This is a genomic window from Micromonospora sp. H61 (assembly GCF_018070325.1).
Classification (GTDB): Bacteria; Actinomycetota; Actinomycetes; order Mycobacteriales; family Micromonosporaceae; genus Micromonospora; species Micromonospora salmantinae.
Window position 1 is genome coordinate 1 of record NZ_JAGPXY010000022.1, and the last position, 94,006, is coordinate 94,006.

Below are 94,006 nucleotides of genomic sequence, written 5' to 3' on the forward strand. Positions count from 1 at the left end.
TCGGGCGTTGCGGGGGATGTAACCGGGGCGGCCTGCCGGGTGTTCCCGGGCGGCTGCCGCGCCCCACGACCGGGACAGTCGCGGTGGTCTGCCAGGTATAACGACCCGGCCCGGCCCACGATTCCGCCACGGGGGTGCCCCCGACTACCCGACACCAGCGGTCAAACCGGACAACCCGAACGCCGGGGTCAGGGCTTGGCGGTGTCGGTTTGGGGTGTGGTGCGTTGTGTCGGGATGGTCGGTGCGGTGGGCCAGGGGATCTCGGGCGCGCGGTGGAAGGTGATCCCGGCCGTCGTCCAGCGCGGGCCCTGGCTGGCCAGGCGGTCGCGGAAGCCGGCCCAGTCGTGGCTTGCCCGGGGTGACCAGCCCAACTCGGCGATGGCCGGGAGGCGGGGCAGGAGCAGAAGTTCGATGTCGGCCAGCGAGGTGACCGATTCGGTCCAGAGTGGGGCCTCCACACCGAGAACCGCCTCGGCGGGTACGCCGGCGACGTGCATGCCCGGATCCCAGTCGTACGCCTTTCGCACGTCGATGAGGCCGGCCCAGTCGTGCCCGATCGGGGTGTCCGGGGCGTACTTCATGTCCAGGTAGGCGTGGTTGCCGGGGGAGACGATCAGCCGGGCACCCCTGCGTACGGCGTCGACGGTGGTGGGGTCTTCGCCGTTCGTGCCCCACCACTGCAGGACCCGCCCGTCGAGGTGGGCGGCCGGCGCGAGCTGGTGCCAGCCGACGACTGTCTTGCCGAGGTCGGCCACGATGCGCTGGACCCGCTCGACGAAACCGGTGTAGACCTCGCCCTTCACCTTGAACGCCTCGTCGCCGCCGATGTGCAGCCAGGGGCCGGGGGTGAGCGCGGCCACCTCGCCCAGCACGTCGGCGACGAAGTCGTACGTCCGCTCGTCGGCCGGGTCGACGTAGCTGAAGCCGACCTCGGTGCCGGTGTACGGCGGCGGCGCGGTCTTGTCCGGTGCCAGCTCCGGGTACGCGACCAGCGCCGAGTTGGTGTGCCCCGGGAGGTCGATCTCCGGGACGACGGTGATGTGGCGGGCGGCCGCGTAGGAGACGATCCGCTGGTAGTCGGCCTTCGTGTAGTGCCCGCCGGGGCCGCCGCCGACCTCGGTCGTCCCGCCGACGGTGGTCAGCTTCGGCCAGGAGTCCACGGCGATCCGCCAGCCCTGGTCGTCGGTGAGGTGCAGGTGCAGGTGGTTGAGCTTGTAGCGGGCCAGGTGGTCGACCACCCGCAGCACGTCCTCCACGGCGAAGAAGTGCCGCGCGACGTCGAGCATCGCGCCCCGGTAGGGGAACCGGGGTGCGTCGGTGATGGTCCCGCCGGGCAACGCCCAGCGTTCGGTGACCGGGCTGGGGCTCTCGATGGCCGCCGGCAACAGTTGGCGCAGCGTCTGTACGCCGTAGAAGAGGCCGGCGCCGGTGGCGGCGGTGACGCGTACCCCGTCGGTGGCGATGTCGAGGCGGTAGCCCTCCGCGCCGAGGTCGGCGGTGTCGTCGAGCACCAGCGCGATGCCACCGGCGGGCTCCGGCGTGGTGGCGTCGGTGACCGGCAGCGGGTAGCCGGTGGCCGGACGCAGGAGCTGGGCGAGCTGCTCGGCGACCGCGAACGCGGCGGGGTCGGCGCTGGACACGATGACCGCTTCGGCCGGGAGCGCCCAGTCGGCGGTCGGGTCGGGCCGGGCCTGCTGTGGGGCGGGCACGACGTCGGTCAGCCGGTGCGGGGCCGCCGGGGCGAGCAACATGCCCGCGGTCTGCTCGGCCGTGCGGGCCAGCGTGGCCGCGTCCGGTTCCTCCGCCGACAGCGGCGCGGGGACGGCGGTGGGGCCGGGGGAGGGGGTGGTCGACACGGCGGCGACTCCGGGGGTGTATTCGCGTCGGTTATGGCAAAAGTGAGGTTCACCGGCTGGCGTGGCGTCAAGCGTACGACGCTCGGCCGGGATGCGTGATGGTGCGCATGGAAGCGTTCCCAAAAACCGGTACGAACACGGATAGTCGTGATGGCTGTGCCAATTGTCACCGAACGGTCCCAGGTCACTCGATGTTCGCTTAACCTTCGCCCACCGATCGACGTTGACCCCGGGATTACCGGTGGTCCGTCCCGGGGAAGAAGAAAACTGAACCTTCGTTAAGTGTCAATCCGGCGCGTGTGTTGTGGAGGCTCTGGTGGCAGCGCAAGAGACCGTCGATCACAAGTACGTCTACGACTTCTCCGAAGGCAACAAGGAACTCAAGGAGCTGCTCGGCGGCAAGGGGGCAAACCTCGCCGAGATGACCAACCTGGGCCTGCCCGTTCCGCCCGGCTTCACCATCACCACCGAGGCGTGCCAGGCGTACCTCGCGACGGGACGGGAGCCGGACGGGCTCGCCGGTCAGATCGAGGCACACCTGGAATCGCTGGAGCGCGCGATGGGCAAGCGCCTCGGTGACCCACAGGACCCACTGTTGGTCTCCGTCCGCTCCGGTGCCAAGTTCTCCATGCCCGGCATGATGGAGACGGTCCTCAACGTCGGTCTCAACGACCAGAGCGTGGTGGGGCTCTCCGCCCAGGCGGGACAGAACGACAGGTTCGCCTGGGACTCCTACCGGCGACTCATCCAGATGTTCGGCAAGACCGTCTGCGAGGTGCCGGGCGAGGAGTTCGAGCACGCGCTCGACGAGGCCAAGCACGCCAGGGGCACCCACAACGACCTGGATCTGGACGCCGACGACCTGCGTGGGCTGGTCGACGCGTACAAGAAGATCTTCTTGAAGCACACCGGTCGGGAGTTCCCGCAGCAGCCACGCGAACAGCTCGACCTGGCCATCCGGGCGGTCTTCGAGTCGTGGAACGCCGAGCGCGCGGTGCTCTACCGCCGCCAGGAGCGCATCCCGGCCGACCTCGGCACCGCGGTCAACGTGGTGACGATGGTCTTCGGCAACCTCGGCCCGGATTCCGGCACCGGGGTCGCGTTCACCCGTGACCCGGCCAGCGGCGCGCAGGGCATCTACGGCGACTACCTGGCCAACGCCCAGGGCGAGGACGTGGTCGCCGGCATCCGCAACACAGTGCCGTTGCAGGAGTTGGAGCAGCTCGACAAGGCATCCTACGACGAGCTGCTCGGCATCATGGCCCGGCTTGAGGAGCACTACAAGGACCTCTGCGACATCGAGTTCACCATCGAACGCGGCAAGCTGTGGATGTTGCAGACCCGGGTCGGCAAGCGCACCGCCGCCGCCGCGTTCGTCATCGCCGGGCAACTCGTCGACGAGGGTCTGATCGACCTGGACGAGGCGCTGCACCGGGTCAACGGCGCGCAACTGGCCCAGCTGATGTTCCCGCGCTTCCAGCTCGACCACGAGTTCCAGCCGGTCGCCAAGGGCATCGGCGCATCGCCCGGCGCGGCGTCCGGCACCGTGGTCTTCACCTCCGCCCGGGCCGTCGAGCTGGCCGCCGAGGGTAAGTCGGTGATCCTGGTGCGCCGGGAGACCAACCCGGACGACCTGAACGGCATGATCGCCGCGAAGGGCATCCTCACCTCGCGCGGCGGTAAGACCAGCCACGCCGCGGTGGTGGCCCGGGGCATGGGCAAGACCTGCGTCTCCGGTGCCGACGAGATCGAGGTGAACGTGCCGGCGAAGCGGTTCACAGTGGCCGGGCAGACCGTCACCGAGGGCGACGTCGTGTCCATCGACGGCACCACCGGCAAGGTCTACCTCGGCGAGGTGCCGGTCATGCCCTCCGAGGTGGTGCAGTACTTCGAGGGCAGCCTCGACCCCGAGCACATCGACAACGCGCTGGTCCGGGCCGTACACCGGATCATGACGCACGCCGACGGGAAGCGGCGGCTGGCGGTCCGCACGAACGCCGACACCGGCGCGGACGCCGCTCGGGCCCGGCGCTTCGGCGCCGAGGGCATCGGGCTGTGCCGCACCGAGCACATGTTCCTCGGTGAGCGGCGGGAGCTGGTCGAGCGGCTGATCCTGGCCCGGGCCCCGGGCGAGCGGGAGTCGGCGCTGGCGGCGCTGCTGCCGTTGCAGCGGGCCGACTTCGAGGAGATCTTCCGCGAGATGGACGGCCTGCCGGTCACCGTCCGGCTCATCGACCCGCCGTTGCACGAGTTCCTTCCGCCGTTGGAGCAGCTCGCCGTCAACGTGGCGGTCGCCCAGGAACGCGGCGAGGACGTGGCCAAGGAGGAGGCGCTGCTCGCCGCCGTCCGGCGGATGCACGAGGAGAACCCGATGCTCGGGCTGCGGGGCGTACGCCTCGGCCTGGTCATCCCCGGCCTGTTCGCGATGCAGGTCCGGGCCATCGCCGAGGCGGCGGTCAGTTGCGCCCGCGACGGGGGCGTGGCCAAGCCGGAGATCATGGTGCCGCTGGTCGGTGCCGTGCAGGAGTTGGAGACGGTCCGCGCCGAGGCCGAGAAGATCATCGCCGAGGTGGTCGGGGACAGCGGCGTCGAGGTGCTGATCGGCACCATGATCGAGGTGCCCCGGGCGGCGCTGACCGCCGGGCAGATCGCCGAGGCCGCCGAGTTCTTCTCCTTCGGCACCAACGACCTGACCCAGATGGGCTGGGGCTTCTCCCGCGACGACGTCGAGGGCGCGTTCTTCTGGCGCTACCTGGAGTTGGGCATCTTCGGCATCTCGCCGTTCGAGTCGATCGACCGCGACGGCGTCGGTCGGCTGGTGCGGATCGCCGCCGAGGAGGGTCGGGCCGCCCGCCCCGGGCTGAAGCTCGGTGTCTGCGGTGAGCACGGCGGCGACCCGGACTCGGTGCACTTCTTCCACGAGGTCGGCCTGGACTACGTGTCCTGTTCGCCGTTCCGGGTGCCGGTGGCCCGGCTGGAGGCAGGTCGGGCGGTAGTGGAGACCGGCGGGTCGGACAGCCGCTGACGCACGTCGGCGGCGGCCTGGTCACCCGGCCGCCGCCGGCGCTCAGATCGGCGGACGACGCCAGGTGGGTCGGGACGAGCGGCGCAACTGCGCCGGCAGGGTCGCCATCGGGGTACGCGTGGCCAGCGGGGCGTGCGCGTCCGGTACGGAGGTCGCGCCGATGCCTCCGCCACGAACGTCCAGGAACGACCCGGCGCGGCGGGCCACCGCTCGCGCCTCCTCGTGCAGCGCCTCCAGGTCCCCGGCCGCCGAGATGGTGACGAGGGTCAGCAGGGCGCTGCGCCCGGCCGGATAGGTGACCACGCAGCCTGCTGTGGTGCAGACGAACGACTCCCGGAACTCACCCTGCCGGACGGTGTCGGCCACCCGGTGCCCGAGCCCGAAACTCGCGGCGGCGAGCGCGGCGAGATGGGTGGCGTCGGTGCTGGGTAGGTCGCTGGAGATGAGCAGGCCGTCCGTGCCCGCGAGCACCGTGCCGGCGATGTCGGGTCGGCGCTGGCGCAGCAGGCGTAGCTCCGTTCCCATCACCGTGTCTGCGTCCACGAGCGTTACCCCTCACCGGTCGGCTCTGCGTGTCAGTCGGCTGGTTACGTTCCGTGCTGGGAAGGCTACCGGTGGCGACTTCCGGCCGCGAGCCCGTAACCCTCGGCGATCGGTCGGCAACTGGGGGCCAATCGGTGGTTGTGCGCCCTTCATCGATGCGTCGTGAGCCTGTCGAGCAGTGCTGGCGGGCGTAATCTTGGCTCGCTCGCACACGGCCGATTGGGCGCCGCGTCGAACGGGAAGAGGTGACTGCATGACCAGTGTCTGGGAGAGCCTGACTGTCGACGCCCGCGATCCGGCCCGACTGGCTCGTTGGTGGGCCGAGGCGCTCGGCTATCAGGTCGTCACCGAGACTCCGAGCGGAGTGGAGATCCGCCAGTCCCCGGACCAGTTGCCCGCCCTGTTCTTCGGCCCCGTGGCCGAGGGCAAGGAGCGCAAGAACCGGCTGCACCTCGACCTGCGCCCCGCCAATCAGGAGGCTGAGGTCGAGCGCCTGGTCGACATGGGCGCCCGGCACGTCGACATCGGTCAGGGCGACGTCGAGTGGACGGTGCTGTCCGACCCGGAAGGCAACGAGTTCTGCGTTCTCCGTGAACGCGAGGAGTGAGCCGGTCTTGCGAGCCCCGCAGTCGCGAACTGTGGCGGCTCCGTGAACGCGAGGAGTGAGCCGGACGCGCGGTTGGTCGAGGAGCCGCCCAAGGACACCGGACATCGCCGGTCGCCGTACGAGCGCGACCGGGCCCGGGTGCTGCACTCGGCGGCGTTTCGCCGACTGGCCACCAAGACCCAGGTGCACACCGCCGGCACTGACGACTTCCTGCGTACGCGGCTGACCCACTCGTTGGAGGTGGCCCAGATCGCCCGGGAGATGGGTGCCCGGCTGGGCTGCGACCCGGACGTGGTGGACGTCGCGGGGCTCGCGCACGACCTCGGGCACCCGCCGTTCGGGCACAACGGTGAGGCTGCGCTGGATCTGCTCGCCACGCCGTGCGGTGGCTTCGAGGGCAACGCGCAGACCCTGCGGGTGTTGACCCGTCTGGAGGCGAAGGTGCTCGCCCCGGACGGCTCGTCCGCCGGGCTGAACCTGACCCGGGCGTCGCTGGACGCGATCGGCAAGTACCCCTGGCCGCGCCGGCCGGGGGAGCGCAAGTTCGGGGTGTACGCCGACGACGCGGCCGTCTTCGACTGGATCCGCGCCGGTGCGCCCGGCGACCGGCGCTGCCTGGAGGCCCAGGTGATGGACTGGGCCGACGACGTCGCGTACTCGGTGCACGACGTGGAGGACGGCATCCACGGTGGCTACGTCACGTTGCACCCGCTGCTCACCGACGCCGACGAGCGGGCCGCGCTCTGCGCCGACGTGGCCGCCGCCTACTCCGGGGAGTCCGCCGCGGACCTGGCCGAGGTGCTCGTCGATCTGCTGGCCGGTCCGCTGCTCGCCCCGTTCGCCGGGTACGACGGCAGCCATCGCGCGCAGGTCGCGTTGAAGGCCACCACCAGCGGGGTGACCGGGCTGTTCGTGTCCGCGGCGGTGGCGGCCACGGAGGAGCGCTTCGGTCCGGGCCCGCACCGCCGCTACGCCGCCGACCTGGTGGTGCCCCGCCTGGTACGGGCGCAGTGCGCGCTGCTCAAGGGCATCGCGCTGCGCTACGTGATGCGTCGCAGTGGCTTCCGGGGCCGCTACGAGCGGCAGCGGACGATGCTGGCGGAGTTGGTCGCCGCGCTGGTCCGGCGCGCCCCGGACGGGCTCGACCCGATCTTCGCCCCGCTGTGGCGGGCCGCCGCGGACGACCGGGCCAGGCTGCGGGTGGTGATCGACCAGGTCGCCTCGCTCACCGACCCGGCGGCGGTGACCTGGCACACCCGGCTGGTCGGCAAAGGGACACCCCCGGGCGACCACGAGCCAGCTTAGGCTAACCTAACTGACATGACGGAACGCTCCAGGAACGTCACCTCGGCCCGGGTGCTGCGCACCGAGCGGCCCACCCCCCACCTGATCCGGCTCGTCCTCGGTGGGGACGAACTGATCGGCCTGCCGGTGGGCGAGTTCACCGACCACTACATCAAGGTGGTGTTCCCGCAGTCGGGGGTCGCGTACCCGCAGCCGTTGGACCTCGCCGCGATCCGCCGGGACCTGCCCCGGGAGCAGTGGCCCCGGCTGCGCGCGTACACGGTGCGGCGCTGGGATCCGCTGTCCGGCGAGCTGACCGTCGACGTGGTGCACCACGGCGACGAGGGGTTGGCCGGCCCGTGGGCCGCCGCGCTGTGCCCCGGCGATCCGGTGCACTTCGTCGGCCCCGGCGGCGCGTACGCCCCGAGCCCGGACGCGGACTGGCATCTGCTGGTCGGTGACGAGAGCGCCCTGCCGGCGATCGCCGCCGCGTGCGAGCGCCTACCGCTGGGCGCCCCGGCCCACGTCTTCGTGGAGATCGCCGACCCGGCGGAGGAGCAGAAGCTGCTCAGCCCGGGGGCAGTGGAGCTGACCTGGTTGCATCGCGGCGACCGCCCGGTGGGCCAGGCGCTGATCGAGGCGGTGCGGGCGTTGGAGTTCCCGGCCGGCCAGGTGCACGCGTTCGTGCACGGCGAGGCCGCCTTCGTCCGGGAGCTGCGCCGGCTGCTGCGCGGCGAGCGGGGCGTGCCCCTCGACCGGCTCTCCATCTCCGGCTACTGGCGGCGCGGCATGGACGACGAGGGCTGGCGCTCCACCAAGGCCGACTGGAACCAGCAGGTGGCGGCCGAGGAGACGGTCATCCCTCAGCCCGCCGCGGCGGCCTGAGCGCCGCTCACCCCTCGGGGGTGTTCATCTCCCTGCCGGCCCGGGCAAGGCGCCGGCTGAGCAGGACGGCGTACCCGACGACGGCCAGGGAGAGCAGCGACAGCATCACCTTCGGCTGGTGCACCGTCGCGGTGATCAGGCTGACCGAGAGCACCCCGTAGGCGGCGATCGCCAACCGGGCGGCGCTCGGTCGGGTCCACAGCCAGTACAGGGCGAGCCCGCAGGCCGTCCACACCACCATCGAGGCGCCCAGCAGCAGCCGCAGCTCCAGCGGCAGCCGGCTCGCGTTGTCGTCGACCAGCCGCACCACCTGCCCGAGCGACCAGCCGAGCAGCAGCAGCGCGCCGCCCAGCGGAATGTGCAGGTAGCTGTACGCCTGCCCGCCGCGCAGCCGGCTCTGGAGCAGCCGGGTGGTCACGAAGGTGGTGTAGACCCACCAGACCGCCGCCGGGATGAGGAAGGCCATCGCGGCGGTGAGGATCATGTGTGGCGGGGGGTGGTCCGGCACGGCGAAGAGCAGGCTGGCCAGCGCGCTACCCAGGACGATGATGGTGAACTGGCCGATCCGTTCCGGCAGGTGCCTGTTGTCCACCGGCCAGCGGTTGAGCCAGCGCACCCCCGCCCAGGGTGTGGCCAGTTCGATGACCATCGCGACGATCCACAGGACCGGGCGCAGCTCGGTGGGCACTGTTAGCGACACCAGCCAGATCAACCAGCCCGACCCGAAGCCGATCAGGTAGACAGTCGTCACCATTCGGGCCTTCGCGCTGGTCGGCCAGGCGCGCAGGTACAGCAGGAGCAGCACGCCCCGCACGATCAGGTACCCGACCGGCAGCAGGACGCTCTCCGGGACCTCGTCGACGCCGAGGGTCATCGCGCCCGCGCCGACCAACGCGACAAGCACCAGCAGTCGGTGCAACGCGTCGTCCGGATCGAACCGGGTGTCGTAGTACACCTGCCCCATCCAGGCCCACTGGATCACCACGAAGAGCCCGATCACGGCCAGCACGGCCCTCGGCGACGGGGACGGTTCGTTGCCCAGCCGGGCCACCACCGCCGCCAGCGCGTACACGAAGATGAGGTCGAGGAAGAGCTCCAGCCAGGTGGCGTGCCGGTGGCCGGCCTCGTCCGTCTGCGGGGTCTGCCCGGGTAGCCCCATCCGAGCGGCCAGCCATCTCGGCAGGCGGGGGGCTTCGGTCCGTACCCGGCGCATCTGGTCATGGTCCCCGTGCGGACCCGGCCTGCGGGCCGGAACCGCCCAGCCGGCAGCGGCCGCCGCCACACCGGCGTCCCCCGGCCGGCGTGTCGTCGGTCCGGCAGGGCAGGATGTACGGCGAGGGGGTGGCACATGGCTGGGCGGATCCGGGACGAGGACATCGCACTGGTCCGGGAACGCACCTCGATCGGGGATGTGATCTCCGAGACGGTCACCCTGAAGTCCGCCGGCGGCGGCAACCTCAAGGGCCTGTGCCCGTTCCACGACGAGAAGAGTCCGTCGTTCAACGTGTCCCCGGCCCGCAACGTCTGGTACTGCTTCGGCTGCGGGGCCGGCGGGGACGCGATCAAGTTCCTGATGGACGCCGACCACCTCAGCTTCGTGGAGTCCGTCGAGCGGCTGGCCGGCCGCGCCGGCATCCAACTGCGCTACATCGAGGACGACAAGGGCACCCCGCGCCCCCGCCCGCAGCAGGGTCAGCGGCAGCGCCTGGTCGCCGCGCACGCCGCCGCCGTCGAGTTCTACAGCGCGCAACTGAGCACCGCCGGCGCCCGGCCGGCACGGGAGTTCCTGGCGCGACGGGGCTTCGACAGGGCCGCCGCCGAGCGCTACGGCTGTGGCTTCGCGCCGGAGGGTTGGGACCCGCTCACCAAGCACCTGCGCCAGCAGGGCTTCACCCACCAGGAGTTGGTCACCGCCGGGCTGTCCCGGGAGTCCCGTTCCGGCACCCTGATCGACAGGTTCCGTCGCCGGTTGCTCTGGCCGATCCGCGATCTCGCCGGCGACGTGATCGGCTTCGGCGCGCGCAAGCTCTTCGACGACGACGACGGCCCGAAGTACCTGAACACCCCCGAGACGCCGATCTACAAGAAGTCGCACGTGCTCTACGGCATCGACCAGGCCAAGCGGGAGATCGCCAAGCAGGGTCGGGCGGTCATCGTCGAGGGTTACACCGACGTGATGGCCTGCCACCTGGCCGGGGTGACCACTGCGGTGGCGACCTGCGGCACCGCCTTCGCCGCTGACCACATCTCCGTCCTGCGTCGGCTCCTGTTCGACAGCGACGAGGTGGCCGGCGAGATCATCTTCACCTTCGACGGCGACGCCGCCGGGCAGAAGGCCGCGCTGCGCGCCTTCGAGGACGACCAGCGCTTCGTCGGGCGCACGTTCATCGCGGTCAGCCCGGACAACATGGACCCGTGCGACCTGCGGTTGGCCAAGGGCGACCTGGCGGTGCGTGACCTGGTCGCCCGCCGCGAGCCGCTGGTCGACTTCGCGCTGCGGCACGTGATCAGCCGCTTCGACCTGGACACCGTCGACGGCCGGGTCGAGGCGATGCGTCACGCCGCGCCGCTGGTCGCGCGCCTGAAGGACCGGGAGAAGCGCCCGGAGTACGTCCGTAAGCTCGCCATGGACCTCGGCATGGAGATCGAGCCGGTGCAGCGGGCGGTGCTCGCCGCCGGCAACACTCCGCCGTCCAGCGCCCGCGACGCGGCCCCCGCCGCCCGGCCCACCTCGGCCCGCCCCGAGCCGGCGGTGGACAGCCCGCAGTCGATGGTCGAGCGGGAGGCGCTCAAACTCGCCCTCCAGCAACCGGTCCTCGCCGGGCCGATGTTCGACGCGGTCGAGGCCACCGAATACCGCCACCCGGTGCACGTCGCGGTCCGTACGGCCATCGCCGCGGCCGGTGGTGCCGCGTCGGCGACCGGCGGCGCGGTCTGGATCGAGTCGGTCCGCGACGCCTGCGAGGACCTGGCGGCCGCGGCGCTGGTCGGTGAGTTGGCAGTCGAACCACTGCGGATCGACGGCGAACCGGACCCGCGCTACGTGTCGATCACGATGGCCCGGGTGCAGTTCGGGTCGGTGACCGCCCGGGTCCGGGACCTCAAGTCACGCATCCAGCGGATCAACCCGGTCAACAACAAGGACGAGTACTTCGCCGCCTTCGGTGAGCTGCTGTCCCTGGAGCAGCACGCCCGGGCGTTGCGCGAGCAGGCCGCGGGAGGCCTCTAGATGGGACTGTTCAGCCGCAAGCCGAAGCTGCCGCCGGCCGACCGGCCGCCGCTGACCGCCGACGAGCGGGTGTTGGCCTGGGCCGCCGCCGGCAACGGCGAGGGCGACGGGGTGGTGGTCGCCACCAACCTCGGGCTGTGGTTGCCCGGTCGAGGGCACCGGTTCGGTTGGCACACCATCCTCAAGGCGGTCTGGTCCGGCCGGGAGCTGACAGTCACCCCCGCCGAGCCGCTCGTCGAGCGGGACGGCTACACGGTGGTCGCTGACGGCCCGGCCGAGACGTACCTGCTGCTCGACCCGGGGGAGTTGCCGCACCAGGTGCGGGCCCGGGTGACCCGTTCGGTCGCGTACACCGAGCACCAGCCGGTGCCCGGCGGCGCGGCGCGGGTCGCGGCCCGGCGCGTGGCCGGAGTCGACGGTCTGACCTGGACGGTCCGACTCGACCCCGGCACTCCGACGGGCGACGAGGCAGTGCTCGCCGAGGCCGACCGGCTGGTCGGCGTGGCCCGCGCCGCCACCGCGCCGGCCGACGTCTGACCGGCCGGGTCAGTTCGCGCCCAGGTCCTTCAGCGCCTTCTCGGCGCCGCGGTGCAGCGGCACCGGCTCGGTCCTGCGGGCGGTCTCCAGCGAGATGCCCCGGGCCGCCGGGTTCGCCTGGGCCAGCGTGTCCCGCTTGTCGAAGACCGTCCGGGTGATCGCGCAGGCGACGTTGGCGTCCAGGTCCTTACGGACCAACAACACGTTGGGTACGACGATGGTCGGGGTGTCGGTCGCCGTCTGGTACGCGTCCCGGCCGATCGTCCCGGCCTGGTAGGCGGGGCTCAACGCGGTCATCTTCGGCAGCAACGGCGAGATGTCGACGAACTTCACCGAGTCGCCGGCAGTGGTGAACAGGTCGGTGAGGCCCCCGGTGGGCAGACCACCGGACCAGAAGAAGCCGTCGACGCTGCCGTCCTTGATCCCCTCGACGGTCTTGGTCAGGTCCAGTCGCTGCGCCCGGACGTCAGTTGCCGGGTCGAGGCCGGCGGCCTCCAACAGCCGGTTGGCGATAACCTCCGTGCCGGACTTCGGTGAGCCGGTGGAGATCCGCTTGCCCCGCATGTCGGCCACCGAGGTGATCCCGGAGTCGTTGCGGACCACCACCTGGGTGTAGTTGTCGTAGATGCGGGTCAGCGCCTGCACCGGCTGCGGCGCGGTGAAGCTGCCCTTGCCCTCCACCGCGTTGACCGCCGTGTCGAACAGCGAGAACGCCACGTCGTACTGGCCGCCGACCAGTTGCTCGACGTTCTGCACCGAGGCGCCGGTCTCGGCGGCGGTGCCGGTGAGCTTGCCACCGGTCGCCCCGGACAACTGCCCGGCCAGGGCGTTGCCGACCACGTAGTAGACGCCCGTCGCGTTGCCGGTGGCGATGCCGACGCGGGTCTCCTTCGTCACCTCGCAGGTGACCTCGCTGGCAGTGTCGTCAGTGGCCGCGCCGCCCTGCTGACCTCCGCAACCCGCGGCACCGACCGTGACGAGGGCGAGCACGCTCAGGCCCGCCGCGAGCCGTACGTCGATTCGTCTCACAGTTGTTCCTCCACAGGATTGGCTGGTGATCCGGACGATGACCGGTTGGCGGCGCCGCGTCGGACGAACACGCCCGCCGCCGCGACGACGGCCAGCGCCGCGCCGACAGTGACCGGGACGGGTTCGAGCCAGAGCAGTGTGACGCCGGCGAGGGCGCCCAAGACCCGTTCCGGGGCGCCGGCCGGGCCAACGCCGGGCAGCCAGCCACCGGCGGCGACGGCGAGCACCGCCACGCTGAGCGCTGTGACTGCGGCGGCGAAGGCGATCCGCTGGACGCCACCGATGCCGAGCAGACCGAGCCCGGCCGGCGTGATGACGAACGCGATCGGGGTCAGGTACGCCGGCAATGCGTACCGCAGGGTCTGCCACATGGTCGGCACCAGCCGGCCGCCGGTGACCGCGGCGGCGGCCACCGCGGCGAGCGCTGTCGGTGGGGACACCTCGGACAGCACCGCGAAGTAGAAGACGAACATCGCCGCCGCCGGCGCGGCGACGCCCAGGTCGAGCAGGGCCGGACCGACGATCACCCAACCGAACACGAACGACGCGGTGACCGGCACGGCCAGGCCCAGCAGGCTGAGCGCGACGGCGGCGAGCAGCGCGGTGAGCACCAGCACCAGCGTCGGGTCCGAGGTGGCCGCCTGCGCCCCGCCGATCAGCAGCGCCGCCGCCTGCGGCCCGAGGCCGGTCTTCGTGGTGGTCGCCGTGATGATGCCGGCGGCGGCGCAGACAGCGGTGACGGCGAGGACGCCGCGTACGCCGGTGACGAGCGCGGTCACCAGCCGGCCCGGGGCGAGCCGGTGCGCGCGCTCCTCGTTCCTGGGGGCCAGGAACGACAACGCGACGGTGAGCACGACGGCGAAGACGACGGCCCTCGTCGCGGACACACCGATCGCGAGGAACACGATGATGGCGATCAGCGAGGCGAAGTGGTAGCCGAACCGGGCCAGCAGCCGCCAGGGCGAGTCGACGTCGATCACCACGGGGCGCACGCCGGAACGGCGAGCGTCGATCTCCACGGCGAGCAGGATGCCGAGGTAGTAGAGCACCGTCGGTACCGTCGCCCAGCCCAGCACCTGGAGGTACGAGACGCCCAGGTACTCGGCGATGATGAACGCCGCCGCACCCAGAGTGGGCGGGGAGAGAATCGCGCCCACCCCGGCCGCGGCCAACATGCCGCCGGCCCGCTCCGGCGGGTAGCCGGCGCGGCGCAGCAGCGGCCAGGTGACCGCGCCGATGCTCACGGTCGTCGCCGCGCCGGAGCCGGAGACGGTGCCGAGCAGGAAACCCGAGGCCACCGCCGTCCGGCCGGCGGCGGTACGGGAACGTCGGAACGCCGCGGCCGACAACTCGACGAAGAACCGCCCGGCCCCGGACAACTCCAGCACCGCGCCGTAGATGGTGAACAGCACGATGTACGAGGCGGCCACGTCGAGTGGCGTGCCGTAGAAGCCGCTGTCGGAGTTGTAGAACGCGTCGACCAGCTGACTGAAGTCGAGGCCGGCGTGCGCGACGGGCCAGGACTGCGGCAGCAGACCACCGTAGTAGCCGTAGCCGAGGAACAGCAGGCAGACCGCCGGCAGGATCCAACCGGTGGTACGTCGACACGCCTCGAGCAGCAGGAGCAGCAGGACGGTGCCCAGCACCAGATCCGTCGGCGCCAGCAGGCCCTGCCGGTCGAGGAACGCGTTGTAGCCGCCGCCACCGCTGCCGATCCGGATCGGCAGGACGGGGTAGAGACAGGCCGCGACGGCCAGGGCGCCCAGAGCCCAGTCGGTCACTGTGGGCCCCGACGACGCGAGTGCCGGGACGCGCCTGTCGCTCTCGGTGGTCTCGGCGTGGTTGGCGCGTCGTCGCCGGGCGCGGAGGCGGGCCGGTAGCCGCAGGTCGGCCGGGTAGGCGAGGAAGACCAGCGGGAGTACGCCGGCCAGGAAGATGATCAAGTAGTACTTGCTGCCCTGCGACAGCGGGCGGAACACCTGCCACAGGGCGAGACCGCCGACCGCCAGCGCCGTCATGGTGAGGAGCAGACCCGCCGGCCCGGAGAGCACCCGTCCCGGTTTCTCGTCCTCGAACTGGGCGGCCAGGTCCCGAGTCGTCCGCTCGGCGACGCCCGGCCCGCTCGGGTCGGGCTCGTTCGGGTCGGGCTTGCTCGCGTCTGGCCTGCTCGGGTCGGGCTTGCTCGCGTCTGGCCTGCTCGCGCCGGGCTCTGTCGGCTCGGCTTCCGGTCGTGGTCGGGCTGGCCCGCCGCCGGGGCTCGCTGCGGGCCCATCAACGGGAGAGTTGGCTGGTCGGGCAGGTGACGGCGAACCATCGGGCGAGCTGATGGGCGACACAAAAGGACGATACACGTCGATTGGCTGACGGGTGGGGCATCGATCGGCGTTTCGCCGCCCGTGGTCGGGGTGACCGGCGGGTCGCGGGCGTCGTCCTGCACGTTTCGGGTCGCACCTCCCGGCACGCCCCCGCGTATTTGCGTGGAGGGCTGTCGGACCCGGCGGTTAGGGTCGGGCGGTGACTTCGGGGCGACCACTGATTCAGGCTCGCGGGCTGGTGAAGCGGTTCGGCGATTTCACCGCCGTGGCCGGCATCGACGTCGAGGTGCGCCCGGGTGAGGCGTTCGGCTTCCTCGGGCCCAACGGCGCGGGCAAGTCGTCCACCATGCGGATGATTGGCTGCATCTCCCCACCCAGCGGGGGTGAGCTGCACATCCTCGACATGGATCCGGTGGCTGACGGGCCGGCGATCCGGGCGCGTCTCGGGGTGTGCCCCCAGCTGGACAATCTCGATCCGGAGTTGACCGTCCGGGAAAACCTGACCGTCTACGCCCGCTACTTCGGCATCTCCCGCCGGGCGGCCCGGGAGCGCGCCGCCGAGCTGCTCGACTTCGTCCAGCTCACCGAGCGGGCCGACAGCAAGGTCGAGCCGCTCTCCGGTGGCATGAAGCGTCGGCTGACCATCGCCCGCGCGCTGGTGAACGATCCGGAGATCGTGCTGCTCGACGAGCCGACCACCGGGCTCGACCCGCAGGCCCGGCACCTGGTGTGGGAGCGGCTGTTCCGGCTCAAGCAGCAGGGCGTCACGTTGGTGCTCACCACGCACTACATGGACGAGGCCGAGCAGCTCTGTGACCGCCTGGTGGTGATGGACGGCGGCCGGATCGTCGCGGAGGGCTCGCCCCGCGCACTGATCGAGCAGCACTCGACCCGTGAGGTGGTCGAGCTGCGCTTCGCCGCCGAGTCGCAGGAACCGTTCGCCGGCAAGCTCGACGGGTTGGGGGAGCGGGTCGAGGTGTTGCCCGACCGGATCCTGCTCTACGTGCCCGACGGCGACGCGGCGGTCGCCGAGGTCACCGCGTTGGGGCTCCAGCCGGCGAACGTGCTGGTCCGGCGCAGCGGCCTGGAGGACGTCTTCCTGCACCTGACCGGCCGCACCCTGGTCGACTGACCGGCGCCCGGCCGTTCCTTGGCTGCGGCGTAGGCGGTTTTCCGGGTCGGCCCCAACGTGCCCGTGCCTGAGCCCACCGCTCGATTCTGCCCATGCGGCCACGGCACCCCTAAGACGCCGGAATTGGGCGACTTTGGGCGCGGTCGCACCGCTGATCTGCCGGCGGTCGCCGCTCAACGGGCTCTGGCCCAGGTGATGAATCGGTCGGTCAGTCGGTCCTGACCGGCCTGGCCGGCGAGGTCTCCGGCCGCCTCGTACAGCAACGCGGCGAGGTAGATGAGCAGGCCGATCCGGTCCTCGCGGTACTCGCCGAGCAGCGCCAGGCGGGCCGGCGAGCAGGGCCACGCCGCGCCGCAGACCCGGCAGCGCCAGGACGGGCGTGCCGCTACGTGTGGGCGGTACCGCGGCATCAGCGCCCGCCGCCGTCATGAGCCGACCAGGTGAGTCGCACGAGGGAACCTCCGTCGGGTGGGAGGGAGCGCCCCGGATCGGGGGTCACGGGGCGCTCCCGGCCTGGTTCCGCCCGCCGTCTGGATCCCGTGAGCGGTTCCGCTGCGTGACAGTCTGGTGAAGACCCGACTACGGTGGGAGGTTCCGCACGCCGACGACCAGCGCGTACGGCAATCGGCCCGGCACGGTACGGGAATGTACGGAGGGTGTCCGTGGAGAGTTCGTCCATGCTGGAGCACTTCGCCGAGGAGTTGCGACTGGCCCGGGCCGCCAACGGGATGTCGCAGACGGCGCTGGCCGAGGCGTTGAGCTATTCCGGGGCGCTTGTCGCCAAGGTGGAGACATCCGAGCGCCGGCCAAGTCTGGACTTCGCCCGCCGGTGCGACGCCGTGTTCTCAGCCGACGGTCGGTTCGAACGCATCCAGCGGCGGATCAGCCGGGAGGCAGTGGTGCCGTGGTTCCGCGACTGGGCCGGCATCGAGCAGGAAACCACAGCGCTGCGCTGGTTCGAGCCGCTGTGTGTGCCAGGCCTCTTGCAGACCGAGGGGTACGCCCGCGCGCTACTGACCGGCGGCGGCTTGTTCGCGGCCGACGAGGTCGAGCAGCAGGTGGCAACCCGGCTGGACCGTCAGAGACTGCTCACCCGAGACCGGCCGCCGCTGCTCACTGCCGTGATCGACGAGCACGTGCTGCGCCGATCTGTCGGTGGGCCGGAGGTAATGCGCGAGCAAGTTCAGCACCTCGTGAAGCTCGGCACGGCGTTCCCGAGGGTCCGAATCCAGGTCGTGCCAACTCCCGCCGGTGCTTACGCTGGGCTCGGAGGGCCGTTCGTGATCGCAAGCTCGTCGCAGGGGGAGGACCTTGTCTACCTCGCTGGACAGCGTCACGGGCAGGTCATCGACCGCGCCGATTACGTCCGTCAGATGGTCGAGGTGTGGGAGTCGATCCGGGGTGAGGCACTATCGCACGGGCAGTCCCTCGATCTGATGGCGGAGGTGGCGGAGACATGGATCTAACCGGTGCCCGGTGGCGCAAGAGCATCCGTAGCGGCCCGGATGGCGGCAACTGCGTGGAGGTTGCCAGCAACCTGCCTGGGCTGGTGGCCGTCCGCGACTCCAAGGACCCGACCGGTCCCGCGCTGCTCTTCCCGCCTGACGCGTGGCGGGCGTTCGTCGGTGCCGACTCCTTCCGCCGGTAGTTAGCGCTCAGTCTCCGGCTGCTTGATCGGCCGCCCTTACCCATCGGCTCATATGCTGATCGATGACCTCCCGTACCTGGCGACGGAGGCCCGTGCCGCTCGTATCGCCCATCCCCTCGGCCGCGAAGACCGCATCGGTAAAGCTGTCCGCGTCGTTGGGAGAGGACTCGCGGAGCCGAAGGTTCTCTGCAGGGGGCAGGCAGAAGCCCAGCTTGACGCACAGCTCTTCGAGGAGTCGTTGGACTTCAGAATTCCTGTCATGAGGGTGGCCCATGGTGGACAGCGTGGTGACTCCTGCCGCGAGTCGCCAACCCTGACGCGCACAAATCCGGGCGACACGTCGGCGGGGTCGTCGTAGGGTGACCGCGGTCTGTCGTACCCCGGGGGTAGACAGGTCGTGGTGGTCGGCGCGGTGGGCGGGGTGGTCGGGTGAGTGCGGCGGGATCGGCGCGGTTCCCATGGGTGCCGGCGTACGCGGTGTTCGAGCACCACCTGGTGGGGCTTCGGCGCACCTGGCGGGCCGGGGTGTTCTCCTCGTTCCTGCTGCCGGTGCTGACGGTCCTCGGGTTCGGGGTGGGCGTCGGCGCCTACATCGACCAGGGCGTCGGCGGGGTGCGTTACCTCGACTGGCTGGTCCCCGGGCTGATCGCCTCGACAGCGCTCCAGGTGACCGTCGGTGACTCGACCTGGCCGGTGTTCAGCAACTTCCAATGGGTCAAGACCTACTTCGCGCAGGGCGCGTCGCCGCTGCGGGTGGGTGACATCGTGGCCGGGCACCTGGCCTTCGTGCTGTTCCGCGTGCTCACCACGATTGTGGCGTTCCTACTGGTCACCGGGCTGTTCGGGGCGTTGCGGTCGCCGTGGGCGGTGGCCACCCTGCCGGTGGTGGCGTTGCTCGGGCTGGCCGTCGCCGCACCGACCTTCGCGTACGCCGCATCGGTGTCGAGCGACAGTTGGCTGGCGATGCTGTTCCGGTTCGCGGTCATCCCGATGACGCTCTTCGCCGGGGTGTTCTTTCCGGTCGAGTCGTTGCCCGAGGCGCTGCGCTGGCTGGCGTACGCGACACCGTTGTGGCACGCCGTGGACCTGTGCCGCGCGGCCACGCTCGGCGTCGCCCCACAGTGGTCGATCGTCGGGCACCTGCTCTACCTGGCCGCCTGGGCGGTCGCCGGCTGGTTGCTGGCGGTGCGCGCGTTCCGTCGCAAGCTCGTCGTCTGAACAGCAACCCGAAGAGCAAGCAGAGAGGATGCCGTGGTCACGCTGATCCTGCCCCGGCTGGTCGACGTCTCCGCCGCGTCCCGGCGGTCGGCGTCGGTGGTCGGGCGCAACGTCGCGGCGCTGAAGTCGGTCTACTGGCTGCTGCTGCTCTCCGGCTTCGTGGAGCCGCTGCTCTACCTGCTGTCCATCGGGGTGGGCGTCGGCGCGCTGGTCGGCGACCTGCCGCTGCCCGACGGGCGGCTGGTCTCGTACGCCGAGTTCGTGGCCCCGGCGATGCTCGCCTCCTCGGCGATGACCGGTGCGCTCGCGGAGACCACCTTCAACTTCTTCGGCAAGATGAAGTACATGAAGCTGTACGACGGGATGATCGCCACCCCGGTACGGCCGTTCGAGATCGCCGTGGGCGAATTGGGTTGGGCGATGCTGCGGGGCAGCGCCTACTCGGCGGCGTTCCTCGGCGTGATGGTCGCGCTGGAGTTGACGAGCGTCACCCGCGCGTTGACCGCTCTCCCGGCCGCGGTGCTTGTCGGGTTCGCGTTCGGGGCGCTCGGCATGGCGATCTCCACCTTCATGCGCAGTTGGCAGGATTTCGACCTGATGGCCTCCGCGCAGTTCACCCTCTTCCTCTTCTCCGGCACCTTCGTGCCGGCGCAGGCCTACCCGACAGTGCTGCACTGGCTCGTCGAGATCACCCCGCTGTACCGGTCGGTGCACCTGCTCCGCGGGGTCGCGCTGGGCAGTGGTGGTTGGCTCTGGCTGCTCGACGTGCTCTACTTGCTGGCGATGATGGCGATCGGTCTGCTGGTGGCTTCCCGCCGAATGGCGAGGTTGCTCTACAAGTAGGGGTTATCCGCGCCCGTCCACGGGGCATGTCCGGAGGTGACACCGCCGACCAGGAGGAGGGGCGATGACCTCGGACGAGTCTTCCGCCCAGCGTGAGCGCGAGGGTGATCCGGCCACCACGCCGGTCGGGCCCGACGCGGGCCCGGACAGCCCCACCGACCTGCCCGGCAGCGGCTGGAAGGCGGCGATGCGCCGGACGATCACCGAATTCCAGGACGACAGCCTCACCGACTGGGCCGCCGCGCTTACCTACTACGGGGTGCTGTCAATCTTCCCCGGCCTGCTGGTGCTGATCTCCCTACTCGGGCTGCTCGGCGAGAGTGCCACCCAGGGCGTCAAGGACACCGTCAACCAGGCGGTGCCGAACGACAGCGTGCAGGAGATCATCGAGGGCGCGATCAACACCGCCCAGCAGAACGGCGGCCTGGCCAGCGTCGCGGCGATCATCGGTCTGGTGGCCGCGTTCTGGTCCGCGTCCGGCTACATCGGTGCCTTCATGCGTGCGTCCAACACGATCTACGACGTGCCGGAGGGTCGGCCGATCTGGAAGACGCTGCCGATCCGGGCCGGTGTGACAGCGGTGATCGGCGTGCTGCTGCTGGTGTGCGCGGTGATCGTGGTCTTCACCGGCCGCCTCGCCGAGTCGGTCGGTGACGTGATCGGGCTCGGTTCGACGGCGGTCGCGGTGTGGGACATCGCGAAGTGGCCGGTGCTGCTGATCCTGGTCAGCCTGATGTTCGCGATCCTCTACTGGGCCTCACCGAACGCGCGGCACGGCGGGTTCCGCTGGATCAGCCCCGGCGGGGTGCTGGCCGTGGTGATCTGGCTGGTGATCTCCGGCCTGTTCGCCTTCTACGTGAGCAACTTCGGCTCGTACGACAAGACGTACGGGACGCTGGCCGGGGTCATCATCTTCCTGGTGTGGCTCTGGCTGAGCAACATCGCGATCCTGCTGGGGGCGGAGTTCGACGCCGAGTTGGAGCGGGGTCGCGCCATCTCGGCCGGGCACTCGGTCGACGACGAGCCGTACGTCGAGCTGCGCGACGACCGCAAGCTCCGCAAGAAGCGAAATTCTGCCGGCCGCCGCTGACGGCTCAGCCCTGATCGCCCTGCGGCCACCGCCCCGCGCCAAATTGCCCCGCCACCGAGGATCGGCTGGCGGGGCGTTTGCGTGTCCGTCGATGGAACTGTGGGCGAGGGGACGCGGGCCGTCCGTGATCCTTTCCATGATCGACTAGTAGCTTTTGTTCTTTCGGACAAAAGTTGGTCTCGGAACGGTTGAAGCTCTGGACAGGCGGCGTGGAACGCTCTTACTGTGTCGGACACAACACATCGGCATTGCGTCGATGTGAACGCTGCCAAAGAAGAGGGGGCCCCGGGTGCGCACCGTCGACCCCCTACACGTGCGCCTGTTGCGGCTGCTCCGCGACGAGGGTGCCGTGTCCCGGGCCGAGCTGGGCGACCGGCTCCAGATGCCGCGTCCGCGCATGCTGGCCGAGCTTGATCGCCTGGTGACGCTGGGCTATGTGGCCGAGGCCGGGCTCGCCGCATCCCGAGGCGGGCGTCGCTCGACTCTCGTCGAGCTGAACCCGAAGCTGCGCTTCGCCGCCGTCGACCTCGGCGCCAGCTCGATGGACGTCGAGGTGGTCAACGGCCGCCTCGAACCGGTGGCCCACTACGCCGAGGCGGCCGACATCCGCAACGGCCCGAAGGTGACCCTGCAACGGGTCAACGAACTGCTGCACAAGGCCCGGGTCGACGGCGCGTACGAGCGACTGGACGCGGTCGGCATCGGCGTACCCGGCCCGGTCAGCTTCCGCGACGGCGTTCCGGTCTCACCACCGATCATGCCGGGCTGGGACCGGTTCCCGGTGCGTGAGCTGCTCAGCCGGGAGCACGGCTGCCCGGCGGTGGTCGACAACGACGTCAACATCATGGCGATCGGCGAGCGGCACGGTGGTGTCGCCCACTCGGTGGACGACTTCCTCTTCGTGAAGATCGGCACCGGCATCGGGTGCGGCATCTACCTCACCGGCGAGGTCTACCGGGGCACCGACGGCTGTGCCGGCGACATAGGCCACATCCAGGTCGACTCGCACGGTCCGATGTGCTCCTGCGGCAACATCGGCTGCCTGGAGGCGCTGTTCAGCGGCGCCGCGCTCGCCAAGGACGCCGCAGCCGCCGCCCGCAGTGGCACGTCGCCGGCGCTGGCCGAGCGACTGGCGCTGCGGGGTGTCGTCACCGCGCTGGACGTCGCCGAGGGCGCCGTCGAGGGCGACGTGACCTGCATCCAGTTGATCCGGGACGGCGGACGGCGGGTCGGCGGAGTGCTCGCCGGTCTGGTCAGCTTCACCAACCCGTCCATGATCGTGATCGGTGGAGGGCTGGCCCAGCTGGGCCACATCCTGCTCGCCGAGATCCGCAGTGTGGTCTACCGCCGGTCACTGCCACTGGCCACCGGCAACCTTCCCGTCGTCCTGTCCGAGCTGGGCGGCCGTGCCGGTGTCACCGGCGCGGCGGTGCTCGCGAGCGACGTCGCCTTCGGGGAAGCCGCATGAAGCTGTTCGAGATTCCGTCGTGAGCGAGGAGGAGACTGTGGCTCTGCCCGAGGATGACCCCGCCACCGCGTCGGCCGAGGCCGTCGCCGAGGCGCCGCTGGTCGAGGCTCCCGCCGACACCGTCGCGGGCGAGGTGGTCCTGCGCCTCACCGATCTGGTGAAGACCTTCCCCGGCGTACGCGCGCTCGACGGCGTGCAGCTGGAGGTGCGTGCCGGCGAGGTGCACTGCCTGCTCGGGCAGAACGGCGCCGGCAAGTCCACCCTCATCAAGGTGCTCGCCGGGGTGCACCAACCGGATTCCGGGCAGGTGGAGTGGCGCGGTGAGCCGGCCACGTTCGCCAACCCGCAGGCCGCCATGAAGGCGGGCATCGCCACCATCTACCAGGAGCTCGACCTCGTCGAGGATCTGTCGGTGGCGGAGAACGCGTTCCTCGGACACGAGTACCGCAACTTCGGTTTCGTCCGGCGCGGTCGGATGGCCCGGCACACCCGGCAGATCCTCAGCCGGCTCGGCCACGGTGAGATCCCGCCGGGGCGGATGGTCCGGTCACTGCCGGCGGCCGGCAAACAGATCGTCAGCATGGCGCGGGCGCTGTCGCACGAGGCCCGACTGATCATCATGGACGAGCCGAGCGCGGTGCTGGCCCACGACGAGGTCGGCAACCTGTTCCGAATCATCCGAGAGCTGACCGCGCAGGGCATCGCCGTCATCTACATCTCCCACCGGTTGGAGGAGATCCGCGAGATCGGCGACCGGGTCACCGTCCTCAAGGACGGCCGGACCACGGCGGCGAACCTGCCGGCGCGCGACACCCCGACCCGCGACCTGGTGAGCCGGATGACCGGCCGCACCATCGAGTACGTCTTCCCGGACCGGCCGACCGACGACTCCGCTGGCGCCGACCTGCTCCAGGTGCAGGGGTTGACCCGCACCGGCGAGTTCGCCGACGTGTCGCTGAACGTGCGTGCCGGGGAGATCGTGGGCATCGCGGGGCTGGTCGGCTCCGGTCGTTCCGAACTGCTGGAGACGATCTACGGCGCCCGCCTCCCGGAGGCCGGCACGGTGCAGATGGACGGCAAGGTCCTGCGGCCCGGCGTCGGCGCGGCGGTTCGCGCCGGCATGGGAATGGCCCCGGAGGAACGCAAGAGCCAGGCGCTGCTGCTCGGCGAGCCGATCTACCGCAACGTCACGCTGGCCACCTTCGGCCGGTACGCGCGGCTCGGCTTCACCAACGCCGCCAAGGAACGCGCCGAGGCGGACCGGATCGCGGAGACCCTGGAGCTGCGGCCCCGGGACGTCGACCGGCCGGTACGCACGCTGTCCGGCGGCAACCAGCAGAAGGTGGTGGTCGGGCGTTGGCTGCTCGGCGGCACCAAGTTGCTGCTTCTCGACGAGCCGACCCGGGGCGTGGACGTGGGCGCCCGGGCCGAGCTCTACCAGGTCATCCGGGGATTGGCCGCACAGGGCGTTGGGGTGCTGCTGGTCTCCAGCGAGGTGCCCGAGGTGCTGGGTCTGGCCGACCGGGTGCTGGTGATGCGGGAAGGGCGGGTCGTCCGCGAAGCCGCGGCCGGCGAACTCGACGAGAACACTGTGCTTGACCTCGTGATGGCGGGGTCCTTGATGGAAGGCGCACCGGCATGAGCGACGCGACTCCCACTCCCACCGCGACACCGGAGCGCCCGCAGCTTCCGGCGCAGTCGCCGCCGGTGGACCCGGCGGAGACGGCGGTGGCAAATAACAAGGCAGGATCCGGGGGCAAGCTCTCCTGGTGGCGGGGTGACGGTGGCGACGGCGCCAAGCGCAACCTCGGCCTGATCGGGGTGCTGGCCGCGCTCATCGTGGTCGGCGCGGTCACCAAGCCCGACCTGTACGGCGACCCGAACTGGGTCTGGAACAACGTCCTGGCCATTCTCCAGTTGGCCTCGGTCGTCGGCGTGGTCACTGTCGGGATGACCTTCGTGATCATCGGTGGTGGCATCGACCTGTCGGTCGGCGCGATCGTCGCGCTGGCCGGGGTCTGGTGCACCACTGTGGCCACCCAGAGCTACGGCGCCGGCGGCATGATCTTCACCGCCCTCGCGGTCGGCATCTGCGTCGGTCTCGTCAACGGTGTGCTCATCTCGTACGGGCGGCTGGTCCCCTTCATCGCGACGCTCGCGATGCTGGTGGCCGCGCGAGGGCTCGCGGCGTCGATCTCCAACAAGCAGACCCAGGTGTCGAGCAGCACCTTCATCAACGACATCGCCGCGCGCAAGGTGATCGGGATCCCGATCCTGGTCTACATCCTCGGCGCGGTCGTGCTGGCCGGTTGGGTAGTGCTCAACCGCACGACCTTCGGCCGGCGGACCATCGCCGTCGGTGGTAACCCGGAGGCGGCGCGGCTGGCCGGCATCAACGTCCGGCGGCACACCATGCTGCTCTACGCGCTCTCCGGTCTCTGCTGCGGTATCGCCGCCATCATGCTCACCTCGCAGGCGACCTCGGCGCAGGCGGCGATGGCCAACCTGTACGAGTTGGACGCGATCGCCGCGGCGATCATCGGCGGGACTCTGCTCAGCGGCGGCCGGGGCACGATCGTCGGCTCGCTGCTCGGCGTCATCATCTTCGCCACCATCACGAACCTCTTCGCCATCAACGGCCTCTCCATCGAGGCGCAGAACATGGTCAAGGGCGGCATCATCGTCGCCGCCGTCCTGGTCCAGCAGTTCCAGTTCAAGTCAGTCACTCGGCTCCTCGCGCGGAACAGGGTCACCACCGCAACCTGACGCACCGCACCGTTGTCCTGGCGACGTCGAGAAATCGACGCTGGCCGGGCCCCGCACACCCTCAATAAGTCAAATCCCGCTCCCAGGAGGTCATTAATGACCCAGCACAGTCGCGACCTGTCGCGCCGCCGGTTGCTCTTCGGTGGAGCCGCAGTGGGCGCTGCCACCCTCCTCACCGCCTGCACCAGCAACGAGACCCCGGCCGCCAGCACCCAGACCAAGGCCGCCGGAAACAGTGAAGGCAACAACGCCCCGGGCAAGAAGGTCGTCATCGGCTTCTCCGCCCCGGCCGCCGACCACGGCTGGATGGGCGCGATCCACGCCAACGCCAAGGCGCAGGCCGCCGCCTACTCGGACGTGGAGTTCAAGGAGGTCGACGGTGGGTCGAACTCCGAGGCCCAGCGCTCCACGCTCGGCACGCTGATCGCCCAGAAGCCGGACATCATCGTCGTGCTGCCGCACGACGGCAAGGAGGTCAACGCCGTTGCCCTCCAGGCGATGCAGGCGGGCATCCCGATCGTGAACCTCGACCGGGCGTTCCCCGACGCGCTGGCCTCGCGGCTGGTCATCAAGGGCGACAACTACGGCATGGGCGTCTCGGCCGGGCACTTCATCGGCAAGATGCTCAAGGACAAGGGCGTCGCCAACCCGGTCATCGGTGAGATCGCCGGTCTGGAGATCCCGCTGACCGTCGAGCGCAGCGAGGGCTTCAAGGCTGCCCTAGCGACCTACGGGTTCAAGGTGGGCAACCGTCGTTCGGCCGAGTTCACCTCGGACAGCGGTCAGCGCGAGGCGTCCCAGCTGCTCCAGGCGCTGCCGAAGATCGACGCCATCTGGAACCACGACGACGACCAGGGCATCGGTGTGCTCGCGGCCATCAAGCAGGCCAACCGGTCGGAGTTCTTCATGGTCGGCGGCGCGGGCTCCAAGCTCGCGATCGACGCGATCAAGGCCGACAACACCGTGCTCAAGGCCACTGTCACCTACAACCCGTCGATGGCCTCCTCGGCGGTCTCGCTCGCGCGGCTCATCGCGCAGGGTCGGGGCCTGGGCGACCTGACGGAGCTGCAGGTGCCCAAGGAAGTGACCCTGGCCTCGGAGACGATCACCAAGGAGAACGCGAGCAGCTACGACAAGCTCGGGTTCTGACATACCGGGGGGAGACCCACCTTGTCCACGACAGACAAAGAACTGCGGGTCGGCATGGTCGGCTACGCGTTCATGGGCGCCGCGCACTCACAGGCGTGGCGCACCGTGAACCGCGTCTTCGACCTGCCGGCGCGGGCCCGGATGGCGTTGATCTGCGGCCGAGACACAGCGAAGGTGGCTGACGCCGCCGACACACTCGGCTGGGACGCGTACACCACCGACTGGCGTGACCTGATCAACCGGGACGACATCGACGTCGTCGACATCTGCACCCCGGGCGACAGTCACGCCGAGATCGCTCTCGCCGCGTTGGCCGCAGGCAAGCACGTTCTGTGCGAGAAGCCGTTGGCCAACTCGGTGGAGGAGGCACGGGCGATGACCGCTGCGGCGGACGTCGCCCGGGCCTCCGGAGTGCGGTCGATGTGCGGGTTCAACTACCGCCGGGTCCCCGCGGTCACGATGATGCGCCAGTTGGTCGCCGACGGACGGCTCGGGGTGATTCGACACGTCCGTGCGACGTACCTGCAGGACTGGATCGTGGACCCGCAGTTCCCGCTGGTCTGGCGGTTGCAGAAGGACAGGGCGGGCTCCGGCGCGCTCGGTGACATCGGTGCGCACATCATCGACCTGACCCAGTTCGTCACGGGTCAGCGGATCAGCGGCGTCAGCGCGGTCACCGAGACCTTCGTCAAGGAGCGGCCGTTGCCGGCCGAGTCGAGCGGTCTGGCGGCCTCGGTGGACGGCCACACGGCGCCCACCGGGACTGTCACCGTCGACGACGCCGCGGTCTTCGTGGCGCGACTCGACGGTGGCGCCCTGGCCACGTACGAGGCGAGCCGGTTCGCGACCGGCCGTAAGAACGCGCTGCGCGTCGAGATCAACGGCTCGCTGGGCAGTGTGGTCTTCGACCTGGAGCGCCTCAACGAGCTGGAGTTCTACGACGCAACCCGCCCGGCCGTGGAGCAGGGCTTCAGCCGCATCCTGGTGACCGAGGGCGAGCACCCGTACATGTCGGCGTGGTGGCCGCCGGGCCACATCATCGGCTACGAGCACTCGTTCACGCACGAGATGCGCGATTTCATCGAGGCGGTCGCCACCGGTGTCGACCCGACTCCCTCCTTCGCCGACGCGTTGCAGGTCCAGCTGGTGCTGGACGCGGTGGCCCGCTCGGCGGAGCTCGGCTCCTCCTGGGCCGAGGTGGAACCGACGCTGACCGCGGCGACCGTCTGACCATTGACCATCCGCGACGGCGGTGTTCGCACCGCCATCGCCCGACCGGCTTTCCGAAGCCGACCGGCGAGGGACCAACCACGGATTGCGCCCCGTGGCCGGGACAGAGGTCGGCTTCGGAGAGCGTGCGGCCGGGCCTTACGGCCCGGTGGCGCACGAGCAGGACGGTCGTCCGGTGCGACCGGACCGGGATTCCCCGGCCGCACCGGAGGACCGCCACCACCGGTGACCTCCGGAGGACCTGATGACACCGCCCGCCGCCGCCCCCACCCGTACCGCATCCGCTCGCCGGTTCCCGGCGGGTAGTGGTTCGGTCGGTGTTCCGGTGGGCGCGGCGGCCTGAGACGCCCGGCCGAGGCATGCCAATGCCCCGACCGGCCGGATGCGGGGGAGGCAGGGTCGAGACGCCGACCCGACCCTGCCTACCAGCCCCGTCTGCTCGCACCTGCCGGGATCCGGTCCGGCGTCGTCGCCGCCGACGCCGACGTCGGAAGCCGGTGCTGTTCCGGTGCGGGGCGAGCGGACGGGGCCCATCCACCCCGGCCCGAAACTTTCCGAAACTGGCCCGTATCTTTCCGAAACATATTCTGATATTCCTATATTTAGCGGTACCGACGGTTCCTCGTGAAGGGGAAGGAGCACCATGCGAACAGGTGTCTGGCTGGTAGGAGCGCGCGGTTCGGTCGCGACCACCAGCATCGTCGGGGGGCTCGCGCTGCGGGCCGGCCTGGCCGGGCCGACCGGCTGCGTCACCGAGCTTCCCGAGCTGCGCGGCCCGGCCCTGCCGGCCTTCACCGATCTGGTCTTCGGCGGACACGATCTGGCCACCACTCCGCTGTGCAAGCGCGCCGAGGCCCTCGCCGACGCCGGTGTCATCCCCTGGCGACTGGTCGCCGCGCTCCGCGACGAGCTGGGCGTGGTCGAGCAGGAACTGCGCCCAGCACCGGTCGGCGACACCCAGGCCGACCGGGCCGAGGCAGTGGTCCGCGACCTGACCAGCTTCCGCGAGCGGCACGAACTGGACCGGGTGGTGGTGGTCAACGTCTCCGCCACCGAGCCGGCCCCCGAACCGCACCCCGCGCACGCCGACCCGGCCGCGCTACGCGCCGCCCTCGACGGCCCGGACGAGGTGCTGCCGGTCAGCTCCCTCTACGCGTACGCCGCAGTGCTCGCCGGCTGCCCGTACGTCGACTTCACCCCGTCCACCGGGCTGCGGTTGCCGGCGCTGGCCGCGCTGGCCGAGGAGGCCCGACTGCCGTACGCCGGGCACGACGGCAAGACCGGGGAAACCCTTGTCAAGTCGGTGCTCGCGCCGATGTTCGCGATGCGCAACCTGGCCGTGGGCTCCTGGTCCGGGGTCAACCTGCTCGGCGGTGGCGACGGCGCCACCCTCGCCGACCCGGCCGCGAACGCGGCGAAGGTGCAGAGCAAGCAGCGGGTGCTCGGCGAGACGCTGGGCTACGTCCCGCAGGGCGGCACCCGCATCGAGTACGTCGAGGAGCTGGGCGACTTCAAGACCGCCTGGGATCTGATCACCTTCAGCGGCTTCCTCGGCACCGGCATGCGGATGGAGTTCACCTGGCACGGCTGCGACTCCGCGTTGGCCGCGCCGCTGGTACTCGACCTGGCCCGGCTCACCGCCGCCGCGCACGCCGCCGGGCAGGTGGGGCCGCTGGCCGACCTGGGCTTCTTCTTCAAGGACCCGCTGGGCGCGCCCACCCACTCGCTGGGTGAGCAGTGGGCCCGGCTGACCGCCTTCACCCGGCAACTGCACGACGGCGGAGACGGTGACCATGACAACGTTGGCTGATCTCGCCGAGCTGGTCCGGGCGCCGGCCGCGCTCTCGGTGCCCGGTGACGTGATCGCCGGGGCCGCGGCGGCCGGCGCGTTGAGCCCGCGTACCCCGGCCCTGGCCGGCGCATCGGTGCTGCTCTACTGGGCCGGCATGGCCGCCAACGACTGGGCCGACCGACGCCTGGACGCCGAGGAACGGCCCGAGCGGCCGATCCCGAGCGGGCGGATCACCCCGGCCGCCGCTGTCGGCCTCGCGGCGGGCCTCACGGCCGCCGGCGTGGGCCTGGCCGCCGCCGCGGGCGGTCGCCGCGCCGCCGCGCTCGCCGTGCCGCTGGCCGCCACCATCTGGGGGTACGACCTGCTGGCCAAGAACACCGCGGCCGGCCCGGCCGTGATGGCCGCCTGCCGAGGGCTGGACGTGCTGCTCGGCGCGTCCGGCGGCCGGATCACCCGGGCGTTGCCGGCGGCGGCCACCGTCGCCGCGCACACCTGGACGGTCACCGCGCTGTCCCGCCGGGAGGTCACCGGCGCCGACGCCACCCTGCCGATGCGCACCCTCGCCGGCACCGCGTTGGTCGCCGCCAGTGCCGCCGTCGCCGTGCCGGGCGCCCGACGCGCAGCCCACCGATCGACGAACCAGCCCGGGGCCACCGACCGGGCCGACACCGTCGACGAGACCGGCGTGCGCGCGGGTCGCAGCCGGTCGGCCACTATCGCGGCGCTGCTGCCCGCGGTGCTGGCCGGCTGGTACGCCGCCCGGTACGGCGCGGCCCAGGCCGAGGTGGTCCGGGACCCGTCGGCCGGGCGGGTCCGCGCGGCCGTCGGCGCCGGGATCACCGGGTTGCCGGCCCTCCAGGGAGCCCTCACCGCACGGGGTGGGGCGGGTCTGCTCGGGGTGGCCGTCGCGGCGGCCGCGCCGCTGGGTCGACGGCTGGCCCGGAAGGTCTCCCCGACATGAGCGTCCCCGAGCCCCGGCCCGGTGCGTCGGCCGCCGACGCCACCACGCTGCGCCTCGGGTACGGCACGAACGGCTTCGCCAACCACCGCCTCGACGACGCGCTCGCCGTCATCGCCGACCTCGGTTACGACGGGGTGGCGCTCACCCTGGACCACGACCACCTGGACCCGTTCGCGCCCGGGCTCACCCGCCGGGTCGCCGCTGTCGGTCGACGGTTGGAGTCGCTGGGCCTGGCGGTGGTCATCGAGACCGGTGCCCGCTACCTGCTCGACCCGTGGCAGAAGCACGCCCCGACGTTGCTGCACGACGACCCGACGCGGCGGATCGAGTTCCTGCGCCGGGCCGTGCGGATCGGCGCCGACCTGGGCGCGGAGGCGGTCTCGTTCTGGGCCGGTGTCCGACCCGAGGCGGTGTCACAGCAGTGCGCCTGGGACCGGCTGGTGTCCGGCTGCGCCACAGTGGTCGACGCGGCCGACACCGCTGGCGTCACACTCGGCTTCGAACCGGAGCCGGGCATGCTGGTGCAGGACATCGCCGACTGGCGTCGGCTGCACGCGGCACTCGACAACCCGGCTCGTTTCGGCATCACCCTCGACATCGGCCACTGCCGGTGCCTGGAGCCCTGGCCGGTGCCGCAGTGCGTCGCCGAGGTGGCCGATCACCTGGTCAACGTGCAGATCGACGACATGCGCCGAGGCGTGCACGAGCACCTGGAGTTCGGCGTCGGCGAGATCGACTTCCCGCCGGTGCTGGCCGCGCTGCGCGACGCCGGCTACCGCGGTCTGGTCGCCGTCGAGTTGCCCCGCGACTCGCACGCCGCGCCCGCCGTGGCCGCCCGGTCGATCGAGTTCCTGCGGGCCGCCGCGGCTACCGAATACGACCCTGCCCACACCCTTTGCTCTGCACCCGCCGAGGCGACACCCGCCGAGGCGACACCCGCCGGGGCGACACCTGCCGAGGCGCGACCTGCCGAAGAGGCCCCGGTGCATATATAGGTGCAGAGCAAAGGGTGGTGGCGGGGCACCGGGGAGCAGCACAAGGGAGGAGACGGGATGACACCGGATTCACTGCGGGCCGCGCTGGGAGGCGTACCCGATCCCGATTGGCTGGACACGGCGCTGCGCCGGGTCAGCACCGAGCCCACCGCGATCACCCGGCTCTTTCCCGCCGTCGGCCGACGCTGCGGGCGGGCCGCACTGCCCGACGCACCCGGCTGGACCGCCGACGACGCGGCCCGGGTGCTGCTGCTCACCAGCCTGCAAGGCGAGCACGCGGCGTACGCCGAGCGCCTCTACCAGCACGGTGACGCGGCCGAACGACGGGCCGTGCTGCGTGCCCTGCCGCTGCTGCCGATCGGCGCCGACGCGGTTCCGTTGCTGCACGACGCGATCCGGACCAACGACACCCGGCTGGTCGCCGCCGCGCTCGGCCCGTACGCCCGGCACCTCGACCAGGCCGCCTGGCGGCAGGCGGTGCTCAAGTGCGTGTTCAGCGGCGTTCCCCTGGCCAACGTGGCGGACCTGGACAGCCGGGCCGACGGCGAGCTGACCGCGATGCTGGCCGCGCTGGCCGCCGAACGGCACGCCGCCGGCCGGGAGTTGCCCGCCGACGCCAACGACCTGCTCCACCGGCTCACCGCCGCACTGCCCCGGGAGGCGTGAATGCGCATCTTCGACCCCCACATCCACATGACCTCGCGCACCACCGACGACTACGAACGGATGGCCGCCGCCGGAGTGCGCGCGGTGGTGGAGCCGGCGTTCTGGCTGGGTCAGCCGCGCACCAGCGCCGCCTCGTTCACCGACTACTTCGACTCGTTGATCGGCTGGGAGCCGTTCCGGGCCGGGCAGTTCGGGGTGCGCCACTTCGCCACCATCGCGCTGAACCCCAAGGAGGCCAACGACCCGCGCTGCCGGCCGGTCCTCGACCTGCTGCCCCGCTACCTGGACAAGGACGCGGTGGTGGCGGTCGGCGAGATCGGGTACGACTCGATGACGCCCGAGGAGGACGAGGCGTTCGCGGCGCAGCTCGCCCTCGCGGTGGCGTACGACCTGCCGGCGCTGGTGCACACCCCGCACCGGGACAAGGCGCGCGGCTGCGAGCGGACCCTCGCCGTGGTCGCCGAGTCCGGCATCGACGCGGGTCGGGTGGTCGTCGACCACCTCAACGAGGTGACGGTGAAGCTGGTCCGCGACAGCGGCTGCTGGCTGGGTTTCTCCATCTACCCGGACACCAAGATGACCCCGCAGCGGATGGTGGAGTTGCTGCGGGAGTACGGCACGGAACGGATGCTGGTCAACTCGGCAGCCGACTGGGGGCGCTCCGACCCGCTGCTGACCAGGGCCACCGGCGAGGCGATGCTCGCGGCCGGCTTCAGCGACGACGACGTCGACAAGGTGCTGTGGCGAAACCCGGTGGAGTTCTACGGTCAGTCGGGGCGGCTCGACCTCAGCGACCTGGACACCGCCGCCGCGGTGGACCCGCAGACCGGCAACTCGATCCTGCGCGGCGGCAGCTGATGCGGCTGCGACATGCCGGCGGCGAGACCGTCCACCTGGGCTACTGCACCAACGTGCACCCGGCCGAGGACCTCGCCGGCATCCTCGGTCAACTGGACACCTACGCGGTGCCGGTCCGCGAGACGCTCGGCAGCGACCTGCTCGGGCTCGGCCTGTGGCTGGCCGCCCCGGTCGCCGCCGAGCTGGCCGCCGACCCGACGCTCCGCCGCCGGTTGCGCACCGAGCTGGACGCGCGCGGCCTGGAGGTGGTCACCCTCAACGGCTTCCCGTACGCGGCCTTCCAGGCCCCGGTGGTCAAGCAGGACGTGTACCACCCGGACTGGACCACCGAGCAGCGCCTGACGTACACACTGAATTTGGCCAGGGTGCTCGCCGACCTGCTGCCCGACGACGCCGCCCGGGGTTCGATCTCCACGCTGCCGCTGGCCTGGCGTCGACCGTGGGACACCGACCGGGCCGACGCGGCCCGACGCCGCCTGGACCAACTGGCCGCCGGCCTGGCCGACGTGCAGCGGGACACCGGCCGTGAGGTGCGCGTCGCCTTCGAGCCGGAGCCCGGCTGTGTGGTGGAGAGCACCGGTCAGGCGGCCGAGCTGCTGTCCGGAATGGACACCGACCGGTTGGGTGTCTGCCTCGACCTGGCCCACCTGGCCTGTGCCTGGGAGGAGCCGGCCGAAGCACTGCGACGACTGCGGGCGGCCGGACTGCCGGTGGTGAAGGTGCAGGTCTCGGCCGCTGTCGAGGCCGCCGACCCGGAGGGCGGGGCCGAGGCGTTGCGCCGCTGGGTGGAGCCGCGCTTCCTGCACCAGACCCGGGGCGCCGGTTGCGCCGGTCTGGCCGATCCGGCCGACCCGACGTACGCGGCCGACGATCTGGACGAGGCGCTGGACCGGGCGCTGCCCGGCCCGTGGCGGGTGCACTACCACGTGCCGCTGCACGCCCCACCCGAGGAGCCGCTCGGCTCGACCCTGCCGGTGCTCCGCGCGGCCCTGAGAGCGCTCTTCGACGGCCCGACCGCCGGCTGCGACCACCTCGACGTCGAGACGTACACCTGGGGGGTGCTGCCGGCCGCCCGACGGCCCGGCACCGACGCGGAGCTGGCCGCCGGCATCGCCGCGGAGCTGGCCTTCGCCCGGGACGAACTGGTCGGCCTCGGCCTGACCGCAGAACGAACCGTGAGCATGGGGGTGACGCGATGAGCCGACGACTGGTGGTCCTCGACGTGGTGGGGTTGACGCCCCGACTACTGGCGCACATGCCTCGACTGCGGGGGGTGGCCGACGGCGGCTTCCGGGCCGAGCTGGGCACCGTGCTGCCCGCCGTGACCTGCTCGGTGCAGTCCACCTTCCTCACCGGCGAGCAGCCCAGCGGGCACGGGATCGTCGGGAACGGGTGGTATTTCCGGGAGCTGGGCGAGGTGCTGCTGTGGCGGCAGCACAACGCGCTGGTCGGCGGGGACAAGCTCTGGCAGGCCGCCCGTCGGGCCGAACCCGGCTACACGGTGGCCAACGTCTGCTGGTGGTACGCCATGGGCGCCGACGTCAACTGGACGGTGACGCCCCGCCCGGTCTACTACGCCGACGGGCGCAAGGAACCGGACTGCTACACCGACCCGCCGGAGCTGCACGACGCGCTCACCGGGCGGTTGGGCACCTTCCCGCTCTTCACCTACTGGGGGCCGACGGCCGGGTTGCCGTCGTCGCGGTGGATCTGCCAGGCGGCCGAGCAGATCCTCGCCGACGTGTCACCCGACCTGACCCTGGTCTACGTTCCGCACCTGGACTACGACCTGCAACGCTTCGGTCCCTCGTCGGCCCAGGCCGCCGCGGCGGCAGCCGAGCTGGACGCGGTGCTCGGCCCGCTCCTGGACGCCGCCCGGGCCCGGGACGCCACCGTGGTGGTGCTGTCGGAGTACGGCATCACCGACGTGTCCCGCCCGGTGGACGTCAACCGGTTGCTGCGCGCCGAGGGCCTGTTGCGGGTGCACACCCAGGCGGGCATGGAGTACCTCGACCCGTGGACGTCGAAGGCGTTCGCGGTCGCCGACCACCAGATCGCGCACGTCTACGTCAAGGATCCGGCCGACGTGCCGGCGGTGGCGAAGCTCTGCGCCGGCCTGCCCGGGGTGGCCGAGGTGCTCGACGCCGAGGGCAAGGCCGCACACGGGCTGGACCATCCGCGCGCCGGTGAGCTGGTGCTGGTGGCCGAGCCGGACGCCTGGTTCACCTACTACTACTGGCTGGACGACGCCCAGGCACCCGACTTCGCCCGGCTCGTGGAAATTCACCGGAAGCCGGGCTACGACCCGGCGGAGCTGTTCTTCGACCCGGCCAACCCCGGTGCCGCGAAGGCCCGGGCCGGGGTCGCCCTGGCCCGCAAGAAGCTCGGCATGCGGTACCTGATGAGCGCCGTCGGCCTCGATGCCGGCGCGCGGGCGGTGCGCGGCTCGCACGGGCGGCTGCCGGACGACCCGGCGGACGGCCCGGTGCTGCTCTGCTCCGACCCGACGGCGGCCCGGGACAAGATCGCGGCGACCGAGGTCAAGGCGCTGCTGCTGGAGCTGGCCGGGCTGAGCCCCGGCGGTGCGGGCGGGTCGGGGGAGGGCTCATGACGGTCACCGTCGCGCCCACCGACGCCAGCGAGCTGCGGGCGCGCTTCGACGCGGAGCTGGCCGGGTTTCTCAGCCGGCAGGGCCCGGACTGGCCGGACGGGGCGCCGCGGGGCGTGTTCACCGCGCTGCAGCGGTTCGTGCTGGCCGGTGGCAAGCGGTTACGACCGCTCTTCTGCTACTGGGGTTGGCGCGGCGCGGGGGCGGCCGACGGCACCCCGATCGTGGTGGCCGCGGCGGCCCTGGAGCTGTTCCACGCGTTCGCGCTGATCCACGACGACATCCTGGACGGCAGCGACCGCCGCCGGGGTGAGCCGTCGGTGCACCGGCTCTTCGCCGACCTGCACGCCCGCTCGTCGTGGCGCGGTGACCCCGAGGCGTACGGCCGCAACACCGCGCTGCTCTGCGGGGACCTCTGCGCGGCCTGGTCGGATCAGATGTTCCACGAGTGCGGGCTGAGCACCGAGCAGGTGCACCGGGGGTACGGCGTGTTCGCGCTGATGCGTACGGAGGTGATCGCGGGGGAGTACCTGGACCTGGTCTCGGGCGTGGGTGACGGCTCGGTGGCCAGCGCGCTCACAGTGATCCGGATGAAGGCCGCCCGGTACACGGTCACCAGGCCGTTGCAGATCGGTGCTGCCCTGGCCGGCGCGGAGCCGGAGCTGATCGCCGCGCTGGGCGAGTTCGGTGACCCGCTGGGTGACGCGTTCCAGCTCCGCGACGACGTCCTGGGCGTGTTCGGTGACCCGGCGGTCACCGGGAAGTCGGTCCTGGACGACCTGCGTGAGGGCAAGCCCACAGTCATGATGGCGCTGGCCCGCAGCGCCGCCGACCGGCCGCAGACCATCCGGTTGCGGGAGCTGTTCGGCAACCCGGCGTTGGACGCCGAGGGCGCGGCGGAGCTGCGCGACATCATCGAGGCGACCGGCGCGCGGGAGCGGATCGAGCAGATGATCCGGGTCCGGACCGAGGCCGCGCTCTCCGCTCTGCAGAATGCCGTGGTGGCCGATGACGCCCGCGCGGCCCTGGTTGCGCTGGCCGGGCAGGCGATCGACCGACGCGCCTGACCGGCGACTTTCGATCAAATCGACGAAAGTTGATGCTGAACCGCCGGAAGGTATGGACACATCGACACGTGCGACTTAGTGTCGTGACCAACACGACAATGTTTCGTCGAGGTGAACCGGCGGCGCGGTAACCCATCGACCCCCCACCACCGCTACGGCATCCGGCGCGACGGCGCGCGCCCGGCCTGGCAGTCACACGTCAGGAAGGGACAGCACAGATGTCCATGAAGGACGCTCCCAGACAACGGTCCCGACGATGGTTCTCCGCCGGATCCGCGCTGCTCCTGGCGGTCGCCGCCGGCACTGTCACCTTCGCCGCCGGCTCGGCCCCCGCCCAGGCACACACGATCGTCGCCAGCGACTTCCAGCAGGTCGAGCTGGCTCGCGGCGTGACCGACATGGGTGAGCCGATGTCGCTGGCGGTGCTGCCGGACCGCTCGGTCCTGCACACCGCCCGCAACGGCACCCTGCGCCGCACCGACGCCAACGGCACCACCTCCGTGATCGGCACCCTGTCGGTCTACAGCCACGACGAGGAGGGGTTGCAGGGCGTCGGGATCGACCCGGGCTTCGCCAGCAACCGCTACATCTACCTCTACTACGCCCCGCCGCTCTCCACCCCCGGCGGGGACGCGCCGGCCACCGGCACCGACTTCTCGGCCTGGAACGGCGTCAACCGGCTCTCCCGGTTCACCCTCAACTCGGACTTCACGCTCAACCAGTCCAGCAAGGTCGACGTGCTCGACGTCCCGGCCAGCCGGGGCGTGTGCTGCCACGTCGGTGGGGACATCGACTTCGACGCCGCCGGCAACCTCTACCTGTCCACCGGCGACGACACCAACCCGTTCGAGTCGTCCGGCTACTCACCACTGGACGAGCGGACCAACCGCAACCCCGCGTACGACGCGCAGCGCAGCGCCGGCAACACCAACGACCTGCGCGGCAAGATCCTGCGGATCAAGGTGAACGCCAACGGCACGTACTCCATCCCGTCGGGCAACATGTTCGCCCCCGGCACGGCCAGGACCCGGCCGGAGATCTACGCGATGGGGTTCCGCAACCCGTTCCGGATCAGCGTGGACAAGGCCACCGGCGTGGTCTACGTCGGTGACTACGGGCCGGACGCCGGCTCCACCAGCTCCACCCGCGGGCCGTCCGGCCAGGTGGAGTTCAACCGGGTCGCGGCACCGGGCAACTACGGCTGGCCGTACTGCACCGGCACCAACACCAGCACCGAGACGTACAACGAGTTCGACTTCGCGACCAGCGCCAGCGGCGCGAAGTACAACTGCACCGGCGGGCCGACGAACAACTCGTTCCGCAACACCGGCCTGACCACTCTGCCGCCGGCCCAGCCGGCCTGGATCCGGTACGCCGGTGACGCCGGCACCCCGACCGAGTTCGGCGGCGGCTCCGAGTCGCCGATGGGCGGCCCGGTCTACCGGTACAACGCCTCGTCGACCTCCACCACCAAGTTCCCGCAGTCGTTCGACGGGCAGTTCTTCGCCACCGAGTTCGGCCGGGGCTGGATCAAGCCGATCCACGTCAACTCCGATGGCTCCCGGGGCACCATCGACACCTTCCCCTGGGTCGGCAAGCAGGTGATGGACTCGGCGTTCGGCCCGGACGGCGCGTACTACGTGCTCGACTACGGCACCGGCTACTTCAACGGTGACGCCAACTCGGCGCTCTACCGCTTCGACTACGTCGGCGGCGGCAACCGGGCGCCCACCGCGAAGGCCAGCGCCAACCGCACCTCCGGCGCGGCCCCGCTCGCTGTGACGTTCTCCTCGGCCGGCTCGGCCGACCCTGAGGGCGGCGCGTTGACCTACTCGTGGGCGTTCGGTGACGGGACCACCTCGACCGCCGCCAACCCGACGAAGACCTACAGCGCCAACGGCACCTACACCGCCACGCTGACGGTGCGCGACCCGCAGGGCGCCACCGGCAGCAGCAGCGTGCAGATCAGCGTCGGCAACACCGCGCCCACCGTCACGATCAACAACCCGGGCAACGGTCAGCTGTTCGGCTTCGGGGACACGGTGCCCTACAGCATCACCGTGACCGACCCGGAGGACGGCACCATCGACTGCACGAAGGTCAAGATGACCTACGTGCTCGGGCACGACCAGCACGGGCACCAGATCACCTCGAAGACCGGCTGCTCGGGCTCGATCACCATCCCGGTCGACGGTGAGCACGACGACGCGGCCAACATCTTCGCGATCTTCGACGCCGAGTACACCGACGCCGGTGGGCTGACCACGCACACCCAGCACACGCTGCCGCCGCGGCACCGCCAGGCCGAGTTCTACGGCACCTCGTCGGGGATCAACGTGTTCAGCAAGACCCCGGCCGAGGGTGGCAAGACCGTCGGCGACATCAACAACGGCGACTGGATCGCGTTCCAGCCGTACCGGCTGGGCAACGTCACCTCGTTCAACGCCCGGGTCTCCTCGGCGGGCGCCGGCGGCACCCTCCAGGTCCGAGCCGGCTCGGCCACCGGCACCGTGCTCGGCTCGGCCACGGTCCCGGTGACCGGCGGCTGGGAAACCTTCACCACCGTCACCGGGACGATCAGCAACCCGCCGACCGGCACGACCACGCTCTACCTGACCTTCGCCGGGTCGGGCACCGGGGCGCTCTACGACCTGGACGCCTTCACCTTCGTCACCGGGACGCCCCCGGCCGGTGGGCCCGGGGCGATCAAGGGCCTCGGTGGCAAGTGCCTGGACGTGCGCAACGCCGCCACCGCCGACGGCACGCAGATCCAGATCTACACCTGCAACGGCAGTGCCGCGCAGACCTGGGCGGTCACCCCCAACTCCACGATCAAGTCGTTGGGCAAGTGCCTGGACGTGTCGGGCGGCGCCACCGCCGACGGCACCAAGATCCAGCTCTGGACCTGCAACGGGACGGCCGCGCAGAACTGGGCCGCCCAGGCCGACGGCACGCTCCGCAACACGTCGTCGGGCAAGTGCCTCGACGTCTCCGCCAACAGCTCCGCTGACAGCACGGTGGTCCACCTCTGGACCTGCACCGCCGCCGCCAACCAAAAGTGGACCCTGCCCTGAGCTGGCGGGAGGGGCCCTTCGACAACGCCTAGTGTGAGGCGAGGGGCCCCTCCTAACCGCAATTAGGAGAGCGATATGCGCAGACGCCTGCGACCCGTCCTCGGTGCGGCCATGGCCGCACTCGCCGTCATCGCCTGCACCACCCCGGCCACCCCGGCCAGCGCCGCCGACGCCCCCTACGACGTGCTGGTCTTCTCCAAGACCGCTGGTTTCCGGCACGACGCGATCCCGGTCGGCATCCAGACCATCCGCGACCTGGGTGCGGGCAACAACTTCACGGTCACCGCGACCGAGGACGCCGCCGCGTTCACCACGAGCAACCTCAACCAGTACGAGGCGGTCGTCTTCCTCAACACCACCGGCGACGTACTCAACGCCAGCCAGCAGACCGCCTTCGAGTCGTACATCGGCTCCGGCCGCGGATACGTGGGTGTGCACGCCGCAGCCGACACCGAGTACGACTGGCCGTTCTACGGCAACCTCGTGGGGGCGTGGTTCGCCTCGCACCCCGCGATCCAGCAGGCCAACATGAAGGTGGAGGACCGGGGCCACGCGGCCACCGCTCACCTGCCGCAGACCTGGACCCGCACCGACGAGTGGTACAACTACCGCACCAACGCCCGGTCGAGCGCCCACGTGCTGGCCACCCTCGACGAGTCGTCGTACTCCGGCGGCGGGATGGGCGCCGACCACCCGCTGAGCTGGTGCAAGAGCTACAGCGGCGGCCGGTCCTTCTACACCGGCGCGGGGCACACCCAGGCGTCGTACGCGGAGGCGGGGTTCCGGAACCACCTGCTCGGCGGCATCCGGTACGCCTCCGGTCGGAGCAAGGCCGACTGTCGGCCCGAGACCGGCTACACCCCGCTGTTCAACGGTTCGACGGCCGGTTGGTCACAGGCCGGCCCGGGCAGCTTCACCAACACCGACGCCACCCTGACCTCGGTGGGCGGCATGGGGCTGTACTGGTACAACGCCAAGCAGTTCACCAACTACTCGCTGAAGATGGACTGGAAGCTGGCCGGTGACGACAACTCCGGCGTCTTCATCGGCTTCCCGCCGTCGAGTGACCCGTATTCGGCGATCAACAACGGCTACGAGGTCCAGATCGACGCCACCGACGCGGTCGACCGCACCACCGGCGCGATCTACACGTACAAGGCCGCCGACATCGCCGCCCGCGACGCGGCGCTCAACGCGCCGGGGGAGTGGAACACCTACGAGCTGCTGGTCGAGGGGGAACGGCTGCAGGTCTTCCTCAACGGAGTGAAGATCAACGACTTCACCAACACCGACCCGGTCCGCTCGCTCGCCGGACACATCGGCATCCAGAACCACGGCACCGGTGACGACACCTCCTTCCGCAACATCCGGATCAAGGAGTTGGGCACGACCCCGCCGCCCACCGGCACGATCCAGGCCGAGACCTTCAGCTCGGCCAACGGCGTCTCCGCGTTCACCAAGGAGGGCGCCAACGGTGGGCAGACCCTCGGCTACATCGAACCGGGTGACTGGGCCGCCTACAACGGGGTCAACCTGACCGGGGTCACCTCGTTCACGGCCCGGGTCGTCTCCGGCGGCGCGGGTGGCGCCATCCAGGTGCGCACCGGTTCGGCCACCGGCCCGGTGCTCGGCACCGTCGCGGTGCCGAACACCGGCAGTTGGACGACCTACGCCAACGTCTCCACGGCGCTGACCAACGTCCCGTCCAGCACCCAGAACCTCTACCTCACCTTCACCGGTAGCGGCACGGGGCTCTTCGACCTGGACGACTTCACACTGGTCAAGGGCGGCGGCGGCACTCCCGGGGTAGGCCCGGTCAAGGGTCTCGCCGGCAAGTGCCTGGACGTGCGCAACGCCGGCACCGCCGACGGCACCCAGATCCAGATCTACACCTGCAACGGCAGCACCGCGCAGACCTGGACCGTGGCCGGCTCGACGATCAAGGCGCTGGGCAAGTGTCTGGACGTCTCCGGTGGTGGCTCTGCCAACGGCACCAAGATCCAGCTCTGGACCTGCAACGGCAGCGGAGCGCAGAACTGGGCTGCCGCGTCCGACGGCACCCTGCGCAACCCGTCGTCGGGCAAGTGCCTGGACGTCTCCGGCAACAACTCCGCCGACAGCACCATCGTGCACCTCTGGACCTGCCTCAACGCGGCCAACCAGAAGTGGACCCTGCCCTGACCGACTGACCCCGGAGGGGCCACGGCTCACGTCGTCGGCCCCTCCGGCCCAGCCGGCCTGACCGCCGCCGACCGGCTCACAGCGGGCTGCCGTACCTTGACCTGCATGGGGTTGTTCGCGCAGTGGCGTGGGACGGTGCTGGCGCGAGGCCATCAGCTGCTCGGTGCGCTGGGCCGGGCCGACGAGCCCGACGACCCGTCCGAGCCGGCGCCCAGCCTGAACCGCCTCGACGCGCTGGTGGAGGGCTTCACCGCCGGTCAACCGGTGCGCTGGACCATGGCCGGGCAACCCCGACCGCTGCCCGGCCCGGTCGACGTGGTGGCGTACCGGATCATCGAGGAAGCGCTGACGAACGCGTGCCGGCACGCGCCGGGCGCTCCGGTCGGGGTCCGCCTGCGCTACGACGCCGCGGGCATCACCATCGAGGTCCGCGACGAGGGCACCGGTCCCGCTCCGTCCGGCGGCGGCAGCCAGGGCGTCGGTCGGGGTCTGCTCGGGGTACGCAGGCGCGCCGAACGGCTCGGCGGCACGTTCTCCGCCGGCCCACGCGTCGGTGGTGGCTTCACCGTACGGGCTGTCCTGCCCGCGCCCGAGGAAATGATCGGATGATCGGCCGACTGCGGGGCTTCCCCGATGGGGTGCTGCGGAAATAGGGTGGGGGTCGGCGACCGTGCTGGTGGCCGGTGACCCGGTGGGAGGCGCAACCCGCCGGGCTCAGGTGTGTTCCGCACCCACCGGTGACCGCTCGGGTGCCGCGCACGTCCGGTCACCCTCGCCCCGGTCCGCACAAGGAATCCCCATCACACTAGGGGAGAAGGACAATGGCGCGACCCATCACGCTCTTCACCGGCCAGTGGGCCGATCTTCCGTTCGAGGAGGTCTGCCGGCTCGCCTCCGAGTGGGGCTACGACGGTCTGGAGATCGCCTGCTGGGGCGACCACTTCGAGGTCGACAAGGCGCTCGCCGACGACTCGTACGTCGAGCGCAAGCGGGAGACCCTCGCGAAGCACAACCTTGAGGTCTTCACGATCTCCAACCACCTGGTTGGTCAGGCGGTCTGCGACCACCCGATCGACGAGCGGCACCAGGACATCCTGCCCGGCCGCATCTGGGGCGACGGGGAGCCCGAGGGGGTTCGTCAGCGGGCCGCCGAGGAGATCAAGGACACCGCGCGGGCGGCGGCGAAGCTCGGGGTGAAGACTGTCGTCGGCTTCACCGGTTCGTCGATCTGGCACACCCTCGCGATGTTCCCGCCGGTGCCGCCGTCGATGATCGAGCGCGGCTACCAGGACTTCGCCGACCGGTGGAACCCCATCCTCGACGTGTTCGACGAGGTGGGAGTGCGGTTCGCGCACGAGGTACACCCCAGCGAGATCGCGTACGACTACTGGACGACGAAGCGGACGCTGGAGGCGATCGGCAACCGGCCCGCGTTCGGGCTGAACTGGGACCCGTCGCACTTCGTCTGGCAGGAACTCGACCCGGTGAACTTCATCTTCGACTTCGCCGACCGGATCTACCACGTGGACTGCAAGGACGCGAAGGTGCGTACCGGCGATGGCCGGCGCGGCCGGCTCGCCTCGCACCTGCCCTGGGCCGACCTGCGGCGCGGTTGGGACTTCGTCTCCACCGGCCACGGCGACGTGCCCTGGGAGGACTGCTTCCGCGCGTTGAACGCGATCGGCTACACCGGCCCGATCTCGGTCGAGTGGGAAGACGCCGGAATGGACCGGCTGGTCGGCGCCCCGGAGGCGTTGCAGTTCGTCCGCCGGCTCGCCTTCGACGCACCGAGCGCCGCCTTCGACGCGGCGTTCAGCAGCAAGGACTGACCGCACGTCGGACAGACCACGGGCCGGTCGCCCTGCGGCGACCGGCCCGTCGACGTGCGATTGGTCAGAGCGTGCTGGCGTTCGTGCCCGAGCCGGACGGCTTGGTGCGGGGGTTCGTGGACGACGGCGACCCGGAGGTCGTGCCGACCGTGCTGGTGCCCGCCTTGGCGCCCACTGTGGCGGGCGTGCCGGCGAACGCGTCGTCGGCGGCGGTCAGCTCCTGCTTGCCGGTGCTGCCGTTGGTGGTGCCCAGCTTCTCGCCCAGTTTGGTCTGGCCGAGCTTGTCCTTGCCCTCGCTGTAGAGCTTGTTGGCCTGGGCCTGCGCGACCCCGGCCGCCTCCTGGACGGTCGGGTGGTCGAGCACCTTGCGGCCCTTGACCACAAGCTCCTCGTACTTTTCCCGGCCGGCACGGGCGCCCAGGACGAATCCCGCAGCCAGCCCGCCAAGAAACATGATCTTTCCGCGCATGGCGGCTCCTTCCGTACCTGACGCGCCGTCACCCCGGCGAGTTGCCCCGTCGGAAGGCGACCTGTTCGCGCCTGCGTCCTCTGTCCGCAGCTAACTACCCATCCTGCTCTCCGCTCAAGCATTGTTGTGCCGGGATGGCGATTTACCCCTATTGTCAATGCGACGGCGGGGAGGCAACCCACTGGACCACCACCGGGGGATGTCCTGTACTCTTGTCCCGTCGCAAGGCGTCGGGGAGATCCGAAGTCGGGCGGAGCACGATCCCCTGTAGCTCAATTGGCAGAGCAGCCGGCTGTTAACCGGCAGGTTATTGGTTCGAGTCCAATCGGGGGAGCTTTTCCACGTACGCCCGTCAGCCACCGGCCGACGGGCGTTTTCGTGTGTGTGTGACCCGGTTTCACCCACCCTCGACCTGCTTGCCCGGCAGGATGGGGTGAGTGCGGATGTCCGGACGAGGCGGCAAGGCCACGCTGATCGCGGTGGCGGTCGTGCTGGCCTGGTTGGTGATCGGCGGCGTGTCCGGCCCGTACGCGGGGCGCCTCAGCGAGGTCGCCACCAACGACAACGCCGCCTTCCTGCCCACCGACGCCGAGGCGACCCGTGCCCAGGACCTCGCCGGCGAATTCGTCGACCGGCAGACCATCCCGGCTCTGGTCGTCTACGAGCGGCCCTCCGGGATCACCGACGCGGACCGGCAACGGGTCAGCGCCGACGCCGCCCGGTTCGCCCAGATACCCGGCGTGGTCACCCCACTGCCCCCGCCCATCCCGAGCGACGACGGCCAGGCACTCCAGGTCGTCGTACCGGTGGACGACGCCCAGGGCGAGGAGATCGGCACTGTCGTCGAGCGACTGCGCGACATCACCGGCGGTGACCGCGACGGCCTCACCGTTGACGTCTCCGGCCCGGCCGGTCTGCTCGCCGACCTGATCGAGGTCTTCTCCGCCATCGACGGACCACTGCTGCTGGTCACCCTGGTCGTGGTGCTGGTCATCCTGCTGATCGTCTACCGCAGCCCGGTCCTCTGGATCTTCCCGCTGCTCGCCGCCGGGATGTCGTACGCCCTCGCCTCGGTCTTCGTCTACCTGCTCGCCGACGCCGACGTGGTCAAGCTCAACGGGCAGGCCCAGGGCATCCTCACCGTGCTGGTCTTCGGCGCCGGCACCGACTACGCGTTGCTGCTGATCGCCCGCTACCGGGAGGAGCTGCACCGGCACGACGGCCCATGGGACGCCATGAAGACCGCCTGGAAGGGCGCCGCGCCAGCCATCATCGCGTCCGGCGGCACCGTCATCGTCAGCCTGCTCTGCCTGCTGCTGTCCAGCCTCAACTCCAACCGGGCACTCGGCCCGGTCGCCGCCATCGGCATCGCCGCCACCCTGCTGGTGATGCTCACCTTCCTACCCGCGCTGCTGGTGCTCGGCGGACGGTGGGCGTTCTGGCCCCGACGGCCCCGAGCAGACCAGGCCGACCCGCGCGCCGAACACGGCATCTGGAGCCGGGTCGCCGGCTTCGTGGCCCGGCACGCCCGCCCGATCTGGCTGACCACCGCAGTCGTGCTGGCCCTGCTGACGCTCGGCCTCACCCAGCTCGGCGCCACCACGCTCGGCCAGTCCGACCTGTTCACCCAGCGCACCGACTCGGTCGACGGCCAGGAGGTGATCTCCCGGCACTACCCGGCCGGCACCGGCAGCCCGGCCACCATCTTCACCACCGAGCAGACCGCCCGACAGGTCGCCCAGGTGGCGAAGGACGTGCCCGGGGTCGCCGACGTCCGCCCCCTTCCGGCCGGCCCGCAGACCGGCCCACCCGAGGAGAACGCCGCCCCGAAGGTCGTCGACGGGCGGGTGCAACTGGAGGCGACCCTGGCCGACCCACCCGACAGCGACGGCGCCGAGCGGACCATCCGCGAGCTGCGGGTGGCCGTACACCAGGTGCCCGACGCCGACGCGGTGGTCGGCGGCTTCACCGCGATCAACGTGGACACCTCGGACGCCGCGAAGCGCGACCAGAACGTCATCATCCCGGTGGTGCTGGTGGTCATCGCTGTCATCCTGGCCCTGCTGCTGCGCGCGCTGCTCGCCCCGCTGCTGCTGATCGCCACAGTGCTGCTCAGCTTCGCGGCGACCCTCGGCCTCTGCGCGCTGCTGTTCCGCCACGTCTTCGACTTCCCCGGCGTGGACTCGTCGTTCCCGCTGTTCGCGTTCGTCTTCCTGGTCGCGCTCGGCATCGACTACAACATCTTCCTGATGAGCCGCGTCCGCGAGGAGTCGGTCAAGCGCGGCACCCGCGCCGGAGTGCTCGCCGGCCTCGCCGTCACCGGCGGGGTGATCACCTCCGCCGGAATCGTGCTCGCCGCGACGTTCTCCGCCCTCGCCGTCCTGCCACTGGTGGTGCTCGTCGAGTTGGGTACGGCGGTCGCGATCGGGGTACTGATCGACACCATCATCGTCCGGTCGCTGCTGGTGCCCGCACTCGCGTACGACATCGGGCCGAAGATCTGGTGGCCGGGCCGGTTGTCCCGGGCGAACGGTGAGCGGGAGGCGCGCGGTGCTGGCTGAAACCGATGTGGTCATCGTCGGCGGCGGCCTGGCCGGCCTCGCCGCCGCCCGCCGGCTGCACCGCGCCGGCGTGCCCTGGCTGCTGGTGGAGGCCGAGGGCCGGCTCGGCGGCCGGGTCGCCACCGACGTGGTCGACGGTCACCTCATCGACCGGGGCTTCCAGGTGCTCAACACCGCCTACCCCCGGCTCGGCACGCTGCTCGACACCGACCAGCTCAACCTCGGCCACTTCACCTCCGGCGTGCTGGTCCGCAAGGGCGACAAGCTGCTGCGCCTGGTCAACCCGCTGCGCGAACCGACCGGCGGTCCCGGCACCGCGCTCGCCGGGGTCGGCTCCCTGCTCGACCGGCTGCGCTTCGCCGCGCTCGCCACCGGGTGCGCCACCCTCCCCGCGTCCCGGCTGCTCGACGCGCCGGAGACCAGCACCGAGACGGCGCTGCGCCGCGCCGGCCTCTCCGACGCCATCATCGAGGAACTGCTGCGACCGTTCCTGTCCGGTGTGTTCATCGACCGGGAACTCTCCACCTCAAGTCACGTGCTGGCGATGGTGCTGCGCTCCTTCGCCCGCGGCCGGATCGGCCTGCCCGCCGAAGGGATGGCCGCGCTGCCCCGGGCCATCGCCGCGCCGCTGCCGGCCGACCTGCTCGACCTGGACACCCCGGTAGCCGAGGTCACCCCGGGCCGGGTCCGCACCCAGGCCGGCGACATCCGCTGCCGGGCCGTCGTGGTCGCCGTCGACCCGCCCGCCGCGGCCGCGCTGCTGCCGGCCCTGGCGACGGTACGCATGCACAGCTACACCACCTACTACCACAGCGCTCCCGAGCCGCCGCTCACCGAACCGATCCTGCTCGTCGACGGCGACCGACGCGAACTCGTCGCCAACACCGTGGTGCTCAGCAACGCCGCCGCGACGTACGCGCCCACCGGACGGCACCTGATCGCCACCTCGGTGGTCGGCCCCACGGCCCCACCCGAGCCGACCATCCGGGCCGAGTTGACCCGGCTGTACGGCCGCTCCACCGCCGACTGGACCCACCTCACCACGGTGGCCATCCCCGAGGCGCTACCCGCCGCGCCACCGCCACAGGGACGGCTGCGCAAGCCGGTGGCGCTGGGGGAGGGCCTGTTCGTGGCCGGTGACCACCGCGACAGCCCATCGATCCAGGGCGCTCTCACCAGCGGCTGGCGCGCCGCCGGCGCCGTACTGGACGAGCTGCGCGCCGGCTGACAGGCGTACCCGAGCACGCTGTTATATTCCTGTTGCCCATCGTGCTGGCGCAGGCGCAGGCGTGGGCGCCGGCCGGCTCGGTGCTGGCTGCTGACCGCCGAGCGGGATAAGATCCGGCGCGGTGTTCGGGGCGGTAGCTCAGCCGGTTAGAGCAGGGGACTCATAATCCCTCGGTCGCGGGTTCGAGTCCCGCCCGCCCCACCAACTTCCTGACCTCTGGCTCTTGACTGAGCTGCGATCGCCATGGGATCCGTTGACCGAGGGATCGAGCCCTTCCAGGGCAGCGAGGCGCTGATGCATGCATAATGAATGCATGGTTGCTATCCAGATTCGGGACGTCCCGGAAGAAGTACGAGACGCCTTGGCTGCCCAGGCCAAGGCGCGCGGGCAGTCCCTTCAGGCGTACCTGCTGGAGTTGGTGGAGACGCAGGCTCGACGTCTGCGCAACACGGCGACCCTCGATCGCTTCGCCGGCCGGTCTGATGGCACTCGCGCCCTTCCGGGGGAAAGTGCCGCCGAGCTGGCAGACCAGCGGGAGCAGCGGGGGCCGTGGGGTAGCGCCGCATGATTGTCGTGGACGCCTCAGTCCTGGCTGATGCGTTGGTCGACGACGGGCCGGTAGGCGACGCGGCGCGGGCGGAACTGACCGGAGATCCGCACTGGGCGGCGCCAGGCCATCTTCTGGTGGAAGTCATGTCGGTGATCAGGGGCAAGGTCCTCGGTGGCAAGCTCGGCCCTGCCCGCGCTCAAGAGGCCGTCGACGCTCTGCCCTCACTGGTCATCGACGAGGTTGAAATCTCGGGTTTGCTCGACCGAATGTGGCAGTTGCGGAGCAATGTTACGGCGTACGACGCAGCCTATGTCGCGGCGGCGGAGTTGATGACCTGTCCACTTGTGACCGGAGATGGTCGGCTCGCCAAGGCCAGCGGTGTCCGCTGCGAAATCCGACTACTTGCACCGTCCTGACGACGGCTGCCACGGATCATCGGCCCGTGCCTGGACGCGGTGGTACGAGAACGCCACAGTGTCGCCGAGGTCGCGTACGAGCGTTGCCTTGCCTCCGAGGGGTAACGGAGAGAGGGCTGATGGGCGACTTCCATGACTGGAACGACATCCGCGCAGAGCTACACGACGGGGACAACGACGCGCTCGATGTGGAACGTGCCCGTACCGAGGCGTGGGTCAGCGCGTTTCACCTCGCTGAGGAGCGTAAGCGTCTCGGTCCGCCCCAGCAGTAGGTGGCCGAACTGATGGGGTCACACCCGCCAGGTGGGTCAGATCGAGAACGGCGATCTTGAGGCTAACGAGATGGCGCCCGACTCTGAGCCGGGTATGCAGGAGCGAGCCTGGACGAGTAAGTCCTAACCTGGCTGGGGCCGTGGGTGCAGCCGGCGGTCGGCGGTGATCGTCGGTCGCCTCCGTCGGGGGCGGACACGTATTGAGCGGTATACCTCAGAGGTATGAATATGACTTTGAGGTATACCGCTCAACAGCACATCGACATGCCGGGTCAGCCAACGCGCATGCTGGAGGTTGGGCGTAAGCGATCAGGGCGTCAGATCGCTTAACCTCAGCCACATCGAACGACACCCGCGTCCGACCACACCGGGGCGCAGAATCACGACATGCCTCGATTTATGCCCGCTTCATCGCGCTCCGGGCCGGGAGCTACGCAGCTCCGCGAAGCGAAGGGCCTGACCGGTGAGGGAGTGGCGGAGACCGTCGCCTGCTCACCGTCTCGATCGCGTACGGCGTCCAGATCGATGAGGAGCCGGGAACCTCGCTGCTCGATCAGGCGTGCGGTCCGCGGGAGGACGGCTGGTGGTAGCGGCTTGGTAGCAAGTACGCCACCTACATCGCGTACGAGATCGAGGCCGTGGAACTCAAGAACTTCGAGCCGATGCTCGTGCCCGGTCTACTGCAGACCGAGAGCTATGCCCGCGAGGTCAACGTCATCGGCCGGGAGACCGACCAGGAGACCATCGACCAGCGGGTTTCCGCCCGGATGACCCGACAGGAGGCCGAACGTGACGATCCAGGTGCTGCGCTTCGAGGCCGGCGCTCACCTGGCGGACAGCAGCGGCTTCGCCCTGCTCAGCTTCGAGCGGGACGAGCCGCCACTGGGCTACATCGAAACCCTGGCTGGCGAGCTGTTCCTTGAGTCGAGCCGCGACCTGGCGCGGCTGTCGGCGGCGTACGACAATCTGAAGACGCTGGCGCGGTCACCTGTCGAGTCGATCAGGTTCATCAAGGAGCTGAGCAAGCATGGAACGTAACGCCTGGCGCAAATCGAGCCGTTCCGGCAGCAACGGCCAGTGCGTGGAGGTGCGCGACCGGCGCGTCCAGGTCGACGTCCGCGACTCCAAGGCGCCCGATGCCGGGACGCTGAGCTTCGCGCCCGCCGCCTGGGACGCGTTCGTCGACACGATCAAAACGAACGCCGGCCGCCCCTGAGTGGGAGGGGAGGGCATTGACGGCTGCCGTAGACAGGATGGTGCCGCCAGCCTCTCCGGCTGGGCTCTGGCCTGCTGGCGATATCGGCCTAGCCACCCGGCAACACTGGCCGAAGGCAGGCCTCACGTCTTAGCTGGGCTTGATGGCGTGCGAACTGCACGAGCAGCTGAATCAGCCGGTGGGCATCGCCGAGGTCAGTGGCCTGGAAGGCGACGTCCGACCGCCGTCGACGCGGGCCACACCCGGCGCCAGAACGTCGAGGTCGACCATGTAGGGCCGTACAGATCGACCTCGACGTCTAACCGCCCGGCCATCTTCGCCGGGGACCGATGCGTGACGGGTGATCGCATCGACGGCACCGTGGCGCGGCCGCGTTGGCTCACGTCTCTGGCTCCTACTCAGCCCATGGCGGTCTGCTGCGGCGGGAGCCGCAGTTCGAGTTCGATCGTCCGCACCGGCTTCTCGGGGCTCACCGCGATAGGTTCGGGTCGTCCGGTCTTGTAGCCCTGGGCGAAGTCGACTCCACACCTCTTCAGAAACTCGAGCGTCTCCTCGTCCTGGACATATTCAGCAGCAACACGGATGCCGAGCGTGTGGCACAGCTCCACCAGCTTCGAGACGACGGCCTGGTCGGCAGGCGACCGGCAGAGATCGACGATGAAAACCCCATCGATCTTGACCAGATCCACCGGAAGGTATTTCAGGTGAGCGAGGGCGCCGTATCCCGTACCGAAGTCGTCCAACGCGAGGTGGCAGCCGATCTCTCTGATACCCGTTGCGAAGGCGAGGGCCTCGTTGCGGTTCTCGATGAGGGTGGTTTCCGTGATTTCGAAGGTCAGGCATTCCGGCTTCACCCCGTGTCGGCGGATCGCCTCCGTCACGTAGGTGAGCAGCCCTGGGTCGGCGAGGGACTTGCCGGAGATGTTGACCTGATAGTGGGAGGTCTGGGCCCCGCGGCCGATCAGTTCGAGGGCATGGTCGATGACCCACTTGTCCACGGTGAGGATTTCGCCGACGCGCTCCGCCATGTCGAGGAATGCCCACGGTGCCACGGACTCGCCGGTATCGTTCCGAACCCGCAGAAGGATCTCGTGGCGAGTGACCTCGTTGAGGCGGAGGTCGACGATGGGCTGGGCGTAGAGGGCGAACCTGTTGGCAGACACTGCCTGTCGTACCTGCGAACGGCATTTGTCTATCCGGTCCCTGGGCGCCACCGGCTTGTTGAGTACGGTCGTCGGGATGCCGCTGCGGCGCGCGTCGCGGGCTGCGTGTTCGCCGTCGATGAGCAGGTCGAATCCGGTGGCGACGACCCCGGTCCCGAAGAGCACCAGACCAGCCCACGTGTTGAGGCGCAAGGTCTTGTGCTGAACGCTGAACAAGTGGCGGCGGAATGTGTCGACGATCCGAGCCGTCAGCGCCTCCGGAGCTTCCGCGTGCTCTTCCGCCGGAGCGAGGAGTACGCCCCACAGGCCGGGTCCGACCAGACCGCAGGTCACCTCGTCGCCAACGATCGTTCGCAGGTGCTGTGCGACCTCTGCCGTCAGCTGGTCGTGGTTCTCGTCGGTGAGCGCATCGGGTAGCCGGGTGGTGGGTTCGGTTGCTACGACGATGAGTGCACCGCCGGTGGTGCGGCGGGCTCGGTCGACCTCGTCGGTCAGGTAACTGCGGGTCGGCAGCCCGGTGACAATGTCCAGCGCGGCCAGGTCGGCACAGAGCATTTCGTTTCGAGTGGTGAGCCGGCGACGCTCTTGCCGGGCGAGTTCGAGTGCGGTGGCATCTGCGCCGGTGGCGATGATCCCTGATGGTGCGCCGTCGGTGGTGAGTATCTCGATGTGGCAGTGAACGTGGCGAACGGCGCCACCCGGCTGGATCACCCTGAACGTGACCTCGTCGGGGCGGCGGCGGTCCCATGCCGTCCGCACAACCTTGCGAACCGTCCCCACGTCTGCGGGATGAACGAGGTTGGCGAGCCTTTCGGGCGTGAGGCGCAGCGTTCCCGGAGCATGCCCGAAGATCATCGCCATCTCATCCGACCAGGTGAGGTGCCCGAAACCACCGGACTTCCCTCCACCGGTCGTCCAGGTGACCGTGCCGAGCTTCGCCAGTTGCGCGGCACGGGCGACCCTGGTCGCCTCATCGACAACCGCGGTCAACGGGTCGACGAGGTCGGCATCGACAATGATCTCGTACCCGTCGACGACGGACAGGTCGTACTGGCCCTGCGCCGCCCGCGCCACGCGGCGTGCCCGGGCGAGTTCCAGAGGACTGGGTTGGCCTGTCTCGGCCAACGTGAGAATGTCATCGAGGTCCACGGCTGCCTCCCTGCCGCCGGCGGCTCTCCGAGTCCGTATAGCCGGCCTCCTCGGCCAGCTCACGCAGGCGCTTCTTGGCAGCGAGCTTGTAGGAGCGGATGCTGGTTTCGGCCAACCCGAGGATGCGCGCGATCTCCTGGTTGGAGAATCCCTCGCGAGACATCTGGAACACTTCGGCATGCCGCGACGGCAGGTGGTGCAACCAGGTCCTCAGCGTCTCCTGCGCTTCCCATGCGTCGGCGATGTCCGTGTGCGGTGCCGGGGGCAGATCTTCCGGCGCTACCGCGGCTTCGCGCTGACGTCGGTGCAGCTCCTTGCGAATCTTGTTTCGAGCCGTGATGATCACCCAGCCGATCGGCTCGGTGTAGGTACGGATCTTGAACCACTGGACCCGCCCGTGCAGGTACGCCTCGTTGAGAGCGTCCTGAACCACCTCGCGGTCCCAGCACGCCGCCCGGAGAATCCGCTCCACAGTGTGGTAGCTGACCTCGGCGAAAGCGGCGAACTCCTTGTCGTGCTCTGCTTTGAGGCGCGCGGCCTCCGCCCTGCGCGCCGCTTCACTGTCGACCGGCTCTGGTGTCAGGGCGGCGGTGCCCTCCACCCCCATCACGCGGCCTCCCTGGTGCCATCGCGCCGCGCCGTGTCGCGGCTGCCCAGCTCCACCTCGCGATGCCCGTCCCGATCACGCTCCACGATCCGCACGACGTCGTGATCAGCCTCCGCCAGCCTGATCAGCCAGGTCGCCCGGGCGGCAGTTCGTGTCGACGCCTCACGCTCCTCGTGCAGACGTGTTCGGTGCGCAACGTATGCGCGTACCAACCCTGCCGCCGTTCCGGCGATGGCTAGAGCCAAGGCCAACGCTCCGTGATCGGAGACGGCCGTCGCCAGCGTTTCGTTCATCATTTCCCCTCGTCATCCCCGGTTAGCTAATTACTATCCGTGGCGAGGGGCGAATGTAGATGTCTAACCGTCCACAATATTCTGCTTGATCAATGATCAAGTGTTTGAGCTGCTAAAACTCCCCAAAGTCATGCTACCGGCACGTCGAGCGAGGGGATCTCGCTCCGCCCCCACGCCCCACGGTATGGCCCCTCGACTACTGTGGGTGAAATTGGGATCACCTGGGCCCGGTGCTTGAGGGCGGATCCCGCAGGACCGGACTCAGGACTGAGAGCTACCAGCGCGGTCCTTGGGTCGACAGCCGCTCCGTGTGCCGCGCCTACGGGTGGTCCAAAGGAGGGTGGTCCACATACTCGCCGAACGGCTCGATGGACCCATCCCAACCATTCCAACCCTGTTGAGTGATCTGCCGATCGGCGTAGGTGTACGACCAGCGGGCGCCGTCCTCGCCCTCGATCTGGACGGTTCCCGAGCGAACGAACGGCGCGATCGCGACGTAGAAGGCCGTTGTCTGGTTCGACCACTTGGGGTCGCCCTCGTCGTCGTACCCGAACTCGATCCAGTCTCCGTCGCGGACGATTGTGGCCCTGGCCGGATCGGCCAGGTCGACCAGCGTGCCATTCGACGGAAACTCATCCGGCCCGTACCAGCCGCCTCGTCCCGCCAGGGCGGCCTGAACAGCGGCGACCGCAGCGGCGTCGTCCGACTCCGGGAGGTGCAGACGGCCTGAGGGCATCACCGTGTATCCCACGGCACGCACCCTACAACGGTCGATGTCCACCACGCCCCAGCCAGGATCCGGTGGGGCGGCTGTCGCATAGGTGGAACTGGCCAGGGAGGTCGCAGCAGCCTTCGGCGTGGAGGTCGAGGGCGGGGGCGTTGAGGGTGGACGGCGCGAAGTAGGACGGGTCGGGGTGATAGTCAGTTTGGTGCCGGTGCCACCTGGTGCGTCGAAATCGTGGACTGGACCGGCGGGGCCTAAGCCGGCGAGGTCCTGATGCTGGGCGTGGCCTGCCTGCCAGGTCTCGATCACGGAGTGGGTGCTCACAGCGGCGGCTGCGGCCTGGACCCAGCGGTAGGAGGTCAGGAGGGATCCGTAGTAGCCGGCGGTTGAGCCGTCCGGGCCGGTCGGCCAGTTGTCGATTATCGACAAGGCGAGGTCGTCGAGGATCTCCGCGGTGACCTCGGGTGGACCGGTGGGCGCGACTCTCGGGCCCGGGTGGAGTGAGGCTATGACGACTGCGGTCAAGACGCTGGTCGCCAGGTGCGCATCGGCCCCGAAGTACATGCCTGGCCGACGGCGGACCGACTCGTCGAAGTCCAGGACCGTGATGTTCGCTGCGGTGTACTCACTCACGGGCTAACGGTGCCCGAACCGGCAGGGAAAGAGAAGGTCGGTCTACGAGCCACCCTGACTCTGCGCGCGGGTGCGTTGAATGCTGCCGACCTCGCCTTTGATCGGCAGCCAGTAGAAGGGGATGAACGCGATGACCACTACGAGGCCCACGACCGGATGAAGTGCGCCCAGTGCGGTCCCGACGGCGATCCATAACGGCGCGGGGCGGAAGCGTCTGCTGATCGCCCGGGCGGTGTCGTTGTCGGTGGTGGAGGTCAGCAGGCGACGGCCGTGCCTGGCGTACTCCCAGATCACGTTGAAGAGGATGGCGGCCACCACGTAGGTGGCCCCGTAGAAGATGAGTGCGGTGCGCTTGCCGTGGCCGGACTCGAACGCGTGGGCCAGGAGAGACGAGGCGAACGGCAAGAACGCGATCACCATCAGCAGCAGGGTGTTGAGCAAGAGCAGCATGCGGTCGGCCGAGCGGATGTGGTCGAACATGACGTGGTGGTTCACCCACATCTGCCCGATCAGCAGGAAGGTGATGGCGTACGCCACGTATGAGGGCCACAGTTCGATGAGACCGCGGAGCAGGTGCTCGGTGTACTCCGGCGGCTGGATCTCCAGGACGAGCAGGGTGACGGCGATGGCAATGACCGCGTCGCTGAAGGTGACTGCCCGCTTCGGATCTCGTTCCGCACCGATCGGGTTGCTGGATCTGGTCGCGCTCGTCGTGGAGGCGCCGCGCGCCGCGCGGAACCAGCGCATGAGCCTCCCCCACTGTGAGAGCACCCGGTCACGCACCGCGGGCAGGGCTGCCCACGGTGGTCATCCACGAGCCTTCCGGTGCCGCGGCCGTCACCGTTCCCTGATCCGTTGCCGCCACCACGCCTGCGCGTGCCACGGACTCAGCTCGGCAGCTCGGGGGTCGGGCAGCGTCTTCCGGAGAAACTCGTCGTCCAACGGGTCGACGACACGCCGCAACTCGCGGGAGGCGGCCGTTGGCAGTCGGCGCATCGCGTCGCCCAGGACGTCTCGCTGGTACAACACATCGCAACCCGGACAGGGACAGTCATCCCCTAGATCCAGCCACCGTCCCGAGCGTCGAATGGCGCGACGGTAACCGGCCAGCGCTGTCGCTACTGGAACGAAACCCGGATGGGTGCCTTCGAGCCTGGCGATCGCCGCGTTCGCGCCGTTCGACAGACCATCGATGGGGCGGAGCTTGCCCGCATTCCGCCCGGCCGACTTGAACAGTGCGCGCAGCGCACCGGGTGACCTACGCGCCATGGACCTTTCGGGGCTGAGTCATGACGAGCACCTTGCCACACCACGGCCAGGCCCCGCCAACCGATTCGCGCTGTGGTGACGCCGCCTGGATGAGTCGGCCTCAGCCGATGTTGAGCAGCAACACCTGGTCGTCGCGGAGTTCGGTGACGGTGTCGCGCAACAGCCTCAGCGTGTCCAGACCGGCCGCGCCGCTTTCCTCGAAGTCCACCCCCATCTCCTCGAAGTGGGCGACCAGGTCCTCCGCGCGGTGCGCGCCGGGATCGAGCTGATCCAGTAACCCTGCGGCTGGAGTGATGAGCGTGGTCAGACCGTACGCGCTGTTGATGGCCTCCGACTCGGCATTGAACTCCGACTGGTCCAGGTCGATGCCACGCTCCTCCAGATAGGTCAGGACGTAGAGCATGCAGTAGCCGGACCAGTCGTACTCCTGCCGCGTCTTGCTCCCGTGTTCGGCCAGGTACGTGTGGAACGACGACGGCGATGTGCGGGCCAGGCGGGCCAGCTCGGTGATGCTGTCCCTGGGGACCACTGTCAGTGAGGCGATAGCAGACAACGCATCCTCCGTCGTACGACTCTGCCGCTACGGCTTTCCGCCGGCTCGTCGGGCAGGCTACCGAGAGGGAGTGACGAGCACGCGGTAGGTGACGTGCAGGACCGTGCTAGCCGCCCGCGCCGTCATCTGTTCGAGGTTCAGCGGTGGGACGCCGTCGAACAGCCGCACACCGTCGCCGAGGGTGAGCGGCACTATGTGCAGCCGCAGTTCGTCGACCAGACCGGCGGCGAGGTACTGGTTGATGGTGGTCGAGCCGCCGTGGATCAGGATGTCGCCGCCACCGGCGGCCGCGCGGGCCCGCGCGAGTGCCGACTCGATCCCGTCGGTGACGAAGTGGAAGGTGGTGCCGCCCTCCATCGGCTGCGGCTCCCGCGCGTGGTGGGTGAGCACGAACACCGGCTTGTGGAACGGTGGGTCGTCACCCCACCAGCCGTTCCACTGCCGATCCCACTCGCCACGCACCGGGCCGAACATGTTGCGGCCCATGATGACCGCTGAGGCGGCGTCGCTCAGGGCGAGTTCGGCCTGGTTCTCCTCGGCGGCGTCGAACATCCAGGCGTGCAGCCCACGGCCCCAGCCGTCACCGCCGTCGTCGCCGAACGGGCGATCCTCGCTCTGGTTGAGCCCGGCCGAGTACCCGTCGGCGGAGATGGTCTGGTCGGCGATCACCCTGCCGTTACGTGTGTTCATTGCGGATTCTCCATTGGCGTCGGTGTGTGCCGGGTAGTCAGCCTATGGCCGCGATGATCAGTGCGATGCCCACGCCGACGTCGACGATCGCGCAGAATTGCGCCCACGAGCGAGTCACCACGAGGTTGACGCGGTAGTGGTAGGCGTCCCAGATGCCGTGTGCCAGGAACCCGACACCCGCCACGGCGGTCCCCACCTGCGGTTGCGTCGTCGCGGTCAGCAGAGTGATCGCGCCGAACACCATCATGCCGGCGGTCTGCACCGAGAACGTCCGGGTCGGGCTGGACCGACGTCGAGTTGCCGCCCAGACCCACAAAGGCACCAGCAGCAGCGTCATCCCGACCGCCGGATCGACCGGCAGCGCGAGCAGCCGTGCCAGCAGGTGCAGGCCGGTAACCACGACGCTCAGGATGACGAATGCCAGCCACGCGGTCCACGGCCGGCCGAGGGCGTACGCCATGAGGTAGATGCCAGCCATGGTGGCCACCGCCGGCCCGAACAGTTCCGCCTGCTCGTTCACCAGGCCGATCACCGTGACCGCGCCCGCGACGACGGCGAGTGCGACCGCGATCGGCCACCGGTCGGCCAGTCCCGGCCGGCGCCTTGACGACTGCTCGGTCATGACCAGGATCCTGCCGACGTCGCCACGGTCGGCGTCGCTTCGGGATCGATCGTGTCCGAATCGCTGGGACCCTGGGCCGAAGCCCTGGCATCAACCCGTGGGCGCCGCCTGCGCCGCCCGGTAGCGGGCGGGTGGCATCGCGTACCGGTCGACGATCGCCTGCCGCAGTGACTCCGGCGAGCCGAATCCGCACCGTCGTGCCACGGCCACCAGCGGTAGAGCGGTCGAGGCCAGCAGTTGCGCGGCGGCCTCGGTTCGCACCCGGCGCACGTAGCGCCCCGGCGTCTGCCCCAGATGCTCGACGAACAGTCGGGACAGGTGACGCTCGCTGACGCCGGTGAGCCGGGCCAACGCCGCAGTGCTCAGGTCGTCGGCGAGGTGGCTGACGATGTGGTCGCTGATGTCGCGGACCATGACGTCGTCGGTGGTCCGGCGGGCCAGGAACATGCTCATCTGGGCCTGCCCGCCGGGCCGCTGCAGGTACGCCACAGTGCCCATCGCCACGCCCCTGGCCAGGGCAGCGCCGTGATCCTCCTCGATGAAGGCGAGGGTCAGGTCCAGGGCGCTCGTCATGCCACCCGAGGTCGCGAGGTGGCCGTCCCGGACGTAGATCGGTTCGGCGTCGACCCGTACGTCAGGAAACCGCTCCGCCAGCTTGTGGGCGTACATCCAGTGTGTGGTGGCCCGCCGGCCGTTGAGCAGGCCGGCCTCGGCCAGCACAGTCGACCCGGTGCAGACCGACGCGACCCGTTCCGCGAGACCGGCCAGCCGCCGGACGTGGCTGACGAGGTGCGGGCTCGCCGCCGCCTGCTCATGCCCACGGCCGCCGGTCACCAGCAGCGTGTGCACCGGCCCGGTGAACCGTTCTAGGCTCGCCTCGCCCGTCAGCCGCAGGCCGGAGTCGCAGGTGATCTCCCGCTGACCGGGGGTGGCCAGGACGATCCGGTACGGCGGCGCGGCGCCGATCCGGTTGGCGATGTCGAGACTGGACGTGACGCAGGCGATGTCGAGCAGCTCCGCCCCGTCGTATCCGACGACGAGGATCACCCGTTCGCGCATGGCCACAGCGTAGCTACCCCCTGGGGGTATTGAAAGTGCCGACAGCCCCATTGGGCCGCTGGATCTTGTCCAGTGCGCGACGAACAGAACGAGCATGCCGGGCTGGAGATTTAGCCTGATTCGGTGATTTCGATGGTTGGTACGGGAGTGCGCGTCAGGCTGCTCGGGCCGGTGGAGGTGGTCGTCGCCGGCAGTCCACAGGCGGTGAACGGCGTGCGCCGCAAGGCGGTTCTGGCCACGTTGGCGCTGCACGCGGGGCGTGTCGTCAGTGTCGACCGGCTCATCGACGTGGTCTGGGGCGATCAGCTACCAGCCACCGCGGCGAACACGTTGCAACGCCACGTCTCCTACCTACGCGGGGTGCTCGGCGAGCCCGGGTCGATCGTGGCGCGCCAGCCCGGATATCTGCTCGACACCGGGCCGGACTCCACCGACGTACAGGCCGCCGAGCGCCTCATCGAGCTGGCCCGGCGCTCGACGGACCGCAACGAGCAGGTGAGGCACCTGACGGCCGCGGTCGCACTGTGGCGAGGTCCACCGCTGGCCGACGTGGCCGGGTCGGCCTGGCTCGAGGAGCAGGCGGAACACCTGGCACGCCTACGGTTGGAGGCCGAACGATCGCTCGCCGAGGCCCGGCTGTCCGTCGGTGAGCACGCCGGCCTCGTCCCCGGGTTGGAACGGCTCGTCCGACAGCACCCCTTCGACGAGCACCTGCACGCGCAGCTGATGCTCGCCCTGTACCGCGACGGCCGACAGGGGGAGGCGGTCGCCACGTACCGGCGGCTGCGCGACAACCTGCGGGAGAACCTCGGCCTCGACCCGGGTCCGCGGCTACGCGACCTGGAGTGCGCCATCCTGCGCCAGGACACCGCTATCGCCGCACCGGCCGCGGCCGCACCAACACGGGTCGCGGCGCAACTGCCTCCCCCCGTACCCACGTTCACCGGACGCGACGCGGAGCTGGCGGCCCTCGACGCGCTGGTCGACCGGGGCGGCGCCGTCGTGGTGTCCGGGACCGCCGGCGTCGGCAAGACCGCCCTCGCCGTGCACTGGGCGCACCGCGCGGCCGAACGCTTCCCCGACGGGCAGCTCTACGTCAACCTGCGCGGCTTCGACCCGGCGGCCACACCGACCGAACCGGCGCGAGCGCTGCACGGCTTCCTGGAGGCGCTCGGCGTTCCGGTCGCCCGGATGCCCCGCGACCCGGACGCGATGGTGAGCTTGTACCGTACGACGGTGGCGGGCAAGAAACTGCTGGTGGTGCTGGACAACGCCCGCGACGCGGAACAGGTCCGGCCGCTGCTGCCCGGCTCACCGGACTGCCTCGCCATCGTCACCAGCCGCGACCAGCTCATTCCGCTGGTCGTCACCGAAAGCGCCCAACCGGTGCCCCTCGACCTGCTGAGCCCCGGCGAAGCCCGCGACATGCTGGTCCGGCGGCTCGGGGAGCGCCAGGTCGCCGCCGAACCCGCCGCAGCCGACACCATCGCCGAGCGGTGCGCGCGGCTGCCCATCGCCCTGGCCATCGTTGCCGCCAGAGCCGCCACCAACCGGCACTTCTCGTTGGCGGCCGTCGCCGGCGAACTGGGCGACCTGAACGCCTTCCGCGCAGGCGACGAGGCCACCGACGTACGAGCGGTCTTCTCCTGGTCGTGTCGGACGCTCAGCCCACCCGCGGCCCGGCTGTTCCGGCTGCTGAGCCTGCATCCCGGCCCGGACGTCTCCGCCCCGGCCGTGGCCAGCCTGGCCGGCGTCGACGGGCCGGCGACCGGCCCCCTGCTCACCGAGCTGACCCGGGCGAACCTCTTCACCGAGCACACGTACGGGCGCTACGCGTTCCACGACCTGCTGCGCGCGTACGCCGCCAGCCTCGCCGACGAGGCCGAGCCGCCGGCCGAGCGTCGGGACGCCGTGCACCGGCTGCTCGACCACTGCCTGCACACCGCCCACGCCGCCGACCTGGCGCTGCACCCGCACTTCAGCGCGATCAGCCTCCCGCCACCCCGGGCGGGCGTGACGCCGGAGCGCCCCAGGAGCCGGTCTGCCGCCGCGGCGTGGTTCACCACCGAGGTCCCCGTCCTGCTCGCCGCGGTACCGCTCGCGGCACGGTCCGGGTTCGAGGGACACGCCTGGCGGCTCGCCTGGGCCATGGCCGGCTTCCTGCACCGGCAGGGGCACTGGCAGGACTGGCTCGGCACGCAACAGATCGCTCTGGCCGCCGCGTCCCGCATCGGGGATCAGGCGGGGCAGGGCCACGCGCACCGCAGCCTCGGTCTCGCCTGCTCCCGGCTCCGACGGTACGACGAGGCCGACGACCACCTGCGGCGCGCACTCGACCTGTTCACCGACGTCGGTGACGACGCCGGACGGGCGCACACCTGCCTCAACCTTGGTCAACTGGCCGAGCGGCAGGGGCAGCACCAGCAGGCGCTGCGCCATTCCCGGCAGGCGCTGACCCTGTTCCGGGGGACCGGGAACCGGGCCGGGCAGGGGTACACCCTCAACGCGGTCGGTTGGCAGGAAGCGCTGCTCGGCAACTACCACCACGCGCTTGAATCGTGCGGCGAGGCGCTGCGGATGTTGCAGGAGGTGGACGACGTCCAGGGGCAGGCCGACACCTGGGACAGCCTCGGCCACGCCCACCACCAGCTCGGGGACGACCGGCGCGCCATCGCCTGCTACGAGCACGCCCTCGAACTCTTCACGCAGGTCAACGACCGGTACGCCGAAGCCAGCACGTACGTCAACCTCGGCGGCAGCCACCGGGCGCTCGGCGACATCCCCGCCGCCCGTGCCGCGTGGCACCGAGCCCTGACCATCCTCGACGAGCTCGGCGACACCGACGCCGACTCGATCCGCGCCGACCTCGACCAGCTCGACGCCACGCGGCTGCACTGACGTACCCCGCTTTCAGCGCCGTTTCCGGGCCGCTTCAGCGCGCCAAGCCACTCTTCGGACATCAGTTTCTTCCGCACCAGGAATGGAGCGTTCGATGAGTCGTTTGGCACACCGCCTCGCGGTGATCGGGGTGGTCAGCGGGACGGTGCTGGCCATGTCCTCCGCCGCCGTGGCCCACACCGACAAGCCGCCGCAGAAGGGCGCCGACTGCGTGGTCCAGCACGTCGACGAGCGCGGCAAGATACTCCGCACCGAGACCGCGTCCGAGGGCCGGGAGTACGGCCAGTTCCGCTGCGTCGCCGGGCAGTGGACGTTCGCCTGGGCGCCGTTCGGAGAGGACGACCTGATCACGGCCGACGAGATCCGGATCGACCCGGCGGGTGACGCCTCGGTCCGGCGGTTCACCGGCCCCGCGCTCGGCAACGACCTCACGGTCGGCGAGATGACAGGCATCGCCCAAGCCATCAGCGGCAGCCGTGAGGTGCTGATCGACCGCGCGATCGTGGCCGTCGACGACGGCAAGGAGCGGACCCCGGAGCAGGTCGAGGCGCTGCTCGCCGGCAAGGACGACACCGGGGTACGGGTGCTGGACATCATCGAGAAGCCGAATGCCGCCATGTCGACGAAGGACGTCATCGACGAGGCTGGCGGCACCCCTGAGACGACAGTCGTCTACTTCAGCCTCTGGGGCGCGATTAAGTCGTTCTTTGCCTGGATCGTGGACACGATCGGCGAGATCGGTGAGTGGATCGACGACCACTGTGACGTGGGGTCCCCCAACGACTTCGGCGACATCGTCACGTGTCGCTGGTAGCCCGTCCCACCCCGCCGACACCGATCACGAGATGAGGACAGGATGACAACTCTGCGGGACATCACCAGGCGCGCCGCCATCGTCACGACCGCCCTGATCGTCGGGCTGACCGCTTCGTACGCCCCGTCGCAGGCCGCCGAGGGGGAGGCCCGGACGACGATCACCGACCACCCCGGTGCCCCGGGCACGATGCTTCAACAGTTCGAGGACCTGACCGGCCGACCCGTCGGCGACCTGGACAGGGTGCTGGCCGTCGACACCGGCGGGCGGAACCTCACCGGCGACCAACTCGCAGCGCTCGCCGCAGGTAAGGAGGTCGACGGTGTCAAGGTCGTCGGCACGATTCCGGGCAGCCGGGACGTCCTCGGCACGACCATGGCCGACCTCGCCGACGGCACGTACGACGGCAGCGGCGACAGCGGGACGGCCACGTCCCTGCTCTTCGCCTCGTCCACCCCCGACGGCCGGGAGTGGTGCCTGACCATGTGCGTCGCGTCGGGCAAGACGATCTGGGAATGCCTGTTGTCGCGCCGAACGGGCGAACTGGTCCTCACCCTCGACCTTGACGGCGGCACCACGGTGGGCGAAACGAAGGCTGCCTTCGAGAAGGCCAATGGCGTCGCCGTCGACGGCCCGTACACGGTGGAGACGCTGATCGGCGAGCGTGAGCCCTCGGCGGACGAGATCAAGACGCTCCTCGACGGCAGGGACATCGAGTCGATGCGCCGGGTGGCGACACTGGACGGACCGGACCCCGGGTGGGCGCTGGCCGACATCGCCGAGAAGTCCGGCGTTGTGTACGCGAAGACCAAGGGCCACCTCTTCAGCCTCAACCTTCCGATCCTCGGCAAGATCCTCGTCTTCTGCGTCTCGCAGGATGGTGGGAAGACCTGGAAATGCTCGGCCAAAAAATGGGGCGGGTTCTGACGGGTAGCCGCGTCGACGGTCCCGCTCCGCATCGACCTCCCCGGTCGAGCGGAGCGGGATCCCGCGCTTGAGCGAGCCGGTTCATACTCGGCAGGTGATCAGCAATGAGCCTCGCGTTCCGTGGTCGACTCGCGCGCCTCACCCGGCAGACAGTTCAACCCTGCCGCTCTACATGGTCATCTTCTTCTTCCTCGGCCTCGTTGGCTTCGCGGCGCGCGGAATGGCCGACGGCGGGGAAGGGTTCGTCCTCGCGAGCATCGTCTCGGGAGTGTTCTTCGCCTGCTTCCTGATCCTCTTCGCGATCTACTGGATCGGATACCTGCTCAAGGGGCACGCCGTCTGGCAGGCCGAGCGCCAGGCCGGGCCCGATGGGCCGTCCGTGGGTCAACAACCAGAGGACTGAGCCGGGCGCGCCATCCTCCACTCAACCCCGGACGCCGTCGGTGGCGTCTCACTCTGCGTCCGCACTCAGACGCGAGGTGGACGCGACCTGGAGGTGGCGTGAGTCGGCACGACGACGATCGGACCGGCTGGTGGACCGACCTGCGGCTGCTGTTGCCGGCCGAGGGCGCCGACCAGCGACCGATCGGCTGGCGGGTCCGGACCGAGGACGGTGCCCGTCCCGCCACGGGCGAGGTGCGGGTGATCGCCCCGCCGGACGCGGCCCGGGTCACGGTGACGGTCGGCGGCGCACCGCCCGCCACTGTCGCCCTCGACGCGTCGAACGCCGGCACCACCCAGGTGCCGCCGGACCAGGCGGCGACGTTCACCGCGTACGGCAGGGACGGCAAGGTCCTCGGGACCACCCCGTTGCCGCCCGTGGAGACCGACAGCAGCGCGGGAGGTCTGCCCGGCGACAGCCCGGCCACCAGGGTGACCCCCTGACGCAGCGGCACGCGGGCCGAGCCGTCCGAGGACGGCTTCGGCCCACGTCGGCCTCTAGGATCGACAGCCGTGACGGCGAAGACGGCCTGCGGGAGCGCATGGTGACGAGCGAGGCAGAACGGCCACTCGACCGGCTCGCCGAGCGGGCCGATGTCGTACTCGTCGACTTCGACGGTCCGATCTGCCGCCTCTTCGGCAGCAGGGCCGCGCCGCGTATCGCGGCCGACCTCCGTCAGCTGATCCTCAGCCGGGGTGTCGTCCTGCCCGACGAGCTGCGCGACGGGGACGATCCGCTGGAGCTGTTCCGCGCGACCGCCGTGTTCGCGCCCGAGTTGGTGGGTGTCGTCGGTGCGGCCCTGGCAGCGGCGGAGGTCGAGGCGGCGGCGTCCGCGGAGACCACGATCGGAGCCTTCGACCTGGTCGCGGCATGCCTGGCGACCGGGCGCCCCCTCGCCATCGTCAGCAACAACTCCGCAGCCGCCATCGGCGCCTACCTCGGGCGCCGCGACCGGGCCCGCTACTTCGCCGCCGTCATCGGCCGAGGCGAGCACCCCGATCTGCTGAAGCCCAACCCGGCGCCCGTTGTGCAGGCCCTGCAAGAGCTGAAGGTCGCAGCCGATGCCGCTGTTCTGGTCGGTGACTCGGTCACCGACGTCACAGCCGCCCGAGCAGCCGGTGTCGCCTGTATCGGGTACGCCAACAAACCCGGCAAGGCCGAACGTCTCGCCGCCGCCGGTGCCGACGCGATAGTGACCGACATGACCGACCTGGCCGGCGTCCTTGCTCGTACGCGCACGCCGGTCAGCCTGCTGCAGTGGGTCGATTCGGGCGGCGGGCCGCTCATCGTCGTGCCGACGACGGCACTCGGCGAGTGGAAGGGCGCGTCGGTCGACGACGATGATTCCTGGGGTGACTACGACCGGGCCTGCCGGGTCGACGGTTACGTGGGCGTGCTCGACGTCGGCACCGGCCAGGCGCTCGTTCTGGCCGACGAGCCGGCTTCCACCACGTACCTCCCGGACCGGCGGATCTTCGTGCGGTGGCTCTACGCCGCCTCCGAGGCGGACGTCGTCCGCCTCATCCCCCGAGCGGTCAAGATCGCCCGCTGGGAAGACGCGGGTACGTGGACGACCAGCGGGCCAGCCGAGTTGTTCGACTCCGGCTACACCGGCGACGGGCTGGAGCACACCACCCATCTCACGGTGGACCTGGCTCGTGGCACGTACCTGATCCGCACCGCTCTCGTGCAGCCCGACAAGGTAACGGCGCTGATGCTGGTCCACCTGGTCGAGCAGACGCAGACAGCGTGAGCGCCGCGCGGGCGGACTTCTGCCGCCTCGCTCGTCTGTGTCGAGCAAGAGGACCGCGCCGATCTTGCAGCTTCTGTTGTTGACTTAGGTGTATATGCACCTTACGTCGGGACAGAAACTGCAAGATCGCGGGAGCGGGGTCAGGTCGACGAGGCAGTGCTGGCTGACGAACAGCCGTCCCGCCTACGCGCCACTCAGGAAGCGGCCGCGCGGACCGCCGTTCGGGTCGGGACGATGCGGTGGCGGCGGACCGGGTACAGGATCGGGTGCGCGATGTTCCAGGCCCCGCCCGCGCAGGCGAGCTCCTTGTAGCGGGCCGCCAGCTTCCCGGTGAGGAGGGACGGCTTGGCCCGGTCGTCGGCGGTCACGTACTGGATGATGCCGTCACGGCGGCCGAGGCTGATGCACTGGTTGAAGTAGCGCAGCGGGGCCTTGGGGAACTTCGCCCGACCGGTCAGGCGTGCGGCGATGGCGTCGGCGGCCTGCCAGGCCATCGGGATGCCCGAGGCGCAGGACATCCGCAGTGGCTTGCCGCCCGGTCCTGCGGCGATCGCGGCGTCGCCCACCGCGTACACCTCGGGGTGTGAGACCGCCCGCATGCTGGCGTCGACGATGATCTGTCCGGTGTCCGCGACCGCCAGGGTCGTGGCGGCGGCGATGGGGTGGACGGCGAAGCCGGTCGTCCACACGGTCACCTGGGCCGGGATCTCCCGACCGTCACGGGTGACCGCACCGGCCGCCTCGACCCGCGCGATGTCGGTGTGCTCGTGGACGGTGATGCCGAGCCGATCACAAACGCCGCGCAGGTGCTGCTGCGCCTTGACGTTGAGCCAGTCGCCGAGACCGCCGCGGGCGGCGAGCGCGACATCGAGGTCCGGCCGGGCCTCCGCGATCTCGGTGACCGCTTCGAGGCCGGTGAGGCCCCCGCCGACGACGAGCACGGTCCCGCCGGCCGCGAGGTGGGCGAGGCGGTCGCGCAACCGCAGCGCCGTCGACCTGCCGGCGATGTCGTACGCGTGCTCGGCTACCCCGGGAACGCCCTGGTCCGCGGTAGCGCTGCCGAGGGCGTAGACGAGCGTGTCGTAGGCGATCTCGTCGGTGCCGTTGTCGTCGGCGAGCGCGACGGTCCTGAGATCGGCGTCGACGGCGGTGACCCGCGCCAGCCGAGGCTTGACGCCGGTGCCGGCGTAGACGTCGCTCAGCGGGAGGCGTTTGAGGTCCTGCCCGACGGCGAGTTGGTGCATGCGGACCCGCTCGACGAAATCGGCCTCGGCGTTGACGACGGTGATCTCGGTGTCGTCCGGGTGCAGCCGCCTGGCGAGGCGCCCGGCGACGATGGCGCCTGCGTAGCCGGCTCCGAGGACGACGATGCGGTGCTTCATGGTGGCACTCCTGTCTCGGTGGTGGTCGCTTCCTGAACCAGACAGCGACGCGATTCCTGACAGGAGCCGGCTATGAGCTGGATCACCAGACGTGGAGGGTGGGCTCCTCGTGCTCCGAGGCGGACCACTGCCGGGTGGCGCGGACGAGCTTGTCGGGGTTGACCTGGTTGTGGATGGCCGTGACACCCTCGGGCGTCACCTCCACTGACATCACGCCGATGACCCGGTCGTCGATCACGACCACCACCGCCGGAGCGCCGTTGGCGGTGGTGACGTGCATGGCTGGGCTGCCACCGACTAGGTCCCGTTTGACGTCGGTGGGCTTGAACAGGCTACGCAGGAACTTCGCCACCGCCAGTGCGCCGACGATGGGCGCGGACCGGGCCGGGATCTTGCCGCCGCCGTCGGCGGTGCTCGTCGCGTCGTCGGTCAGCAACTGCACGAGCCGCTGAATCTCGCCGTTGTTGGCGGCCGTGAGGAACTCGGCGACGATCTTCCGGGCGGTGGTCAGGTCGACCTCCGCGCGGGCCCGTTCGGCGGTGACGTGCTGCTTGGCACGCCGGTAGGTCTGCTGGCAGTTCGACTCGGTGAGGCCGAGGATCTCGGCGATCTCACCGTGCGAGTAGCCGAAGGCCTCCCGCAGCACGTACACCGCGCGTTCGTTGGGCGACAACCGCTCCAGCAGGGTGAGCACCGCCATCGAGACCGACTCGCGCTGCTCGGCGGTGTCGAGCGGGCCGAGCATCCGGTCCCCGGCGAGGACCGGCTCGGGCAGCCACGTGCCCACATAGGTCTCCCGCCGGGCCCGCGCGGAGGTCAGCTGGTTGAGGCACACGTTGGTGAGGACCTTCGTCAGCCACGCCTCGGGCGTCTCGACGTGCTCCCGGTCGGCGCCCTGCCAGCGGAGGAAGGTGTCCTGGACGGCGTCCTCCGCGTCGCTGGCCGAGCCCAGCAGGCGATAGGCGATTGCCTCCAGGCGCGCCCTGGAGTGCTCGAACACCTCGACTTCGTCCGGACTGAGCGGCATGACTAGACAGTATCCAGGCGGACGGTTCAGGGTTGGCTCGTGCTTGGGCCGGAAACCCGGCTCGGCTCCCGCCGACCCACGTAGAAGATCAGCCCGGCCAGCAGCAGCACGAGCGCCAGCGGCACCAGTACGGGAGCGAGGGCCGCCCAGATCGGCCACGCGGGCTCCGCCAACCCGTTTGCCATCAGGCCCTGCCAGGTGAGGACGACACCCGGGAGGAGAACGATCGTCACCAGCGTGCCAACCAGTCGGGGTACCGGCGGACGTTGCCGTCCCGCCAGCCAGAACAGCGCCGCCCCGGCCGCGGCACCCAGGACGGCGGCAGCGAGGGTGACAGTGACGTAGCCGTCGGGCGCGGCTGGCGCAAACCTCAGGACCGCCCCGCGGTCCACCTGCGTGAACGTGGCCGTCAGCCCATCCCGTTCGGCCCGCCAGCCATCGCATGGCGTGCCCGTGACCCGATGGCTGCCCTGCCAACCCAGTGCGGTGGCGTTGCGCTGTACCGACTCGGAGTGCGTGCAGTCGGCAGCCTCGTCGTAGTGGAATTCCACGAACGGCGAGCCGAAGTCGTCGGGGGCCAGGACACCGTAGAGGTAGTTGCGGCCGACGCTCGAGCCGAATGGTTCGGTGCCGGGAAGCAACTCCGCCGCCATGGTCTGTGCCTGGTCGGAGTTGACTGGCGCGGTGCCGCGGCCGGCGTACCAGGAGCCGAGGCTCAGGCCGGCCGTGCCGAACAGCGCCGCGCCGAGCAGGATCATCGCGACCTGCCGTCGTCGAATTCTCACCGGTGGACCCCTTCGCTCGTGTGGGGGAGCGTAGCCAAGGCGAACCAGCTCTGGATGCCTCGCGAGAGGGACCGGGCGCGCGCGGTGGTCGTACCCTCGCCTGGGTGACGTCCGATTCGTTGCGCCGCGCACTCACCGCACCCGGGCGGGTGAACCCGGTCAGCGGCTCGGCGGACCCGTTCCCGCCGTTCGGAGCGGCGAGAGTGCGGTCGGCGTCTCGTCGTACGGTGTCGGCCGGCGGCGGAACGTGGCCACCACCACGGCGGTCAGGCAGATCGCCGCGGCTGCCATGAGCGGCGGGCGGGCGCCGAGGTGGACGGCCGCGGAGCCGAGCGGGATCGCGACGACGAGCGGTCCGAACATCGCGGTGTTGGCCGTCGCGGAGACCCGTCCCAGCAGCGCCGACGGCGTATGGGTCTGCACGGCGGTCACCGCCGCGACCAGGGTCCAGGGCAGCCCGACGCCGGCCACCACCGCCCCGACGACAGTCGCCGGCCACCACGGCAGGCAGCGCGCCAGGCAGCCGACCGTGAACAGCGCCGTTCCGGCGACACCGACGGCAACGGGACCTCGCGCCGCGATGAGCCGGCCGACGATCAGGCCACCGAGAATGGAACCGGCGCCCTGCGCGCTGGCCAGCACACCCAGGAACGTCGTCGGCAGGCGCAGCTCGGTCACGACGATCGCGTAGAGTCCCGCCGTCGTGAAGCCGGACATGGCGATCGACACCGCGGCGAGCACGACCGGCAGACGTGTCGCTGGCCGTCCGAACAGGACCACCGATCCGGTACGCGGGCCGTCGTCGCGTTCGGTGGGCCGGTCGGTCGGCGTCCGGTTCAGGCGAAGGAGCGCGTACAGGGTGGCGACCAGCACCGGCATGGCCGCACTGAGGACGGCGACCGCGTGGCCGCCCCGCCAAACGTAGAGGCCGGCCCCGGCCAGGGGAGCGACGAGCTTCATCCCTTCCTGTGCGCTCGAGCGCCACCCGTTGACGTCGCCGAGTTCGGTCGGCGCGAGTGCCGACGGCAGCAGCGCCGTCTCGCCGGCGTCGATCAGCACGTAGCTGACGCCGTAGGCGCACGAGACGGCGAAGATGAGCCAGGTCTGTCCCGGCCCGCGCACCGCGAGCAGCGCCAGCAGGGCGGCTGCCAGCATGAGGTTGACGGCGATGACCAGCGGCCGCCGGGGTGCCCGGTCGAGCAGACCGCCCAGCCATGGGCCGGCGAGCACCGGGGCGTAGACGCAGAGCCCGGCGAGGGCGGCGAGGCTGGTGGAGCCGGTGAGGTCCAGGATCCAGATGCCGGCGACCAGGGACATGGTGCTGCTGCCGAAGCCGGACAGCAGGGAGATCGCCACGAACAGGCCCGCGTTGCGACGCATGAGCACTCCGAGTTGAGTCGATGTGACTCATATCCTCAAGCTTGAGCGATGTGCAGGCAATGCCGCTGCAATCTGTCAACGGTTCATTGACAAGGCGACGTCGATCTTCGTGGCGGCCGTCCGAGCGGGCCCGGGCAGTCGCTCACCCGCTTCGGCGAGATCGGTGGCGAGGAGCCCTGCCAACGCGTGCAACGAGCCCGGGGCGGCATCCAACGCGGCGCCCACAGTGCTCCGCACGAGCGCCGCTCGACGAAATCGGCTGTCCCACCGCTGATCGGCGCCGATCCACCGGGCGAGGTCGGCCACCGCCGCCCGCAGCGCCGCGATCTGCGGAGGCATCCGGAGGTCGAGCTGCCGCCGCCGCGACCACCGCGCCGCCGCCAGCCGTTGCCGACGCTGCTCGGCGGCCTGCCGGCTGCCGAGGCCGAGTGCCATCGCGATCTCGGCCCACGTCGCACCGTCGTGGCGCGCGCGGTCGATGATCTCCAGCTCCTGCTCGTCCAGGCGGGCGCGGGTAGCGCGGACCTCCGTCAACCGGGCCAGCTCCGACGTCATCTGTCAACGTTACATTGACACTGTCGGGACCTCGGCGGTGATTGACCCGGGTGCGCGCTCCCAGTCCGCCATGATCAACAAACTATCGCGGCCCGCCGCCCCGGTGGTGGCGCAGCCCCGCGACGAGGAGTTCGACCATGCGACGCGCGTCGTAGCGGGGTGCGCCGGCTCCGATGCAGAGATTGCCGACCCCGCGCAGCAACTCGAAGGCCGTCACGTCGGTGCGGATCTCGCCGGCCGCGGCAGCGGCGTCGAGTAGTTGGGCGCACACCGGCACGAGGCGGTCCAGGAAGTAGGCGTGCAGCGTCTCGAAGGCCGCGTTGTCGGACTGTAGCGCCTCGGCGAGGCCGTGCTTGGTGACCAGGAAGTCGACGAAGAGGTTGATCCACTGGGCGAGGGCGGCGTGCGGTGTGCTGCTGTCGGCCAACAGCGTCGGGCCCGCCTGCGCGCACGCCTCGACCTGGTGCCGGTAGACGGCGACGATGAGGTCGGCGCGGGTCGGGAAGTGGCGGTAGATGGTGCCGACGCCGACGCCGGCCCGGGCGGCGATGTCGCGTACGGGCGCGTCCACGCCCGAGATGACGAAGGCCGCGGCGGCGGCGTCCAGCAGTGTCGCCTCGTTGCGCCGGGCGTCGGCCCGCTTCCGCGGGGTCGACCTCCCCGATTCGCTGTCGATGTCGGCCATCGCGCCGTTACCTCCGTCACTTGGCAAACGGAACGCTGTTCCGTATCGTTCTTAGCGGAACGTGGTTCCACTTACTCAGGATGCCAGAGCGAGTGGGCCAGTGTCACCTCACCCTTCCCGTGGAGGAACAGCCATGCAGTACCGCACCCTGGGGCGCACCGGCGTCCAGGTCAGCACCCTCGTGCTCGGCGCGATGAACTTCGGCAAGCTGGGGCACACCACCCAGGGCGAGGCGACGGCGATCGTCGACGCCGCGCTGGAGGCCGGAATCAACCTGATCGACACCGCCGACATGTACAGCCAGGGCGAGTCGGAGCAACTGGTCGGCAAGGCCATCGCCGGCCGTCGCGACGACATCGTGCTGGCCACGAAGGCCGGCATGCCGATGGGCGACGAGCGCAATCAGCGGGGCGCCTCGCGCCGCTGGCTGGTCACCGAGTTGGACAACAGCCTGCGCCGCCTCGGCGTCGACCACGTCGACCTCTACCAGATCCACCGGTGGGACCCGACCACCAGCGACGAGGAGACCCTGTCGGCGCTGACCGACCTGCAACGGGCCGGAAAGATCCGCTACTTCGGCTCCTCGACCTTCCCCGCGTACCGCATCGTGCAGGCCGAGTGGGCCGCGCGGGAGCACCACCTGAGCCGCTACGTCACCGAGCAGCCCAGCTACTCGATCCTGCAACGGGGGATCGAGGCCCACGTCCTGCCCGTGACCGAGCAGTACGGACTCGGCGTGCTCGCCTGGAGCCCGCTCGCCTCGGGCTGGCTCTCCGGTGCGATCCGCGCCGGCCGGGAGATCACCACCAGCCGCTCGGCGCTCCTGCCCGCCCGCTTCGACCTCAGCGTCCCGGCCAACCAGGCGCGGCTCGACGCCGTCGAGCAACTCGCCACCGTCGCCGACGAGGCGGGGCTCACCCTGATCCAGCTCGCCCTCGGGTTCGTCACCGCGCACCCGGCCGTGACCAGCGCGATCATCGGCCCCCGCACCATCGAGCACCTGCACGCCCAACTCGCCGCCGCGGACACCGTGCTCCCGGCCGACGTGCTCGACGCGATCGACGCGATCGTCGCACCGGGGGTCGACCTCGCCGCAGCCGAGAAGTTCGACACCCCGCCCGCCCTGCTCGACCCGGCGCGGCGGCGTCGCTGAGCCTTCGGGTGCGGTGGTCAATCCGACCGGGCCGCGCTGCGGGAGTTGCTGGCCACCCGGCTGCCGGTCGATCCGGACCTGTCGATCCGGCTCGCCGCGCGGGCCTGGGCCGTACCTGGCACGCCGTCCGGGTAACCGTCGCGCCGAGCCCTTCCGGGCCCTTGTCGCAATTCGGACAAGACGGTAAAGCCCCTGGTAGAGCACCCTAGGGACAGGTGGAGGTAGACGGGTGGCGGGCCACATCCCGATCCTCCGGCCCGGTGGGGACAACATCGTCCCCACCGGTGCCGCCCTCACCCAGCCCGGCCTCGAAGCCGTGGCGGTCACGGCACAGCCGCCGTGCCGATCGCGCGTACGACAGGCCGTGGCTGTCACCGACACCCCTGCGGGCGCCCGCAGCGGTGCCTCCGCCCATCGGGACAAGGACGTCAGCACCACCGGCAGTCAGGCAGCGAGGTCCGCCGGTCGTGCCTGCCGTCCCCGTGCCCCGCCGGCCTTTCGCACTGTGGACCCCGCCGGTCCGACGTCGCTGAACCGCGCGCCGAGGCCCGGCGACCGAGCAAGAAAGGGCCCGACATGGCCGCTCCCACTGCAACCGCAGCCCTGAACGCATCCGTCTTCGCGCCGGGTGACCAGATGCTGCTGACCATCACCTACTCAGACGCCGACACCAAACCGCTGACCGTCACCATCGTGGTCACCGACGCGCAGGGCAACAGCAGCGCGCCGGTCAAGGTCACGGCGGTCATCGACCCGCTCACAGTGACCGTCACCGACAACTCCGGACGTACCTGGACCCGGGTTTCCGACAACGGCTCCGTGGCCGTGTATCGGTCGGTGGCGTGATGCCCCGGGTAACCGTCCAGGTCCGCGACGCCGCCGGCCACACCGCGACGGCCGTCGCCGACTACAGCCTGGGCCAACCCGTGCTCGGCGGCTACTACCTCTCCGGCGGTGCCGACCCGACCGCCGACATGGCCGGCGGCAACTTCCGGTCCCTCACCCAGTACCGCAGCTTCGCCGACGGCTACATCTTCCCCGGCTACAACCGACCCTGGCTGGTCAGCCTGGGCAAGGCTGGGGTGCAGATGAACATGGTCCTGGAGCTGAAGCACTACGGCGCACCGAACTACGGGCCGCAGAGCTTCGCTGTGGACGGCACCAGCTACACAGTGCCGGCGCCGACGATGACCATCCAGCAGCGTCCCGGCGCGACCTGGCCGAAGGCGTACGGGTACGGCCAGGTGCTCAAGGGGCAGTGTGACGGGTTGTTCGCCCGTGCCCTGTCGCAGTACCGGACGCTCGGCTTCGGGGTGAACATCCAGCTCGCCTCGGAACTGGACACCGATCACGAGTTCGGCACCACCGAGGACGGCAAGGCGTACACCTGGGCCGAGTCGGACGCTCGGGCGGTGCAGGCGATGAACTACATCCTGACGTGGTTCAAGGCGCGGACGCTGCCGGCCGGGACGACCTTCTCGGTGGGGCTGGGCGGCTTCGACCGGGCCTGCTTCCAGCGCACCCACCCGGAGTCGCTGATGTCCCGCCTCGACTATCTCCAGTGGAACGCGTACGGCACCAACGCCAGCCACACCGCGCTGGCCCGGTTTCGTCGGACGAAGGACTGGGCGGTCGCGGATCTCGGCCCGGTGGCGCTGTCCCGACCGGTGATCATCGCCGAGTGGGGGGTCAGGTCGGCCGAGATCCCGGACCAGGCGGCCTGGATCGCCACAGTGCCGGCGGCGATCGCCCAGCTCAACGCCGAGCGTGGGCCACGGATCGTGCGCACCAACTACTTCAACTCCGGGTGGGGCACCCTGACGCCGAAGTCGGTCGGGTTGGCCGCGCTCCGCGAGGCGTACGCCAAGCGGCCGTACGTCTGACCGGGTTCCGGCGGCCCCGGAGCCCGGAGCCGCCGGGACCGCACCGGTCAGCCCTCACCGAGCCGTTCGGCGTACGCGTCGCGCAGCTCGGGCCAGCCGTGGTCCTTGGCCTCCGCGCCGCGGATCGGGCCGACCGGGTCGCCGTCGAGCAACCGGTCGGCCACGTCGAGACAGAGGTGCCAGCCGGCCGCGACCATCGGCAGAATGCCCGGGTCGGTCGGCGACGGTGTGCCGCAGGGTGAGCCGGGTGCCGCTGCCCAGCGGGCTCAGCTCCCAGCGCAGCAGGTCGTCGCCCCAGGTGTACTCCAGCAGGTGCGGCGGCTCGGCCCGGCGTACCGTCGCCGGGTCCTCCTGGGTGGTCTCGCCGTCGACGAGGGTGAGCACGGCGACGCCGGCGTGGCCGAGGTCGCGGTCGGCGAGGAACGGCGCCCACTGCGCGAGCTGGGCCGGGTCGGTCAGTGCCGCCCAGACGGTGGCTGGCGGATGCCGCAGGTCGCGGACGAAGACGAGTGTCGCGCCGACGTCGGTGGGCTCGGCGCGCACGTCGGCGGGTGGGCTCGGGCGGAACGCGTCGCGGTCCATTCACTGCTCCTGACTGTCGAGGTGCCGTTCCAGGGCGTCCAGGTGCCGGGCCCAGAGTCGCCGGTACGGGTCGAGCCAGCCGTCGACGTCCCGCAGCGGGCCGGGGTCGAGGCGGTAGATCCGCTGTCGGGCGGCCGTCCGGCAGGTGACGAAGCCGGCGTCGCGAAGCACCCGCAGGTGTTTGGAGACGGCCGGCTGGCTGACCCCGAGCCCGTCGACCAGCTGGCCGACGCTGCGTTCGGCGTCGCGGAGCTGGTCGAGGATCCGGCGCCGGGTGGGCTCGGCGAGGACGGTGAAGGCGTCGGTGGACACCTTCCCAATATGCCTTCTCCGTCATGTGACTGTCAAAGCATACGACGAGAGCAGCCGTCCCGACGCGGCACCGCCGATCGGCTCCCTATGCTCGGATCATGGAACTTCGGATCTTCACCGAGCCCCAGCAGGGTGCCAGCTACGACCAGTTGCTCGCCGTCGCCCGCTGCGCGGAGGACGCCGGCTACGGCGCGTTCTTCCGGTCCGACCACTACCTGATGATGGGTGACGTGAGCGGCGAACCCGGCCCCACCGACGCGTGGACCACGCTCGCCGGCCTGGCCCGGGACACCAGCCGCATCCGGCTCGGCACGCTGATGACCGCCGCCACCTTCCGGCTGCCCGGCCCGCTGGCGATCACCGTGGCGCAGGTCGACCAGATGAGCGGCGGCCGGGTGGAGCTGGGCATCGGCACCGGCTGGTACGCCGAGGAGCACAGCGCGTACGGCATCCCGTTCCCGCCGCTGGCCGAGCGGTTCGACCGGCTGGAGGAACAGCTCGCCGTCATCACCGGGCTCTGGACCACGCCGGCGGGGGAGCGGTTCGACCACGACGGCCGGTACTACCCGGTCCGGGACTCGCCCGCCCTGCCCAAGCCCGTGCAGCAGCCGCGTCCTCCGATCCTGCTCGGCGGGACGGGCCCGAAGCGCACCCCTCGGCTGGCCGCCCGCTACGCGGACGAGTTCAACCTGCCGTTCGCCTCGGTGCCGGACACCGCGGCGCAGTTCGACCGGGTCCGCGCGGCCTGCGTCGAGATCGGCCGGGACCCGGCCGAGATGGTCTGGTCCAACGCGCTGGTGCTCTGCTGCGGGCGCGACGACGCCGAGGTGGCCCGCCGGGCCGCCGCCATCGGCCGCGAACCGGACGAGCTGCGGGCCAACGGTCTGGCCGGGACGCCCGCCGAGGTGCTGGACACCATCGGCCGGTACGCGGAGATTGGCAGCGAGCGGCTCTACCTCCAGGTGCTGGACCTCAGCGACCTGGAGCACCTCGAGCTGGTCGCCAGCGAGGTGATGGCGAAGCTCTGAGTCGACCACGCCTCCGGGTCAGGCCCGGTGGGCGCCGGTCCCGACCGCGTTCGGGTCACCCAGCACGGTGTCCAGCCGCCCGTCGCGGTCACTGTCCACGTAGGTGATGTCCGGGATTCCGTCACCGTCCACGTCGATCTGGACGACGTCGGCGACGCCGTCACCGTCGAGGTCGGTGACCACCTCCACCGAGCCGTCCAGGTGACGGGTCACGATCGACTGCGCGCCACTGGCGCGCGGCGGCGGGCCGGGTGCCGGCACCGGCGTCGGGGCGGGCGCGGGCGCCGGTGTCGGTCGAGGACCGGGAGTGGGCGACGGGTGGCTCGGAAACCCGCCGGACGGCGGCGCGCTGGCCTGCTCGACCCCGGTGCCGGCGGGGTCCAGTTCCTCCTCGGAGGGGAAGACGTCACCTCGTGCGGCCGGATCGCGGTAGCTGCTCATGGGCGTAGGGTTCCCCGACGACGACGAGAACAACCGTGCCCGATCGACCGGTGTCCTTGGTGCCCGGTCTGGCGGAAGATGTCGGGACCGACGCCACGGTCATGAAACGGGGGTCCGAGCGTGGAACTGCGCCGGAATCGGGGGGCCCGTGCGCTCGCCCTGGTCTGCGTACTCGGTGGAGTGCTCCTGTTGGTCTATCCCAGCGATGGCGCCCTGCTACGGACGATCATCGCGGTGGGCGCGATAGCGCTCGGCGCGATGGCGCTGGTCAGCGCGATGCGGCCGTTCCGGTTCGGGATCCACGCGGACGGGCTCACCGTCCGGCGGCCCGGCCTGCGCCGGGATGTCCGGTGGGCGGAGGTCGACGCGCTGGTCCTCGACGAGCCGCCCCGGCGCGACGGCCATCCGGAGCCGCCGCGACTGCTGTTGGTGCCCGTGCCGGGAGTGACGATTGAGCCGGTGACCGCCCGCCACCCGCTCGACGGCCGACCCGCCGTCGAGTTGCTCGTTCTCGACCAGGTCCGCGAGCAGCCCGAGCAGGTCTCCGCCGCGCTCACCCAGTATGCCGGCGCCCGTTTCGTCGACCTGCTCGCGCTGCGTCGCGCCGCCTTCGAGACCCCGGAGCTCCCGGTCGGCCTGCGTGGCTACCAGATGGACCGGGTCGACCGGTTGATCCGACGCGGCCAGGACGCGCTGATGTCCGGAGACGCGTCGGCCCGGCAGGCGACCCGGGGAGAGATCGAACGCGCCACCACTGCCGGCCTGCCGATCGCCCAACGTGGTTACAACACCTTCCAGACGGATACGGTTCTGGACGCCCTCGTCACCGCGTTGGCCGACCACCAGAGCACCGATCGGGAGACCGCCACATGACCGCGCAGGGATCGCACGCCGCGTCGACCACTGACGTTCCGCGCCGCAACTGGGCCGGCAACGTGCGGTACGCCGCGAAGGCGTTCCACCGCCCCACCTCCGTCGACGAACTGCGCCGGCTCGTCGCCGGCAGCAGCCAGATCCGGGCGGTGGGCAGCGGGCACTCCTTCAACCGTCTCGGCGACACCGACGGTGACCTGGTCAGCCTCGCCGGGCTGCCACCGGTCGTCGAGGTGGACCGCGAGCGGGGGCAGGTCACAGTGAGCGGCGCGCTGCGCTACGGCGACGTCGCCCGACAGCTACACACCCAGGGGTACGCGCTGGCGAACCTCGCCTCGCTGCCGCACATCTCGGTGGCCGGCGCGGTGGCCACCGCCACCCACGGCTCCGGCCAGACCCACGGCAACCTGGCCAGCGCCGTCGCCGGCCTGGAGCTGGTCACCGCCGACGGCGATCTGCTCCGGGTCGACCGCGACACCGACAGGTTCGCCGGCATGGTGGTCGGGCTCGGCGCGCTCGGCCTGGTCACCCGCGTCACAGTGGACGTCGTGCCGACCTTCGCGCTGCGCCAGTACGTACGCCTCGACCTGGACCGGACGTCGTTGGACGAGGCGCTCGGCTCGGCGTACAGCGTGAGTGTCTTCACCGACTTCCGTACGCCCCGGCTGCGCGAGGTGTGGCGCAAGCAGGTGGCCGACCAGCCGCCACCCTCGGCGGAGTGGCTGGGCACCACCGCGGCCGACGAGCCCCGGCACCCGGTGCTCGGGATGCCGGCGGAGAACTGCACCCCGCAGCTCGGCGAGCCGGGCCCGTGGCACGAGCGGCTGCCGCACTTCAAGCTCGGCTTCACCCCGAGCAGCGGCGACGAACTGCAGTCCGAGTACCACGTCGCCCGGACGGCGGCGGCTGACGCGCTCACCGCGCTGGACGACCTGGCGGACCTGATCGCCCCGGTGCTGCTGGTGTCCGAGCTGCGGACGGTGGCGGCCGACGAGCTGTGGCTCAGCCCGAACTACCGGCGGGACAGCTTCGTGCTGCACTTCACCTGGGTCGACGACACCGCGGCGGTGCTGCCCGTGGTGGCCGCCGTGGAGGAGCGGCTGGCGCCCTTCGCGCCCCGCCCACACTGGGGCAAGGTCTTCGTCACCGACCCGGCCGAGCTGTCCGCCCGCTACCCGAGGTACGCCGACTTCGCCGCGCTCCTGACCAACCTGGACCCGAAGGGCACCTTCCGCACCGACGCCCTCGACCGCCACTTCCCCCGCTGACCGTCCCCCTGCTGTCTGCGTTGATCATGAAGTTATTGCCACCCGGCGCGGCGTGTCGGGGCAAAACTTCATGATCAACGGGAGGGGGTGGGGGTGCGGAGGGTGCTGCGTTGGACGGCGCGGCTGATGTCGCTGGGGGAGACTATGCCGGTCAGGTGGCCGTCTTCGGTGATCACCAGGGCGCGGCCGTCGGCGCACTCGGAGAGCCGGGGGAGCAGGTCGTTGAGCTGTTCACCGGGCTTGGCCAACACCAGTTGGTCGGCTCGACAGGCCACCTCGGCCAGCGTTGTCGACGCCCGCCGTTCCGGCGGCACGCCCCGCACCCGATCGACGGTGACCAGGCCGGTCGGCCGGCCGTCCTCGGTCAGCGGCAGTGCCGAATGCCGGTACGCGAACAGGTAGTGATCGACGAAGTCCGCGACAGTCATCTGCGCCGAGGCGGTCTGCGGCTGCGGGGTCATCACATCGCCCACCCGAATCCCGCGCAGCGCGGTGCCGGTGCGGGCCTGCCGCTCCTCCATCCCGGCCGCCCCGATCAGGAACCAGCCGATCAGCGCCAACCAGAGCCCACCGAAACCGACCCCGGACAGGAACTGCCACAACCCCAGGCCGATCAGCAGCACACCCAGCACCCAGCCGGCCCGGGCGGCGACCACCGACGCTCGGGTCCGGTCACCGGTGGCCTTCCAGACCGCGGCACGCAGCAACCGGCCACCGTCCAGGGGCGCGGCCGGCAGCACGTTGAAGACGGCCAGCAGCACGTTGATCCCCGCCAGCCAGGCCACCGCCCCGAACAGCAGCCCGCCCTGCCCGGCCAGCGCGACCAGCGCCGCGATGGCACCGAAGAACGCCCCGATCAGCAGGCTGACCAGCGGGCCGACGCCCGCGATGCGCAACTCCGCACCCGGGTCACGCGGCTCGCCCCGCAACTCGGCCACGCCGCCGAACAGCCACAGCGTGATGCCGTCGACCTCCAGCCCGTTGCGTTTGGCCACCACCGCGTGCGACACCTCGTGGGCGAGCAGGCCGACGAAGAACACCACCGCCGCGGCGAGCCCGGCAATCAGGTACGCCACTGGCGACCGGTCGGGGTACGAACGGGGGAACTGGTTCGCGGCCAACCCCCACGCGATCAACGCGAAGATGACCAGCACGCTCCAGTTGACGCCGACCGGCACTCCCGCGACCCGGCCAAGCCGGAAACTGGCCCTCATCCCACCGAGATACCCCAGGCGGGCCTGCCTATGCCAGACCCGGCTGAGCCGGACACGCGGCACTGTCATCCTCTCCGCCTGAGTATGCAGCGGGTAGGCTCAGAGTATGACTCGCCGCATCACCATCAGCCTGCCCGATGATGTCGCCGCGTACGTGGAGCGCACGCAGGGCAACACGTCCGGCTTCATCACCGGGATCCTGCGCCGAAAGATGCGCGCCGACAGCCTTCGTGCCCGTTGGGCGCAACTCGGCTACGTGGTGACCGACGAGGATATCGAGCGGACCCGTTCGCACCTCGCGGCACGAGCGCCGATCACCGACGAACAGCACGCCCGTAACGCCGAATGGCTGCGCCAGTTCGACCAGGACGGGTCGGCTGCCGCGTGAACGGTCTCGTCCTGGACACGTCCGCCCTGCTCGCCTATGCGTCCGGCACGAGCATCGAGCCGGGGGCGATCCTGACCCTCGCCGAGGAGGACCCGGCGCAGGAGGTGTGGATTCCGGCACTCTGCCTGGGGCAGGCCCAACTGGAGGTGGCTGGCACACCAGCGGCCCACCTGCTCGACCTGCTCCTCACTGAGGAGCGGGACATCAAGGTCGCGGTGTACGACGCGCCGACCAGCCGGCGGGTGGCCCGGATTGCAGCGCGGTTCGACGTGCCTCTGGACGTCGCCCACGCCGTGGCGACCGCTGTCCTGTACCGCTGCTACCTGGTTTCCCGTGATCCCAAGCGGGTCGCCCCGGCCGCGCCACCCGATCTGGAGATCCTCGACATCTCCCTGGGCTGGGGCTGAGCCAGCGTCTTGGACGGTGGTGAACTCGCTTCCGCGCAGTTCACCGCCGCCGACATCACGAGCTGGGTGCTGCCCCGCGTCGATCGTGATGGCTCGCTCACTCTGCGCGCCGAAGGTCGACCACAACTCCATGATTGCCGGACCCGGACTCCTCTGCTCATGATCTTGCACTTTCTGTCGCGACACAACGGGCGTTCCACCCATATTGACGACCGAAACTGCAAGATCCGCGCGATCTTCTCGCTCGTGAGACCGGTCAGCGGCGGGGGGTTTCGCTGGCGATGGTCGCCTCCCGGGGCAGGGCCGCCGCGCGCAATGCCCAGTCCAGCGCGTAGTCGGCGATCTGCTCCCAGCCGTCCTGGCCGACGGTGAAGTGTGATCGGCCGGCGAACTGCTCGTACGCGGTGAGGGCCCGGGACTTCTGGTAGAGCCCGGCGTTGGCGCGGACGACCGACGCCGGCACCACGTGGTCGACCTCGCCGGCCATCAGCAGCAGCGGCGCCCGGTCGGTACGCCCGACGTCGACCCGGGCCGGCGAGCGGGGGTCGAGGTTGGCGAACGCGCCCTCGAAGAAGACCCGCCCGGCACCGGGGACGGCGTAGCGCCGCCAGGCCCGGTCGGAGTCCTCGCGACTCATCGTGTTGCCGAAGGTGTAGGCGAAGTCGTCGGGGGTGAACGGGACGGCTTTGCCGCGGTTGGCGGGGCTGCGCAGGATCGGAAAGCCCGAGCGCAGCTGACTCAGCGGCACCTTGAGCACGCCCTTCACCGCAGCGGGGTGCACTCCCACCACTGCCGCCCCGAGACCCCGGTCGGCGAGGATCTGGGCGAACAGGCCACCGAACGAGTGCCCCATGATGATCGGCGGTCGGGGTAGCGCCCGGATGATCCGGTCGTAGTGCGCCACGATCGTGGCCATGCTCTGCTCGGCGATCGGGGCCGGATCGTCGCGCAGTTCCTCCACGGACCGGTCCATGCCGGGCCAGGCGGGGGCGATGACGTGCATGCCGCGCTCGGTGTACCGCCGGGACCACCCCTCCCAGCTACGAGGCGTCATCCAGAGCCCGTGGATCAGCACGACCGTGTCGACCTGACCCTGCGGCGTGGCACCCATCGCGTCCTCCCGGTGTCGCGGTTCGGCCCGGCGGTTACCCGCTGTGCCCGTCCGGAATCCGGCCGCCCTGACAAATGTCACGGTCGGGGCGTGACGACCGCTCCGGGCATCGGGGTACGCCCGGCCGGAGCATCAGTGGCATGATCAGTACGCATCCGGCTGTCGAGGTGGACGGCCTCACCAAGAGCTTCGGCGAGGTCACCGCTGTCGATGGTTGTGCCTACGAGCGCAGCCGGGCCGCCCTGCTCTCGCTGGAGGAGGACCTACAGTGGTCGCCGAGGTCGGCTGGGCCGACGCGATCCGGGTCGCCGAGCAGAACGGCTGGCTGCTCGGCGAGTGACAGTGCGCTCAGGCGCTCAGGCGGTCGGCGGTGGGGCGGCCAGTTGGTCGACCACGACGACGCTGCTGCCGGGACGGACCTCGGCGAGCAGTTCCCGCTGACCGCTGCGGGTCAGCCGGATACATCCATTGGTGGTGTTCTCGCCCAGCTCGCCGTCGTGCTGCCAGGTGTGCACCCCGATGTGCGCGCCGCGCAGCCCGGACGGCACCGACTCCGGGTCGTCGGGCACCGAACCGAGGGCGTAGATGTCCACCCCGCCGTAGACCTCTTCCGGGGGTGGGGTGCGGCCCAGGATGAAGGTCCGCCCCAGTGGAGTCTCCTGGCCGGACTGGCCGAGGCTGACCTCCCAGGAGCGCACCGCCCTGCCGGCCCGGTACCAGGTGAGCCGGTGGACCTTGCGTTCCACCACGATCTGGTCGCGCAGCGGCACCGTCTCGAACCCGCCCGGCGGCAGCCAGGCGAGCCGTCGGTTGGCCGAGGGCAGCAGGACGGCCGTCCAGCCGGCGCGCCGCTGGGCGATCGGCATGGTCAGCTCGACACCGCGGATGGTCGGTTCGAGGAAGGCACGCGGCCGACCGCCGGGCGCGTCGTAGGCGGCGATCCGCCGGGTCGGGTGCACGCCGTCGGTCAGCGGTGTGACGTCCATGGTGTTCGGGTCGGCGGGGAACCCTCCGGGTGCGGGGTCGTAGTCGACCACCGGCAGCCCGTCCGGGGCAGGCGCGGCCGGGGGGATCGACTCCTCCGGGCTCTGCTCCACACTGCTCGGTGTCGGGTCGGCCGCCACCACGGTGCGGTCGTCGGGGGCCGTCGAGCTGGGGGTGAGAGCCTGGCCGACCAGCAGCGCGGTCACCAGCAGCGCGGGTACGCCGATCGCGGCGGCCACCCAGACGCCGCGACGGCGGTACGGAGTCTTTCGGTCAAACGGCACGAAACTACTCTATGGTGGCGGATGCGTCGGGGCCCCCGGTTCGGCGAGACCCGCCGTCCGGAGGCCCCTGTCGAATCAGATCCGTGCGCCGATGTGGATGGCCACGGCGTCGTGCGCCGGCACGTTCGCCGCGAACCAGCCGCTACCGTCCACCGTGATCACCGGTCCGCTGCACGTGCCGCCCGCGTAGGTGCCGTGGATGACGTCGCAGTATCGACCGGCGGGCAGCCCCGTGTAGTAGGAGCGGCCGTTCACAGCGGCGTCCTCGTCGTTGACGGTGAGGAAGCCCTTGCCGCTGCGGCTGAACGCGATGTGGTTGTTGCCGTTGTCGTACCAGTTGGCCACGCCGGCGCCCTCGGTGGCGTTGCGGAAGCCGACCATGTTGGCGATCACCGGCCAGCGGTGTTCGCACTCCCAGCCGGAGTAGCAGGTGGTGTTGAGCGTCTTGTTGGCGCCGTCCGACGGTGGGCCGGCGTCCCGGTTGCTGAAGGTGTAGCTGGACATGACGGTCGGGGAGCCGTACGGCCAGGCCAGCATGAAGGCGTTCGCCAGCGCGTAGATGCCCCGGTCGCGATAGGTCAGCACCCCACCGGAATCGCGTTGGGTGTCGTGGTTGTCCACGAACACCGAGGCCGGGCCGGTCGGTAGGTGCCCCCAGCCCTCGCCGAAGTTGCGCAGGTACGCCAACCGCTCGGAGCGGAACACCCGGGCCAGGTCCTTGCCGTAGCGGAACTCGTGCACGTCACCGTTGCCGGTGTACTCGGTCGGCTGCACCGGCTCGCCGGCGCCGTGGATGACCTCCTGCACGATGTACGCGGAGCGGGACAGCTTGCCCCTGATGGCGGCGATGTCGGCGGCCGGCATGTGCTTGCTGGCGTCCATCCGGAAGCCGTCGACGCCGAGCGAGAGCAGGTCGTTGAGGTATGAGGCGATCTTCGTGCGGACGTAGTCCGACTCGGTCCTCAGGTCCGACAGGTTGACCAGCTCGCAGTTCTGCACCTCGTACCGGTCGTTGTAGTTGGCGATGTCGTCGCCGCCGTTGCGCCCACAGTGGTGGAAGTCCTGGGTCTGGTAGATGCCCGGATAGTCGTAGTGCGAGTAGGACGAGCCGGCCCAGCCGGTGCCGCCGTTGTCCTGACCGGACATGTGGTTGATCACCGCGTCGACGATCACCTTGACCCCGGCCGCGTGGCAGGTGTTCACCATCGACTGGAACTGGGCCCGGGTGCCCTTGCGGGACTCGATCCGATAGCTGACCGGCTGGTACGCCAGCCACCACTGGTTGCCCCGCACGTGCTCCTGCGGGGGTGAGACCTGCACGAAGCCGTAACCCTTCGGGCCGAGGGTGCTCTGGCACTCGCTGGCCACCGAGGGCCAGTTCCACTCGAAGAGCTGGACGATGACCTTCTTGCCGCCGGACGGGGCGGCGACGGCCGGGGGTGCCGTCACTGCGGTGGGGACGAGCAGGCTGGCGATCAGGCCGAGGGCGAGGAGTGCCGAGCCGCGTCGACGTCGGTGCATGGGGACTCCTGACGGGAGCGGGAGGTGGTGGTGCGGTGGGGGATTGCCGGCTTGCCGGAATCTTGCAAGCTTGGCTGAAATTTGCTGAAAGGTTACAAGCGTGTTGCGGCGACTGTCAATGCATGGACGTTTGTCACTGTCCGGATCGGTGGTGGAAGCGGGGACAACGCACGGCCGCGCCCCTCGGTTCGATTTCGGCCCAGAAATTTCCGTCGACGAGTGATCCGCGCGCCCCGCCGGTCCGTACTGGATGGGGGAGCAGGGGTCGGCCGGTGGTACGCCGCCGCGAGACGATCGAGGAGCAGATGGCCCGGGCACAGCAGGACAAGAAGGCGGCGACGGTCCGGACCAGCGCCAGCAGTCGGGGGGTGCGGACCCCGTCGCGGTCGGCGAGCGCCCTGCTGATCGCGTCGGTGCTCGCCGCGCTCTGGGCGGCGATCATGCTGACCGGCGCCGGTCAGACGGCGTACGCGTACGGCTTCTTCTTCACCGAGTTCTTCGCCGGGGTGGTTTCCCTGGTGGCGTTGAGCCTCACCGTGATGCTCGGCCTGCTCGCCACCGACCGGCTGGTGCTGCGCATCTCGCACCGGGTGCTGATGCAGTCGGCGCACCGGGCCACCGGCGTGCTGGGCGTGGCCGGGCTCGGCTTCCACGTCCTCACCAAGATCGCCACCGGGCGGGCGGCGGCGACCGACGCGCTGGTGCCGTTCGTCGGCGGCCGAGGGCTCTACGTCGGGCTCGGCACTGTGGCCGCGCTGCTGATGGTCAGCGTGATCTGGACCGGCATCATCCGGGCCCGCTTCGCCGGCGTCGGTCCGAAGTGGCTGTGGCGCACGCTGCACTCCACCGCGTACCTGGCCTGGCCGTTCGCCGTCTTTCACGGCCTCAACGCCGGTCGGGCCGCAGCGCCCTGGGTGATGTTCAGCTACCTCGGCTGCATTTTGCTGGTGGTGCTGGCCCTGCTGGTCCGGTTCTCGGTCACCATCGGTCGGCGCAGCCGCGAGCAGCACCAGGCAGCGGTGCGCAACGCGGTGATGGCGGGCCGGGCCGAGGAGGCGAAGACCGCCAGATCGCTGCTGGCCGGGTTGGGTCGGCGCAGCAAGGCGGCGGACAAGCGTCCCGCCTGGGCGGACACCACCACCGCCACCTGGGCCGCCCCGGCCGCGCGACGTGACCCCGAACGGTTCACCGTCCCCGTGGTGCCCGAGCCCGGCTCCCTCGTCGAGCCGGCCCGGCCGAGCCGACGTCGCCGGGAGGAGGAGCCGGCCGCCCGCCGCGACACCGAACGGTCCTCGCGCAGCCGGCGGGCCGAGGAGACCACTACCAGCCGATCGGCCCGCCGCAGCGTGGAGGACACCGGCACGTTCCGACGCGACGAGGAGGAGCTGGAGCCGGTGACCCGGCGGCGCGGCTCCCGCACCCGGGACGAGGCCGTGCCGACCAGCCGGCGACGCGCTGAGGAACCGGCCCCCGAGCGGTCCCGTCGCCGGTCCCGCAGCGAGGACGACGGCAGCCGCTACTCGGCGCCGCCGCAGTCGACCTTCGACGAGGCCGAGGAGCCGTGGGACAGCCCACGCCGGTGGCAGGCCGACGAGCCCATCTCCGCCGGCCCGATCTCCGTCGAGCCCATCTCAGCCGGCCCGATCTCCAGCAGCCCGATCTCGTCGGCGCCGCGCAGCGGAAGCGGCCGGCACAGCGCCGAGGACGACCTGCCCGAGGAGCCGGACTACTGGCGGCCGCCGGCCCGGTACGTGCCGGACGAGGTGGCGCCGCCCGTCGACGACACCCCGACCCTTGTCGACCTGGCGTCCCGCCGTGCTCGACGGGCAGCCGGCGAGGGCAAGTCCAAGCGCCGCAAGGCCAGCGCCGACGCGGTGGACGGGGCGTACTGGGCCGGGCTGCGGGGTGAGGCGAAGTGATGCGGACCGCCGTGCCACCGGTCGCCTGTGTGGGCGAACCCCGGCTCACCGCCGGCTTCGCCGAGTACGGCCGGCTCGACCTGCTCGCGCACGAGGAGGTGCACGGACCGATCGGCCCGATGGAGCCGGCGCAGCTGCTCCAGCTCGCCGAGGGCATGCAGCTCAAAGGCAAGGGCGGAGCGGGTTTCCCGTTCGCCCGCAAACTGCGCGCGGTGCTGGAGTCCTGCGAGCGGCAGGACCTCGCCGCCGTGGTGGTCGTCAACGCCACCGAGGGGGAGCCGGCCAGCTGGAAGGACAAGGTGCTGCTGACCCGCGCCCCGCACCTGATCCTGGACGGCGCGGCGCTGGCCGCGTACGCGCTGGACGCCGACGAGATCGTGATCGGCGTGGCGGACGACGGGGTCGGCCGGGACTCGCTGATGGAGGCCCTCGACGAGCGCCGGATGCCGGTGCAGACCACGATCGTCACGGTGCCGCACCGGTTCATCTCCGGCGAGGGCGGCGCACTGGTCAACGGGATCAACGGGCTGCCGCACATCCCGCCGGGCACCAAGAAGCGCTCCAGCGACTCCGGGGTCAGCGGCCTGCCCACCCTGCTGTCCAACGCCGAGACGTACGCCCAGCTCGCCGTCGGCGCCCGACTGGGCCCGTACGAGTACGCGGCGCTCGGCACCGACGACGAGCCGGGCACCGTGCTGCTCACAGTGACCGGTGCGGCGGGCCGGCCGGCGGTGGTGGAGTGCACCGCCGGTATGCCGCTGCGCGACGTCCTCGACCTGTGCGAGGTGCCGGCCACCCAGGGCATCCTGATGGGCGGCTACCACGGCAAGTGGATCACCCCGGAGGCGGCGGAGACGGCCGAGGTCTCCCGCAAGGGCCTGGCCGCCGTCGGCGGCACCCTCGGCGCCGGCATCATCGTCCCGCTCGGTGTCGACACCTGCCCGCTCGGTGAGGCTGCCCAGGTGGTGCGCTACCTGGCCGGCGAGTCCGCCGGCCAGTGCGGGCCGTGCAAGATGGGCCTGCCGGACCTGGCCCGCGCCGTGGACCTGGCCGTCGCCGGCAGCCAACCGGCCGACGTGGTGCGCGCCGCCGCCGGCGAGGTGAAGGGCCGAGGCGCGTGCAGCCACCCGGACGGCACCGCCCGGTTCGCGCTCTCCGCGATCGAGGTCTTCGCCGAGGACCTGCGGCTGCACAGCACCGGCGACGGCTGTGGCCGACGGGTCAAGGGCGTGATGGGGCTGCCGGGCGCACCCGACGCGAACCCGCAGAAGCTCACACTGGACTGGTCGCGCTGCGACGGGCACGGCCTCTGCGCGCACGTCGTACCGGACTTCATCCGGCTCGACGCGAACGGTTATCCCGCCTTCCCGGCCACCCCCGTGCCGACCTGGCTGCGCGAGGGCGCGCTGAAGGCGGTCAAGGTCTGCCCGGAGTTGGCTCTCCGACTCGCCAAGGCCGAATAGCGAAGCCTCAGGCCCAGCAGGGGTCCCTTCCGGACCGGAACGGAGAAGCGGATGCCGATCAGCAGGGCGTGGACAGGGGCCGGGCAGCTTCGCCGTGCCGCCACCGCCGGGGCGCTCGTGGTGGCGCTGCTCGGCGTTGCCGCCTGTACCGGCACCGCGCCGGGTGGGCCCGCCGCGGCCGGATCGGCCCCGGCCTCGACCGGCGCGCCGCCCACGTCGACCAGCGTCCCGCCCACGCCGACCGGCGTCGCGACCGGCGTTCCACCTGCGGCGCAGGTCCCGGACGTGCTGCGCTTCACCGGGACCACCCTCGGTGGGGCCGCGTTCGACGCGGCACAGCTGGCCGGCAAACCGGTGGTGCTGTGGTTCTGGGCGCCGTGGTGCGCCACCTGCGCCAGCCAGGCCTGGACGGTGGCCGAGATCGAACCCCGGTACCGGGACACAGTGCCGATCGTGGGCGTCGCCGGGCTGGGCGAGCGGAAGGCCATGAAGGAGTTCGTCACCGAGTTCGACCTCGGCGCGACGCCGCAGATCGAGGACACCAAGGGTGCGCTCTGGAAGCGGTTCAAGGTGACCGAGCAGAGCATCTTCGTGATCATCGACCGGAACGGCACTGTCGTCCACCACGGTTTCCTCGACGGTGAGGCGCTCACCGCCAAGGTCGCCGCACTGGCCGGGGCGTGACCGCCACACTGCTGCTCGCGCTGACCGCCGGCATGCTCGGCGCGGTCAACCCGTGCGGCTTCGCGTTGCTGCCCGCGTACCTCTCGCTGTTGGTCGCCGGGAAGTCGGACACCCGCGGCGCGGTCGGCCGCGCGCTCACCGCGGCGGCCGGGCTGACAGTGGGGTACGTGCTGGTGTTCGGCGCGTTCGGCCTGGCGCTCGCGCCGCTGGCCGGCTGGCTGCGGCCCCGGCTGCCGTGGCTGACAGTGGCGCTCGGCGTGCTGCTGGTGGTGGCCGGCTGCTGGCTGCTCGCCGGTCGGCGGCTGCCCGCCCCCGGCTGGTCCGCCCGGGCACCCCGGCTGACCCGGTCCTGGCCGTCGATGGCGCTGTTCGGCGCGGCGTACGCGCTGGCGTCACTCGGCTGCGCCATCGCGCCGTTCCTGGCGATCGTGGTGACCAGCCTCCAGGCCGGCTCGACCGGTCAGGGGTTGGCGCTGTTCGGCGCGTACGCCCTCGGGATGGGTCTGGTGGTCGCGGTCGCCGCGCTCGGCGTGGCGCTGCTGCGCGACGGCCTGGTGGCCCGGCTGCGCGTCGCCGGTGCGCTGGTGCCCCGCCTCAGTGGCCTGGTGCTGCTGATCGCCGGCGGCTACGTCGCCTGGTACGGCCGCTACGAGCTACGCCTGGCCGCCGGCCACCGCGAAGCCCTCAACGACCCGCTAATCCAAGCGGCGTCCCACCTGCAACAAACCCTGTCCAAAACCCTGGACACCCTAGGCCCAACCCTGCTCGTAGCCGCCCTAGCGGCCCTCCTCCTAACCGCAGCCCTGCTGAAGCGCTCCCGCCCCCGCCCTGTTGATCATGAAGTTATTGCCATGACACGCCGAGGCGAGCGGCAATAACTTCATGATCAACGCCGGGAAGGGCGGGGGTGAGGGCTGGGCTGGGTTTAGCGGGGGGTTAGGCGGTCGGTGCCTAGGCGGTCTTGGAGGACCTTGGGGACCAGGACGCTGCCGTCGGCCTGCTGGTACTGCTCCAGGATGGCCGGGAAGAGCCGGCTGGTGGCCAGCGCCGACCCGTTGAGGGTGTGCACGAAGCGGGTCTGCTTGCCGCCCGGCTCGCGGTAACGGATGGCCGCCCGACGAGCCTGGTAGTCGCCGGCCCAGGAGACCGACGACACCTCCTTGTACTTGCCGGTGCTCGGCATCCACACCTCGATGTCGAGGGTCTTCTTCATCGAGGCGCTGGCGTCACCGGCCGAGAGCAACGTGCGCTGGTAGTGCAGACCCAGCCCCTCGACCAGGCTCTCGGCGTGGGCGAGCATCTCCTCCAGCGCCGCGTCGGCCTGCTCCGGCAGGGTGAACTGGAAGATCTCCACCTTGTTGAACTGGTGCCCCCGCACCGTGCCGCGCTCGTCCGAGTGCGAGCCGGCCGACTCCCGCCGGTAGCAGGGGGTGTACGCGAACGCCTTCAGCGGCAGCTTCGGGGTCTCCAGGATCTCGTCCTGGTACGCGCCGAGGATCGCCGTCTCCGACGTGGGCAGCAGGAACTGGCCACGCGGAGCGGACGCCGAGTCCAGGTGGTAGACGTCGTCGTAGAACTTGGGGAACTGCCCGGCGGCGAAACCGGCCGAATCCAGCAGCAGGTGCGGCGGGAGCAGGAACTCGTAGCCGGCCTTGATGTGCTGGTCGACGAAGTAGTTGAGCAGCGCCCACTCCAGCCGGGCGCCGACCCCGGTGTAGATCCAGAAACCGGACCCGCCGAGCTTGACCCCGCGCTCGTAGTCGACAAGGCCCAACGCGCGGCTCAGCTCCACGTGGTCGCGGACCTTCTCGATCACCGGCGGCTCACCGAAGGTCTTCACCACCCGGTTGGCTTCCTTGCCGCCGGCCACGACGTCGTCGCTGGGCAGGTTGGGCAGCTCACTCATCGCGTCGCGCAGCCGGGCCTGCACCTCGTCGAGCTGGGACTCCAGCTCGGCGAGCTGCTTACGCTCCGCCTCCGGCGCGACGGCCTGCGGCTCCTCGCCGGCCCGCTTCGCCTGCGCGTACGCCCGGGCCTCGGCCTTGCGGCGCTGCCGCTCGGCGTCGATCTCCGTGATCAGGGCGCGGCGTTCCTGGTCGAGCCGCTGGATCTCGTCCAGGGCACGGGTGACCTCGGCGGGATCCAGACGCTTCGCCAGCGCGGTCGCCACCGCCTCGCGATCCTTCCGGATCAACTCCATGTCGAGCATGCTGCTCCGTACGCCTCCGTCCGGGGTTCACAGGTGAACCAGCAGATGCTACCGTCGCGGGCTTTTCCTCCCGGGACGGGGAGTGCTGGCCGCCGGCTCAGAGCCGGATCGGCATGAGTACCGAGTAGGTGTCCGCGTCGTCCGGTCGGCGTACCGCCAGCGGGGCGATCGGCCCGTCCAGCTCCAGCACCAGTTGCGGCGCGCCGGCCGCGTTCAGCGCGTCCAGCAGGTAACCACCGTCCACCCCGACCCGCAGCGCGTCGGTGCCCAGGTCGGCGGCGGGAAGCAGCCGCAGGCCGCCCCGGTCGTCGACGCCGAGCACCGTGACCTCCCGGGTCGTGCCGTCGTGGTCGAGGGCGACGGTGGGGGCCGCGGGGTCGGCCAGCGCGGCGCGCAGCGCGGCCACGTCCACCGGGATCCGGCGCGCGGTCGGCCGCTCACCGACGGACCTGCGCAGCAGCCGGTGGTAGTCCGGGAAGTCGTACGGCAGGGCGGCGCCGGTCAGCGTGCGGTCGGCCACTCGCACCCGCAGGTCCGCGCCCGCCACTGTCAGCCGTACCGGCCAGGTGTCGGTGGTGTCGAGCAGTGGCCGGAGCTGGTCGACGAGGGTCACCGGCACGAACACCCGCACCGGCGGCCCGTCGACGTCGGCCCCGGCCCGAGCCAGCGCGAGCCGGTACCGGTCGGTGGCGACGAGCCGGACGCCGTCGGACTCCACGTCGAACAGCACCCCGGCGAGCATCGGCAGCTCCCTGTCGACGCCGACGGCGAAGCGCACCGCGTCGAGCGCGGCGGCCAGGGCGGCGGGCGCGACCAGGAGGGTGGTGGCGGTCGGCGGGGCCGGGTCGACCAGCGCCCGGAGCCGGTCGGCCTCGCGGCGGGCGTCGCTGAGCCCGTCGGCCAGCCGGCGCAGGTGCGCGTCGAGCAGTTGGTGCACCACGGCCGGCTCGGCGCGCACCGCGGCGGCGATCTCCGGCACCGGCATGCCGATCCGGCGCAGCCCGGCCACCAGCCGGGCCGGGGCGATCTGCTCCCCGGCATACCAGCGGTAGCCGGTCACCGGGTCGACCACTGTCGGCTCCAGCACCCCCGCCGAGTCGTAGAAGCGCAGTGCGCTGACGGTCAGGCCGCTGGCCCGGGCCAGCTCGCCGATGCTGTGCAGGTCGCTCACGCTGGGCATCCTGCCCCCTCGACCCGGTTGAGGGTCAAGCCGCGGGCTCCAGAGTCTCCTGCTTGAGCACCCGGAAGGTGAGCCCGGCCCGGACGAGCCGGTCGAGCAGCGCGTCACCCATCGCGGCGACCGGGGTGAGCTGGCCGGCGGTCGACGGCAGCTCGTCGAGCGCCAGGCACAGCGCCGACTCGGCGAGCATCTTCGCCGTCTCGTCGTAGCCGGGGTCACCGCCGGCGACCTCGGTGACCACCCGCTGCCCGCCGCCGGTGCCGACGAACCGGACCCGGAACCAGGACGACGCTCGCTGCTCCGCTGTGGGCCCCTGCCCGGACGCGAGCCGGCCGAGCAGCCAGCGTCGGCTGGGCGGCAGCTTCACCAGCCCGATCAGCGCGCCGAGCCCGGCCGCGCCGGCCAGCACTGTGGGCAGCCGCTTCACGGCGGCGAAGTGCCGGTAGCGGAAGTCCGGGCCGTACTCCGGGCGGGCCGCGGCCGAGCGGCGGACCACCTGCGGGTCGAGGGTCGGCAGCGGCACCGTCCAGATGCCCAGCTCCGCCGAGCGGGCCAGCCGGCCGGGCACCGCCCGGACCCGCCGGTCGGTGGGGCGCGGCTCGACCGCCCGACGGGCCCGGGCGGCCTGGCTGGCCTGCCCGGTACGGGAGAACGCGGTGAGCGCCGAGTGGTAGGTGCCGGCGGAGAACCGGCCGCCGGCGCGCACGTACCCGTCCACTGTGATCGGGACGTCGGCGGGCAGCTGCTTGACTGTGAACCAGACGCCCAGGTCGTGCGGGACGGAGTCGAAGCCGCAGGCGTGCACCAGCCGCGCGCCGGTGCCTGTCGCCTCGGCGTGGTGACGCACGTACATGAGGTCGACGAACTCCGGCTCGCCGGCGATGTCCAGGTAGTCGGTGCCGGCCCGGGCGCAGGCCGCGACCAGCGGCTCCCCGTGGTGGATGTACGGGCCGACCGTGCTGGCCACCACCCGGGCGCTTCCCGCCACCGCCCGCAGGGAGTCGGCGTCGGTCACGTCGGCGGTGAGCAGCGGCAGCTCGGCCAGGCTCGGGTCGACAGCGGCCAGCCGATCCCGTACGGCGGCGAGGCGCTGCG

Annotated in this window: 85 protein-coding genes, 2 tRNA genes and 1 pseudogene; 55 read left to right on the forward strand and 33 right to left on the reverse strand. The window is 70.8% G+C overall.

Annotated elements, in window-relative coordinates; genetic code table 11:
* Nucleotides 1-188 precede the first annotated feature (188 nt).
* Nucleotides 189-1,949: a beta-N-acetylhexosaminidase gene (locus tag KBX08_RS13730; protein ID WP_210783953.1), complete on the reverse strand. Its 1,761-nt coding sequence runs from the start codon at nucleotides 1,947-1,949 to the stop codon at nucleotides 189-191.
* Nucleotides 1,950-2,172: 223 nt separating this feature from the next.
* On the opposite strand from KBX08_RS13730, the gene ppdK reads away from it, so the two are divergent.
* Nucleotides 2,173-4,881, forward strand: a complete 2,709-nt coding sequence (gene ppdK / locus KBX08_RS13735; protein ID WP_210783880.1) for a pyruvate, phosphate dikinase — start codon at nucleotides 2,173-2,175, stop codon at nucleotides 4,879-4,881.
* Between the two features lie 42 nt (nucleotides 4,882-4,923).
* Here ppdK and KBX08_RS13740 read toward each other — a convergent pair whose 3' ends face one another.
* Nucleotides 4,924-5,424, reverse strand: coding sequence for a roadblock/LC7 domain-containing protein (locus tag KBX08_RS13740; protein ID WP_210783881.1), 501 nt, complete (start codon nucleotides 5,422-5,424; stop codon nucleotides 4,924-4,926).
* A 253-nt stretch (nucleotides 5,425-5,677) separates the two neighbouring features.
* Here KBX08_RS13740 and KBX08_RS13745 point away from each other — a divergent pair, with 253 nt between their 5' ends.
* The 3 genes from KBX08_RS13745 to KBX08_RS13755 are packed head-to-tail and all read left to right on the forward strand — an operon-like array spanning nucleotide 5,678 to nucleotide 8,200.
* Complete coding sequence (locus tag KBX08_RS13745; protein ID WP_112590341.1) at nucleotides 5,678-6,031, forward strand: VOC family protein; 354 nt, start codon at nucleotides 5,678-5,680, stop codon at nucleotides 6,029-6,031.
* Nucleotides 6,032-6,073: 42 nt separating this feature from the next.
* Nucleotides 6,074-7,336: a deoxyguanosinetriphosphate triphosphohydrolase gene (locus KBX08_RS13750; protein ID WP_210783882.1), complete on the forward strand. Its 1,263-nt coding sequence runs from the start codon at nucleotides 6,074-6,076 to the stop codon at nucleotides 7,334-7,336.
* A gap of 15 nt (nucleotides 7,337-7,351) precedes the next feature.
* Nucleotides 7,352-8,200, forward strand: coding sequence for a siderophore-interacting protein (locus tag KBX08_RS13755; RefSeq protein ID WP_210783883.1), 849 nt, complete (start codon nucleotides 7,352-7,354; stop codon nucleotides 8,198-8,200).
* Between the two features lie 7 nt (nucleotides 8,201-8,207).
* Here the strand turns inward: KBX08_RS13755 and KBX08_RS13760 are convergent, their stop codons facing one another.
* Nucleotides 8,208-9,413, reverse strand: a complete 1,206-nt coding sequence (locus KBX08_RS13760; RefSeq protein WP_210783884.1) for a low temperature requirement protein A — start codon at nucleotides 9,411-9,413, stop codon at nucleotides 8,208-8,210.
* A 135-nt stretch (nucleotides 9,414-9,548) separates the two neighbouring features.
* Between KBX08_RS13760 and dnaG the strand changes: the two genes are divergently transcribed.
* Together dnaG and KBX08_RS13770 are read left to right on the forward strand one after the other, a co-directional pair.
* Nucleotides 9,549-11,429, forward strand: coding sequence for a DNA primase (gene dnaG / locus KBX08_RS13765; protein ID WP_210783885.1), 1,881 nt, complete (start codon nucleotides 9,549-9,551; stop codon nucleotides 11,427-11,429).
* Nucleotides 11,430-11,966, forward strand: a complete 537-nt coding sequence (locus KBX08_RS13770; RefSeq protein WP_210783886.1) for a hypothetical protein — start codon at nucleotides 11,430-11,432, stop codon at nucleotides 11,964-11,966. It begins immediately after the preceding gene.
* Nucleotides 11,967-11,975: 9 nt separating this feature from the next.
* Here KBX08_RS13770 and KBX08_RS13775 read toward each other — a convergent pair whose 3' ends face one another.
* Together KBX08_RS13775 and KBX08_RS13780 are read right to left on the reverse strand one after the other, a co-directional pair.
* Nucleotides 11,976-12,995: a TAXI family TRAP transporter solute-binding subunit gene (locus KBX08_RS13775; protein ID WP_210783887.1), complete on the reverse strand. Its 1,020-nt coding sequence runs from the start codon at nucleotides 12,993-12,995 to the stop codon at nucleotides 11,976-11,978.
* Nucleotides 12,992-15,013 carry a TRAP transporter fused permease subunit gene (locus KBX08_RS13780; RefSeq protein ID WP_247669371.1) on the reverse strand — a complete coding sequence of 674 codons (2,022 nt, stop codon included), beginning with the start codon at nucleotides 15,011-15,013 and terminating at the stop codon, nucleotides 12,992-12,994. Before KBX08_RS13780 ends, KBX08_RS13775 begins: the two co-directional genes overlap by 4 nt.
* 496 nt (nucleotides 15,014-15,509) lie before the next feature.
* On the opposite strand from KBX08_RS13780, the gene KBX08_RS13785 reads away from it, so the two are divergent.
* Entirely contained in the window at nucleotides 15,510-16,442 is a 933-nt protein-coding gene (locus tag KBX08_RS13785; protein ID WP_210783889.1) for an ABC transporter ATP-binding protein, read from the forward strand.
* 173 nt (nucleotides 16,443-16,615) lie between these two features.
* Here KBX08_RS13785 and KBX08_RS13790 read toward each other — a convergent pair whose 3' ends face one another.
* A complete protein-coding gene (locus tag KBX08_RS13790; protein ID WP_112675795.1) occupies nucleotides 16,616-16,852 on the reverse strand; it encodes a flavin reductase in 237 nt (78 codons plus the stop codon).
* A 252-nt stretch (nucleotides 16,853-17,104) separates the two neighbouring features.
* Between KBX08_RS13790 and KBX08_RS13795 the strand changes: the two genes are divergently transcribed.
* The 22 genes from KBX08_RS13795 (at nucleotide 17,105) to KBX08_RS13900 (ending at nucleotide 43,885) form a co-directional block, all read left to right on the forward strand.
* On the forward strand, nucleotides 17,105-17,908 hold the full coding sequence (locus tag KBX08_RS13795) for a helix-turn-helix transcriptional regulator (protein WP_307850545.1): 804 nt from the start codon (nucleotides 17,105-17,107) through the stop codon (nucleotides 17,906-17,908).
* Nucleotides 17,899-18,090, forward strand: coding sequence for a DUF397 domain-containing protein (locus tag KBX08_RS13800; protein WP_210783890.1), 192 nt, complete (start codon nucleotides 17,899-17,901; stop codon nucleotides 18,088-18,090). The genes KBX08_RS13795 and KBX08_RS13800 overlap by 10 nt, the downstream gene beginning before the upstream one ends.
* A 429-nt stretch (nucleotides 18,091-18,519) precedes the next feature.
* Nucleotides 18,520-19,308: an ABC transporter permease gene (locus tag KBX08_RS13805; RefSeq protein WP_210783891.1), complete on the forward strand. Its 789-nt coding sequence runs from the start codon at nucleotides 18,520-18,522 to the stop codon at nucleotides 19,306-19,308.
* 33 nt (nucleotides 19,309-19,341) lie between these two features.
* On the forward strand, nucleotides 19,342-20,151 hold the full coding sequence (locus tag KBX08_RS13810; RefSeq protein ID WP_210783892.1) for an ABC transporter permease: 810 nt from the start codon (nucleotides 19,342-19,344) through the stop codon (nucleotides 20,149-20,151).
* Between the two features lie 64 nt (nucleotides 20,152-20,215).
* Nucleotides 20,216-21,241 carry a YihY/virulence factor BrkB family protein gene (locus tag KBX08_RS13815; protein WP_210783893.1) on the forward strand — a complete coding sequence of 342 codons (1,026 nt, stop codon included), beginning with the start codon at nucleotides 20,216-20,218 and terminating at the stop codon, nucleotides 21,239-21,241.
* Between the two features lie 289 nt (nucleotides 21,242-21,530).
* A complete protein-coding gene (locus KBX08_RS13820) occupies nucleotides 21,531-22,709 on the forward strand; it encodes an ROK family protein (protein ID WP_210783894.1) in 1,179 nt (392 codons plus the stop codon).
* A 133-nt stretch (nucleotides 22,710-22,842) separates the two neighbouring features.
* Nucleotides 22,843-24,351 carry a sugar ABC transporter ATP-binding protein gene (locus KBX08_RS13825; protein WP_210783955.1) on the forward strand — a complete coding sequence of 503 codons (1,509 nt, stop codon included), beginning with the start codon at nucleotides 22,843-22,845 and terminating at the stop codon, nucleotides 24,349-24,351.
* A complete protein-coding gene (locus tag KBX08_RS13830; RefSeq protein ID WP_210783895.1) occupies nucleotides 24,348-25,475 on the forward strand; it encodes an ABC transporter permease in 1,128 nt (375 codons plus the stop codon). Before KBX08_RS13825 ends, KBX08_RS13830 begins: the two co-directional genes overlap by 4 nt.
* A 96-nt stretch (nucleotides 25,476-25,571) precedes the next feature.
* Complete coding sequence (locus KBX08_RS13835; RefSeq protein WP_210783896.1) at nucleotides 25,572-26,624, forward strand: substrate-binding domain-containing protein; 1,053 nt, start codon at nucleotides 25,572-25,574, stop codon at nucleotides 26,622-26,624.
* Nucleotides 26,625-26,678: 54 nt separating this feature from the next.
* On the forward strand, nucleotides 26,679-27,854 hold the full coding sequence (locus tag KBX08_RS13840; RefSeq protein ID WP_374101940.1) for a Gfo/Idh/MocA family protein: 1,176 nt from the start codon (nucleotides 26,679-26,681) through the stop codon (nucleotides 27,852-27,854).
* Nucleotides 27,855-28,497: 643 nt separating this feature from the next.
* On the forward strand, nucleotides 28,498-29,664 hold the full coding sequence (locus KBX08_RS13845) for an inositol-3-phosphate synthase (protein ID WP_210783898.1): 1,167 nt from the start codon (nucleotides 28,498-28,500) through the stop codon (nucleotides 29,662-29,664).
* The gene (locus KBX08_RS13850) at nucleotides 29,648-30,607 is read left to right on the forward strand and encodes an SCO3242 family prenyltransferase (RefSeq protein WP_210783899.1); all 960 of its coding nucleotides are present in this window, start codon (nucleotides 29,648-29,650) and stop codon (nucleotides 30,605-30,607) included. The genes KBX08_RS13845 and KBX08_RS13850 overlap by 17 nt, the downstream gene beginning before the upstream one ends.
* The gene (locus tag KBX08_RS13855; RefSeq protein WP_247669372.1) at nucleotides 30,604-31,602 is read left to right on the forward strand and encodes a sugar phosphate isomerase/epimerase; all 999 of its coding nucleotides are present in this window, start codon (nucleotides 30,604-30,606) and stop codon (nucleotides 31,600-31,602) included. The genes KBX08_RS13850 and KBX08_RS13855 overlap by 4 nt, the downstream gene beginning before the upstream one ends.
* 57 nt (nucleotides 31,603-31,659) lie before the next feature.
* On the forward strand, nucleotides 31,660-32,268 hold the full coding sequence (locus tag KBX08_RS13860; RefSeq protein WP_210783900.1) for an EboA domain-containing protein: 609 nt from the start codon (nucleotides 31,660-31,662) through the stop codon (nucleotides 32,266-32,268).
* Complete coding sequence (locus KBX08_RS13865; RefSeq protein WP_210783901.1) at nucleotides 32,269-33,126, forward strand: TatD family hydrolase; 858 nt, start codon at nucleotides 32,269-32,271, stop codon at nucleotides 33,124-33,126.
* The gene (eboE, locus tag KBX08_RS13870; protein WP_210783902.1) at nucleotides 33,126-34,325 is read left to right on the forward strand and encodes a metabolite traffic protein EboE; all 1,200 of its coding nucleotides are present in this window, start codon (nucleotides 33,126-33,128) and stop codon (nucleotides 34,323-34,325) included. The genes KBX08_RS13865 and eboE overlap by 1 nt, the downstream gene beginning before the upstream one ends.
* Nucleotides 34,322-35,737, forward strand: a complete 1,416-nt coding sequence (locus tag KBX08_RS13875; RefSeq protein WP_210783903.1) for an alkaline phosphatase family protein — start codon at nucleotides 34,322-34,324, stop codon at nucleotides 35,735-35,737. Before eboE ends, KBX08_RS13875 begins: the two co-directional genes overlap by 4 nt.
* The gene (locus KBX08_RS13880; protein ID WP_210783904.1) at nucleotides 35,734-36,801 is read left to right on the forward strand and encodes a polyprenyl synthetase family protein; all 1,068 of its coding nucleotides are present in this window, start codon (nucleotides 35,734-35,736) and stop codon (nucleotides 36,799-36,801) included. Before KBX08_RS13875 ends, KBX08_RS13880 begins: the two co-directional genes overlap by 4 nt.
* 218 nt (nucleotides 36,802-37,019) lie before the next feature.
* Nucleotides 37,020-39,875 carry a PQQ-dependent sugar dehydrogenase gene (locus KBX08_RS13885; protein WP_210783905.1) on the forward strand — a complete coding sequence of 952 codons (2,856 nt, stop codon included), beginning with the start codon at nucleotides 37,020-37,022 and terminating at the stop codon, nucleotides 39,873-39,875.
* Between the two features lie 75 nt (nucleotides 39,876-39,950).
* Nucleotides 39,951-42,056: a ThuA domain-containing protein gene (locus KBX08_RS13890; protein ID WP_210783906.1), complete on the forward strand. Its 2,106-nt coding sequence runs from the start codon at nucleotides 39,951-39,953 to the stop codon at nucleotides 42,054-42,056.
* Between the two features lie 105 nt (nucleotides 42,057-42,161).
* Complete coding sequence (locus KBX08_RS13895; protein ID WP_210783907.1) at nucleotides 42,162-42,665, forward strand: sensor histidine kinase; 504 nt, start codon at nucleotides 42,162-42,164, stop codon at nucleotides 42,663-42,665.
* 212 nt (nucleotides 42,666-42,877) lie between these two features.
* A complete protein-coding gene (locus KBX08_RS13900) occupies nucleotides 42,878-43,885 on the forward strand; it encodes a sugar phosphate isomerase/epimerase (RefSeq protein ID WP_030488695.1) in 1,008 nt (335 codons plus the stop codon).
* A gap of 64 nt (nucleotides 43,886-43,949) precedes the next feature.
* Here the strand turns inward: KBX08_RS13900 and KBX08_RS13905 are convergent, their stop codons facing one another.
* Nucleotides 43,950-44,354: a hypothetical protein gene (locus KBX08_RS13905; protein WP_091409037.1), complete on the reverse strand. Its 405-nt coding sequence runs from the start codon at nucleotides 44,352-44,354 to the stop codon at nucleotides 43,950-43,952.
* 261 nt (nucleotides 44,355-44,615) lie between these two features.
* On the opposite strand from KBX08_RS13905, the gene KBX08_RS13910 reads away from it, so the two are divergent.
* The 8 genes and pseudogenes from KBX08_RS13910 to KBX08_RS13945 all read left to right on the forward strand — a co-directional run bounded on the left by KBX08_RS13910 (nucleotide 44,616) and on the right by KBX08_RS13945 (nucleotide 50,597).
* Nucleotides 44,616-44,688 (forward strand) — tRNA-Asn (locus KBX08_RS13910).
* 109 nt (nucleotides 44,689-44,797) lie between these two features.
* Nucleotides 44,798-46,915, forward strand: coding sequence for an MMPL family transporter (locus KBX08_RS13915; RefSeq protein ID WP_210783908.1), 2,118 nt, complete (start codon nucleotides 44,798-44,800; stop codon nucleotides 46,913-46,915).
* Nucleotides 46,905-48,143, forward strand: a complete 1,239-nt coding sequence (locus tag KBX08_RS13920) for an FAD-dependent oxidoreductase (protein ID WP_210783909.1) — start codon at nucleotides 46,905-46,907, stop codon at nucleotides 48,141-48,143. The genes KBX08_RS13915 and KBX08_RS13920 overlap by 11 nt, the downstream gene beginning before the upstream one ends.
* Nucleotides 48,144-48,270: 127 nt before the next feature.
* Nucleotides 48,271-48,347 (forward strand) — tRNA-Ile (locus KBX08_RS13925).
* Between the two features lie 109 nt (nucleotides 48,348-48,456).
* Nucleotides 48,457-48,711 carry a hypothetical protein gene (locus tag KBX08_RS13930; protein WP_210783910.1) on the forward strand — a complete coding sequence of 85 codons (255 nt, stop codon included), beginning with the start codon at nucleotides 48,457-48,459 and terminating at the stop codon, nucleotides 48,709-48,711.
* Nucleotides 48,708-49,109: a type II toxin-antitoxin system VapC family toxin gene (locus KBX08_RS13935; protein ID WP_210783911.1), complete on the forward strand. Its 402-nt coding sequence runs from the start codon at nucleotides 48,708-48,710 to the stop codon at nucleotides 49,107-49,109. Before KBX08_RS13930 ends, KBX08_RS13935 begins: the two co-directional genes overlap by 4 nt.
* A gap of 934 nt (nucleotides 49,110-50,043) precedes the next feature.
* Nucleotides 50,044-50,419 (forward strand): annotated as a pseudogene (locus KBX08_RS13940) (DUF5753 domain-containing protein).
* Nucleotides 50,409-50,597, forward strand: a complete 189-nt coding sequence (locus KBX08_RS13945; protein ID WP_210783913.1) for a DUF397 domain-containing protein — start codon at nucleotides 50,409-50,411, stop codon at nucleotides 50,595-50,597. Before KBX08_RS13940 ends, KBX08_RS13945 begins: the two are co-directional and overlap by 11 nt.
* A gap of 398 nt (nucleotides 50,598-50,995) precedes the next feature.
* Here KBX08_RS13945 and KBX08_RS13950 read toward each other — a convergent pair whose 3' ends face one another.
* From KBX08_RS13950 to KBX08_RS13995, 10 genes are all read right to left on the reverse strand, one after another.
* Entirely contained in the window at nucleotides 50,996-52,909 is a 1,914-nt protein-coding gene (locus KBX08_RS13950; RefSeq protein WP_210783914.1) for an EAL domain-containing protein, read from the reverse strand.
* On the reverse strand, nucleotides 52,896-53,516 hold the full coding sequence (locus KBX08_RS13955; RefSeq protein WP_247669388.1) for an RNA polymerase sigma factor: 621 nt from the start codon (nucleotides 53,514-53,516) through the stop codon (nucleotides 52,896-52,898). Before KBX08_RS13955 ends, KBX08_RS13950 begins: the two co-directional genes overlap by 14 nt.
* The gene (locus tag KBX08_RS13960; RefSeq protein WP_247669373.1) at nucleotides 53,516-53,809 is read right to left on the reverse strand and encodes a hypothetical protein; all 294 of its coding nucleotides are present in this window, start codon (nucleotides 53,807-53,809) and stop codon (nucleotides 53,516-53,518) included. Before KBX08_RS13960 ends, KBX08_RS13955 begins: the two co-directional genes overlap by 1 nt.
* 319 nt (nucleotides 53,810-54,128) lie before the next feature.
* A complete protein-coding gene (locus KBX08_RS13965) occupies nucleotides 54,129-55,166 on the reverse strand; it encodes a hypothetical protein (RefSeq protein ID WP_210783917.1) in 1,038 nt (345 codons plus the stop codon).
* A gap of 42 nt (nucleotides 55,167-55,208) precedes the next feature.
* Nucleotides 55,209-55,913: a TMEM175 family protein gene (locus KBX08_RS13970; protein WP_210783918.1), complete on the reverse strand. Its 705-nt coding sequence runs from the start codon at nucleotides 55,911-55,913 to the stop codon at nucleotides 55,209-55,211.
* A gap of 90 nt (nucleotides 55,914-56,003) precedes the next feature.
* On the reverse strand, nucleotides 56,004-56,195 hold the full coding sequence (locus KBX08_RS33815; RefSeq protein WP_238686921.1) for a hypothetical protein: 192 nt from the start codon (nucleotides 56,193-56,195) through the stop codon (nucleotides 56,004-56,006).
* A 340-nt stretch (nucleotides 56,196-56,535) separates the two neighbouring features.
* Nucleotides 56,536-56,988 carry a hypothetical protein gene (locus tag KBX08_RS13980; protein ID WP_210783920.1) on the reverse strand — a complete coding sequence of 151 codons (453 nt, stop codon included), beginning with the start codon at nucleotides 56,986-56,988 and terminating at the stop codon, nucleotides 56,536-56,538.
* Nucleotides 56,989-57,045: 57 nt separating this feature from the next.
* On the reverse strand, nucleotides 57,046-57,678 hold the full coding sequence (locus tag KBX08_RS13985) for a dihydrofolate reductase family protein (RefSeq protein WP_210783921.1): 633 nt from the start codon (nucleotides 57,676-57,678) through the stop codon (nucleotides 57,046-57,048).
* 37 nt (nucleotides 57,679-57,715) lie between these two features.
* Nucleotides 57,716-58,300 carry a hypothetical protein gene (locus KBX08_RS13990; RefSeq protein WP_210783922.1) on the reverse strand — a complete coding sequence of 195 codons (585 nt, stop codon included), beginning with the start codon at nucleotides 58,298-58,300 and terminating at the stop codon, nucleotides 57,716-57,718.
* A gap of 90 nt (nucleotides 58,301-58,390) precedes the next feature.
* The gene (locus KBX08_RS13995) at nucleotides 58,391-59,359 is read right to left on the reverse strand and encodes a GlxA family transcriptional regulator (protein ID WP_210783923.1); all 969 of its coding nucleotides are present in this window, start codon (nucleotides 59,357-59,359) and stop codon (nucleotides 58,391-58,393) included.
* A 132-nt stretch (nucleotides 59,360-59,491) separates the two neighbouring features.
* Between KBX08_RS13995 and KBX08_RS14000 the strand changes: the two genes are divergently transcribed.
* The 6 genes from KBX08_RS14000 to KBX08_RS14025 all read left to right on the forward strand — a co-directional run bounded on the left by KBX08_RS14000 (nucleotide 59,492) and on the right by KBX08_RS14025 (nucleotide 66,193).
* Nucleotides 59,492-62,257, forward strand: coding sequence for a BTAD domain-containing putative transcriptional regulator (locus tag KBX08_RS14000; protein ID WP_210783956.1), 2,766 nt, complete (start codon nucleotides 59,492-59,494; stop codon nucleotides 62,255-62,257).
* A 94-nt stretch (nucleotides 62,258-62,351) separates the two neighbouring features.
* Nucleotides 62,352-63,071 (forward strand): hypothetical protein, encoded by a 720-nt coding sequence (locus KBX08_RS14005; protein ID WP_210783924.1) that lies wholly within the window; start codon nucleotides 62,352-62,354, stop codon nucleotides 63,069-63,071.
* Nucleotides 63,072-63,113: 42 nt separating this feature from the next.
* Entirely contained in the window at nucleotides 63,114-63,998 is an 885-nt protein-coding gene (locus KBX08_RS14010; RefSeq protein WP_210783925.1) for a hypothetical protein, read from the forward strand.
* Nucleotides 63,999-64,092: 94 nt separating this feature from the next.
* Entirely contained in the window at nucleotides 64,093-64,401 is a 309-nt protein-coding gene (locus tag KBX08_RS14015) for a hypothetical protein (protein WP_210783926.1), read from the forward strand.
* Nucleotides 64,402-64,499: 98 nt separating this feature from the next.
* The gene (locus tag KBX08_RS14020) at nucleotides 64,500-64,883 is read left to right on the forward strand and encodes a hypothetical protein (RefSeq protein ID WP_210783927.1); all 384 of its coding nucleotides are present in this window, start codon (nucleotides 64,500-64,502) and stop codon (nucleotides 64,881-64,883) included.
* A 101-nt stretch (nucleotides 64,884-64,984) separates the two neighbouring features.
* On the forward strand, nucleotides 64,985-66,193 hold the full coding sequence (locus tag KBX08_RS14025) for an Imm21 family immunity protein (RefSeq protein ID WP_210783928.1): 1,209 nt from the start codon (nucleotides 64,985-64,987) through the stop codon (nucleotides 66,191-66,193).
* A gap of 194 nt (nucleotides 66,194-66,387) precedes the next feature.
* Here the strand turns inward: KBX08_RS14025 and KBX08_RS14030 are convergent, their stop codons facing one another.
* The 6 genes from KBX08_RS14030 to KBX08_RS14055 all read right to left on the reverse strand — a co-directional run bounded on the left by KBX08_RS14030 (nucleotide 66,388) and on the right by KBX08_RS14055 (nucleotide 72,007).
* Entirely contained in the window at nucleotides 66,388-67,575 is a 1,188-nt protein-coding gene (locus KBX08_RS14030) for an NAD(P)/FAD-dependent oxidoreductase (protein ID WP_210783929.1), read from the reverse strand.
* 82 nt (nucleotides 67,576-67,657) lie between these two features.
* Nucleotides 67,658-68,602, reverse strand: a complete 945-nt coding sequence (locus KBX08_RS14035) for an RNA polymerase sigma-70 factor (RefSeq protein ID WP_210783930.1) — start codon at nucleotides 68,600-68,602, stop codon at nucleotides 67,658-67,660.
* A gap of 26 nt (nucleotides 68,603-68,628) precedes the next feature.
* The gene (locus tag KBX08_RS14040; protein WP_238690507.1) at nucleotides 68,629-69,387 is read right to left on the reverse strand and encodes a hypothetical protein; all 759 of its coding nucleotides are present in this window, start codon (nucleotides 69,385-69,387) and stop codon (nucleotides 68,629-68,631) included.
* 159 nt (nucleotides 69,388-69,546) lie between these two features.
* Nucleotides 69,547-70,767, reverse strand: coding sequence for an MFS transporter (locus KBX08_RS14045; protein ID WP_210783931.1), 1,221 nt, complete (start codon nucleotides 70,765-70,767; stop codon nucleotides 69,547-69,549).
* Between the two features lie 75 nt (nucleotides 70,768-70,842).
* The gene (locus KBX08_RS14050; protein WP_210783932.1) at nucleotides 70,843-71,322 is read right to left on the reverse strand and encodes a hypothetical protein; all 480 of its coding nucleotides are present in this window, start codon (nucleotides 71,320-71,322) and stop codon (nucleotides 70,843-70,845) included.
* An 82-nt stretch (nucleotides 71,323-71,404) separates the two neighbouring features.
* Nucleotides 71,405-72,007 carry a TetR/AcrR family transcriptional regulator gene (locus tag KBX08_RS14055; RefSeq protein WP_210783933.1) on the reverse strand — a complete coding sequence of 201 codons (603 nt, stop codon included), beginning with the start codon at nucleotides 72,005-72,007 and terminating at the stop codon, nucleotides 71,405-71,407.
* Between the two features lie 133 nt (nucleotides 72,008-72,140).
* On the opposite strand from KBX08_RS14055, the gene KBX08_RS14060 reads away from it, so the two are divergent.
* The 3 genes from KBX08_RS14060 (at nucleotide 72,141) to KBX08_RS14070 (ending at nucleotide 75,043) form a co-directional block, all read left to right on the forward strand.
* A complete protein-coding gene (locus KBX08_RS14060) occupies nucleotides 72,141-73,160 on the forward strand; it encodes an aldo/keto reductase (RefSeq protein ID WP_210783934.1) in 1,020 nt (339 codons plus the stop codon).
* 576 nt (nucleotides 73,161-73,736) lie between these two features.
* Nucleotides 73,737-74,006 carry a hypothetical protein gene (locus KBX08_RS14065; protein WP_210783935.1) on the forward strand — a complete coding sequence of 90 codons (270 nt, stop codon included), beginning with the start codon at nucleotides 73,737-73,739 and terminating at the stop codon, nucleotides 74,004-74,006.
* Entirely contained in the window at nucleotides 74,006-75,043 is a 1,038-nt protein-coding gene (locus tag KBX08_RS14070; RefSeq protein ID WP_210783936.1) for a hypothetical protein, read from the forward strand. Before KBX08_RS14065 ends, KBX08_RS14070 begins: the two co-directional genes overlap by 1 nt.
* 54 nt (nucleotides 75,044-75,097) lie before the next feature.
* Here the strand turns inward: KBX08_RS14070 and KBX08_RS14075 are convergent, their stop codons facing one another.
* Complete coding sequence (locus KBX08_RS14075; RefSeq protein ID WP_247669375.1) at nucleotides 75,098-75,625, reverse strand: SRPBCC domain-containing protein; 528 nt, start codon at nucleotides 75,623-75,625, stop codon at nucleotides 75,098-75,100.
* Nucleotides 75,626-75,937 (reverse strand): helix-turn-helix transcriptional regulator, encoded by a 312-nt coding sequence (locus KBX08_RS14080; RefSeq protein ID WP_210783937.1) that lies wholly within the window; start codon nucleotides 75,935-75,937, stop codon nucleotides 75,626-75,628.
* A 98-nt stretch (nucleotides 75,938-76,035) separates the two neighbouring features.
* On the opposite strand from KBX08_RS14080, the gene KBX08_RS14085 reads away from it, so the two are divergent.
* Nucleotides 76,036-76,965, forward strand: a complete 930-nt coding sequence (locus KBX08_RS14085) for an LLM class F420-dependent oxidoreductase (protein WP_210783938.1) — start codon at nucleotides 76,036-76,038, stop codon at nucleotides 76,963-76,965.
* 18 nt (nucleotides 76,966-76,983) lie between these two features.
* On the opposite strand, the gene KBX08_RS14090 is transcribed toward KBX08_RS14085, so the two are convergent.
* The gene (locus tag KBX08_RS14090; RefSeq protein ID WP_210783939.1) at nucleotides 76,984-77,406 is read right to left on the reverse strand and encodes a hypothetical protein; all 423 of its coding nucleotides are present in this window, start codon (nucleotides 77,404-77,406) and stop codon (nucleotides 76,984-76,986) included.
* 120 nt (nucleotides 77,407-77,526) lie between these two features.
* Between KBX08_RS14090 and KBX08_RS14095 the strand changes: the two genes are divergently transcribed.
* Together KBX08_RS14095 and KBX08_RS14100 are read left to right on the forward strand one after the other, a co-directional pair.
* Nucleotides 77,527-78,279, forward strand: a complete 753-nt coding sequence (locus KBX08_RS14095) for a hypothetical protein (RefSeq protein ID WP_210783940.1) — start codon at nucleotides 77,527-77,529, stop codon at nucleotides 78,277-78,279.
* Complete coding sequence (locus KBX08_RS14100) at nucleotides 78,276-79,547, forward strand: FAD-binding protein (protein ID WP_210783941.1); 1,272 nt, start codon at nucleotides 78,276-78,278, stop codon at nucleotides 79,545-79,547. The genes KBX08_RS14095 and KBX08_RS14100 overlap by 4 nt, the downstream gene beginning before the upstream one ends.
* 74 nt (nucleotides 79,548-79,621) lie before the next feature.
* Here the strand turns inward: KBX08_RS14100 and KBX08_RS14105 are convergent, their stop codons facing one another.
* Nucleotides 79,622-80,761 carry a site-2 protease family protein gene (locus KBX08_RS14105; RefSeq protein WP_210783942.1) on the reverse strand — a complete coding sequence of 380 codons (1,140 nt, stop codon included), beginning with the start codon at nucleotides 80,759-80,761 and terminating at the stop codon, nucleotides 79,622-79,624.
* 106 nt (nucleotides 80,762-80,867) lie between these two features.
* On the opposite strand from KBX08_RS14105, the gene KBX08_RS14110 reads away from it, so the two are divergent.
* Nucleotides 80,868-81,149, forward strand: coding sequence for a hypothetical protein (locus KBX08_RS14110; RefSeq protein WP_210783943.1), 282 nt, complete (start codon nucleotides 80,868-80,870; stop codon nucleotides 81,147-81,149).
* Nucleotides 81,146-81,556 (forward strand): PIN domain-containing protein, encoded by a 411-nt coding sequence (locus tag KBX08_RS14115; protein WP_210783944.1) that lies wholly within the window; start codon nucleotides 81,146-81,148, stop codon nucleotides 81,554-81,556. The genes KBX08_RS14110 and KBX08_RS14115 overlap by 4 nt, the downstream gene beginning before the upstream one ends.
* 256 nt (nucleotides 81,557-81,812) lie before the next feature.
* Here KBX08_RS14115 and KBX08_RS14120 read toward each other — a convergent pair whose 3' ends face one another.
* The 3 genes from KBX08_RS14120 to KBX08_RS14130 form a co-directional block, all read right to left on the reverse strand.
* Complete coding sequence (locus KBX08_RS14120; RefSeq protein WP_210783945.1) at nucleotides 81,813-82,667, reverse strand: alpha/beta hydrolase; 855 nt, start codon at nucleotides 82,665-82,667, stop codon at nucleotides 81,813-81,815.
* A 356-nt stretch (nucleotides 82,668-83,023) separates the two neighbouring features.
* Nucleotides 83,024-83,935, reverse strand: a complete 912-nt coding sequence (locus KBX08_RS14125; protein WP_210783946.1) for a L,D-transpeptidase — start codon at nucleotides 83,933-83,935, stop codon at nucleotides 83,024-83,026.
* A gap of 75 nt (nucleotides 83,936-84,010) precedes the next feature.
* Nucleotides 84,011-85,456 carry an alpha-amylase family protein gene (locus KBX08_RS14130; RefSeq protein ID WP_210783947.1) on the reverse strand — a complete coding sequence of 482 codons (1,446 nt, stop codon included), beginning with the start codon at nucleotides 85,454-85,456 and terminating at the stop codon, nucleotides 84,011-84,013.
* Nucleotides 85,457-85,728: 272 nt separating this feature from the next.
* Here KBX08_RS14130 and KBX08_RS14135 point away from each other — a divergent pair, with 272 nt between their 5' ends.
* The 4 genes from KBX08_RS14135 to KBX08_RS14150 are packed head-to-tail and all read left to right on the forward strand — an operon-like array spanning nucleotide 85,729 to nucleotide 90,400.
* The gene (locus KBX08_RS14135; RefSeq protein ID WP_307850548.1) at nucleotides 85,729-87,375 is read left to right on the forward strand and encodes a ferric reductase-like transmembrane domain-containing protein; all 1,647 of its coding nucleotides are present in this window, start codon (nucleotides 85,729-85,731) and stop codon (nucleotides 87,373-87,375) included.
* Nucleotides 87,375-88,838 (forward strand): NADH-quinone oxidoreductase subunit NuoF family protein, encoded by a 1,464-nt coding sequence (locus tag KBX08_RS14140; RefSeq protein ID WP_210783948.1) that lies wholly within the window; start codon nucleotides 87,375-87,377, stop codon nucleotides 88,836-88,838. Before KBX08_RS14135 ends, KBX08_RS14140 begins: the two co-directional genes overlap by 1 nt.
* A gap of 51 nt (nucleotides 88,839-88,889) precedes the next feature.
* On the forward strand, nucleotides 88,890-89,522 hold the full coding sequence (locus KBX08_RS14145; protein ID WP_210783949.1) for a thioredoxin-like domain-containing protein: 633 nt from the start codon (nucleotides 88,890-88,892) through the stop codon (nucleotides 89,520-89,522).
* Entirely contained in the window at nucleotides 89,519-90,400 is an 882-nt protein-coding gene (locus tag KBX08_RS14150) for a cytochrome c biogenesis CcdA family protein (RefSeq protein WP_307850549.1), read from the forward strand. The genes KBX08_RS14145 and KBX08_RS14150 overlap by 4 nt, the downstream gene beginning before the upstream one ends.
* A gap of 47 nt (nucleotides 90,401-90,447) precedes the next feature.
* Here KBX08_RS14150 and serS read toward each other — a convergent pair whose 3' ends face one another.
* The 3 genes from serS to KBX08_RS14165 form a co-directional block, all read right to left on the reverse strand.
* Entirely contained in the window at nucleotides 90,448-91,731 is a 1,284-nt protein-coding gene (gene serS / locus KBX08_RS14155; RefSeq protein ID WP_210783950.1) for a serine--tRNA ligase, read from the reverse strand.
* A 97-nt stretch (nucleotides 91,732-91,828) separates the two neighbouring features.
* A complete protein-coding gene (locus tag KBX08_RS14160) occupies nucleotides 91,829-92,911 on the reverse strand; it encodes a MerR family transcriptional regulator (protein ID WP_210783951.1) in 1,083 nt (360 codons plus the stop codon).
* Nucleotides 92,912-92,936: 25 nt separating this feature from the next.
* The coding region (locus KBX08_RS14165; RefSeq protein WP_210783952.1) for a trans-acting enoyl reductase family protein at nucleotides 92,937-94,006 on the reverse strand (1,070 nt) is incomplete at its 5' end.

Excerpts from the sequence above, each read along its gene's own strand:
- KBX08_RS13745 (WP_112590341.1), top strand. The coding sequence starts at position 5,678 with ATGACCAGTGTCTGGGAGAGCCTGACTGTCGACGCCCGCGATCCGGCC.
- KBX08_RS13755 (WP_210783883.1), top strand. The coding sequence starts at position 7,352 with ATGACGGAACGCTCCAGGAACGTCACCTCGGCCCGGGTGCTGCGCACC.
- KBX08_RS13760 (WP_210783884.1), bottom strand. The coding sequence starts at position 9,413 with ATGCGCCGGGTACGGACCGAAGCCCCCCGCCTGCCGAGATGGCTGGCC.
- dnaG (WP_210783885.1), top strand. The coding sequence starts at position 9,549 with ATGGCTGGGCGGATCCGGGACGAGGACATCGCACTGGTCCGGGAACGC.
- KBX08_RS13770 (WP_210783886.1), top strand. The coding sequence starts at position 11,430 with ATGGGACTGTTCAGCCGCAAGCCGAAGCTGCCGCCGGCCGACCGGCCG.
- KBX08_RS13780 (WP_247669371.1), bottom strand. The coding sequence starts at position 15,013 with ATGACGGCGCTGGCGGTCGGCGGTCTCGCCCTGTGGCAGGTGTTCCGC.
- KBX08_RS13790 (WP_112675795.1), bottom strand. The coding sequence starts at position 16,852 with ATGCCGCGGTACCGCCCACACGTAGCGGCACGCCCGTCCTGGCGCTGC.
- KBX08_RS13800 (WP_210783890.1), top strand. The coding sequence starts at position 17,899 with ATGGATCTAACCGGTGCCCGGTGGCGCAAGAGCATCCGTAGCGGCCCG.
- KBX08_RS13815 (WP_210783893.1), top strand. The coding sequence starts at position 20,216 with ATGACCTCGGACGAGTCTTCCGCCCAGCGTGAGCGCGAGGGTGATCCG.
- KBX08_RS13830 (WP_210783895.1), top strand. The coding sequence starts at position 24,348 with ATGAGCGACGCGACTCCCACTCCCACCGCGACACCGGAGCGCCCGCAG.
- KBX08_RS13835 (WP_210783896.1), top strand. The coding sequence starts at position 25,572 with ATGACCCAGCACAGTCGCGACCTGTCGCGCCGCCGGTTGCTCTTCGGT.
- KBX08_RS13840 (WP_374101940.1), top strand. The coding sequence starts at position 26,679 with ATGGTCGGCTACGCGTTCATGGGCGCCGCGCACTCACAGGCGTGGCGC.
- KBX08_RS13845 (WP_210783898.1), top strand. The coding sequence starts at position 28,498 with ATGCGAACAGGTGTCTGGCTGGTAGGAGCGCGCGGTTCGGTCGCGACC.
- KBX08_RS13850 (WP_210783899.1), top strand. The coding sequence starts at position 29,648 with ATGACAACGTTGGCTGATCTCGCCGAGCTGGTCCGGGCGCCGGCCGCG.
- KBX08_RS13855 (WP_247669372.1), top strand. The coding sequence starts at position 30,604 with ATGAGCGTCCCCGAGCCCCGGCCCGGTGCGTCGGCCGCCGACGCCACC.
- KBX08_RS13860 (WP_210783900.1), top strand. The coding sequence starts at position 31,660 with ATGACACCGGATTCACTGCGGGCCGCGCTGGGAGGCGTACCCGATCCC.
- KBX08_RS13865 (WP_210783901.1), top strand. The coding sequence starts at position 32,269 with ATGCGCATCTTCGACCCCCACATCCACATGACCTCGCGCACCACCGAC.
- eboE (WP_210783902.1), top strand. The coding sequence starts at position 33,126 with ATGCGGCTGCGACATGCCGGCGGCGAGACCGTCCACCTGGGCTACTGC.
- KBX08_RS13875 (WP_210783903.1), top strand. The coding sequence starts at position 34,322 with ATGAGCCGACGACTGGTGGTCCTCGACGTGGTGGGGTTGACGCCCCGA.
- KBX08_RS13880 (WP_210783904.1), top strand. The coding sequence starts at position 35,734 with ATGACGGTCACCGTCGCGCCCACCGACGCCAGCGAGCTGCGGGCGCGC.
- KBX08_RS13885 (WP_210783905.1), top strand. The coding sequence starts at position 37,020 with ATGTCCATGAAGGACGCTCCCAGACAACGGTCCCGACGATGGTTCTCC.
- KBX08_RS13890 (WP_210783906.1), top strand. The coding sequence starts at position 39,951 with ATGCGCAGACGCCTGCGACCCGTCCTCGGTGCGGCCATGGCCGCACTC.
- KBX08_RS13895 (WP_210783907.1), top strand. The coding sequence starts at position 42,162 with ATGGGGTTGTTCGCGCAGTGGCGTGGGACGGTGCTGGCGCGAGGCCAT.
- KBX08_RS13900 (WP_030488695.1), top strand. The coding sequence starts at position 42,878 with ATGGCGCGACCCATCACGCTCTTCACCGGCCAGTGGGCCGATCTTCCG.
- KBX08_RS13905 (WP_091409037.1), bottom strand. The coding sequence starts at position 44,354 with ATGCGCGGAAAGATCATGTTTCTTGGCGGGCTGGCTGCGGGATTCGTC.
- KBX08_RS13915 (WP_210783908.1), top strand. The coding sequence starts at position 44,798 with ATGTCCGGACGAGGCGGCAAGGCCACGCTGATCGCGGTGGCGGTCGTG.
- KBX08_RS13930 (WP_210783910.1), top strand. The coding sequence starts at position 48,457 with ATGGTTGCTATCCAGATTCGGGACGTCCCGGAAGAAGTACGAGACGCC.
- KBX08_RS13935 (WP_210783911.1), top strand. The coding sequence starts at position 48,708 with ATGATTGTCGTGGACGCCTCAGTCCTGGCTGATGCGTTGGTCGACGAC.
- KBX08_RS13945 (WP_210783913.1), top strand. The coding sequence starts at position 50,409 with ATGGAACGTAACGCCTGGCGCAAATCGAGCCGTTCCGGCAGCAACGGC.
- KBX08_RS13955 (WP_247669388.1), bottom strand. The coding sequence starts at position 53,516 with ATGGGGGTGGAGGGCACCGCCGCCCTGACACCAGAGCCGGTCGACAGT.
- KBX08_RS13960 (WP_247669373.1), bottom strand. The coding sequence starts at position 53,809 with ATGAACGAAACGCTGGCGACGGCCGTCTCCGATCACGGAGCGTTGGCC.
- KBX08_RS13970 (WP_210783918.1), bottom strand. The coding sequence starts at position 55,913 with ATGCGCTGGTTCCGCGCGGCGCGCGGCGCCTCCACGACGAGCGCGACC.
- KBX08_RS13985 (WP_210783921.1), bottom strand. The coding sequence starts at position 57,678 with ATGAACACACGTAACGGCAGGGTGATCGCCGACCAGACCATCTCCGCC.
- KBX08_RS13990 (WP_210783922.1), bottom strand. The coding sequence starts at position 58,300 with ATGACCGAGCAGTCGTCAAGGCGCCGGCCGGGACTGGCCGACCGGTGG.
- KBX08_RS13995 (WP_210783923.1), bottom strand. The coding sequence starts at position 59,359 with ATGCGCGAACGGGTGATCCTCGTCGTCGGATACGACGGGGCGGAGCTG.
- KBX08_RS14000 (WP_210783956.1), top strand. The coding sequence starts at position 59,492 with ATGGTTGGTACGGGAGTGCGCGTCAGGCTGCTCGGGCCGGTGGAGGTG.
- KBX08_RS14005 (WP_210783924.1), top strand. The coding sequence starts at position 62,352 with ATGAGTCGTTTGGCACACCGCCTCGCGGTGATCGGGGTGGTCAGCGGG.
- KBX08_RS14010 (WP_210783925.1), top strand. The coding sequence starts at position 63,114 with ATGACAACTCTGCGGGACATCACCAGGCGCGCCGCCATCGTCACGACC.
- KBX08_RS14030 (WP_210783929.1), bottom strand. The coding sequence starts at position 67,575 with ATGAAGCACCGCATCGTCGTCCTCGGAGCCGGCTACGCAGGCGCCATC.
- KBX08_RS14035 (WP_210783930.1), bottom strand. The coding sequence starts at position 68,602 with ATGCCGCTCAGTCCGGACGAAGTCGAGGTGTTCGAGCACTCCAGGGCG.
- KBX08_RS14045 (WP_210783931.1), bottom strand. The coding sequence starts at position 70,767 with ATGCGTCGCAACGCGGGCCTGTTCGTGGCGATCTCCCTGCTGTCCGGC.
- KBX08_RS14050 (WP_210783932.1), bottom strand. The coding sequence starts at position 71,322 with ATGACGTCGGAGCTGGCCCGGTTGACGGAGGTCCGCGCTACCCGCGCC.
- KBX08_RS14055 (WP_210783933.1), bottom strand. The coding sequence starts at position 72,007 with ATGGCCGACATCGACAGCGAATCGGGGAGGTCGACCCCGCGGAAGCGG.
- KBX08_RS14060 (WP_210783934.1), top strand. The coding sequence starts at position 72,141 with ATGCAGTACCGCACCCTGGGGCGCACCGGCGTCCAGGTCAGCACCCTC.
- KBX08_RS14065 (WP_210783935.1), top strand. The coding sequence starts at position 73,737 with ATGGCCGCTCCCACTGCAACCGCAGCCCTGAACGCATCCGTCTTCGCG.
- KBX08_RS14070 (WP_210783936.1), top strand. The coding sequence starts at position 74,006 with ATGCCCCGGGTAACCGTCCAGGTCCGCGACGCCGCCGGCCACACCGCG.
- KBX08_RS14075 (WP_247669375.1), bottom strand. The coding sequence starts at position 75,625 with ATGGACCGCGACGCGTTCCGCCCGAGCCCACCCGCCGACGTGCGCGCC.
- KBX08_RS14085 (WP_210783938.1), top strand. The coding sequence starts at position 76,036 with ATGGAACTTCGGATCTTCACCGAGCCCCAGCAGGGTGCCAGCTACGAC.
- KBX08_RS14090 (WP_210783939.1), bottom strand. The coding sequence starts at position 77,406 with ATGAGCAGCTACCGCGATCCGGCCGCACGAGGTGACGTCTTCCCCTCC.
- KBX08_RS14100 (WP_210783941.1), top strand. The coding sequence starts at position 78,276 with ATGACCGCGCAGGGATCGCACGCCGCGTCGACCACTGACGTTCCGCGC.
- KBX08_RS14105 (WP_210783942.1), bottom strand. The coding sequence starts at position 80,761 with ATGAGGGCCAGTTTCCGGCTTGGCCGGGTCGCGGGAGTGCCGGTCGGC.
- KBX08_RS14110 (WP_210783943.1), top strand. The coding sequence starts at position 80,868 with ATGACTCGCCGCATCACCATCAGCCTGCCCGATGATGTCGCCGCGTAC.
- KBX08_RS14120 (WP_210783945.1), bottom strand. The coding sequence starts at position 82,667 with ATGGGTGCCACGCCGCAGGGTCAGGTCGACACGGTCGTGCTGATCCAC.
- KBX08_RS14130 (WP_210783947.1), bottom strand. The coding sequence starts at position 85,456 with ATGCACCGACGTCGACGCGGCTCGGCACTCCTCGCCCTCGGCCTGATC.
- KBX08_RS14140 (WP_210783948.1), top strand. The coding sequence starts at position 87,375 with ATGCGGACCGCCGTGCCACCGGTCGCCTGTGTGGGCGAACCCCGGCTC.
- KBX08_RS14145 (WP_210783949.1), top strand. The coding sequence starts at position 88,890 with ATGCCGATCAGCAGGGCGTGGACAGGGGCCGGGCAGCTTCGCCGTGCC.
- serS (WP_210783950.1), bottom strand. The coding sequence starts at position 91,731 with ATGCTCGACATGGAGTTGATCCGGAAGGATCGCGAGGCGGTGGCGACC.
- KBX08_RS14160 (WP_210783951.1), bottom strand. The coding sequence starts at position 92,911 with ATGCCCAGCGTGAGCGACCTGCACAGCATCGGCGAGCTGGCCCGGGCC.